This window comes from uncultured Halopseudomonas sp. (assembly GCF_963977355.1).
In the GTDB taxonomy this organism is placed as follows: domain Bacteria; phylum Pseudomonadota; class Gammaproteobacteria; order Pseudomonadales; family Pseudomonadaceae; genus Halopseudomonas.
Genome location: NZ_CAXBOV010000006.1, coordinates 1 through 111,949, shown reverse-complemented (window position 1 = coordinate 111,949; position 111,949 = coordinate 1). Strand labels below are relative to the sequence as shown.

Below are 111,949 nucleotides of genomic sequence, written 5' to 3'. Positions count from 1 at the left end.
GCTGTGAATACGAATCTGCGTGCAGGCCGGCACGTCCAGATACTGTTCCAGAAAAAGCGGGCTGGCGCTGGCGGGTCGCAGACCGACGACGGCCTGTAGTTCGCCCTTTTGCCTTATACCCAGCAGTTGGGGCATGTACTGCCTGATGCTGGCGCCGTAGGTGTCGGCAAAACGCTGGTGAACGAAGGCTTCCAGCTGTTCGCGTTGCGTATCGGTGCCGGGCTGGCCGCTGTTGAGCTCCAGAACGTATTGACTGTCGAAAGTGGCCAGCGGTGAGGGTGACGATGTAAACGAGTGTGGCATGGGCTTCTCTCCAGTGATGCAGAGAAGGTTGCCGGGCGAAACTTAAGATTCGCTTAAGCTGGAAAAATTTTTGTAGTGCCTTTGCTGTGCCCCATTCCAGAACGCCACCCAATTATTGCGGTTGATATATTATATTTTTATATATATTGTTATCGGATCATCCTGTGATGGACCATTCAATGCAACACACAACCGACGCAATCGACCTGCATCGCCTGCATGGTGCCGCCGACAAGGCCCAGGCTTTGCTCAAGGCACTGAGTAATCGTGACCGCCTGATGCTCCTCTGCCAATTGGTCGGGGGCGAGCGCAATGTGGGTGAACTGGAAGCGAGCCTGGGCATTTTGCAGCCCACCCTGTCCCAGCAGCTGGGGGTATTGCGCCGGGAAAACATGGTCGCGACGCGGCGCGAGGGCAAGCTGGTCTACTATCGTATTGCCAGCCCCGAGGCATTGGCGGTCATCAGCACGCTGTATCAACTGTTCTGTAGCGAGGAGCCCGAATGAGCATTGACTGGGTACATTTTACCCCCTGGAGCGCGTTGCTTGGTGGCGGACTGATCGGCCTGTCTGCGAGCCTGTTGATACTGCTCAATGGCAGAATCGCAGGCATCAGTGGGTTGGTGGGCGGTTTGCTTGGTCCGCTTCTGCCCGGCAGTGGCGAGCGTGCAGCCTTTGTGGCGGGTTTGATCATTGCACCCCTTCTCTACTGGGTCGTCATGTATCGTCCGCAGATTCAGATCGAGGCAGGACCGCTCGCCCTGGTGGTTGCCGGGTTGCTGGTGGGTTTCGGGTCGCGGCTGGGCTCGGGCTGCACCAGTGGGCACGGCGTGTGTGGTCTGGCGCGATTGTCGCCACGCTCTCTGGTCGCCACGCTGAGCTTCATGGGCAGCGGCTTTGTGACCGTCTTTGTACTCCGACACCTGTGGGGGGGCTGAATATGCGCATTCTGACCGCGTTACTGGCTGGCCTGGTATTCGGTATGGGGCTGGTTATCTCAGGTATGGCCAATCCGGCGAAGGTGCTGGGATTCCTCGACCTGTTCGGTCAATGGGATCCCTCCCTGGCACTGGTCATGGTTGGCGCAATTGGTGCCGCTTTCCTGCCGATGCAGTGGGTTCAGCGTTCCGGCCGCACTCTGGGGGGTGAGCCGGTGACACTGCCGGGTAAGGGGCAAATTGACAAGCGGCTGATCGCCGGCAGTTTGCTGTTCGGCGCAGGATGGGGGGTGGCGGGTTTCTGTCCGGGTCCGGCCCTTGTAGCAGTGGGCGCCGGCATGCCCCAGGCGTGGCTGTTCGCTATAGCCATGCTGGCCGGCATGCTGTTGTTCCAGGCGTATGACCGTCGCGTGACGGCATGAGCAACAACCCGAGGCTCCAGCCGCCGGGCGATCCGGGTCTGCTCGGCTGGTTACGGTCCTATCGGCTGGCCTGGCTCGGTGGTGACCTGACCGCCGGCCTGGTGGTCAGCGTGATGATCATTCCCCAGAGCATGGCCTACGCGATGCTGGCCGGCCTGCCCGTGCAGATCGGTCTGTACGCCAGCTTGTTGCCGCTTCTGGCGTACGCCCTGTTTGGTAGCAGCATGAGCCTCTCGGTTGGCCCCGTGGCAGTCACCGGACTGATGACCGCGACCCTGCTGGCGCCCCTGGCGGCCGCTGGTAGCGGTGCCTATTTGCAAATGGCGATATGGCTGGCTTTGCTGTCGGGTGTGATGCTGTTCGCGGTGGGTCTGTTGCGCATGGGCTTTCTGGCCAACTTCCTCAGCCATCCGGTTATCAGCGGGTTCATCAGTGGTGCGGCGATTCTGATTGCAATCAGTCAGCTGCCACATTTGCTGGGTGTGCGCGCGCTACCCGCCAGCCCACAGCAACTGCTTGATAGCTGGACGCTGGCAAACTCTCTGGTTCTGGGGATCGGTCTGGTTTCGCTGGTCTGGCTGATCTATGCCCGCAGTGTGCTGGCGGGTCATCTGCGCAGTCTTGGATTGCCATCGGTCGCCGCTACCCTGCTCGCTCGCCTGGCCCCCATCGTACTGGTGATTGCAGCGCTGCTGGCTACCATCGGCGGCGATCTGGCCGCACAGGGCGTGCCGGTGGTGGGCTTTTTACCGGCCGGACTCCCTGGCTTTTTCTGGGCAACGCCAGAGTGGTCGGATATACGAGCACTGCTGTTACCGGCGGCGCTAATCAGCCTGGTCACCTTTGTCGAGAGTGTGGCGATTGCCCAGTCCCTGGCCCGGCGCAAGCGTCAGAGCATTGATGCTGATCGGGAGTTGCTGGCGCTCGGCGCCGCCAACCTGGGTGCCGGTCTGACCGGTGGCTTTGCGGTAGCGGGTGGCTTTTCGCGCTCTGTCGTGAATATTGAGGCGGGTTCGAACACGCCCCTGGCGGGGGTCATTGCCATGAGCATTATCGGCCTGATTCTGCTGACCGTCGCGCCCCTGTTTGCCCACCTGCCCCTGGTTATTCTGGCGGTTGTGATCCTCGTGGCCGTCATCCCGTTGATTGATGTAGCCAGCCTGCGACGGGCCTGGCGTTATGACCGTGCCGAGGGTCTGACCTTGTTCAGTACGGCTGCCGGGGTGCTGCTGCTGGGGATTGAGGGCGGCATCGCGCTGGGTATCTGTCTGTCGATTGCCGCGCAGTTGTGGCGGGGTAGTCGACCGCATATTGCGGTGGTCGGTCGGGTACCGGGCACTCAGGATTTTCGTAATACCAAGCGGCATCTGGTGGAAATCGAACCCCAACTGCTGGCCCTGCGTATCGACGAAAACATCTTCTTCGCCAACACCAAGGCTATCGAACAGGCTCTTTATCGGGCCCTGCGAGATTATCCTGATACCCGTGAAGTGCTGCTTATTCTCTCTGCGGTGAATCATATCGACAGTACCGGACTGGACATGCTCAGCGAACTCACCGAGGGTCTGGCCGACAGAGATATCCACCTCCATCTGGCCGAGGTCAAAGGGCCGGTGATGGACCACCTGGGTGAAACGGACTGGATTAACGAGCAGGTGGGTGAAGTGTTTCCCAGCACGCATATCGCGTTCAATACACTGGGCAGCCAGAAGCGCCCAGCCAGCGCCGACCTGGAGAGTTGAAGCCGATTGCCGGGGCTTAGCTGATATCGCCGGGCGCCAGGGCGACCGACTTCATGATGGCATGGCACTCGTCGCCCACGTGCAGCCCGAGCGCCTTTACCGAGCGACAGGTCACGCGGGCCAACAGATTGTCCTGGCCTTCACCCTCGCCCATGCCGATCACCACTATCGCGTCACCACCGTCGCGGCTGGTAATCGAACGGATGGTCCCGCACAGGATATTCATTGCCGATAGTCCGGTAGGCCGCGCACGGGACAGAATCACGTCCTGCGCCTCGACCCGCACGCGTACGCGGGTGCCGATGGGAGCGGCATTGCGCGGCACAAACAGAGAACCCCCGGCGGTGGCCAGTTCGCTGAGGCCATCGGCATGATGTGCAACCAGTTTCCCGGTCAACATCGCCCCAGCCTCGCGCAGGCCCAAAGCCAGCTGTGGATCACTGAGCACCTGGGCCGCCGGCCCTACAGCCGTGACTCGGCCGCAGCTCAACGTGACCACGGTAGTCGCCAGCCGCGCGACCTCGGACAGGGAATGGCTGACATACAGAACCGGAATCTGCAGATCATCCCGCAGGCGTTCAAAGTAGGGCAGTATTTCAGCCTTGCGTGCCTCATCCAGAGCCGCCAGGGGCTCGTCAGCGAGTATCAGCTCCGGGCTGCAGAGCAGGGCTCGGGCAATAGCCACCCGCTGTTTTTCTCCGCCGGACAAACCAGCCGGGCGCCTATCCAGCAGTGACTCTATACCCAGCATGGCAATAATCTGCTGCTGGTCAGCAGGCGGCGCATCGCGGTGAGTAAAGCGTCGGCCGTAGAGAATGTTCTGTCTCACACTCAGGTGGGGAAACAATCGGTCGTCCTGAAAAACGTAGCCGATCCGGCGTTTGCGTACGGGCAGATTCACGCCCGCGCTTGTGTCGAGCAGGGTCCGCTCACCCAGCTTGATCTGCCCCCGGTCGGGACGCAGCAAGCCGGCTACGGCGTTGACGACGCTGCTCTTGCCCGCCCCAGATTCTCCGAACAGCACGGTCAGCCCCGCGGGCACCTGAAAATGCACATCCAGCGCAAAGTCGCCCAGCTGATGCTCAATAGATACATCGAGAGTCATTGTCCGCCGATCCTCCGTGCCACACGTCGGGCCAATACTTCCGACACCAGCAAGGCCGCCATCGCGATGATCACCGACACTATCGCGAGCCGCGCTGCCATAGGCTCGCCACCGGGTACCTGCAGAAACGCATGAATGGCCGAGGGGATGGTCTGCGTACGACCGGGGATATTCGAAACAAAGGTGATGGTTGCACCAAATTCACCTATCGCCTTGGCAAACGCCAGAATGGTGCCGGCAATCACACCCGGAAGACTCAGCGGCAGGGTGATGGTCAGAAAGATCCAGGCATGCCCTGCGCCCAATGTACTGGCGGCCTGCTCCAGTTTGGGGTCCACCGCCTCAATCGCCAGGCGCATGGCCCGTACCATCAGCGGAAAGGCCATGATTGCCGCAGCCAGGGCCGCGCCCGTCCAGTTGAATGCCAGGGTGATGCCAAAACTCTCGTACAGCCACTGGCCGATGGGTCCCTGGCGGCCGAACCCAAGCAGGAGCACGTAGCCAGTCACGACCGGCGGCAAAATGAGCGGTAAATGCACCAGGGCATTCAATAACTGCCGCCCCGGGAAACGCCAGCGGGCCAGTGCGTAGGCGGTCAGCAGCCCGACAGGCAGACTTACCAGCGTGGCCCAGAAGGAGACCTTCAGCGACAGCGCAACCGCTTGCCATTCGGCCGGTCCAAGCCAGTCAGCGACCATCAATCAACCATCCCGAACCCGGCCTGGCGAAATATCACCCTGGCGGATTCGCTGGAAAGGTAATCCAGAAAGGCTCGGGCCTGGGGGTGTTGGCTCTGGCTGGTCTGGGCCATGGGATAGATGATTGGGTCATGACTGTCAGCGGGAAAATGGCCCACCACCGATACCTGCGGTTCTGTCTGTGCATCGCTGGCGTACACGATGCCCAGTCTTGCCTCGCCCCGCGCCACCAGTGCCAGCGCCGCGCGCACGTTATCGGTCTGCGCCACACGGTCGGTAATCCCGTTCCAGATGCCAAGCCTTGTTAAAGCCTGTTTACCATAGATACCCGCCGGCACTGCTTCGGTCAGGGCCATGGCCAGCATGCCGTCGCCGAGCAATGCGCGCAGATCGAAACCCGGTTCGATGGCAACTGGCGGGGTATCGGGGGAGTGGGCAATCAACACCAAAGAGTTGGTCAGCAATGGCTGTCGGCTATCGCGCTGCACATCACCCGAGGTCTCGAGCGCATCCATCCACAGGCTGTTCGCCGAGATAAATATATCTGCCGGGGCGCCCTGTTGAATCTGCCGTGCCAGTACCGAACTACCGGCGAAGGATAGGGATACTGGTTGCTGGGTGGTGCCGGTCCACTGCTTGGCGATCGGTTCCAGCACCCCGCCGAGACTGGCAGCGGCGAATACCCTCAGAGTCTCGGCAGCAACTGCGCCCGCACCCAGAGGGGCAGTCAATGACAGGGCCAGTACCGACAGGAACAGCAGGGAGGTTTTTTTCATGCCGCTAGTGTGGCGGCTGACGGGTACGCTGGCAATTACCTGGCCGGGTGAGCGGCGCCGGGTTGCGGCTGAAAGCCCTGTTTTAGACAGGATTGTAATGGCATTGTCACATCATGAGCATAGCCTCCGGGGGCCGATCCTGCTGTGAGGTGATCATGCTTTCCACCGTTCGTACCCGCATCCTGTGCTTTTCATTTTTGTCCGTCAGTGCTCTGGCGGCCTTGGCCGTATTGTCGCTGCTGATCATCAAAGAGACGGAAACCGCTTCCAATCGCCTGATCACCACCGGCCTGCAGGAGTCCTGGTTGCTTGAGGATCTGGAGCAGGATCATCGGCAGCTGCAGGACCTGGCCTACAAGATAAAAGCGCAATTGCTGCTCTGGGATGAAATCACGCCCACCTTCGAGGCATTGGCGGTGGCGCTGCCAGATCACTGGCAGGTGATCGAGCAGAGCCCGCAATTGAGCGCATGGGCCGAGACTCACAGTGGCGAGTTCCAGAGAGTGCTGGACCTGCTCGCCAAGCTTGAGCCCGGCATTGCCGAGAAAAGCTATTACCGGGTTGGCCAGGTAGTGGATTTTGATCTGTTTCCGGCACTGGGGCCGATGCTTGCTGCTATTGAAGAGAGAAAGCGCGCAAGCCGAAATACCATCCAGCAGGATTCGTCGCAGTTACTCACCTACCTTGATAATCAGCAGACGTTTCTGCTCATCGGCTCAGGGGTCTTTCTGATCTCGATCATTCTGATGACCCTCTGGCTCCGGCAAACGGTGATCGTGCGGCTGCAGAATATCGAAAGTGATATCAAGCAAATGGATGCCACGTCCGATCTCAGCCGCCCACCCGTGGTCACCGGGCAGGACGAGGTGGCGGGGGTGGCGCGGGCGTTGAATGGCCTGGTCGGGCGTTTCGATCAATTCATCGGCGACATTCGGCATTCAGCCGCCGGCCTGAACCAGCGGTCTGCGACCCTGGATATCGAGGCGGAGGCGGTGCAGGCCGCATCCGAGACGACCCGTGAGCAGATTGAACAGGTGAATCACTCAATGAGCGCCATCGCTGGGCAGGCCTCAGAGATCGAGTCGGCCACCGAGCTATCGGCAGGCACCATACGCGAAGCCGTACTGGCCAATGCGCAGGTCCAGCAGGGCCTGCAAAGCAGCGAAGCGGCCGCGAACAATGCCATCAATGTGATCGTTCGCGTATCCAGCTCCGTTCAGGCGCTGGGTGAATCCACCAGCAAGATCGAACAGGTGATCGGCGTAATTGCCGCAATAGCCGACCAAACCAACCTGCTGGCGCTGAATGCAGCGATTGAAGCCGCACGCGCCGGTGAGCATGGGCGCGGTTTTGCAGTGGTTGCCGACGAGGTAAGAACCCTCTCCAGACGCACCGCCGACTCCACCCGCGATATTCGCCAGTGGGTCATGGACCTGGTCGATGGGGTGAGCGGGGTAAATGCACTGCTGGGTGAAATGAGCGCGGCAGGCACCGACAACCGCACGAATCTGGATCAGCTGAGAACTCACCTGACACGGCTGGCGGACCAGTTTGTGGAAATGGAAACCAGCAGTCATCAGGTCTCCCGTTCGGTCTCGTTGCAGCGCGAAGAACTCACGCTGATCAAACAGCGCTCAGCCATGCTGCGAGAAAGCTCAATGCTCCTGATGGGGAGCGTGAATCATTCCAGGGAAGTCAGCGAATCCCTGCGTCAGGACTCCCTGTCAATGCGCCAACTGACCGAACGGTTTCAGTCGGCGGGCGGGGTTTAAAGGTGCCTGGAACGTTTACCGGGTGGAGGTCGAAGTACCCGCTACCGCGTGTCGGCTGATGCACACCACGCACAGCAGCTTTCACCTCAAAGTGTGACCGAGGTACCAGTTCCGCCAGCTTCGATTGCCCGGGTCCGTACGGCCAGTATGATTGGCCACTCTGCGCTTTATCCAGGCGCGGAAGCAAACAACCAGACAGGGAGCGTTGCACAGAATGCAGAGCATAGGGATCGGTTCGAAAACCTCCACCGGAGGTGCAGTTATCGAGGGCAACGGGGGTATTCTGTTTGATGGTCTGGTTGCCAGCTCGGTCGGGCACAAGGCTACCTGCCCGGCCTGTAAAAAGGGCATCGGCGCTATTGTTGCCGTAGGCCCCAGAACCGCTTTTCTGCCAGCGGGCCCCGCCGCTAGAGCGGGAGACTATGTTGCCTGTGGTTGTCCGCCGGGGGCGAATGTACTGGTGGCACCTGGGACCATCAGTATTGGTGCTCGATAGAAAGCCCCGCCCAGTGCAGGCGCTTTTGCCTTGATGGCCTGATTTAGGGGCTCAATCGCCCGTTTTTGATACCTTAATACACATTGAACGGTTCCATAATCCCGGTATGCGACGTAAAGTTGCAATTCAGGATCCAAGAGCTCACAGCCGTTTTAACCCTTCGTCTAAACGCGCTAGACCCCTGCCTGCTTCCCCCGCTTTACTAGAGGAGTTACAGCCATGGTGCGGTTAAAGTTTTCCATTGAGCTGACCTATACCGTGTTGGATTCGAGCTGCGATTTCCTGTTCAACATCCATCCGGCCATCACCGCCAATCAGTATGTTGTCAGCGAGTCTGTAAGCATCAATCAATCCGTGCCTTATCAGGTGTCCATTCGCCAGGATGACGGTACGCGGTGGATGAAAGTGCGTGCTTACAGCGGAGATCTGGTGATTCGTTATGAGGGCGTGCTGGACATTCATCACACAGTGTCCTGGCCCGGTGGCCTGCAGGAGATGGCGGTCGCCGATCTGCCGATGGATCTGTTCTGCTACATCTACCCCAGCAGGTATTGTGAGTCAGACCGCTTTCAGGCCCTGGCCAACCACGAGTTCGGTAACATGCAGCCAGGCTATAGCCGGGTGCTCGCCATTCGTGACTGGGTGTACGAGAGAACCCGCTATACCTCGGGCAGCTCCGGCAGCAGTACCTCGGCTGTGGATACCCTGACCGACCATGTGGGCGTGTGTCGCGACTTTGCGCACTTGATGATTTCCACATGCCGCGCCCTGAACATGCCGGCACGCTTTGTCTCGGGTATCAACTACGGTGCTGATCCTGCCCTCGGGGACTTTCATGCCTATGTTGAGGTGTTTCTCAGTGGCCGCTGGTATCTGTTTGACCCCAGTGGCGTATCGCCAACCATGGGGCTGCTACGGCTTGGTACCGGCAGGGATGCGGCAGATGTGTCCTTTGCCACGGTATTTGGCGCGGCGGTCTGTGCAACGCCCATGATTGCCATTGAGGCGATAGAGGATCTGGAAAACGGGGTGGTGCTGCCCATACATCAGACCAACGCGTTATCGACGGCAGGTTCACCCGCGACTCAATATCATCGCGTCAGCTGAGTTGGCGCCGGTTATACCGGTTCGTCAGTTGGTCGTTGCCGAGCCGAAGTAATCCTGCATCCAGTCGAACAGGGTTGCACTGCTCAAGGTCGACAGGGCTATCTGCTTGAACTCACCCCCGACTTCTTCTTCCCGCGTCACGAACTGGTAGAGCATCACGTCTGGTTGCTGGTCATGCAGGATCAGCGTTATGCGCCGCTGAGTACGCAGACAGTCGAGTGTGATCACATCGGCAGGTATGCCGGAATTGCGCATCCCCTGGCGCACTTCCACCACCGGATTGATGTGCTCGTGCGCCGCCTGGATCTGGGCATGGGCTTCGCTGACCAGGTCGGAGAGTGTTTTCAACGGGTCGGTTGGCATGGGTTGCTCCGGTTTGAATCAGTTGGTAGGAATGCTGGGTACGTGACGCACGACAAAGTGCTCACGGTTGCGTACCGCCGACGCTCAGCAGGTAATCAATTACCGGTTGGTTCTTGCCGTAGTGGGCCCACTTCAGTGGGGTTTCCTTGCCGCGGCAGGTATTGTTTACGGCCGCTCCCTGCTCGACCAGATAGCGCACATCCTCGACCAGACCGTCCTGCGCCAGGTAATGCAGGGCGGTGCAGCCGTCGCTGTCGGGGTGATCCACCGGAACGCCCCACTCCACCAGATAGCGGACCACATCAGCTTTCTCGGTCAGGGCCCCGAAAAGAAGCGCCTGATAGATCTGCTCATTTGGAGCCTTGCTGCTGTCGACAAAAGCCTTGAGGGTCTGCAGGTTGCCCAGCCGGGCAGCCATTCTCACGGCCTCATTGTTGGGCTCGCCGGTAAAGCTGGTCTCGTACTGCAGCAGGCTTTCCGCCTGCTGGTAATCATCCGCGTAGGCGGCCCGAAACAAAGTCTCGGGGCCGGGCCGGGCACCATGCCTCAGCAGCGCGGCGGTCAGCCCAGCGGCGCCGCGCTGCACTGATGTATCAAGGCTTTCCTGCAAATCTGTTGCGTCGAACTGCACGGTGCTGTCGAGGCGTTGAAGCTCGCGAATAAGACCAAAATTGTAGGACTTGGTAGCGTGGATCAAGATCTGCTTCAGGTCCGCATCAGTGATGTTGTCGAAAAAACTGATCTCGGCAAACAGAAAGGCGCCGTCAGAACTGCGCGCTTTAGTCGACGCTTTCAACCCGTCAATATCAAGGCTGATGCCCCGCCTAGCCAACTCCGTCCGAGCTTCGGCACTGTTGTCGGATGGCATCTCACAGCCGCTGGCCAGCAGTGCAAACAATACTGTTAGCAGCATGTATGGCAGGTGGGCTAGTGTTCGGTTTTGGGTATTCATCGGGTCATCCTGTTCCTACGCCGCCTGGAGCGGTCCGGTAAATGCCAGGGCATGTTACGGGGCGGTTTTGGTAGTCAGCAAGGCCGCAGCGCCTACCAAGCGATCCAGCCGCTGGAATATAGATACCTGGCCAGCATCACGATGCAGACGAACACCACCAGTAGCCGCAGCTTGTTGGGGTTGATCCGGTAGAGAAAGTGGATGCCCACCCAGGCGCCGATAAACTGCCCCAGCATCATCACCAGACCAACATGCCAGACCACGTTGCCATAGGCGGCAAAAACTATCAGTGACGACAGGTTGGTCGCGAAATTCAGGGGCTTGGCCACAGCCGTCGCAGCCACCAGTTTCGCTCTTCTGCACAGCACGCTGCCCAGGGTGAAGAACGAGCCAGTGCCGGGGCCGAACATGCCGTCGTAAAAGCCAATGCCCGGAATCACCACATACTTGAATTTCTTACTGCTGATCTTCTTGCCCAGATGGATGGCACGGCTGGGTTTATACAGGATGAAGTAACCGGCGATGAACGTCAGCACAACGGGGATCGCGAGGGTCAGGTACTGTTGGTCCACGAAGTGAACAGCCACAGTACCCGCCACCGACCCCAGGAAGGCGGCGAGTATCAGCGGCCGTATATGGCGCAACTTGATTCTGGATTTCTTCAGCAGCAACAGGGTAGCAGTACCCGTTCCCGCGCAGCCTTGCAGCTTGTTGGTACCTAGCGCATTGATGGGCGGCATGCCCGAGAGCATCAACGCCGGAATGGTGATGAGCCCGCCTCCCCCTGCCAGGGTATCAATCGTCCCGGCGATGACGGCCACAGCAAACAGCAACGCGATCAGTTCTATAGAAAATTCCATGCAAGAGTGACCGCCGATCCAATATGCCTGTGTTTGACCCGGGGCCGCAGGCGCTGACTTTCAGACGAGAGCTCATCTTCGCAGACATCACCAGGTCACCGTACCGTCCCCAAATCTCAAGCCTGCATTTGACCATACCCTGGTGCTTCCAGGTATGGTCAGACTTGCTTTCGTGCTCTCATACCCTGCGTAATTATCGCGAGAATGAAGTAAGCAAGCAGTCCCACAGGGCCATAGAGGAAGATGAACGGCAGCACCAGGAAAAGGACGGCGCGGGGATAACCCTGTGCCAAGCCGTGGTCGATCACTCCGCGTCCAATCAGCAGATCAAAAGCCAGGAAATGAATCCAGCCTCCGAGCACGTTACCCGGGTGTGAAAACAGCGCAACGACACTTGTAAGATCCGAGAAACCCCCGTCCGGTACCGCTCCCCAATTGGCGTAGAGAACACCAGCGTAAAGCGCGCACAGGACGACAGGAACCTGCCGGCCGGCGAAGCGCAGCAACCGCTCTCTGGTTGCCGAGGCCGGAGCAACCAGAGCGATTACCAAGGTTAACCACGCAACCATCGCAAGAATGCTTGCGAACGTGAAAATGGATTCATTCATGAGAACCTCCAAACCGGTAGTGGTGTTCTACTTGCTGCGGCGTGAGGACTACCGCCTGGTTACCAATGCGCACTACCCGGCCATCCGACTTGGCGGCCTGGGCCTGTTCTTCCGAAGGAAACCAGTTGTGGATAAAGGCCCAACCCTTTTCAAGCACGATGAATGCGTCCAACTCGGACGGGTGGGTGTTCTGCAAGGCAGGCCTGTACGTTTCCCAGCTCGAGAAGCCCGCTTCCAGTGCCAGCAGGCGCAAAAAGTGTTTACGCTGCAAGGTGGAGCGAGCGCGAAACGCATTCGGCAGGGTCGTATCGCGCAGCACACCCGCCGACAGTAGGCGGCGAAGTACAGGCAGCGAAGAAGAAAGGGCATCGGATTTTGCACTGCGATGCAGGCGCTTGGCCTCTCGCAGAACAAGGGCTATGGAAGCATTACTTACAGGTCGTTCCGGACCTTCAACACAATGAGCGTGCATACCAACTCCAGCATCAATTGACCTTCTCGCGGTTGGTCAGGGAGGGTATGCAAGCATTGAGCTTGCGAAATCAGGTGCAGTTGCTTTCGCGAGGTGGGCGCCCGTAAAGCCCACCGAAATTGTAAGTGATTCGCGTGGAGGCAGGCAAGTCAGCGGTGGAGCTTGGAGGGAGACTAAAGCTCATCTGCCCCCTTTATTCCCTGCACTGAGTCCAGTTTATAGCCGGGGACTTCCCAGTTTGGCGCGGACAAGCATTCAGGGTTAAATACAAACAGCTGTGTACTCGCGGTTGTATGCAGCGATCTTTCCAACTCATTGCAAATTACCGCATCGTAGCCCATCTTTTTTGCAGGACCAATTAACGTTTCAATCCACCTCCGAGTGAAATTACGAATATAAATGACGGCGGCTGACACCGTTTTTTCATTTAGGGATTTCCTTGCTATTTCTTGTTGCGCAAACAGTTCTGGATGATCCTGCTCGCTGCGAAATATAAACCTTAAAATACTTCCGGCCTGGCAAGCTGCAAGCCATTCGCTATAGAAAGCCAGTCCATAATACTGAGCACCCAAGTGATCCGATTTTATCTTCTGGTAGAGCAGCAACGAGTCAGCTGATTCTATACGCAGATCCAGGATTTTTGCGGTAGACGACAACATAGCTGCACAGATATTTCCGTGCAGACCTTGATGTAATTTCGCATACTCAATGTCGCTACTAAGCGAGATAAATGAGTGTGGGAAAACCTGCTGGGAAAGCGTCGCAGTAGGAGGATTCTCCCATGCGTCGAAATGATGCGTGGTCCCATGGAACCACAGCTCCGTTGCTTTTAATGGATGTGTATAAGGCATCATCACTGACTAACTGTAAAAGGATCGATGCTCATCTGACCAGAGTATTCATGCTGTCGCCAGTACCAGTAAGAGCGCGACCAGGCCCGGAACCGCCTGAACGAAGAGAATCTTGCGGCTGGCAGTGGCGGCGCCGAACAGGCCGGCAACAATCACGCACAGCAGAAAGAACACCTTGAAATCAAAGCCCTCCGCACCCTGGATCACCCCCCACACCAGCCCGGCAACAATAAAGCCGTTATACAGTCCCTGATTGGCCGCCATGACCTTTGTGACAGACGCCTGTTCGGGCGTGTTGCCAAAGGTTTTCAGGCCGGCAGGCTTGTCCCACAGAAACATTTCAAGAACCAGAAAGTAGGCGTGGAGCAGGGCGACGATCAGCACGGCTATTACAGCGATTGTTGTCATGGTTATTGGCCTTTAAATGTTCATCTGACTTGGTTATTCACGTTCCGCGCTACCATGATGACCTCATCCGCTGAGTAGAGCCCACTGATGGTAGCTTCGACCTCGGCGCCAAGCAGTGACCGGTAAAGTTGCTGCGCATGATTGTCAGCGCGTGTGGTCACCAAAATATGCTTTAGCGTAGAGCCTTGCGCTTCCAGAGATCGGGCGACCTCGGGCAGGCTCAGGGAAATGAGTGCTTTGCCTATACCCTTTCCCTGGTGGTCAGGGCTAACCGCGATCTGCTCAAGCTCCAGCACCGCCTCCGGTCTGAATCCGGCCTTTTGCGACCAGATGATGTATCCGACGCAATGGGCGCCGGAAAAGGCGGCGTAGCATAAGTTTTTCGGCTCGGCATTGAGGTTGCTGCGTAACCATTCCACCGAGCGTGCCTGACGAATAAAGGCCAGCCTGTGCACTTCAGCGGCCTGGGGCAGATCGCCCGGTTCCATCCTTCTTACGGTTATAGCAGCGTTGCTGTCCAAAGCAGTCTCATCCATGTGTTAAAGCCTCAGCTAGTAATTCTGTAGCCAACCAAACTCAGCAATCGGAGTCCGATTAATGTACATCCGGCCCCTATTTATTTGCACGAAAAACCAGCCTTGCCACGCCGCTAATCCGTGTTTGCAGTTATTCTGCGCGCGAGCCTACAATGCTGTGAGTTCGAGCCAGCAACACCATCCCCCTGAGGAATTCCCATGTCGTTTTTAATTTATATGATCGGCCTTGCTTTGACCGTCGGCGGCATTGCGTGGGGGCTAGTAACCGCAGGTGTGGATACTCTGTACATTGGCATCGCCTGTCTGATCATTTTTGGCATAGGAATGATGATGGCGGTTTCACGGACTCGCTCCAAGGATTCGCCGAGTTAATCCTTACAATCAGCCGGAGTGACAGGCTGTAACTGTTGAGGAAATTAGGGCAGATGAAGATTTCCGATTAATGTTCATCTGACCCCATTTATTCTAGTTTCCACAAAGGCAGTGAATAGCTCTTCATGGAAAATCGGAGTCGGACGAAGATTTCTGGCTGAAAACCGCGATTAATGTTCATCTGACCTCATTAATTTCTTTTTATTTTGATATTTATCTCTAAGCTTATATAGCTTTTTATACTCTTCAAGGCCGACAACAAGCATCTTCTTTATCGCAGCCTGGTCGCCGCCAGCCACACCTCTTTTAGCTGTTAACTCAACAGAGTCATTATCCAAAGCCTCGATAGTTAATTGTGATGGCTCTGGGATTTCTTGTGTTCCATGGTACTTGCTTCTTACAGCATCACTGCTGTGAGAGATGCTGTTTAGCTGCCCTTTAAGAAGCACACCTACTACTTCAAGTAGATTATTAGACAATTCATCTTCGCAGTTAAAAGCAACTATTTGATCATGTAGCGACCAAAAATCGTCGACGCGACCATCTACAGTGCCCCCATCAGAGAAACCACCAGGGTGTCGCTTAGCAAGACTTAAAAGAAACCTGAACGTTTCCGTTCTTGCCGATTTCAATTCACTGATAGATTTCTCAGCATCTCGCTTTACTTCTTTAAGCTTTACAATGTTTCCAGCTACCGAAAACTCTTGAACTTCCGATGCGAAGGATAGGATTAGCCCGATAACTGCAAACGCAATAGTTAAGCTTACGAACTCAGCGCCACTCAATTTTTCTTCTACAAGCAGGCAGTATCCAAATTTTGCACTGGCTAGAAAAAGCAATGCACCAAGGATAGATAAGAATATTCTCAACGATGTGCTCCTGAAATGTAACGCCTGTGCTCACGCGCAATTTCGGAGCTGCAAAGCAGCGTAGAAATTGTCGCCGTGCAGCCGATTGTTAGGTGTTTTCTTGACACAGTAGCTCTCTAATTAATGTTGAATCTATGACGATATACTCCTCTGTATAGATGTTGAACTCGATAACCATGCCTGACAACAAAATATTGCCGAAAATATCTTCAGAATATACGGCACTGCCACTCATGCCGTCGGGAGAATATTTTTCAGGTGTGGGTATCTTAACCTTTAATATTGAACAATTACCGGAAAGGCTTTCTCTCGTTGAAACAAGGCCATTTGTTACATATGCCTGCTGAGTTATCTTTGCCTTTTCGTAGTCAATCTGATGATCTGGACAATCTCGTAAATATCCTCTTAGCCATACTTCTCGAATTTTGTTGGAGCCCAGCGATAGTACGGAGCTTTCATTACTTAGATCAACTGCGTTGACAGCGCTAATCTGCTCGATGCTGTGTGTTTTGCTGCAGACCTCCAGAGCTACATGGTCGAAATGTTTTAAATCATCTGATTTATTGTTCTTCGCTCGAAGCGTCCTACAAAACCCAAAGAACTCTGTGTTTGAACCTGGAATTGGATAAAGCGTACTTTCTGGCTTTACATCAAAGTTTTCAAAACAATGGAAAGCCGAAACTATATAAAGTTTATCTCTCCATTTCACAGGAAAGCATGAGCCAGCGTATGCGTATGGCCAGTCTTCATATCCCGTCTCATACATAACGGGTTGAGTGGACATCAGAATTTCGGGGACGCTCATGACTGACACCTAACTGTGATTAGATCGCACGCGGTGTTAATACGCCACATAATACTCGGCCGTTGCAGCAGTATTTTATTAATATAATCATATGCTTGTCTGTCTCCGGTGTAATCGCTTGCACGTTAAACCGCATGCGGTATAAGCGCGTTATAGCCAAACACAAAGCACCCCACGCCAGCCAACAACGGCAAGTGGACCCGGATGTCTCAAGAAATAATTCAGGCATCCATGCCACCAAGAAGGGAACTGCAATTCAGCAGCTAAAGCCATACTGCTACTTTTCACCAGAGGTGCCAACCACCTTTTTTGCGACTACGCCAAACGGCCCAGCGAGCGACCCCAAGCCGTCACCCAACAGCCTTGAATATCAACAACGCCCCCGTCACCGCCAACAACCCATACACCAGCTGCCGAAACCGCTGCTCATTCAGCCGATGATGCAGAAACTCTCCCAGCAGAACCCCCACCACCAGCAGCGGCAGATACATCACTAACCTCGGCAAGCTGGGTATCAAACTGCCATCAAACAGAAACAGCACGCTCAGGCAGCTGTTCAGCGTGAACCACACCACCAGTAGGGTGGCGCGCATGCGGCTTTTGTCGAGCTGGATGCCGCCGAGGGCGTAGACCAGCAGGGGACCGCCGGAGGCGAACAGGCCGTGGGTGATGCCGGCGCCGAAGGTCAGTACGCGGCTGAGCATGGGGGAGTGCGGGGTCATGACGACGCCGCGGGCCATGCGCCAGAGCTCGCGGCAGGCGAACCACAGCACCAGCACGCCAAACAGCAGTTTGAGCAGTTCATCACCGAGCCAGGGGTGCAGCAGGTATCCGGCCACGGTGCCAAGCACCATCAGTGGCAGTATCAGCTTGAGCAGCACGGGCCAGTAGATATGCCGGCGGTTGCGCCAGACCAGGTAGCCGGTCATCAGGACGTTGAGGGGCACGACGACGGGCATCATGGCCGGTATAGGCAGGACGAGTGCGCCCAGAGAGAGAGCGATTACCAGGCTGCCGAAGCCGGTGATGGCTTCGACGGTATAGGCTAGCAGGATGAACACACCCAGCCAGATCCAGGGGTCAATCAGCATTGGGTTGCCTTAGTTCCAAGATGGTAGTGTGTGGATAACCCGAAGGTCGAAATGGATCCCCGCCTTCGCGAGGATGACGAGATCATCCCAGGGGGCGATGCGCTGTTGGCTGAGATGGATCCCCGCTTTCGCGAGGATGACGAGCCCAGAACATGCGTTAGCGTAACTCACCCGCGAAGCGTTTGCGTACCTGGCGAAGGTACAACGCCGGGGCGATGCGCCAGAGCAGGCTGCCGAATCGTGAGACGGGTTCGGGGAGTATCCAGCGTTTGCCGTCCTTCAGGCCTTTGTCGATCAGTTCGGCCATCCATTCGGCGCTGCGCATGCCGCCGACCATGGATCTTGGGTGCTTGGCGGTGCTGCCATCGCGGCCCAGGGCGTGGTTTTCGATGGGGGTGTCGAGAAAGCTCGGGTAGGCCATGAGAATATGGATGCCGTCGGCTTCCAGCTCCAGGCGCAGTACTTCAAAGAACTGGGTCAGTGCACCCTTGGCGGCGCAATAGGCGGCGCGGCCGGGGACGGGCATCCAGCCGGCCATGGAGCCGATGCAGACGATGCTGCCGGCGGATTCGCGCAGCAGCGGCAGTGCCGCCATGGTCAGTTCCACCGGGCCTTGCCAGTCCACGGCCATGACCTTGCGAAATACCGCCGGGTTGGTCTGATGTGCGGGTGAGCGATGGGTGATGCCGGCGTTGTTGACCAGCAGATCCAGGCGACCGAAACGGTGGCCTACTTCGTCGATCAGATAGCTGATGTCGGCGGCCTGGGTAATGTCCATGGTGACGGTCAATATCCGCTCGGGCTCGCCCAGCTCCTTGGCGCGGGCGGCCAGTCCTGCTTCGTCAATGTCAGCCATGACCAGGCTGTGGCCGGCGGCGAACCAGTGGCGGGCCATGGCCCAGCCCAGGCCGGAGGCAGCGCCGGTGATCAGTGTTACGTGCATGGGTTAACCCTGTTAGTTATTCGTTTCCAGCGTCCGGTTGCGCTTCAGCGTCTCAGCCCATTCGCTTCGACAAAATACTCGAACGTCTCGGCCGAGGTTTTGGCCAAGGGATAGCCGAACTCTTCCTTCAGACGCCGATTGCTCAGCACCGGGCGGTAGCGCAGAAAGTTCACCTGTTCCGGCCCGGTCGGTTTGCCGCGCCATTTTGCGACCTGCAGGCCGGCCTTGACCAGCCACACGGGCAGGGTCAGCAGCGGTTTATTCAGGCGTCTGGCGATGTCACCCATGGTCAATGCGCCGTCGCCGGCCATATTGAAGATGCCGGTCTTGTCTTCGCGGATGCCCATTTCCATCGCGCCGATCACATCCTGGTCCCAGATGAATACAAAGGGCGAGTCACTGCCCTTGAGCGCAAGAATGCGCGGGGCCATGAACAGGTTGGTGATCTGGTTGCGCGTGTCGGTGCCCAGCACCGTACCGGGGCGAAAGATCAGTTGTTGCAGGCTTGGATGCTGCTGGCGGTAGTCGGCCAGCATCTCCTCGATCAGCCGCTTGTGATCGGAGTAGGCGAACTCGGTATTGCCACGCAGGGCGTCCTGCTCGTCGATCCAGGCCGGGTTGTCGGCATGGTAGCCGTAAGCCGCGCCGGAACTGGTGACGGTGAAATGCTGCACGCCGGCCTTGATGCAACATTCCAGTACGTTGCGCGTGCCGTTGACGTCGATGTCGTAATCCCGCGCCCTATCCGGCGAGGCCTGGAGGATCGATGCCAGATGCACCACATGGGTGATCTGCTCGCGTTGCAGCAGGTCGGCCAGGGCGGCATCGCGCACGTCTGCGATCTCCAGCGGAAACCGCAGGTCGTCGCGGCCGCGCAGGTCGGTGCCGACCACATGGAAATAATCGGCCAGCCGATTGCCCAGCTGGTGCCCGATATAGCCGGCCGCGCCGGTGATCAATATGCGTTTAGTCATGTGCGGTGCGTGCCCAGATCTGTGAAAGAGTGATGCCTGACACCAGATGCCAGACGCCCCAGAATGCGGTGATCAGCATCATGCCGCCCGCCTCGGGAAAGAAGGTAAAGAGGATGACCAGGCCCAGGCCCGAGTTCTGGATGCCGACCTCCATGGTCACGGCCCGGCGATCAGCCACCGGCAGTTTGAGCAACATACCCATGCCGTACCCCAGGGACAAGGCCAGCAGATTGTGGGCGACCACCAGCCAGAAAAAGCTGTGGAAACGCTCCAGAAACAGACCGAAGTTGTTGGAAAACGCGATCGCCACAAAGCCCAGGAACACCAGCAACGAAATGATGCGCAGTGGTTTCTCGCTACGTTCCACCAGCCCCGGCAACTTGCGCCCGGTGACCATGCCCAGCACCAGCGGTAGCGCCAGCACCAGCAATACCAGCAGCAATATGCCGCCCGGCTCCAGGGTGATCTGGGTCAGGTACTCGCGCGTATGCGGGTTGAGCCAGCCATAGAAGGCGAAGTTCAGCGGCGTCAGCACGGTGGCGGCCAGACTGGAGACGGCCGTCATGCTGACGGAGACCGCCACGTTGCCACGGGCCAGCCAGGTCATGATGTTGGAGAAGCTGCCACCCGGGCAGGAGGCGACCAGGATCATGCCCAGCGCTAGCTCGGGATCGATCTGCAGGGCCCAGGTAAACAGGCAGGTGGCCAGTGGCAGCAGCAGAAACTGGGCGAACAGCCCCGCCAGCGGTGCAATCGGCGCCAGGGCGATGCGCTTGAAGTCTTCCAGGCGCAGGCTCAGGGACACGCCGAACATCATGCAGGCCATGATGACGTTGAGCAGGATCAGACTGGCCGGGTCGAATTCCATCGGCAGCGCGCCGCTCATGCTGCGGGCACCGGTTGGGGTTCCTCCACCTCAAGCCCGCTTTGCAGCTCGGTAATGTGCTCGGCCAGCGTGCGCAGGTATTCATCTTTGTTCACGTAATAGGCCATGCGCGCCAGCTTGATGTAGTCATAGCCGCCATCCAGCGTCACCCCTGCACGCTCACGCTTGATGGTGTCGAACGCCTTGGCCGCTTCAGCTTGCTGCTGGTGCCGGCGGATATACAGGGCGACCAGACGTGCCTGCTGATTGCGCCCTTCCCAGCCCAGCCCCGCCGCTTCGATCATGCCCATCATGAACAGGTTGTCGTACTTGGGATGGAACACGTTCATGTACAGCTGCGGCGCATCGGCGCTGGCCGGCCAGTTCAGGTGCTGGCGGTCGATAAACGGGTAGTCCAGCAGGTAGCCGGTGGACATCAGGATCAGGTCGTATTCCCTGCTCTGGCCATCGACAAAGGTCACCTGCTTGCCGTCTATGGCCTTGATATCGCGCCGTGCCTGGATATCCCCATGGCCGAGGTGGTGCAGGATCAGCGAGTTGATCACCGGATGTGACTCGTACAACCGGTAGTCCGGATCCGGCAGGCCGTAATCGGAGGGCTTGCCGATGATCATGCGGATCATCGCGCCGTCGATACGTTGCTTGAGCGGGCGCGGCAGTTTGACCTTGCCGCCCAGGGTATCGATTGGCCGGCCCTTGACGAATTTGGGCAGGAAGTAATAGCCGCGGCGCAGGCTGATATCTACCGATTGGGCATGGTGTACGGCATCCACGGCGATGTCCGCGCCGGAGTTGCCGCAACCGACAATCAGCACCCGCTTGCCCTTGAATACGTCGGGGGTGCGATAGTCCGATGAGTGCATCAGCTCGCCGTCGAACGTGCCGGGCAGTGAGGGCATGTTCGGTTTGTGCAGGGTGCCGTTGGCGATCAGCACGCCCTCGAAGGTGCGCGTCTGTTGCTGGCCGTCGCGTTCGGTGGTGATGGTCCACTGCTCGCCCGCCGGCTCGACGCTGAGCACACGGGTATTGAATTCATAGTGGCGGCGCAGATCAAACTGGCCGGCAAAGTCCTGAAAGTAGGTTTTCAGCGAACTGTGATGCGGGTAGGCAGCAACGTCGTCCGCCATCGGGAATTCCTTGAACTCGGTCATGCGCTTGGACGAGATCAGGTGGGCGGTTTCGTACATGGTGCTGTGCGGGTTGTCGATATCCCACAGGCCGCCCACATCGCTGTGCAGGTCGAAACCGGTAAAGGGGATGTCGAGCTTCTGAAGATTGCGGGCTGCGGCGAGACCCATCGGGCCCGCTCCTATCACGGCATACATGGCTGCTACCTCGGGAGTCTTTGTTGTTATGCTTGCCAGTCTAGTGGATGCGCTACAGGGCGTATCGCACCAAACAGGACAAAGGACCGGCAATTCAGGCCATGGGCGACACTTCCGAACACAGCGTTACGCCGCTATACAGCCAGGCGATTGTGCAGGCCGCGCAGCGCCAGGGCCTGGTGCTGCCTGCTGCCTTGCTGGCAGCACTGCGGCCGGGGCAGCGCGTACCCTTGGCGACGCAGGACGCACTGTGGGATGCGTTCTGTGCAGCCCGCAGCGATCCGCTGGCCGGCCTTCGTCTGGGACTGGAGATGCAGATCGGCCATCTGGACAGTGTCGGCATGCTGTTGGTGACCTGCGACACCTTTGGTGAAGCACTGGAAGAGCTGGTCGAATACGCGCCGGTCGTCGGCGATGGCGGCGAGTTTGTATTGCACAGTGAAGGCGACCAGGCCTTTATCGACTATCAACCGCACCTGCGTATTCGCTCGGCTGAACGGGTCGAGGCGGTATTGGCCAGCATGTTGAGCCTGACCCGCTGGGCCACCGGGGGACGCTTTCAGCCCAGTGGCATCTGGTTTGCCCACGCGCCCCTGGCGGCGCCAGATGAATATCATTCCCTGCTGGGTTGCCCCGTGCACTTCAATGCCGGGTGCAACCATCTGGGTTTCGCTACCGACCAACTTGCGTTATCCCAGATCCAGGCCAACAGCGCCCTGCGCGATCACTTACGGCAACTGGCCGACCACAATCTGGCGGCGCTCGGCCAGCACAGCCTGACCGCCGATGTGCAGCGCCTGGTCCGTCAGCATCCGCGTTGGGGCAAGGAAAGAGTGGCGGCCGAGCTGGACCTCAGCGGCCGGCACCTCAACCGACGGCTGGGCGAGGAAGGACTGTCGTTCAAGAGCCTGCGCGAAAGCGTGCTGCAGCAGATGGCTTGCCGCGCGCTGCAGGGCGACCAGAGAGTGGCAGAGATTGCCGAGAGTCTGGGGTTTTCTGACGAAGGTGCGTTTGTGCGTGCGTTCCGGCGCTGGCAGGGCGTTACCCCCGCGCGCTACAAGACCGGAGACGGCTCCGCGGTCTGAGTGGTTTCTGGAAGGCTGTTCTGTCCTGCGCCGGCATCCTCTGCCGTAGCGGGGACAGCAGCAGGGAGTGAAAGGGGAGGCCCGAAGTCGGTCGGTTGCGTGGCCCGTCGGCGGTAGTAGTCGGTTAGTTCGGCCTCATAGGCATGGTATGTCTCGGCAGGCACCCACTGGTCGTAGAGCGGCATGAAGTTTTCCGTGTCGGCAACCACCGCGCGCACTGCCTCATCCAAACGCTCGGCCATGCTGCGGCCCCATTCCGTGCGTGTGCAGTAGATGCCGCTTTCCACCAGCTCCCGTTGCTCGTGAACCGGCAGACTCAGCAAGGGCTCTTTGATGCGCAAGCGCTGACTCATGGCACGGGTAATGGTAGCGAACTCGAACGTCAGGTCCAGTCGCCCATGGCTGACCATCAACAGCAGGTTTTCACCGCTCTGGGTACCGGTAATGTCTTCAGCACGGCCTGCAGCCTGCGCCTTCTGGAACCAGGCTTCGATCCCGGGGGGGTAGGTTCTGAATGCTGAAAGACCGCCGCGGAGCTCGGTTTCCTGAACCAGACGCTGTAGTGAAAGCCGGCCATCCTCAAGCGGGTAACGGGCCAGATCAGCTTTACGGATCACCGCCTGGATGGGCGTGCTGGCCATAAAAGGAATGAAATAACCAACAGTGTCGGTATCACCGCGTCGCATCAGTGGGGTTGAGCAGAAATTATCGCCCATCGCCATGTTCCGTTGCTGACGTAGTCTATTGGCCAGGCGAAACTCCGGCTGCAGATCGGGCAGCTGCGCCATCAGCATCAGGACCCCTGCCATGGTAATGCCATCGGTGGGCTTGCCGTTTTCTACGTTGACTAATCCAGGCAAAGGCCAGACTGTCCATTCCAGTACCTCGTCTTCGGTATGGCCTTCAGCATGCGGACCGCTAAGCCATAGCAAGCTTCCCAACAGCAATGCCGGCCATTTGCCGCAGTGGGTACGCGGTGAAGCATTCATTCACGATCTCTTGAATTATTGTCATCGTCGTACCCACAGGATAGATCGCTTATCCAACCTTTGCCTGACAGACCAGTCTGGCAAAGGTCGACAATGAACTTGAGCGGCGACTAGAGTATCAGGCCAGGGCCAGACCTACGCCGGCGACAGCGATGGCGGCGCCAATAAAGCGCGACAGCATGCCACTGCGCCAGCTCCCCACACCCATACCGGCCAGGTGCAGCAGCGCGGTGCTGAGGGCAAAACCGGCCATGTATAGCAGGGCATTGCTGGACACCGGCATTTCAGCGCCGTGGGCGAGCCCGTGCATCATTGCAAAGGCTGTGACCAGAGTGGCGCCAGCCGCCAGGGGCAGACGACGGGCCCAGAGCAGCAGCAGACCCAGCACCACGACCGAGGCAACAATGCCCTGTTCGACCATTGGCAAGGCGAAGCCGTTCATGCCCAGGCCTGCGCCGACCAGCATGAAGGCGACGAAGAGCACCGGCATCAACCAGCGGGCGCTACCGCCGAGCTGTGACGCCCAGAGCCCGACCGCCAGCATGGCCAGCAGGTGATCCAGACCGCCAATGGGGTGGCTTAGTCCCAGAGCCAGGCCGCCGACATGGGCGTGCTCGGGATGGGCCTGGGCGAGAAGTGGCATGCAGAGCAGGGCCAGCAGGGCAAGTGAACGGGTTACCAGCAGGTTCATGGTCAAACTCCTTGTGCGGCGGACGCTGGCAGGGGGCGCAGCATGCCGTGACGAACGATAAAGGCGATGATCTCATCAACACCATCACCGGTTTTCAGGTTGGAAAAGACGAATGGGCGGTCACCGCGCATCTTCTTGGCATCACGATCCATGACCGACAGGTCCGCGCCCACCAGGGGTGCCAGATCTGTCTTGTTGATCAGCAGCAGGTCTGAACGGGTAATGCCTGGGCCACCCTTGCGCGGGATCTTGTCGCCGGCAGAGACATCAATCACGTAGACCGTGAGATCAGACAACTCGGGGCTGAAGGTGGCCGCCAGGTTGTCACCGCCGCTCTCGACGAGGATCAGCTCAACGGCGGGAAAGCGCTCCTGCAGTTCGGCGATGGCCGCCAGATTCATTGAAGCGTCTTCACGGATCGCTGTATGCGGGCAGCCACCGGTTTCCACACCCAGAATCCGATCTGCCGGTAGCGCCTCGTGGCGCAGCAGGAAGTCGGCGTCCTCGCGGGTATAGATATCGTTGGTGATGACGGCCAGGTCGTAGTAGGGGTACAGGCGCTCACACAGGGTGCGTACCAGGGCCGTCTTGCCGGACCCCACCGGTCCGCCGATGCCCACGCGCAGGGCAGGTTTTGTAGTCATTTAGCGCTCCTCAGGATCGAAACAGTCGTGTGTATTGGTGTTCGTGCCGGGCACTGGCGAAGGCCAGCCCGGGTAGGCCGGCGCCCAGTTCGTCGTCTTCGAGCTGACTGGCGGCATCGACGATCAGCGGCAGGCCGGGTAACAGCAGGCCCAGCAATCGCTGGGCGTCGGTTTGTCCCAGGGGGACCAGTTTGGTGGCAGCGCCCACCTGATTTTCCAGCCAGCTCCACAGCACGCCGTGGGCCAGTGAGCGCACGTCGATCTGCCAATGCGAGCCCGCTATGGCGAAGGCGGTCATCAATGCGATGGCTTCACCCTTGGGCCATTCAAGCGCGGCGGGCATCTCCAGCGAGATCATCAGGCGCAGTAGTGCACCTCCCTGCTGGCTGTCTTCGAGATAGAGTTCAGCGGTTTCCCGGTTGGCCAGTAGCCAGTCGTTCCAGCGATGTACCGCCTCCAGATCGCCGGCCTGCAGGGCTGCGAACTGGCGCAGGAGTACAGGAATATCCAGTTGACCCAGGGCGCGCTTGGCCACGCCATCCAGCCAGGCGGCGGCGGAATCCAGATCGCTCACCCAGGCTTGCTCCACTGCGTATTCAAGGCCTTGGGAATAGGCGTAGCCACCGATCGGCAGTGCCGGGCTGGCCAGCTGCAATACCCGTAGCAGAGCAATATCAGTGCGATCTGAAACGAGCATGTCAGTGCCCGCTCAACCGCAGCATGGGTGCTGCCGGCGTGGCGACGCTGGTATGCGTATGACCATGGTAGGCACCGGATTCAGGATTGAATGGCGCGACAATGTCCTCCGGTTCCAGACCCAGGCCCTTGAGCATGCCTGCCAGCACATGGTCACGCAGGTAGCGCAACTCTCCCCGCTTGACCTCCAGCGCCACGTGGCGGTTACCCATGTGATAGGCAGCCCGGGCCAACAGTAATACATCATCGCATTGCACCCGGGTCAGTGGCTCGGGCGCGGCCTGGATAACCACTGTGCTGCCATCGTTTGCCAGGAGCCGGTCGCCGTGCTGCAGAATGCGGCCGCGTGGCAGAAACAGTCCCAGCTCGACACCGTCTATCGAGTGCGTCAGCAGCCTGCTACGGGTGCGTAGTTCGTAGGTGAGTTCCAGCACATGCTGGTCTTTGGCGGAGACCTCCTGCAGAGATTCCTCCAGCCATTGATGACATTCGAGCATTGTTGCTCCTCAGAACAGGAAATAGCGTTGAGCCAGGGGCAGTTCGGTGGCCGGCTCGCATAGCAGTTCCACGCCATCGGCTTTCACTACATAGGTTTGCGGGTCCACGCTGATGTCTGGCTGGTAGTCATTGAGTTTCATGTCGGCCTTGCCGATTGTGCGGGTATTGCACACGGCTTCCAGGCGGCGGGACAATCCGAGCTTCTTGCCGATGTCGTTCTTCAATGCTGCCTGGGAGACAAAGGTAATACAGGTGTGGTTCATCGCCTTGCCGAGGGCACCAAACATCGGGCGGTAGTGTACCGGCTGGGGCGTGGGAATGGATGCGTTCGGATCACCCATCGGCGCCGCAGCAATGGCTCCGCCCTTGATGATCAGACTCGGCTTGGCGCCGAAGAAAGCCGGTTTCCACAACACCAGGTCGGCCAGTTTGCCGGCTTCGATCGAGCCTACCAGGTGCCCGATGCCCATGGTGATGGCCGGGTTGATGGTGTACTTGGCTATATAGCGTCGTGCCCGATAGTTGTCGGACCAGTCGTTGTCTTCGGGCAGAGGGCCGCGTTGCACCTTCATCTTGTGCGCGGTCTGCCAGGTACGGGTGATTACCTCGCCTACGCGGCCCATGGCCTGGGAGTCGGAGGAGATCATGCAGAACGCGCCCAGGTCATGCAGGATGTCTTCGGCGGCGATGGTTTCCCGGCGGATGCGCGAGTCGGCGAAGGCCACGTCCTCGGCGATTGATGGGTCGAGGTGGTGACAGACCATCAACATGTCCAGGTGCTCATCAACGGTGTTGATGGTGTAGGGCCGCGTCGGGTTGGTCGAGGATGGCAACACATTGGGCTCGCCACAGGCCTTGATGATGTCCGGGGCGTGACCGCCGCCAGCGCCTTCGGTGTGGTAGGTGTGGATGACCCGGCCCTTGATGGCGGCCAGGGTGTCCTCGACAAAACCGGACTCATTGAGTGTGTCGGTGTGAATCGCGACCTGCACGTCATAGTTGTCGGCCACGCTGAGGCAGCAGTCGATCGCAGCAGGGGTGGTGCCCCAGTCTTCATGCAGTTTCAGGCCCATGGCGCCGGCTTCGAGTTGCTCCTCCAGCGCATCGGGCAGGCTGGCGTTGCCCTTGCCGAGAAAGCCCAGATTCATTGGCAGGCTCTCTGCAGCCTCCAGCATGCGTGCGATATGCCAGGCTCCCGGTGTGCAGGTGGTCGCGTTGGTGCCTGTCGCCGGGCCAGTGCCGCCGCCGAGCATGGTGGTGACGCCGGACGTCAGGGCCTCGTCGATCTGCTGGGGGCAGATGAAATGGATATGCGCGTCGATTCCGCCAGCGGTGAGGATCATGCCTTCGCCGGCGATGACCTCGGTCCCAGGTCCGATGATGATATCCACTCCGGGCTGAATGTCAGGGTTGCCGGCCTTGCCCAGGCGCTGAATGTGACCATCGCGAATGGCCACGTCGGCCTTGATGATGCCCCACCAGTCCAGTACCAGAGCATTGGTGATCACGGTGTCGGGGGTTTCTGCCCGTCCGCGCTGGCTTTGACCCATGCCGTCACGGATTACCTTGCCGCCACCGAACTTGACCTCTTCACCGTAGATTGTCAGGTCCTTTTCAACGCTGATCCACAGCTCCGTATCGCCCAGACGAACGCGATCCCCGGTGGTCGGGCCGTACATTTCGGCATAGGCCTGTCTGCTTATTTCCATGTTCTTTCCCCTTGGCCGGTCCAGTCGCTGACGACGGACCGACAATCATTGGTCAAAGCGCTCAGAGGCTGCCCATCACCAGGCCGCGAAAGCCATATACCTTGCGATCACCGGCCAGCGCGACCAGTTCGATCTCGCGGCTCTGGCCGGGCTCGAAACGCACTGCGGTACCGGCAGCAATGTTCAGGCGAAAGCCCCGCGCCGCGTCCCGGTCGAAATCAAGCGCGGAGTTGGTCTCGGCGAAATGGTAATGCGAGCCCACCTGCACGGGCCGGTCGCCCGTATTGGCCACGCTCAGCAGTCGTGTTTCCCGTCCCTCGTTGAGGGTCAGAGTGCCGGGCTGGGTCTGAATCTCTCCAGGTATCATGGTCTGGGCCTCATACAATCGGGTTATGGACGGTGACGAGCTTGGTGCCATCGGGAAAAGTCGCTTCCACCTGGACTTCACTCAAGAGTTCGGGCACCCCGGGCATGACCTGCTCGCGGGTCAGCAGGGTGCGGCCGAAGCTCATCATCTCCGCGACGCTGCGCCCGTCGCGCGCGCCCTCCATGATGGCCGCGCTGATGTAAGCAGCCGCTTCGGGGTAGTTGAGCACCACACCGCGTGCCAGTCGTCGTTCTGCCAGCAGCGCGGCGGTGAACAACATGAGCTTGTCTTTCTCCCGGGGCGTTAGCTCCATGTGCAACTCCGTTCAGGTATTCCAGATTCGCGGCACGCAGGCGTGCCGCCCATTGATACGTGGTCTGAGCTGTTGCCACAGCCGCATGAATGTCAGCCGGGCATGCTCCGCCGAATGCCCCAGGTAACGTCCGATAAAGAGTCCGTTGCGCTGGGTAAAAGCCAATTGTGGGACGTCGCTGTAATCATCGCGTAGGGCATCGAGTTCGCCGCGGTCGAGGCTGAGCGTCGCCAACCAGGTGCCGCTGACACCGCAGCCGGCCAGCCCCCACTGGGCGGATAACAGGGGATCCCCACCCTCAAAGCGGTTGCGTTCGATGTAGAGCGGCTTGCCGTCGCGCCAGACATCCAGGTGCTGGTCAACTCGCCCCTTGTTGAAGCCTTCGTTGGCAGCCGGCCGGCCCAGGCAGAGCAGGTCCCACAGGCACATTCTGGCGTCATCCGCCAGATCGACACGGGTGGTCAGCCTGGCGTTGCAACCCTCGAACGCGATGGTGTCCTGGGGCAGATATTCGAGGGAACCCCCGGCTGCAACAGTGAATCGGTTGAGTTGCTGCTGAAGTGTGCCGTTGTCCCGGGCGCGGTAGCATTTGCCCGATGAGGGTGTGGTCAGCAAAGCGCTGGCGGCGGCTCCAATGTCGGTATTGAGCCGCAGGGTGTCACCACTGACGAGGCCGCCCGGCGGGTGGAGAATATAGATGTGCGGGCACTCGGGACCCTCGGGATGGAGCGGTTTCTGCACCCGGAGCGGACCACGGTGTTGGAGCCGTTCGATAACCGAGCGGCCGGGACGGGCGGTAACGCCGATATCCAGTCCGGCCTGCCAGCTGATGGCGCTATCGAATTGTTCCAGGTACCACGCAGCGGTCATTGACCTTCCTCTTTTACGCTTTGATCAGGCCAGGGATGCAGCGTCGTTAATGACATCTGAACCGGCCTCAAAAAATGACTCTTCCTCGAGTCCTCTCGATGACTGCCTGTTGCGATTTCTGTATGGAGCAGTGCAGCCACACGGGACATAGTTTAGGCAGGAATCAGGCCAATAGCCTAATAGCCGGAGCCGATGAGCCCTGCCTACCCTGCAGGGAGATAACGCGACCGAAGAGCGCGCTAAAAAGGTGCAAAATAGAGCAAATTGCACCAAATTGGATCCAGGTGCACGCTGGTGGCGCATTTTCAGTCGGGGCGCACCAGGGGCGTGTTAACAATGGTGCGGAGCAACTCTCGATGCTCATGTATTGCTCTATCCAGGGGTATGGGTCGCAACCAGAGCGTCTCGCCCGCGGCGAATTGAGCCAGGCGCGCTACGCTGGCAGGGGTCAATGCGCCCAGGCGCGGATAGCCACCGATGGTCTGGCGGTCGTTGAGCAGGATGATCGGCTGCCCGTCGGCGGGCACCTGAACCGCGCCCAGGGGAATGCCCTCGGAAATAATTGGTGGGCCCTGGTAGCGCAGGGCCGGGCCGCACAGTCTCAAGCCCATGCGGTCAGCACGATGATCTACCCGCCAGGGTTGGTTGAATGCAGCGAACAGGCTCGCGCCGCTGAACAGCGCGACCTGCGAACCCAGGATCAGATCCAGACGGGACGCTGAAGAGGTGGTCACTCTGTGCAGATCGGGAACTTTCGTCGGGGAGGGGTTGGCTCTGCCTATCTTGAGCAGGTCGCCGGCACGCAGATCTGCACCGTTTCCGTGCAGTCCACCCAGTTGCTCCCGGCGTACGGTGCTTCTGGAGTTGAGCACCAGTGGCGCATCAATCCCACCGGGAGCGGACAGATAGCCGCGGACGCCGCTAATGGCTGTAGCAAACACCAGCTGTTGCCCAGGCCGTACATTAAAACTTTGCCAGTTGGGTAGCGCATGACCATCCAGGGTCGCCTGCAGATCCGCTCCGGTTATTGCCAGGGTGCTGTGCTGCTGGCATTGCAGACTGACTCCGCCGAAGGGTATTTCCAGTACTGCGCAATCGGCGGCATTGCCGAGCAGCCTGTTGGCCCAGGCAGCGGCAATCCAGTCCAGTGCACCGCCCTGGGTAACGCCGATATGCCGCGTACCGAAGCGACCGCGATCCTGTAGTTGGGCAAGACCCAGGGTGCGCTCTATCAGCAGGCCGCTCATGCGTCGGCTTCCACTGGGGTGTCGTCACCGCCCTGGCGCAGAAACTCGTCACGTGACACTGGTACGAAGCGCACGCTGTCGCCGGGTTTGAGCAGGCTGGCATGTTCTTGATGCCTGTCGAACAGCTGTATGGCTGTGCGTCCCAGCAGATTCCAGCCCCCCGGTGATGCCATGGGATAGATGGCCGTCTGGTGCTCTGCGACACCGACGCTGCCCGCCGGAACGCGCTGGCGCGGTGTAGCGAGGCGAGGCGCAACCAATGCCGGATCAAGCAGTCCGAGATAGGCGAATCCGGGCGCAAAGCCGAGGGCAAATACCCGATAGTCACGCCCGCTATGGGTCTGAATGATCGCCTCCTGGCCCACGCCTCTGAGCTGGGCGAGGCGTTGCAGGTCAGGCCCGACGCTGGGGTCATACCACACCGGCAATTCGTGCCGGGTCCCGGTTGAATCCGTTTGTTCCGGTCGCACATCCTGCAATGCCGACTGTATTAGGGCGCGGGCGGTGCGCTCATCCAGCAGGGCCATGTCGTAGTGCAGCATCAGGGTGGTATAGGACGGCACCAGATCGATCAGCTGACCGCTGAACATGCTGCGTAACCGCTGAGTTGCAGCCAGCAGCCAGGGCATATTGGCCTGGTCAATCTGGTCAAACAGACGTACCAGCAGCACATCTATAGCGACCGTTTCCAGTCGATAGTTCATGGCCCCGGAGTGGTCTGCAAGGCGCTGCGAATCTGTTGCAGCGCAGCGAGCGCGACGGGATTGTCGCCATGCACGCAGAGTGTGTCGGCCTGCAGCAGCAGTGAACTGCCATCGTGGATAGTGAGGGGCTTTCCGGCGGCGATTCCCAGTGCCTGGGCCACCACGGCCTCGTGTTCCAGGTGCACCGCGCCGGGGAGCGTGCGTGCCAGCAGGTGGCCTGCGGCGTCGTAGGCCCGGTCGGCGAAGGCTTCAAACAGCAGGTCGAGACCGTATTGCTTGGCCATGGCCCGCGCCTCACTGTTGTCGCGGCGCGCCAGCAGCACCAGTTGCAGGTCGCTGTTATAGGCGGAAACTGCGCGCATCACCGTATTCAGTAGTTCTGGGTCGCGCATCATGTCGTTGTAGAGCGCACCGTGGGGTTTGACATAGGACACCCGGGCGTTGTGAGCACGGCAGATACCGTCCAGAGCACCTATCTGGTAGAGCAGCAGATCTTCTATTTCCTGGGCTGAGCAGTTCATCGAGCGTCGGCCGAAACCGGCCAGATCGGGATAGGCCGGGTGCGCGCCAATGGTTACCCCATGCTGGACCGCGAGCTTGACGGTACGGCGCATAACGCCCGGATCGCCGGCATGGAATCCGCAGGCGATGCTGGCGCAGTCGATAAAGGGCATGACCTCTGCGTCCATGCCCATAGGCCATGCGCCAAAGCTCTCGCCCATGTCACAGTTGAGCAGTAACGTCTTCATACACGCTGTCCTTGGTAGAGCTGAACAAATTACCCCAGAATGGGGTCCAACAGCCACAGTCAACCAACCCGCGGAGGGAATGGCATGAAGATACTTATGGTACTGACATCGCACGATCAACTGGGTGATACCGGCAACAAGACCGGCTTCTGGCTCGAAGAGTTTGCCGCGCCCTACTATGTGCTGCGAGATGCGGGTGCCGAAGTGGTTCTGGCCTCGCCTGCCGGCGGCCAGCCGCCGCTCGATCCCAAAAGCGATGAGCCCGATGCGCAAACCGACGCCACCCGTCGCTTTGCCCAGGATCAGGAAGCACAGGCCAACCTGGCCAACACGCACAAACTGACCGGTATCAAGGCAGACGGTTACGATGCGATCTTTTACCCCGGTGGCCACGGCCCCATTTGGGATCTGTACCGCGATACCCACTCGATTGCCCTACTCGAAGCCTTCCTGCAGGCGGACAAGCCGATTGGCGCGGTATGCCACGCGCCAGCCGTCCTGCTGCAAGCACGCACGGCGACGGGTGAGCCGCTGGTAAAGGGTCGTAAGGTCACTGGCTTCTCCAATTCCGAAGAAGAGGCCGTTGGTTTGACCAAGGTTGTGCCCTACCTTCTGGAAGACAGCCTGAAAGAGAAAGGCGGGTTGTACAGCAAGGGTGATGACTGGGGCTCCTTCGTGCTTGTGGATGGCAAGCTTGTCACCGGACAAAACCCGGGGTCCTCGGAAGAAGCTGCCAAGGCGTTGCTGGATATTCTGCGCTAAGTCACTGAACAGTTGGTCGCTCGCGACCTGAAATCGTTATGGAAGCAAAAGAACCGCTGCATTGGCAGCGGTTTTTTGCATTTTGTCCGTGATCTGATCTAGACCTTGGGTCGTCGACCCATGACCAGTGACACAACAAACAACACCAGAAACACCAGAAAAAGAATCTTGGCGATCCCTGTTGCTGTTCCGGCAATACCGCCGAATCCAAGCACGGCGGCCACGATGGCGATGATCAGAAAAGTAATGGCCCATCCAAGCATGTCGATATCTCCATATCTCAAGGTTAGAACGAGCTGCCACTGGGTCAGCCCGAAGCTTTGCGCAGGGGTTGCGCAAAATAGGTGCCCTCTGGGCTAGTGACCGATGGTCTTGCCGCCTACTTCTTCCCTGGCATGCTGGTAAAAGCGTTGCCAGTCATGGGTCACGGCGATAGGGGCGTCAAGCTGTTCTGTCGTTGTGCTGATGGTATTCATGTTTGTTCTCCGTACTTGTTATATATGTCCTCCTCTTGATGATTAAGTTCAGGGTGCAATACGTATTTCCCCTGCATCCACGCTTTTCACACCGCGAACATTGCGCGCGGTTTCGACGGCCAGCTCCTTGCTTGCAGCGCTATCGACACGCCCGCCAAGGGTGACCTGGCCATTGCGCGACACCACTGAAATATCCATGCCGTCGAGGTTACGGCTGAAAATCAGGCTGGACTTGACCTTGCTGGTGATCCACGCATCGCTGACTACGTCGGCCGCCTCATCAGCTGCTGCGCTGGCCGCCTGCTGAGCCCGCTCCGCCGTGCCCGCCTGGCCTGTTATTTCTATCTGGTTACGCACTTCCCGCACGCCCTGGGTGTTGCCCGCGAGTCTTTCGGCCAGCTCGCTGGCAGCTTCACTATCGGATTTTCCGCTCAGGGTGACGACATTGTTTTGGGTGGTGACGTCTATATCCAGACCCTGGGTATGACGGTTCCATAACAGCTTGGATTTGATGGTGGCGCTGGTGGTGACGTCATTCAGACTATTGGCGAGGCTGGCACGTTCAGCGTCACTTTGATTGGTATCGGTAGTGACGCTCAGTTGATTGTTGACCTCGTCGACACCCTCGATGCTCAGTGCCACCTGCTCGGCCAGTTCGCGATTTACGCCGTTCTCTACCGTGCCGGTGAGGATTGCCGTGCGGCCCTGCATTTCAACCTGGATACGGTCGGAATTCAGGTGCCGGTTAAGGGCGAATGCGGTGGCTATCGAGCCTTCTGTGCGCGCCTGCGTCACGTCGGCGCGGGGGGTATCCGGAGTCTGGGCAGACACTGGAGCCAGGGCGAAAACGCCAGTGGCCGCTATGGCGCAGGTCAGCATCTTGAGCTTGTGCATTGGGTATCTCCATTGTGAATAAATCAATCTTCAGCTTAGACGAGGAAGGCGCAGCCCGAGTGGATAGGCGTTCGTCCATCAATTCGCCATGCAAATTGCACGGGTGATACACTGGATCAGCGCAATATTTATTTGGAGCGGTAATCATGGAAATGGCAGATCACAATAGCGGACGCATTCTTCTCGTAGACGATGAAGCGGCGATCCTGCGCACCTTCCGCTACTGCCTGGAAGATGAGGGTTACGAGATAGCAACGGCCAGCAACGCGGCCAATGCGGAAACCGTCCTGCGCCAACAGGTATTCGACCTGTGTTTTCTCGATCTGCGACTCGGTGAGGATAGCGGTCTGGAGCTGCTCGCCACCATGCGCACGCAGGCTCCCTGGATGGTGGTGGTAATTGTGACCGCCCACTCGGCTATCGATACCGCAGTGGATGCTATCCAGGCGGGGGCCTCGGATTATCTGGTCAAACCTTGCAGCCCTGACCAGTTGCGCATGAGCGCGGCAAAGCAGCTCAAGGTGCGGCACCTGGCGGCGCGCCTGGAGCTACTTGAAGGCCAGATTGGCCGGTCGGAACACGTGATCGAATCCCATTGTCCCGCCATGATGACGGTGCTGGAAACCGCGCGCCAGGTTGCCATGACGGATGCCAATATCCTTATTCTCGGTGAGTCCGGTACCGGTAAGGGCGAGCTTGCGCGGGCAATGCATCGCTGGAGTCGACGGGCAAAAAAGAACTTCGTGACCATCAACTGTCCTTCATTGAGCGCAGATCTGATGGAAAGCGAGCTGTTCGGACACACCCGCGGGGCCTTTACCGGCGCCAGCGAGAACACGCTGGGCCGGGTCAATCAGGCTGACGGGGGCACGCTGTTTCTCGACGAGATCGGTGACTTCCCCTTGACCCTGCAGCCCAAGCTGCTGCGCTTTATTCAGGACAAGGAATACGAGCGGGTGGGCGATCCGGTTACCCGGCGCGCGGACGTACGTATTCTGGCGGCGACCAATCGCAACCTGCCGGAGATGGTCAGCGCTGGTGAGTTCCGCGAGGATCTTATCTACCGGTTGAACGTCATCACGCTGACCATTCCACCCCTGCGTGATCGCCAGGACGATATCGTGCCCCTGGCCGAGCGCTTTCTGTCGCGCTTCGTGAAGGACTACAGCACACCCGCCAAGGCGCTCAGTGATGAGGCCAAGAAGGCGCTATGGGCTTATCCCTGGCCAGGCAACGTGCGGGAGTTACGCAACGTCATGGAGCGCGCAAGCATTATCTGCTCGGAAAAGCTGGTGGGGGTCAATCATCTTGGTTTTGCCGCGCCGGCGACCACCAATGCGCCACGCATCGGAGCGGATATGAGCCTGGAGGAGCTGGAAAAAGCGCATATTGCCAACGTGCTGGCCAATAGCGAGACGCTTGATCAGGCTGCCCGGACCCTGGGCATCGACGCGTCGACCTTGTATCGCAAGCGCAAGCAGTTGGCCTTGTGAATTTACGCAGCCGACTATTCCTCGGTATCAGCGGGCTGGTTGCGGTCGCGCTTCTGGGACTCGTCCTTGGTCTTTATGGTGTACTCCATCTGACCCAGACCCAGAATGACGCGATGACCAAGGATCTCGGGATCATCGAGGCCAGCCAGGGTCTGGGGCATGAGCTCAACAAACAACTCGCCCTGCTGATCGCCGGGAAATTCGACCGTAGCACTCTGAAGGCGTCGGATGAGGCCTTCCAGCGTTGGTTAGTGGCTGCCACAGCAAACGCAACTTATCAGAGTGATCGCGATGCGGTGGAGTCGATCCGGCGTGACTACACCACGTTCAAACAGATGCTTGACCGATCCTCTGCGCTGCGCAGTGAGTTATTGCAGAACAATGAATTCAGTGCCGCGATCCTGGCCATGCGCGATCGTATCAGCTTGGTGCAGGCGAGCTATATTGATCATGCCCAACGCATGGCTACCTCTACTCAGGAGCGTGCCACGCTGATCGCTACACTACTGGGCCTGGTTATCCTGGCTATGTTGCTTATAGGCCTGATTACCGCGAACAGCATCGCCCAACGTGTCGGCCGCCCGATTGAGGCCCTAGCCAGGGCGGCAGACAGAATAGGTCGAGGTGATTTTCAGGTCATGCTTCCCACTTCACCCATTGCTGAACTGGGTGTCCTGAGCAGCCGATTCGGATTGATGGCTGACTCCCTGCAGGAGTTCAAGAACAGTGATCTGGCCGCATTACAGGCCGAGCGCCAGCGTCTGCAGGCGGTGCTCGACAGCATGGATGGGGGTCTGCTGATCTTCAATTGTGAAGCCGAGCTTGAGCACATCAATCCTGTGGCACGCCGCCAACTGGGTTGTGATGAATCTGATCTGGGCCGGCGTCTCGGCGAGGTGCTTGATTACCCTGAACTTGATGAACAGCTGGCGCGTGTAGCCAGCGGACAGACACATGAGGAGGGCGAGCAGGATTTGCAAGTGGTCGCTGGGGGCGAAACACGGGTGTTGAGTTATAGCCTGTCCTCGGTCAGCAATGATGAAAGCCAGGTAATCTGTGCTGTGATGGTATTACGTGATGTCACGACCCAGCGGGCTTTCGAGCGAGTACGCAGCGAGTTTGTACTGAGAGCCTCCCATGAGTTGCGAACGCCTGTGGCCGGTATGCACATGGCCTTCGCCCTCTTGAGGGAGCGCCTCAAGCTTCCGGCGGAAAGCCGCGAGGCAGAACTGGCTCAGACTGTAGATGAGGAAATGCGCAGGCTGGTGTGCCTGATCAATGATTTGTTGAATTTTTCGCGTTACCAGAGCGGCCTGCAAAAAATCGAACCCAGTGTCTGCGATATTCAATCGCTCCTGACGCAGTCCCATCAGCGCTTCGCCGGTCAGGCTCAGGATCAGGAGGTCGATCTGCAGCTAGAGATCAAGGGTCAGTTACCCGATCTGGAGCTGGATCAATTAAAGATCAGTCGAGTCCTGGATAACCTCATTGGCAATGCGTTGCGGCATACCAGCCCTGGGGGGCACATCAAGTTGAAGGCGGTGCGCAAGGGCGGTCGATTGATGATTCACGTTGAGGACAACGGCGAGGGTATATCCCGCACACAGCAGTCCAGGGTCTTCGAGCCTTTCGCCCAGGTAAGCAACAAGCGCGGCGGCGTCGGTCTGGGTCTTGCCCTGTGCAAGGAAATTGTGCAGCTGCATGGAGGCATCATCGGCATGGATTCAACCCCGGGCAAGGGCACCCGGGTGAGCATTTCCCTGCCAATCTAGGACAGTTTCATCCGGGAGCAGGATGGGTGCGCTCAAATCCCGGTGCGCGAACCATTCACCGAGATCCGAGTCCAACCTTCAGGCTGTTCAAACGAGGAAATGTCCATGCAATCCATGCAAGTACTCACTTCACGACCCTTGCCGCTTATCCTCCGCCAAACCCTTCTTGCAGGCTGCTCACTGTTGTTGGTGGCGTGCCAGAGCGCACCGGTGGAGCGTGACTACGATACCAGTCGTGACTTCACTCAATACCGGACCTGGAGCTGGATGGAGCCCGCCGTTACCTTTACCCCGCAAAATGATCCTCGGGTAAGCAGTGATCTGACCAGTCAGCGTATTCGCCAGGCGGTCAGTGAGACGCTGGAGGCCAGGGGGCTGCGCTCGGCTGAAGAGGCTGATCTGGAAGTTCAGGTTGCGGTCATCAGCGAGGTGGAAGAGGATCAGGTAACTACAACGTTTGGCGGTTCTATCGGCTATTGGGGCTGGGGTTGGGGTGGAGGCCCCGCTTATACCCAATCTCGCTCGGTGGATTACCAGGTGCTGACATTGCAGGTCGATCTGCGCGATGCCAAGGACGGCCAGCTGGTATGGCGTGGTAGCGATCAGCAGGAGTTGTGGGATACCGCGCAGCCCCCGGCAGAACGGGAGCAGCAGATTCGCGACATGGTCAATCAGATTCTGACCGCTTACCCACCCTACTGATCCGCTATTTCGCAGCCGGGTTAGCGACCCTTCAGTGATCCGAGCAGGCCACGCACGATGGCCCTGCCTAGCTGACTACCCAGGGTGCGCATGGCACTCTTGCCTACTGCACCGGCCATGCTTTCCAGTCCCGACTTGCTTCGGGAGCGGCTGGGTCGCTGCTCCTTATGGGCTTCCTGCTGGGTTCGGGTCTTGGCAGTTTCTTCCGACAATGCCTTCTTGGTCTGGCGCAATAGGATCTCATAGGCTGAGTCGCGGTCAAGCTCCTGATCGTAAACCCCTGCCAAAAACGAGTCGCTGAGCAGGCTGCGGCGTTGCTCATCGGTGATGGGTCCCATCTGGCTGGCGGGTGGACGGACCATGACCTTCTCTACTGGAGTGGGTACGCCCTTCTCGTCCAGAACCGATACCAGCGCCTCGCCAACGCCGAGTTCGGTGATTACCTGTTCGGTATCCAGGCCCGGGTTGGCCCTGAAGGTTTGCGCCGCACTGCGCACCGCTTTCTGATCGCGTGGGGTGAACGCGCGCAGTGCATGCTGAACGCGGTTGCCAAGCTGACCCAGGATCGCCTCGGGAACATCCAGCGGGCTCTGTGTAATGAAGTACACGCCGACGCCCTTGGAGCGAATCAACCGGACAACCTGCTCGATCCTGTCTGTCAGACTCTTGGGCGTGTCCTTGAATAACAGATGCGCCTCGTCAAAAAACAGCACAAAGCGTGGCTTGTCGGCATCGCCCCTCTCAGGCAACTGCTCGAAGAGTGACGACAGCAACCACAGCAGGATGCTCGAGTAGGCAAGGGGCGTGTCCCGATACAGGCGTGCAGCGTGCAGGATATTTACCACGCCTCGCCCCTGATCGTCGGTCTGCAGGAAGTCCTCCAGAGTCACCGCTGGCTCGCCAAACAGACGCTCGCCACCTTGACCCTCAAGGTTGAGCAATGAACGTTGAATCGCGCCAATACTGGCCGGAGAAATGTTGCCGTAGCGCGGGCCGATCTCCCCACGATGCTGGTTTATATGCGACAGCATTGCACGCAGATCCTTGAGATCCAGCAGCAACCAGCCGTTGTCGTCGGCCACCCGAAAGAGAATCTGCAGAACACCCGTCTGGGTCTCGTTAAGGTTGAGCAGGCGGGCCAGCATGACCGGACCAAAATCAGCCATGGTCAGACGCAGGGGGTGACCGTGCTCGCCATAGACATCCCAGAACACCGTGGGCGCGCCACGCATCTGCAGATCATCGAGGCCGACCTTTGCGGCGCGCTTGGCCAGCTTTTCACCCATGGTTCCAGGCATTGCAATGCCGGAAAAGTCACCCTTGATATCGGGTACCAGCACAGGCACCCCGAGATCGGAAAACCCCTGGGCAAGCACCTGCAGTGTGATGGTTTTACCAGTGCCGGTCGCACCAGCAATCAGGCCATGGCGATTGGCCATTTTCGGGCTGATAGCAACCGAGCGTTCGGTACTGGCTCCGATGAGTAGTTCAGGGGTGGCGTTGCCGGTCATGTATCTGCCTCTGATGGCGGGATGGGTCTGCATTACCAGCTCGGCTGGCGGCTAGAAATTAGCCGGTGTGGTCGCACTGACCAGTACGCAGGCTACCTCGAAGGGATTGCGGAAGCGATGCGGCTGGCTGCTGTCGAAATAGTAGCTGTCACCAGTATCGAGTACATAGATTTCGCTGCCTACCGTGACCTCCAGCTGACCGGCCACTACGGTGCCAGCCTCTTCCCCCTCGTGGTTGAGCATATCCGGACCGGTATCGGAGCCGGGTGGATAGATCTCATTAAGAAACGAAAAAGCCCGATTGGGATGACCTTTGCCAACCAGTTTCATGGTGACTTCGCCCGAGCCGATATCCAGAAGTTCATCGGCGCGATAGATCACCTTGCGAGGGCTGTCCTCGTCCACCTCAAGGGAAAAGAAATCCACCAGGGACATAGGAATACCTGACAGCACCTTTTTCAGGGAGCTGACCGAGGGGCTGACGCTATTCTTCTCGATCATGGAGATGGTGCTGTTGGTGACTCCGGCTCGTTTTGCCAGTTCACGCTGAGACAGGCCCTTGAGCTTGCGAATTGTTTTTAGGCGGGCACCTACGTCCAATAGCGAATCCTCCGGAAAATCAGGGTGGTAAAAAATGAACTAAATCATTGCATGACTGTTCAGAATTTACAACGGAACCAAGGGGATGCTTGAACACCTGTTATGATGATTTCAATCAAAAATGAGAAGAGAGGCACACAATATGGATCTTGAAGACCTGCATTTGACCCTGCGGACGCTGAAACCCAGCGACTACCCGCAGCTCAAGGTATTAATGGACAAGGTCTACGATGACATCGGTGGTGCCTGGCCGAAAAAGACTATTACCCAGTTGATCAAAGATTTTCCTGATGGCCAGTTGGCCATTGTTGATGGCAAGAAACTGATCGGTGTCGCGCTCAGTGTCATGGTCGATTACGACGTTTTTTCCGACCCGCACAAGTACGCCGATCTGATTGGTCAGACAGAGATCATCCCGAACAAGGATGACGGCGATGCAATCTACGGCCTGGATGTACTGATTGATCCGGAATATCGGGGTCACCGCCTGGGCCGCCGGTTGTATGAGGCGCGCAAGGAGCTGTGCCGTTCGCGCAATCTGCAGGCGATCCTGGCTGGAGGCCGGATACCGGGTTACCACGAACACGCCGATGAGTTGAAACCGACCGAATACATCGAGGCCGTGGACCGCAAGGAGATCCATGACCCGATTCTCTCCTTCCAGTTGGCCAATGACTTTCAGGTCAAGCGTCTGATGCGTCGCTACCTGCCCGAGGACAAGAAATCCATGGGCTACGCCACGCTGCTGGAGTGGAGCAACATACTCTATGAACCCGAAGAGCGATTGCTGCAGACCAATCGGAACCAGGTTCGGGTGGGCGCTGTGCAGTGGCAAATGCGCCGTTTCGCTTCGGTGGAGGCGGTACTCGAGCAGGTGGAATATTTCGTCGATGCTTTGTCGGATTACCAGAGTGACTTTGCGGTGTTTCCCGAGCTGTTCAATGCACCATTGATGGGGCTGCGCAATCAGACCGACGATATCGAAGCCATTCGCTTCCTGAGTAGTTTTACCGAACGCTTTCGCACCGAGATGCTGCTTATGGCGGTCAGCTACAACATCAATATCATTGCCGGCTCAATGATCGAGGAAGGTGAAGATGGCCGCCTGTATAACGTGGCCTATCTGCTGCGCCGGGACGGTACCGAAGAACGCCAGGCCAAGCTGCACATTACGCCCCAGGAGCGTCGTGACTGGGTTATAGAAGGGGGCGATGACCTCGCCGTGTTCGAGACTGACGCAGGGCGAGTAGGTATTCTGATCTGCTACGACGTGGAGTTTCCCGAGCTGGGCCGCCTGCTGGCGGATCAGGATATGGATCTGCTGTTTGTGCCCTTCTGGACCGATACCAAGAACGGTTATCAGCGGGTGCGCCATTGCGCCCATGCACGGGCAATCGAGAACGAGTGTTACGTCGTGCTGTGCGGCAGTGTGGGCAACGTGCCCTCCATTGAAAATCTGGGGATTCAGTACGCACAGTCAGCAGTATTTTCGCCGTCGGACTTTCCCTTCCCCCACGATGCGGTGCTGAACGAAACCACGCCAAATACCGAGATGATTTTCTTCTCGGATCTGGACTACACCCGGTTGAAACTGGTGCGCAACGAAGGCTCTGTTACCAACCTCAAGGATCGGCGTACCGACCTGTTCAGCCTCAAGTGGCGGAAGCAGAAAAAGAAGAAGTGAAACGTCGTGGTACGCGGTTGAGGTTGCAAAAAAGCTGATAGGCAATGGTGCCGGCGTGAGCCGCCACCTCGCTTGCATTGAGCCCCGTACCCCAGAGCCGCACTTGGCTACCCAGTCCGCAGTCTGGTAGGTCGGTCAGATCCACGGTCAGCATGTCCATGGATACCCGACCGATCAATTGGCTGCGCTGGCCTTCGACCAGCACTGGTGTGCCGTCCGGAGCGTGTCGCGGATAGCCGTCCGCATAGCCCATGGCGACCACACCTACGCGAGTCGCCCGCGACGTGACAAAGCGCGAGCCGTAACCGACAGGCTCGCCGGCTGGCAGATCCCGCACCGCAATGACCTTTGACTGCAACTGCATGACCGGCTTAAGGAGGTCGGCATGCCCCTGCGGAAAGCCGAAAGGGGTGGCGCCGTAGAGCATTATGCCCGGGCGCAGCCAGTCGTTATGCGCCTGCGGCCAGGCCAGTATCCCTGGAGAATTACATAGGCTGGCGGGTCCTACCAGACCTGAGGTTGCGCGGGTAAAGATTGCCATCTGCTCTTCAGTGCGGCCTGTATCCGGCTCGTCTGCACGTGAAAAATGGCTGATCTTGGTCAGGCTGGCTACCTGTGCGCTTGCCTCCAGCTGTCGCCAGACTGTTGGATATACCTCTGGAGCAAAGCCGACCCGGTGCATGCCGCTGTCGAGCTTGAGCCAGATATGCAGCGGCTGGCTTAGCTGCGCCTCGAGCAAATCGGTCACCTGCCATTGCTCGTGAACCACAGCCCAGAGCTGGTGTTCGGCAATCAGCGGCAATTCACTGGCTTCAAACCAGCCCTCGAGCAGCAGAATCGGTTGGGTGATACCCGCCGTGCGCAGCTCCAATGCCTCCTCGATGCAGGCTACGGCAAAGGCGTCGGCCTCGGCTGCCAGGGCGTTGGCGCATTCCACGGCACCGTGGCCGTAGGCGTTTGCTTTGATCACCGCGAAGGCACGGGCGCCCGAAAGGCTCTTGGCGAGCCGATAGTTGTGCCGCAGGGCGTCGAGATCGATAAGGGCGTGGGCAGGGCGCATAGGAGGCTTCTTGTCAGCGGTCGCGGGGCCGGCAAGCCCCGCTAAATGCGTAGATTATCAGACCTGTGCACCTTACGGCACGGCCGCAATGACGGACATCTCGACCAGAATCTCCGGCTCACAGAGCTTGGCCTCGACGGTCGCCCGCGCTGGCGCCGTGCCCGCTGGCAACCACTGGTCCCAGGCGCTGTTCATTGCCTCGAAGTCAGCGTCGATGTCCTTCAGGTAGATAGTTACCGAGAGAATCCGGGTCTTCTCGGTACCGGCCTCAGCCAGCAGTTTCTCGATTTCGCCGAAGGTGCTCAGGGTCTGTGCGCCGGCATCCTTTGCCAGGTCATCATCGGCTGCAACCTGGCCCGCCAGGTACAGGGTGTTCTGATGGATGACAATCTGGCTCATGCGCTGATTAGTGTGCAGACGCTGTATCGACATGTCGGCGAATCTCCCTGTTGGGGGTGTAACGGAAAAGGCCCAGCCCTTCGGTGCTGATGGCCGGTGTGCGTGCGCTGACCAGATCTGCCAGCAATTGGCCGGAGCCGCAGGACATGGTCCAGCCCAGTGTGCCATGCCCGCTGTTGAGAAACAGGTTCCGCCGTGAGGATGCGCCGATGATCGGTGTGCCATCGGGCGTCATTGGACGGAAGCCGGTCCAGAACGTGGCTTCCTCAAGGCGACCGCCACCGGGGAACAGGTCCTTGACGACCATCTCCAGCGTGGCCCGTCGCTTGACCTGCAGGCTGGCATCAAAGCCGGTCAGTTCTGCCATGCCGCCTACGCGGATGCGGCCGGCGAACCGGGTCATGGCTACCTTGTAGGTTTCATCCATTACGGTGGAGACCGGCGCTTTGGCGTCGTCGGCTACCGGCAAGGTCAGGGAATAGCCTTTGACCGGATACACCGGGAGCGCAATGTTCAGCGGCTTGAGCAGCTGTGGCGCATAGCTGCCAAGGGCCAGCACGTAACTATCAGCGCGCATGATGCCCTGCTCGGTCGCCACGCCGGTGATCCGCTCGCCATCGTCGAGTAGCCGGGTAATCGTGCAGTCGAAATGGAAGGTGACGCCCAGCTCCCGGCATTTGTCTGCCAGGCGTGTGGTAAACAGGTGGCAGTCGCCGGTCTCGTCGTTGGGTAGCAACAACCCTCCGACGATCTTGTGGGCGCTGGTCGCCAGTCCGGGCTCGTGGGCAACACAGCCTGCCCGGTCGAGCAGTTGATACGGCACGCCACAGGTTTCCAGTACCTGGATGTCCTTGGCTACCGCGTCCAGTTGCTGCTGGGTGCGAAACAGCTGAAGAGTGCCCTGCTCACGGTGTTCGTACTCCACGCCGGTATCGCGGCGCAGTTGCACCAAACAGTCGCGGCTGTATTCGGCCAGGCGCATCATCCGGCCTTTGTTGACCGTATAGCGGGCCTGGGTGCAGTTGCCCAGCATCTGCATCATCCAGCGGTACTGGTGTGGGTCTGCGGTGGGGCTGATGGCCAGGGGGGCATGTTTGGCGATCATCCATTTCAGGGCCTTGACCGGTACGCCGGGGGCGGCCCACGGGGAGGAGTAACCGGGGGAGATCATGCCCGCGTTGCCGAAACTGGTTTCCAGGCCCGCACCCGGTTGGCGATCAATCACCGTGACCTGGTGCCCGGCGCGCGCCAGATACCAGGCGCTGGTGACCCCGATAACACCGCTACCCAGAACCATTACGTGCATGCCTGCCTCCTGTCCCGCCGTCAAATAGTCATTGTCCTGATGGACGATATTGCTATTCTAAAAGCATGAACCTGCAGGCTTGGTTTGAATAATCAGCGATGTGCAGAGTAATTTCCTGAGTAATGCCGTAATAACAGGAGTTAATGTTGAAAACCCGTAGAGCCTCCAGTCGTGAGCTGGACAAGATCGACCGGCACATCCTTCGGCTGCTGCAAAGCGAGGGCCGCATGTCCTATGTAGATCTCGGTGAGCGGGTCGGTTTGTCCACCACGCCCTGCATGGAGCGGGTCAAGCGGCTTGAGCGGGAAAAATTCATTCTCGGTTATGGCGCCCGCCTCAACCCGCAAAAACTCGAAGCGAGTTTGCTGGTGTTCGTCGAGATCAGCCTTTCTTCCAAGTCGGCGGATATTTTCGATGAGTTTCGCCGGGCTGCGATCAAATTGCCCCATGTGCTGGAGTGCCACCTTGTGTCAGGTGACTTCGACTATCTGATCAAGGCGAGGATTTCCGAGATGGCGTCCTATCGCAAGCTGCTGGGTGACATCCTGCTCAAGCTGCCCGGCGTGCGCGAATCCAAGAGCTATATCGTCATGGAAGAGCTCAAGGAGAGTCTGGCAATCCCTGTACCTGAAGCCGATTAATGTTTATGCTAGTGTCAATTTTAATTTACATTATTTCGTAATATATCAAACGGACGCCGCCATGCTCGCCCATTCGCCGCAACTCACGCCTGCTCCTTCCTGGTACCGCGCCACCACCAATGTCGATCTGACCTGTCCGCCACTCGCCGGTGCGGTGGAGGCGGATGTCTGTATCGTCGGTGGCGGCTATACCGGCATCAATACCGCGATTGAACTGGCCGAGCGAGGCCTCAGCGTGGTGCTGTTGGAGGCCAGCCATATCGGTTGGGGCGCCAGTGGGCGCAATGGAGGCCAGCTGATTCGCGGGGTTGGCCACGGTCTCGAACAGTTCACCAATACGATCGGTGAAGAGGGTGTGCGCGACCTCAAGCTGATGGGCCTTGAAGCCGTTCAGTTGGTCAAGCGACGGGTCGAGCAATATGCCATTGATTGCAACCTGGTCTGGGGCTATTGCGATCTGGCCAACAAGGCCCGCCACATGGATGACTTTCAGGCGGAAAAGGAAGAGCTCCAGGACCTGGGCTATGAGCATGAGATGCGCCTGATTGCCCGGGAGGATATTGGCCAGGTGGTCAACTCTGATTTCTATCTGGGCGGCATGACGGACATGGGTTCGGGACATTTGCACCCGCTCAACCTGTTGCTGGGTGAGGCGGCGGCTGCCCAGCGGCTGGGTGTGCAGCTGTGCGAAAACTCCCGTGTGGTGCGGATCGAGCATGGGCCCCGGGTCAAGGTCCATACCGCCAACGGTAGCGTCAGTGCAGGCCAGTTGGTACTGGCCGGCAACGCCTACCTCGGCGACCTGCAGCCGCAACTGAGTGGCAAGGTGCTGCCCGCGGGCAGTTACGTGATTGCCACCGAGCCCCTGGGCGAAGAGTTGGCCCGCAGTCTGATACCTCAGAATATGGCCCTGTGCGACCAGCGCGTGGCCCTGGACTATTATCGTCTGTCTGCTGATAACCGACTGATTTTCGGCGGCGCCTGTCACTACTCCGGGCGTGACCCCAAAGACATCGCAGGCTATATGCGGCCGAAAATGCTGCGGGTTTTTCCGCAGTTGGCCAATACCCGGGTCGAATTCCAGTGGGGTGGGATGATTGGCATCGGAGCCAATCGCTTACCGCAGGTCGGCAAGCTCGCCGATCACCCCAACGTTTTCTACGCTCAAGCCTATGCCGGCCACGGTATCAACTGCACCCATCTGGCCGCCAAGCTGCTTGGAGAAGCGGTTAGCGGCCAGGCCAGCCGTGGCTTCGAACTGTTTGACCGGATACCGCATATGACCTTCCCGGGCGGAAAGCATTTGCGGGCGCCGTTGCTGGCGCTGGGTATGGCCTGGGAGCAGATGAAAGAGGTTTTCTGATTCTGCCAGTGGGCACAACCGGTCTACTGTTGAATCTCTACCAGGCCCCAGGGCAGCGTACCGATCTTGCGTGGCTGACCACTCAGGTCGATCAGGTCCCCGTTGGAGGGCAAAATGCCCTGCAGTCCCAGGCTTCGGCCAAAATCGAGATGGGCCTGCTGATGATAGTGTTCACCGTGCACGGGCAACAGGTAGCGTGCTTTCAGCCAATCATATAGTTGACGCAGGTCTTCCTGGGGCGGATGGCCTGAGGCATGAATCGGCGCCATCTCGTCGTCGATCACAATCACCCCCTGGGCCTTCAGGCCTGCCTTGATACGGGCCAGCGCCTCTTCGTTGCCGGGGATCAGGCGTGAAGAGAACAGGACCGTATCGCCTGCTTCCAAACTCAAGTGGGGGTGATTGCCACTGGCCAGTCTGCCGAGGGCTGCCGCAGGCTCTCCCTGGCTGCCGGTGCAGATCCACAGTTGTTGTTCGCGGGGCAGGTAACCCAACTCCCATGGCGAAATAAAACCGGGCCGGGTTTCCAAATACCGTTCGGCCCGTCCGGCTGCTTGCATGGTAAGCAGGCTGCGACCCAGCAGTGCGGCATAGCGTCCGGCGTCGAAGGCAATTTCAGTCAGGCTCTGCAGGCGGGCGAGATTGCTGGCGAAACAGGTGACTATGACGCGTTGACTGCAGGGTCTGATCGCATCCTGCAGCCCGTTCTGCACCTCGGCCTCGGAGCGGCTAGCACCCCTATTGGGCGCGTTGGTGGAGTCGCCGACGATTACGTCCACGCCCTCACGACCGATGGCCTGCAACCGACCCTGGGCAGTGAGCTCTCCGACCACCGGCTTGGAGTCGAGCTTCCAGTCGCCACTGTGGTAGAGACGTTTGCCCGCCACGTCAAGAACGATGGCGTTGGACTCGGGGATCGAATGGGTGACCGGTATCCACTCAGCCTGAAAGGCGCCGATACCGACCGGTTGCAGTGGCTTGATTTCGTGCAGACGCGGCCATTTTTGTTTCGGGTCGAGCTTGTTGCGAATCAACCGGGCAGTGAACCGGGTGGCATACAGGGGGCAGTCGAGCTTTTGCCAGAGGTGGGCAACAGCGCCGATGTGATCTTCATGACCATGGGTAATCAACAATGCAGACAACTTGATGTCGTGCTGCTCGAGCGCTGCCAGGCTAGGCACCGAGACCATATTGTTGCCCCCGGGCGCAGCCGAAAGCGCAAAACCACAGTCCACTGCTATCCATTGGCCGCAGGAGCCGAACAGGTAGAAGTTGGCGCCGAACATTCCGGCCCCACCCAGTGCCAGAAAGAATGGACCGGGCTGACGATGCAGTTGGTCAAAGGTGGGGCTGGGCATTGATTCCTCCGCTGGGACATATGCATTGAGCTTAACAGCCCCGGGCGATGGCAGGCCAGCAAAGGGCCGCGCGATTGCGGCAGGATTTTTCAGGTAAGGGCCAGCCATCGGGATCACCGCTCCGGTGATAGGCAAAGAATCCGCTTCTTCCCATGGCCAATATTTCTCAGAGGCAGCACTCTTATCTATAAAAGCTATTAGAGAAAGCTATTTCATTAATTTCCTGTTTCAGCGCAGACTCCGGCTACTGAATTACAAGATCAACCAAAGGAAACAACAATCATGTCGAATGAAGCTAAATGCCCGTTTTCGAGTGGCGCTGCCAAGATGGCGGAGCTGGGCTCCAAAAACCGCGATTGGTGGCCCAACCAGCTGGACCTGAAAATTCTCCATCAGCACTCTGCGCTGTCCAATCCGATGGATGATGGTTTCGACTACGCGCAGGAATTCAAAAGTCTGGATCTGCACGCCGTTATAGACGACCTGACTGCCCTGATGACCGATTCCCAGGATTGGTGGCCGGCGGATTACGGTCATTATGGCCCGTTCTTTATTCGTATGGCCTGGCACAGTGCTGGCACCTACCGTATCCAGGACGGACGGGGTGGTAGCGGTTCAGGATCCCAGCGTTTTGCACCGCTCAACAGCTGGCCGGACAACGGCAACCTGGACAAGGCTCGTCGCCTGCTTTGGCCGATCAAGCAGAAATACGGTCGCAAGCTCTCCTGGGCTGACCTGTTTATTCTGACCGGTAACGTTGCTCTGGAAACCATGGGCTTCAAGACCTTTGGCTACGCAGGTGGCCGCGTTGATATCTGGGAACCGGAGCAGGACATCTCCTGGGGCCCGGAATCAGCGTGGATGGCTGATGAGCGTTATAGCGGCGACCGTGAGCTTGCCAATCCGCTTGCTGCCGTGCAGATGGGTCTGATCTACGTGAACCCGGAAGGCCCCAATGGCACGCCGGATCCGCTTGGGTCAGCACGGGATATCCGTGAGACCTTTGCCCGTATGGCGATGAATGACGAGGAAACCGTAGCTCTGGTTGCTGGCGGTCACACTTTCGGTAAATGCCATGGCGCTGCCGATCCGGGCCAGTACACCGGTGCTGAGCCGGAAGCTGCTGGGGTTGAAGAGCAGGGTTTCGGCTGGACCAACAGCTTTGGCAGCGGCAAGGGTGGCGAGACCATTACCAGCGGCCTGGAAGGCGCCTGGACCAATAATCCGATCCAGTGGGATAACGGCTACTTCGAAAACCTGTTTGGTTACGAGTGGGAACTGACCAAGAGCCCGGCAGGTGCCCATCAGTGGACTCCCACTGACCCGGCAGCTAAAAATGCGGTGCCCGCAGCCCATGATTCGAGCAAGCGCGAAGCACCAATGATGTCTACCGCAGATATGGCCCTGCGCATGGACCCAGCCTATGAAAAGATTTCGCGCCGTTTCATGGAAAACCCTGCAGAGCTGGCCGATGCATTTGCTCGCGCCTGGTTCAAGCTGACTCACCGCGATATGGGTCCGGTTGCACGCTATCTTGGCCCGCTGGTGCCCCAGGAAGAGCTTATATGGCAGGACCCGATCCCTGCTGTGGATCATCCGCTGGTCGACGAGCAGGATATTGCCAGCCTCAAGACAACCATCCTGGCGTCGGGCCTGTCGATCCCTGAGCTGGTGTCCACTGCATGGGCTTCAGCCTCGACGTTCCGTGGCAGCGATATGCGTGGTGGTGCCAACGGCGCGCGCATCCGTCTTGCGCCGCAGAAGGACTGGGAGGTAAATCAGCCTGAGCAACTGGCCAAAGTACTGGGCAAACTTGAGTCTATTCAGCAAGCGTTCAACCAAGGTCAATCCGGCGGCAAGCAAGTATCCCTGGCCGATCTGATTGTGTTGGGTGGCTGCGCGGCGGTTGAGTCGGCAGCAAAGCAAGCCGGACACGAAGTGACCGTGCCCTTTACACCGGGACGTACCGATGCATCGCAGGAGCAGACTGATGTCGATTCCTTCGAGCCGCTGGATCCCGTTGCTGACGGCTTCCGTAACTACGCCCGCCAGGGGTTGAAAGGCTCGGTCGCCGATTGGTTGGTTGACCGGGCGCAGTTGCTGACTCTGACCGCACCGGAAATGACCGTGCTGGTCGGTGGCCTGCGCTCATTGAATGCCAATGTTAGCCAGGCGCAGCACGGGGTCTTCACCCAGCGTCCCGGCAGTCTGAATAACGACTTTTTCGTCAACTTGCTGGATATGAACAGCAAATGGGAGAAGTCGGCTGCAGACGCCAACGTGTTGGAAGGCCGTGATCGTAAGACCGGCGAGCTGAAGTGGACAGGCACGGTCGTCGACCTGGTCTTCGGTTCCAACTCCCAGTTGCGTGCCTTGGCTGAGGTCTATGGCTCGAGCGATGCAGAGCATAAGTTTGTACGTGAGTTCGTCGCCGCCTGGGACAAGGTGATGAACCTGGATCGTTTTGATCTGAAGTAAGCTGCCCCACGGGCTCACAAGCCTGGTACGACAGAGCCTCGGGCCGATGCGGAATCTTCCGCACCGGCTCGGGGTTTTTTTTGCAGTTTCAATTCCGGCGGTTAGGACGTCCCGCGCCGCCTCGCCCGGGTATGTAGCCTTTTGATATATCTTGGCGTGGCGCCAGTGCGCTGTTACTGATTCAATTGGCTCAACAATGTGCTTTATGAGCGTAGCAATGTCCCAGTCTGCAGAGTTGATTAACCGTACATTCGAACCCGCTGATCGCTCGCGGATCATAGAGATGGCCTGGGAGGACCGCACGCCCTTTGAGGCTATCGAATCGCTCTATGGGCTGAACGAGTCGGCGGTCATTCGTCTGATGCGCCGCGAGCTAAAACCAGCGTCATTTCGCCTTTGGCGGGCCCGCGTTGGTGGCCGTGTTACCAAGCATGCGGCGCTGCGTGATCCTGCCGTCAGTCGGGCCTACTGTCCCACGCAGTACAAGCGTTGATCCACACACACCTGCTTGCGTCGCGATCAGATGCAGACTGTACCGGTGATGACTGGCTGAACCTGACCGCCCACCCAGATGGTTCCTGACTCTGACTCTATATTCACCCTGCCACGTCTACCGATGACGGTTCCCTGGCTGGCGCGATAACGCGCAGGTAACGTCCCCGCGGGAATCAGCCATTGGGCGAGGCTGGCATTCAGGCTTCCAGTGACAGGATCTTCGGCGTACTCGTCGCCCATAAATGCGCGTACTTCAACGTCTGCCTCCGCATTCGCACTGTTCCAGGGGCCTATGACGCCCAGGTTGAGCCCGCCAAGGGCTGGATAGTCTGCGCGCAGGGCCAGCACTTCCTCCCGTGATGAGAGCAGTATGCCGACCCAGCCTGGACCATTGTCTACCCAGTTACTGGCAACAATGCAGCTCTCGTCGATACCCAGCCCCCGGGCAATCTGCCGCATAGTGGCGCTGTCGACGGCGCCGCTGCGGAGCAGCGGAGGGGCAGTGAACGCCAGGTGGTTGCCGTCGTGACGAATTTCTACCAGCCCGGCTTCGCATTCCTGAACAATTCGATCCCCGCGCGGACTGCCACCCTCAGCCAGCCACACATGGCAGGAGCCAAGGGTGGGATGGCCTGCGAAGGGTAGCTCGCGTTGAGGGGTGAAGATACGCACACGATAGTCGGCCTGCGCTGTGGTTGGGCGCAGTAGGAAGGTCGTTTCGCTCAGATTGGTCCAGCGGGCGAAGGCGGCCATCTGGGCGTCGGTCAGGTCATCAGCATGGCAGACGACAGCCAGTGCGTTGCCTTCCATTGGCTTTTCGGCAAAAACATCGACCTGTTGGAAACGGAAAGAGCGGGGCATGCGGATCACCTGGTTGGGTTGCTACAGGCTTTTGATCATAGCCAGGCCGGGCGCGCAGAGTACAGGTACAGATCGCGGTTAAAACACCGAGCGCCGTTAAATTCAGGATATCAGCTTCGGTACTGGCTCGACCTGTGAAGTGCCGTCGGCCTCGCGCTGCAACAGGGCGCGCTTGCGCTCGATTCCCCAGCGGTAACCTGATAAGCCGCCATCCTGCCGGACCACTCGATGGCAGGGAATGGCAACCGCGATGGCGTTGGCTCCGCAGGCGCGGGCTACTGCGCGTGCTGCGGTGGGCTGACCGATAAGGTTGGCAACCTCTGCGTAACTCACCTTCTGGCCACACGGGATTGCCTGTAAAGCCTGCCACACGCGTTGCTGAAATGCCGTGCCGCGCACGTCGAGGGGCAAGTCGAGGCTTTTGCCGGGGGCTTCCACCAACCCAACAAGTTGTGCCACCACCCGTTCATAGTCCGCGTCGGCGCCGATCAGGCTGGCGGCGGGGAAACGCTCCTGCAGATCCCGGATCAGTTGCTCGGGCCCATCACCCAGGGTCACGCAGACGACACCCTTGGCACTGGAGGCGACCAGAATCGCGCCGAGGGAGGTGTCGCCGACCGCAAAGTGCAGCTGTTCGTTTGCGCCTCCGGCGCGGTAGCTCTTGGGCGTCATGCCGAGGGTCCTGTTTGAGTGTTGGTAGAAACCGCTTAAGGAATTGAAACCTGCAGCAAAGAGAGCCTCGGTGACGGAGTTGGCCTGGGCAAGCTCCTGTCGCAACTGCGCTTCACGCCATGCGCGGGCATATGCCTTGGGTGTTATCCCGGTGATGGCCTTGAAGGTTCGATGCAGGTGACTGGGACTCAGGCCCAACGTCTGGGCCAGGCGTTCCAGGTTCAATGGTGCCTGACTGCCTTCAAGCAGGCGACAAGCTGCAAGCACCAGTGCACTGTCGCGCTGTTGCCGCGAGGCACCGTCTGGATCGCAGCGCAGGCATGGGCGACAGCCGGTTGCCTTGGCTGCGGCGAGGGAGTCATGGAGACGCACGTTCAGGGGGTTGGCTACCCGAGAGGGGCATGACGGGCGGCAGTAGATACCGGTAGTGATTACCGAATACCAGAACAGGGAGTCCGCTCCGGGATCGCGTGCAAGCACTCGCTGCCACCGGGGATCTTCGGAAGTCTTGATGGGGGCGCAGGGATGATATTTGTGCATGGCGTTTGCAGCCGGTTGCCTGGTGTCGCTTTGATTCTAGCGATCAGGCGAGCTCGGAACATGTCATTTCTTGCTTTCAAATTGAAAGTGACTGCATCGCTCGACTATTCGTTCGGCGGTATGACCAGCACTCACCGGCGGCATGCGTGGGTGAGTGCTGGCGCAAGGGGTGGAGACCTCAACGGCTTACCACTTTCTCCGCTTCTTCTACCGGTGTGTGGCGTACATCTTCACCTTTGACCATGAAGATCACATTCTCGGCGATATTACAGGCGTGATCACCTACCCGTTCCAGCGCGCGCAAAATCCACATCACCGACATGCAGCGTGAGATATTACGGGTATCTTCCATCATGAAGGTCAGCAGGGTGCGTGTGGCGGCCTGGTATTCCTGGTCCACGCGCTTGTCTTCCTTCATGATCCGCAGCGCCTGAACCGAGTCCAGGCGGGCAAAGGCATCCAGGGCATCACGTAACATGCTCAGCACATGGTCGCCGATGTGCCGTACTTCCAGATAGCCACGGGGTGCCTGGCCTTCTTCGGAAAGCTTGATGGCAAACTTGGCGATCTTCTTGGCCTCGTCGCCCACACGCTCCAGGTCGGCGACCATCTTGATAACGGAAATCACCAGGCGCAAATCCCGCGCGGCTGGCTGACGACGGGCGATAATCAACGTCGCCTCTTCGTCGATATCCATTTCCATGCGGTCTACTTTCTTGTCCCCGGCCCGGACCGTCTCGGCCAATTGACCATCGCTGTTGATCAGCGCCTGAATAGCCTGCTCGACCTGTGATTCGACCATTCCGCCCATTTTGAGGAATTCGGTCTTGAGGTCCATCAGCTCGTCATTGAACTTGTTTGAAATGTGATCGCCGTACACTTCGTCTTTTTGATCTGTCATAACGCGTCTCCAGTGTCCAACAAGCTCAGGCTTAGCCGAAGCGACCAGTGATATAGGATTCGGTAAGGTCATGCTCCGGGGAGGTAAAAACCTTTGTGGTTTCGTTCACTTCCACCAGGTGCCCCATGTGGAAGTAAGCGGTGCGATGGGAAACTCGCGCGGCCTGCTGCATGGAATGCGTGACAATAACGATGGTGTAACTTTCCGACATTTCAGCGATTAATTCTTCTACTTTCGCTGTGGCGATCGGGTCAAGGGCAGAGCAGGGTTCATCCATGAGAATGACCTCTGGGCTCACCGCAATGGCGCGGGCAATGCACAGCCGTTGCTGCTGACCACCAGACATGCCGGTTGCCATGTCGTGGAGCCGGTCCTTGGCCTCCTCCCACAAGCCAGCCTTGCGCAGACTGCTTTCAACAATTTCGTCCAGATCGGCCTTGCGATTTGCCAGCCCGTGAATGCGCGGGCCATAGGCGACGTTATCGTAGATGGACTTGGGGAACGGATTAGGCTTCTGGAACACCATGCCCACGCGAGCACGCAGCTCCACCACGTCGTTCCTGGAATGATAGATGTCTTCGCCGTCCAGCAGCAGATCACCCTTGACCTGGCAGATGGCGATACTGTCATTCATGCGATTGAGGCAGCGTAAAAAGGTCGACTTGCCGCAACCGGAAGGTCCGATAAAGGAAATCACCTCATTGCGGGCGATATCAATGCTGATGTCCTTGATCGCACGGTTTTCCCCGTAGAAGACCTCGACGTTACGCAGCTTGAACTTGGGGTTCTCCGAGTACGGCATCCCAACGGTCTTGCCTTCGACGATCGGTGCGTCCTGGGCTGTGCTCTTGGCTTCGGGTTGCGCTTGAGCGCGCTCCTGCAATGCGACTTCATCGGCTGCAGTGCGTGAATTGATAGTAGTCATATAGATCTCCTTTACCACCGGCGCTCAAGGCGTTTGCGAAGCCAGATGGCTATTGCGTTCATAGTTATCATGAAAGTAAGCAGAACCATGATGCCGGCGGATGCCAGCTCAACAAATCCCTGTTCCGAACTGCTGGCCCACAGGTAGATCTGGACCGGAAGTACGGTTGCGGAATCAAAAAAGCCTTCAGGCACATCGACAATAAAGGCCACCATTCCGATCAGCAGCAGAGGGGCTGTTTCGCCCAGCGCCTGTGCCATACCGATGATGGATCCTGTCAGCATGCCAGGCATTGCCAGCGGTATGACGTGATGCAATACCACCTGCATCTTCGATGCGCCAATGCCTTCGGCTGCCTCGCGGATGGATGGCGGAACACTCTTGATCGCCGCACGGCTGGAAATGATGATGGTCGGCAGGGTCATCAATGCCAATACCAGACCCCCGACCACCGGTACCGAGCGTGGCATGCCGAACAGACCGATAAAGACCGCCAGACCGAGCAGGCCAAAGATGATGGAAGGTACCGCCGCCAGATTGTTGATATTCACTTCGATAAAGTCGGTGAACTTGTTCTGCGGAGCGAACTCCTCGAGGTAAACCGCCGCGGCTATACCCATGGGGAAGGAGATCGCCAGGGTAACCAGCATGGTCAACAGGGACCCGACGATGGCTCCGAGGATGCCGGCGCTTCCGGGATCACGGGAATCGCCACGGCTGAACAGCGTATCGTTGAAGCTGGTATTGATTACACCCTCTTCCATCAGCAGATTGACCCACTGCTGTTGCTGCTCGGAGAGTCGGATGCTGTAGCGTGGATTGTCAGCGTGCTTGACGAAAACTGATACCTGATCATGGGCCTGAAACACAAAGGTCTCAGTCGTGTTCAGCAGTTCGGGATTGGCGCGCAGGCGATCGCTGATATCGTTGGCCGCGTAGTTGCCCACCAGGCCCTTCAGCTCACGCTTCTGTGCCGCACTCTGGGCGCCCGGTATCAGCTCTTCCAGTGCGGTTATGATCGGCGCAGTAAAGTCCGCCATCGCCCGCTGATCTTCATCAGTAGGGTCGGTCAGATACATCTGCTCCGAATCCAATCGCACATCCAGGGTTATCGTGGTTTTGATAAAACCCGTATGACCCTTATTGATGATGTCAGCAAAGAGAATGAACAGCGATGCGAGGGCAATGAAAATTGCCACCATGCCGTAGACCCGAAACCGGCGCTCCTTGCGGTAGCGCTTCTTCAGGGAGTGGCGGACGATCTCCGCCTGAGAACGTTGATCAGTCATACTGTTCCCTATATTTGCGGACGATTTTGAGGGCCACTACGTTGAGTGCCAGCGTGACGATAAACAGCAGTGCGCCAAGCGCAAAGGCAGACAGGGTTTTAGCGCTGTCGAACTCCTGGTCACCTACCAGCAAGGTAGCGATCTGAACGGTTACGGTAGTCACTGACTCCAGCGGGTTGGCCGTGAGGTTGGCTGCCAGGCCAGCAGCCATGACCACGATCATTGTCTCGCCGATTGCGCGCGAGGCCGCCAGCAGGATGCCGCCAATGATGCCGGGAAGCGCTGCCGGAAAGATAACCTTCTTCATCGTTTCTGACTGGGTTGCGCCCAGTGCCAGCGATCCATCGCGCATCGCCTGCGGTACGGCGTTGATAACGTCGTCAGACAGTGATGAGACAAAGGGAATGATCATGATGCCCATCACCAGGCCAGCGGCCAGAGCGCTCTGTGAGGAAGCTTCAAGGCCAACAATGCTGGCAAGATCGCGAATGAAAGGCGCCACGGTAAGAGCAGCAAAAAAGCCGTAGACCACGGTAGGTACGCCTGCGAGCATTTCCATCAACGGCTTGATAATCGACCGTGCGCGTTTGCTCGCATATTCCGACAGGTACACCGCAGACAGCAATCCGGTTGGCACTGCGACCAAAAGTGCAATGGCCGAAATCAGCAAGGTACCGGTAAACAGTGGAATAACACCGAACGCACCTTCTGACCCGACCTGGTCCGCCCGCAAGGCAGTCTGCGGACTCCAGCTGGTGCTGAACAGAAAGTCAGAAATGGGCACCTTCTCGAAAAAGCGCAGGGTTTCGAACATGACCGAGAAAACGATGCCTGCCGTGGTTAGCACGGCAACCGCGGCGCAGCAAAAAAAGCTCCAGCGCAGCGCTCGCTCTACGTTTTCCCGTGCATTGATATGCGGAACCACGCGGGTCCAGGCAAAGGCGGCACCGAGTACGGCAATGAGCACGACCAGAATTGCCTTGAAGCTTGCACTGCGCTCGCGTAACGCTTCGAGAACGTTGGCGGCGGCGGCGATATGCTCCGGTACGACAGAGGCGTCAAGCTTGCCGGCGGCGACGTTGCTGATCTGGGAAAGCACCAGGCTGGCTCTTCCCGCAGATTCGGGCCAGACTTCCTGGGGCATGGAAGCGATGACCAGACCTTGAATTACCTTACCTTCAAAGGCTGCCCATACTGCCAGTACGATCAGCGCGGGGATCGCACACCAGAGTGCCGCCCGCGCCGCATAATAAAAGGGTAGTGCCTTGAGATTGCGAATGCCACCAAGTGGTTCGGCCACCGCCCTTGAACGCATTAGCGCCAGGCTGTAAGCGATGGGGGTAAGCACCACAATCAGTAGCAAAAGATGGGCCGTTTGCATAACAGTCTCTGTATTGATGGCGTGATCTGGTTAGCTGTGGCGGTCAGTCTGCCAGTTTGCTAAATAAAAAATAACTACGCAAAACGTAATAAAAGAACGCGGGCCAGCACAGCCCGCGTTCTTCTCTGTCATCCCTGACGCTTCCAGTTGGAAGTAATTACAGCTCGTTACCAGTCATTGGCTTCTGCTCTTTGACTGCCTTGGCGACGGTCATACGAGTTTCGCGCAGATTGGGAACCAGGCCAACATCAACCAGATAGCCGTTGTCACCCCAGGCACCTTCGCTGGTGAACTCGGAGACGTATTCCTGGATACCCGGAATAACACCTACGTGAGCGTTCTTGACGTAGAAGAACAGTGAGCGGGCTACCGGATACTCTTCGTTGGAGATAGTCTCAGGCGTCGGAGTGACACCGTCTACCGTGACAGCGTGGACCTGGCCTTCATTTTCCATCAGGAAGCTGTAGCCGAAGATACCCATGGTGCTCTTGTCCTGAGCCAGGCGCTGAACGATCAGGTTGTCGTTTTCACCGGCTTCAACGAAGGGACCGTCTTCACGCATGCTGTGGCAAGCGGTCTTGAAGGCGTCTTCTTCCATTTCCTTGATAAAGCTGAAGCTTTTGCAGCCGCCTTCCATCGCGATTTCTACGAAGGCATCACGGGTACCGGACGTGGGAGGTGGCCCCATGACGTTGATAGCCATGTCTGGCAGGCTGGCGTCGATCTCGCTCCACTTCATGTAGGGGTTGGCAACCAGTTTGTCGCCGCCCTTGGGATCCGGGACGCTCTTGGCCAGAGCCAGGTAGACCTGCTCGAGGCTCAGGTTCAGCTTGTCTGTTTCGTTGGACTGGGCAATTACAATGCCGTCAGCGCCGATACGTACTTCAGTGATGCTTTCAACGCCGTTGGATTGGCAGTTGTCAAATTCACTTTTCTTCATGCGGCGTGAAGAGTTGGTGATATCCGGATACTGGGTACCAACGCCTTCACAGAACAGCTTAAGACCGCCGCCGGAACCGGTAGACTCGAGTTTGGGAGTCGGGAAGTCAGTGTTACGGCCAAAACGCTCGGCAACAACGGTTGCGAACGGGTAAACAGTGGACGAGCCAACGATGTTGATAGTGTCGCGAGCCATGGCCGGAGCCGATACGGCGGCGATGCTGACTGCCAGGGCCGCAGTGGTAAGAGCTGTCTTCAGTTTCATCACTTGAGTCTCCATTAAGACGTTATATACCGGGTTTGCTTTGCCGATGTGTGAACAGTAATGGCTCTGTGTGACAGCTTTGTTACAGCGGTTGAAATAGTGATGGTGTTTTGCCAGACCGGCAGTAATTGTTAAAAACAGGGCCTGGTTAACCGAAAAACCAATAGCAGACGCCGATGGCTGTAAGCATACCGGCCAGATCTGCCAGCAGAGCACAGCCCAGTCCATGGCGTATGCGGGTTATACCAACGGCGCCGAAATACACCGCAATCACGTAAAACGTCGTTTCGGTGCTGCCCTGGAATGTCGCAGACAATAATGCGGGGAAGCTGTCTACGCCAAAGTTGTCCATGGTTTCGATCATCATGGCTCGGGCACCGCTGCCGGAAAGAGGTTTTATGAGCGCGGTAGGCAAAGCGTCGATAAACCGGGTATCCCAGCCCAGCCCCTCTGCCACCCAGCGCACCCCGTCGAGTCCCGCATCGAGTACGCCGCTGGCTCGCAAAGCGCCGACTGCAACCAGCATGGCGACCAGGTACGGCAACAGGGAAATGGTGAAACTGAAGCCCTCCTTGGCGCCCTCTATGAAGGTGTCATAGACATTGACCTTGCGCAGCGCGCCAATCACCAGAAAAGCGATCACGATTCCGAACAGGGTTAGATTGCCCACCAGGCTTGAGGTGGCCGCCAATGCCTGTGCCGACATCCCCGCCAATGCGGTGAGCAGAAGTCCGAGTGCCAGACCGCCACCCAGCAGGTACGCGAGCACCACCGGGTGCCACAACTTCAATCGTTGCATGAAAGCAACGCTGAACAATCCGACCAGACTCGATGCGGTGGTGGCGAGCAGTATGGGTAGAAAGACCGCAGTCGGTTCCGCTGCGCCTTGCTGGGCGCGGTACATGAATATGGTTACCGGCAGCAGGGTAAGCGATGACGAGTTGAGTACCAGAAAAAGAATCTGTGCATTGCTGGCGGTGTTGGGGGTGGTGTTGAGGCTCTGCAGCGAGTGCATGGCCTTGATGCCGATCGGTGTGGCTGCGTTGTCCAGGCCGAGAATGTTGGCCGCAAAATTCATGCTTATGTGGCCCAGGGCGGGATGACCGCTGGGTACCTCGGGCATCAGCCGGCGAAACAGCGGATCAAGCACGCGGGCCAGCACGCGGATTAGCCCGGCCTTCTCTGCAATGGCGAGAAAACCTAGCCAGAGGGTCATGGTGCCGACCAGCACCAGAATGATCTCGACGCTGAGGCGCGCCATTTCAAACAGCGAGGCTACCAGCCGGCTGAAGACCTCGGCGTCTCCCATGCCCAACCATTGCCAGAGCGCTGCGGCGAAGGCAGCCAGAAAGAAGCTTAGCCAGATTCCGTTAAGCATCATGCAGCCTGCTGAGTCGTTTGCCGATCATGGCTGGACAGCCTCGGGATTGGGTTTGGTGACCGGGCTGGCGATTCTGCACGGGGGCAGTTGGTTCGTGGTGGGCGATGTCTGCGGACGGCACCAGAGGGGTGAACGCATCGATTCAGGCACCAGAGTGGCAAGAATTGCCGCTGTTTGCGCATCAGGCTGGCCATCGAACCGGTTCGGCCGAAAGCGCATCTGGAAGGCTGCCAGCACATTGGTTGTGGTTTTGATCTGTTGTGGATCAGGCTCGAGGCCATAGCCAAAACGGACCAGCGCTTCGGCGAACCATTCCAGCGGGGGCGCCTGGCCTGCCAGCTCTGCCTGGACTCGAGCTACCTTTTCGGCATCAGGCCAGATTGATACGCCAGAGGCTGCAAGGCGCTGCCAGGGGAACAGCGGGCCAGGGTCCACTTTGCGCTGCGGGGCTATATCGCTGTGGCCCAGTACCCGGTCAGGACTAAGTTTATGACGCTTCAGCAGGTCCTGCAGCAATGGTATCAGCGCGTTGATCTGCTCCTCTGGCCAGGGGTGCCAGAGTCGACCCTGCGCGGTATCGGTATAGCCCGGATGAACGATTTCGATACCGATTGAACTGGCGTTTAACCAGGTTCGTCCCTGCCAGCTACTGTCGCCCGCATGCCATGCGCGATGTTCTTCGTCGACCAGGCGGTAAGTGGTGGGTTTTTCGCTGATCAGGTAATGACTGCTAACCGAGCCATGGGTCAGGTGTTGCAGGGCACGGTCGAAGCCGGATGAGGTGTAATGCACAACAATGTACTGCACGCGACTGTCGTGATTTGCCGAAGTGTAGCGGGTGTCTATTTCCAGGCTGCGGGTACATCCGCCGAGGGTTAACAGCAGGCACAGACAAAGAAATGGGGGCGCACGGCGCAGCATGGTCGAAGGCTCTGCTTGTCAAAAGCAGCAGCCTAGCATGCCGCTTCACGGGTTGCAGCGTATCAGTGCCGTGGTGTCTGGGGCTGACGGGTCTGGCCCTGAAAATCACTGCGCCATGGTTTGCCCTGGCAGTGTGAGCGGTTGGGGCAATCGGCCTGGCAGCCGCGGCAGGGCAATGTGGGGTATGTAGGCTGTTTCACGGTGTCTTCCCATGGCAATTAATAGTTATGCACATTATCATCTTTGTATCGATTTGGTATAGGTGTGCCCGTATATGACTAGCCTGCTGTGGTTCAAACAGGATTTACGCGTAGACGATAACCCGGTTCTGGCTGCCGCGATGCAGGCCACGGATTGTCTCCCGGTCTATTGTATTGATCCCCGATGGTTTCAACCCGATGGCCGTGGGCTCTTGCCCTGCGGCCCGCGGCGGGCACAGTTTATTCTGGAAAGTCTCGCGGATTTGCAGCGTACCCTGCGGATCAAGGGTTCGGATCTGCTGGTGCTGCAGGGAGAGCCGGAGCAAGTGCTGCCCTCGCTGTGTGTGGATATGGATGTTCAGGCTGTTTATGCCCACGCCGAGCATGCTCCGGATGAGCAGGCTTTGATGGCCAGGCTAAAACAGGCTTTGCCCCATGACGTGGATCTGCATGTGTTGGAGAGCAATGCGCTATTTGATCCAGCTGACCTGCCCTTTTCTCTGGAGGCTATGCCCGGCGTATTTACCCGTTTTCGTAACAAGATAGAAAAGCATACACCAGCTCATACGCCATTGCCTTTGAGCGCTGGCATGGCGCCGCTCCCGATGGGTGCACTGGATCTGATGCGGGGTTTGCCTGAGCTGCTGGATCTGGGTCTGCAAGCCTGCCCGGCAGAGCCTCGGTCTGCCCTCCCCGAGGGGCCTGGAGAGACATCAGGCCGGGCATGGCTGGATGATTATCTATGGGACAGCCAGTCGGTAAGGCATTACAAGGAAACCCGAAACGGGCTGCTGGGCAAGCATTTCTCATCGAAACTATCGAGCTGGCTTACCCATGGATGCCTTTCACCGCGCCGGGTTATGCATGAATTGCGCGAGCATGAGGCGGTACACGGCGCCAACGATTCGACCTACTGGCTGTGGTTCGAATTGCTCTGGCGGGAGTTTTTTCGACTCAGCCTGCGGTTACACGGCTCCGCCTTTTTCCATTTCGGCGGTTTGCAGAACGGGACCCCTCCGCGCGGCGCGGATCAACGCTGGTTGGACTGGCGCGGGGGTAATACCGGTCAGCCGTTCGTCGACGCTTGCCTTCGAGAGCTGAATGCCAGTGGCTTTCTCTCCAACCGTGGACGTCAGATCGCCGCGAGTTATCTGATACACGATTTGCAGCAGGATTGGCGTCTGGGTGCTGCATGGTTCGAGCAGCAGCTGATTGATTACGATGCCGCCAGTAACTGGGGTAACTGGGCCTATATCGCCGGGGTTGGACACGACCCGAGGGGAGGCAGGGCCTTTAACGTGGCCATGCAGGCCGAGCGGCATGATCCGGACGGTAAATACGTTGAGACCTGGGCTCGGTAATGCCGTTCAGTCGGCCTGGACCAGGCGGTTACGTCCACCGTCCTTCGCGCGGTACATCGCCTGATCCGCTCGTTCGAAGACCTTATCCAGTGAATCGCCCTGGCGGAAGTCGGTGAAGCCGATAGAAATCGTGATGGTGACGCGCTCTTTCTTGAAATGGAACGGGCTTCCCTCGATACCTGCGCGCAGTTCTTCCAGCACCATTGCCGCCTGGTCAACGCCGGTGCCTGGCATGAGTACGACAAACTCTTCGCCGCCGAACCGCCCTATGAAGTCTGATTTTCGCAGGCGCCGCGACAATTGCTGGGCAATCAGCCTCAACACCTTGTCCCCAGCCAGATGGCCGAATTGATCGTTGACGCGCTTGAAGTAATCTACATCCAGTACGACCAGAAGTAGCTGGCCACCGTATCGTTGCCAGCGCTCGTATTCTTCGTTCATCCGCTTTTGCAGCCCGGCCCGGTTGGGTAATCCGGTCAAGGCGTCAATCATTGCCAGCTTGCGCTGATCTTCCAGGTGGTTGCGGAAGGTAGTCGCCTCGACTTCCATCGCCGCAATACGCTCGACCATGGACTCCAGTCGTCCCGCGACCTGCTGTTCACGGTCCATATGCAAGGTGCGCGACTGCTCGACATTCACCAGCAATGAGTCCAGCTGGCTTTGTACATTGGCTTTCAGTGTTTCCAGGTCGGTGGCGGAGCTGACTTCTCCGTGCAGGTCCTGGACCTGATCGCGAATGGTGCCATCAAGTACCCTGCCCACCTCCAGTGATCCGGTATAGGCTTCGTGGGCTTCTTCGAGGTTGCCCTGGAACTGGGCCAGACGGCTGTTGAGTTGCTTCAGATACAGCTCGAAATCCTGCTGACGACTTTGTTGGCTGCCCAGCACCAGGAGCGCTAGCTCATCAAGTGATGCTGCCAGTTCATACCAATTCAAACCGCCAGCGATACGCTCACGCAGTTGCTCGGCCTGCAGGCGCTGGCTTTCCAGTACCTGAAGCTCTGAGATCAAGTTGAGCAGGATTGTTTCGATGTGAGCTGCGGCCTTGGAATAGTGCTGTTCTTCACCGGCGAGGCTACCTACTACTGCGCTTTCCTCAGGTTTTTCAGTCTTGTCCTCGATAATCGCTTGCGCCGCGGGCAGCTCGGGGATCAGGCCATCAGGTTCCGATTTGAGTACCGGTGGTGCTGGAGGCTCGAGGATAATCGGCTTAGCTGTTTCTGGTGGTTCCGGTGGTTCTGACGTTTCTAGTGCTTCTGGTTCCTCGGGCGTTTTCTTTGCATCCCGTGCGCTGGCTGAGCCGAATAACCGTGATAACAGCCCGGATGGCGCCTCACCGGGTGCGGTATTCAGTACCTGGGCCTGGGAGCTGACGATGTCGGCAATGAGGGCCTCCATCGTCGAAGCGTATTCGATAGGCGTGTTCAAGCGCTGGGCAAGATCCTTGAGACTGGCACCGATATCGCCTGCCAATCTACGTTGCTGCAGTTGCTTGACCAGTGCGCGTAACGATGCACTGATATTGCGCATGCGTTCTTCCCGGGCGCTGTCAGCTGCCAGCACGGCTCTTTCGAGCCCCGGCATCAGCTCGGTCAGTAGATGGGGGGCGGCATCGTTGCGCAAGGCGTTACGGAGTTCTTTCAAGCGTTTATCGAGCAGCGGATCGAGTCCGTCCGCTGCGATACTCACGCGCACCAAGCCACGCTTGAGCAGTTCCTGCTGATCAGTGCCCTCCGCAGGCGACTTCGTGTCTGCGCTGCCGGATTGCCGGGAGGTCTTGCTGGAATCGATCATGAGTGCTCCTGCACACGGTGATACAGAAGATTATATAGAAAAGGGGGCGTCTGGCCAGAACCTGATTGAATCAGCTATCTGAGGGCTTGCAGTCAGAGGCGCAAATGCCCGGCGGGAGGCGTATGTGCATTGCGACGGGTAAGTGGTCGGAAATAGGATGGGCGAGCACATCGACTTTTTCGATGCTGAGACTGGAGCTGATCAGGATGTGATCAAGTACCCGGGCAGGTTTCCAGCTGGGGTATGTGCCGGGTAGCTCAGCGGTGTGCAATTTGCTGCCCTTGAGCGGAGAGTGATCGAGCAGATCCTCCGCGTGGGTATTCATGTCACCCATGAGCACTACGTGCTGGTGATCAGCGATGCGGTCCCGAATATAGGCCAGTTGATTTGCCCTGCCTTTGGTGCTGAGCGCGAGGTGCATCATGACCACGAGAAGCGAGTTCTGCCCTTCGCCGAAGCTGGTCAATATGGCGCCGCGGCCTGGCAGAATACCCGGGAGCTTGTGATCTTCAAGGTAGTCAGGCGCAAACCGGCTGAGCAAACCATTGGAGTGTTGAGCAAAACGCCCCAGGTTACGATTCAGCTGTTGATACCAGAAGGGGAATTGACCTTCGCGGGCCAGGTGTTCGACCTGGTTGACGTAGCCTGACCGAATACTGCCGCCATCGACTTCCTGCAGTGCGACCAGATCAAAGTCGCTCAGCACCCGGCCGATTTGTCCGAGCACATTGTGTCTACCCGTGGCCGGCAACAGGTGTTGCCAGCCACGCGTGAGGTAGTGATGGTATTTCTGGGTATTGATGCCTACCTGAATGTTGAAGCTCAGGAGTTTGAGCACTTCAGGCAGGCCAACCGTTCCTGCCGGGCACAGATCGTTGGTCTGCAGGTTACCCGGTAGCATCTGGCCATGCAGAGAACGTCTGCGGGTTTTGTTGGCAGGTCCGGTCTTGGGCATGCCTTAGCGTGCCTGGCGCTCTTGATCGACCAAGTAGTCCGCCGCCTCAAGCATGCCATCGAAGCCGCCTACCATACCGCCCTCGATCCGGTATTTGCCGTTCACAATCAAGGTTGGAACGCCGGTGGCCCGGTAAGCCTTGGCCAGACGACCTGCCTCGGACATTTTGCTGCGCACACCGAACGACGCCCAGGCTTTATTAAATTCCTCGGCATTGATGCCGTACGGCTCAAGGAACTCGATCATCTCGTCCTCGTTGGCCAGACTCAGCTTCTCAACATGGATCGCATTGAAAATGGCCTTGTGAGTTTCTTCCAGCTTGCCCAGGCTCTGAACTGTGTAGAAAAGTTGTGCATGGGTGTTCCATACACCGCCGAACACGGCCGGAACCTCACGGAAGTTCACATCTTCAGCCAATGTCTTTTTCCACTCCTGAAGTACTGGCTCGAACTGGAAGCAGTGGCCGCAGCCGTACCAGAACAACTCGGCTATTTCGATTTTGTCAGGATCCTGAGTGGGTGCTGGCGTGGTGAGTTCGATGTAATGTTCGCCGGCCTTGAACTCGGCTGGTGCCATCAATGCCTGAGCTTGAACAGCAGTGAAGCTGCCGAGCAGCCAAACCAGTGTTGCGGTCATCAATACGCGCATGTTTTCTTCCCTAACGAGTTTTATCTTGGAGCTGATCCATATGTGACAGATCAACCAGTAAAAAATTCACTACGAGCCAGATTATAGCGGCCAGCAAAAAGGGTGACCTAAGCCACCCTTGAAGTGAAGCAGGGGACATACCCTGCAACATAAAGGATCTAGCGCAGACCCTGAATGTAGTTGGCAACAGCTTCAATGTCCTTGTTGCTGAGACGACCGGCGATGGTACGCATGATCATGGCTTCGCCATCATTGGTGCGCTCTCCCTCGCGGAAGTTGGTCAATTGCTTGGCAGTGTAGGCTGCATGCTGACCAGCAAGGCGTGGAAAGCCAGCAGGATCGTTGCCCTTGCCGGTTGGCGAGTGGCAACCAGTGCATGCCGGCAGCCCGGTAGCCAAGTCACCACCGCGGAAGATTTCTTCGCCACGGACAGCAAGATCCGCGTCGGCAACACCCATCGCGGGAACCTGTGCGTCGTAGAAAGCAGCGATATCACGCAGATCCTGTTCACTCAGCGGATCCAGGATGCCGGTCATTTCGACAATGACCCGACGACCTTCCTTGACGTCCATCAACTGCTTGTACAGATACTTCTCGCCCAGACCAGCAAGCTTGGGGAAGTTGGGCATGGCGCTGTTGCCATCGGCGCCGTGGCAGGCGGCGCAGGTGGCCACTTTGCCTTCACCGGCTTCAGCGTTACCCTGCATTGCATGGACCGAACCGGCCATACCGAGAGATAACACCAGACTAACGAGTAATTTATTCATCGGCTAATCCAATTACGGCTGAAAGAGGGGCTTGGTCTGTTCTTCCGGCGTTTACGCCGTGTTATGTGGAACAGCCTGCCTCGTTTATCCCGAAGACAACACCTGAAACTGCACTTCGCACCTGGTGGTCCATGCTATCCGTCGCCTCAAGGCGACGCAACGTCCATAATGTCGCAGTAAGCTTTCGCGATATAAAACCGCAGCAGTATATACTAAGGTAATGGTCAAGGTGAATGTCATCGGCCACTCGACAGTAGCATAACGGATCTTCCCATGCCCTTAGCAACACCCCTTGTATCTCTTTGTCAGCAAGCCACCTTCATTAAAAGTGCCAGCCAGGTAGAGCAGTGTCCCCTGGATCGGGGCTATGAGGTCGCTTTTGCCGGTCGCTCGAACGCGGGCAAATCCAGCGCCCTGAACACGCTGACCCATGCACGTCTGGCGCGTACCTCGAAAACGCCGGGTCGTACGCAACTGATCAACTTTTTTGCCCTGGATGAGCAGCGGCGCCTGGTGGACCTGCCGGGTTATGGCTACGCCAAGGTGCCCCTGGCGCTGAAGGAGCATTGGAAGGAGCACCTGGATGCCTATCTGACCGGGCGTGACTCCCTGGCCGGATTGGTATTGGTGATGGATATTCGCCATCCGCTATCGGATTTTGATCGAATGATGCTCGAGTGGAGTGATGTGACCGGCTTGCCCGCGCATATTCTGCTCAGCAAGGCGGACAAACTGGCCTATGGCGCGGCCAAGAATGTACTGCTCAAGGTGCAAACCATCGTGCGCAAGGAGTACGGTAATCGCGCCACTGTGCAGCTGTTTTCCGCGCCCAAGCGTCAGGGGCTGGAGGAGGCCTACGGGATTCTGGAAAGCTGGCTGTTCGTTGAAGATGAGCCCGAAGATGATCAGCTTACTGATCTGCCCGAAGACGAGCATAAAGACTGACACGCTGAATGACAGGCAAAAAAAACCCCGGATCTCTTATGGGGAGGAAAGATCCGGGATTCAAGCATCGGGCTGTGCTAGGGAAAGACCGCCCGACGTTCTGCCAACACTAAATCACATCTAGGAAGACGAAAGGCTTGACTGGCCATTCACAGGATCTGACCAGTCTGGGATTTGTTTAGTTCCGGCACCTTTCAGCAAAATCCCGATTATTTTCGCTCAGTGCGCTTCGTCCCAGTTTTTGCCCACACCCACGTCAACAACGAGGGGCACATCCAGGGATGCCGCGCCTGCCATATGTTGCTTGAGTCCTGTACTCACCTGATCGATAAGGTCTTCGCGCACTTCCAGGACCAGTTCGTCGTGCACCTGCATGACAACCCGTGCATCCAGGCCAGTGTCGCGGAGCCAGTTATCCACGGTTACCATCGCGCGCTTGATGATGTCAGCGGCCGTACCCTGCATCGGCGCGTTGATGGCTGTACGTTCCGCGCCCTTGCGCATGGCCTGATTCTTGGCGTGTATTTCCGGTAGATACAGGCGGCGACCAAACAGGGTTTCCACATAGCCTTGCTCTCCAGCCTGGGCGCGGGTGCGCTCCATGTAGGCGAGCACGCCGGGGTAGCGGGTGAAGTAGCGGTCGATATAGGCCTGGGCCTGCTTGCGGTCGACATCGATCTGTTTTGCCAGGCCGAAGGCACTCATGCCATAGATCAGACCGAAGTTGATCGCCTTGGCGCTGCGCCGCTGATCCGCCGAGACGGCCTCGAGTTCCACGCCAAATACTTCCGCGGCTGTCGCCTTGTGCACGTCTAGGTCGTGGCGGAAAGCGTGCAGCAAACCCTCGTCCTGGGCCAGGTGAGCCATGATGCGCAGTTCGATCTGCGAGTAATCGGCGGCCATCAGTTTGTAACCCGCCGGCGCAATGAACGCCTGGCGGATACGTCGACCTTCGGCGCTGCGAATTGGAATATTCTGCAAATTCGGGTCAGATGAGGACAGCCGGCCTGTGGCAGTGACAGCCTGGTGGTAACTGGTGTGAATGCGGCCGGTTCGCGGATTGATCTGCTCGGGAAGCCGGTCGGTGTAGGTGCTCTTGAGCTTGCTTACCGTGCGATATTGCATGATGACCTGGGGCAGCGGGTAGCCTTGCTCGGCCAGCTCAGCCAGCACCGCCTCGGCGGTCGACGGTTGACCCTTGGCGGTCTTGGAGATGACTGGTATACCCTGTTTCTCGTACAGGATGACGCCCAGCTGTTTGGGTGAGCCGAGGTTGAACTCTTCTCCGGCAAGCTCAAACGCTTCTCGCTCCAGTGCGACCATTTTCTCGCCCAGTTCGCGGCTCTGAACCCCCAGCAACTGGGCATCCACCAGCGTGCCGCAGCGTTCAATGTCGGCCAGCACCGGCACCAGCGGCATCTCGATATCCTGCAGCACACTGGCGACGGATGGCTGTTCGGCCAGTTTGGCCCAGAGTGTCTGATGCAGGCGCAGGGTGACATCGGCATCTTCTGCGGCGTAGGGCGCTGCCTGCTCGAGAGCGATCTGGTCGAAAGTCAGCTGCTTGGCACCCTTGCCGGCAATATCTTCAAAACGGGTTGTGCCATGGCCCAGGTATTTCAGCGCCAGGCTGTCCATATCGTGCCGCGTGGCGGTGGAGTCCAGCACATAGGACTCGAGCATGGTGTCGAAGGCGACGCCGCGCACGCGGATGTCATAGTGAGCAAGCACGTTGATATCGTATTTGGCATGCTGGGCGACCTTGGGTTTGTCGATATCTTCCAGCAGCGGCTTGAGGGCGGCCAGCACCTGGTCGCGATCAAGCTGTTCGGGTACGCCCATATAGCTGTGACGCAGCGGTATGTATGCGGCTTCGTGGGGGCTGACCGCCAGCGAGACGCCAACCAGCTCGGCGAGTTGCGCGTGGACGCTGGTTGTTTCGGTGTCAAAGGCAAACAGTGGCGCGGCCTTGAGCTTGCTCAGCCAGCGTTCGAAGTCTTCCCAGGCAAGGATGGTTTCATAGCTGGCTTCGGCAGTCTCCATCTGGTCAGGCGCTGCTCGCGCGACACCCTCTGCCTTCTCTTCGCGCAGCAGATCATCCAGCCAGTTCTTGAACTCCAGCTCCTGATAGAGGGTCTTCAACGCCTCGCGGTCGGGCTCGCCCGGCATCAGCGCGTCAGCGCGCAGCTCAAGTTCGACATCTATCTTGATGGTCGCCAACTGATAGGAGAGATAGGCCATCTCCTTATGCTCCAGCAGCTTCTCGGGGAGCTTCTTGGCTCCACGGATCGGCAGCTCGGGTACCTTGTCGAGGTTGGCGTAGATCAGGTCCAGTCCGCCACCGATACCGGCGACCAGGCCAACAGCGGTCTTCTCGCCAACCCCGGGGACACCCGGAATATTGTCTGATTTGTCGCCCATCAGCGCGAGAAAATCGATGATGCACTCGGGGCCCACGCCGAACTTTTCCTTTACCCCGGCAATATCGAGCACGGTTCCGCTCATGGTGTTGACCAGTGTGATGTGCTCGTCCACCAGTTGCGCCATGTCCTTGTCGCCGGTGGAAATCACCACAGGGCAGCCCGCTGCGGCACTCTGGCGGGCCAGTGTGCCGATAACATCGTCTGCCTCGACGCCATCCACGCAGAGTAGCGGCAGGCCCAGAGCCCTGACACTGGCGTGCAAGGGTTCGATCTGTACGCGCAGATCGTCAGGCATCGGCGGACGCTGGGACTTGTAGTCCTCGAAGAGGTCATCGCGGAAGGTCTTGCCCTTGGCGTCGAATACGACCGCAAAAGGGCTGTCCGGATACTGCCGGCGCAAACTGTTGAGCATATTGAGCACGCCCTTGACCGCTCCGGTGGGTTTCCCGGTAGAGGTCATCAATGGCGGCAGCGCGTGGAATGCCCGGTATAGGTAGGAGGAACCATCTACCAGAACGAGGGGGGCTTGATCAGTCATGCTTCAGGTCAACTTCCCATGGCTAAAAGAGGCTAGAATGAAGGGGTAAAATCATCAAGGGACAAGACTATCATGATACGCATACTTGGCCGTGCATTGGCCGTTACCGGGTTGGTACTCACTATTGGCTCGACCGCTCTGGCCCAGGAGGCTCTGACGGGCGAACCCGAAGTCGTTATCCGTCAGGAGGGTGATCGCACGGTAGAGGAATACCGGGTCAACGGATTTCTTTATGCTATCAAGGTGATACCCAATAGCGGAGTGCCCTACTTTCTGGTTGCAGTGGATGACGAGGGCAATTTCATGCGCTCGGATCAACCTGAAGGTATGCGCATACCGTCCTGGAAGATCTTTGAATGGTAGGCTGACCTGATGTCTGTATTCACGCCCCTCAGTCAGAACGAGCTGAGCGCCTTTCTCAAGCCCTTCGAACTCGGCCGGCTGGTGGCGTTCGAAGGTATTGCTGCAGGCACTGAGAACAGTAATTTTTTCGTTAGCTGCGAGCAGGGCGAGTTTGTACTTACGCTGGTCGAGCGCGGTCCTGTGGATGAGCTGCCGTTCTTTGTCAGTCTGCTCGATTGTCTGCATGCGGCTGATCTACCGGTACCCTTTGCTGTACCGGATCAGCTGGACCGCAAGCTGCACACCCTGAACGGCAAGCCAGCGCTGTTGCAGCCGCGCTTGCCCGGCAAGCATGTACAGCAGCCGGACGAGAGACATTGCCAGGCACTCGGAAAGGTGTTGGCGCAAATGCATGCGGCAACAGATTCCAGTCAACTGGTGCGTCAGAGTGATCGCGGGCTGGCCTGGATGGAAAAACAGACCAGTGACATGCTCGGCGACATGAGTGAGTCGGAACGTGAGCTGATCGGGCCCATGGTGCCACTTATGCAAAATCTGCTGGCCGAGCGCCCACCCATGCCGAAGACGGTTCTGCATGGTGATCTGTTTCGCGATAATGTGCTCTTCGAAGGCCCCAACCTGACCGGTTTGATCGATTTTTACAACGCAGCAACTGGCTGGGCGCTCTATGACCTGGCGATCTGCGCAAACGACTGGTGTCTGGACGAAAATGCCCGGCTTGACCAGGAACTTACCCAGGCACTGTTAGCCGGTTACGCTGGGCAGCGGCGCTTTCATCCGGTGGAAGCGACTCATTGGCCGGATATGTTGCGGCTGGCAGCGCTGCGTTTCTGGCTCTCGCGCCGAATAGCGGCTGCGAGTCATCAGGAGAAGCCTGGGGTACTGATCAAGGATCCCGAACATTTTCTGCGGGTTCTCGAAGGCCACCGCGAGGTGGCCGTGCAACTACCCATGGCGCTCTGATCAGAGCGTTTCCAGGCAACCGGCAAGTGCCCCAGCAATGTCCTCCAGTGTACGTTCGTAACCCTGGGGTCCCACATCAATCGCGCTGCCAAGTGGATCCAGCGTCCCGACACTGATTGGTAACCCTTCAGTCAGGCTATTGATCAGGCGCGGAGTGAATTGCGGCTCGGTAAAGACGCAGCTCGGACCTGCGGCCTGCAATTGCTGGCGCAACTGGTTGATGTGACGCGCGCCGGGTTGCACCTCATGGGACAGGCTGAAGATTCCTTGAGGCCGCATGCCGTAGTGATCCTCGAAGTAACCGTAGCCATCGTGAAAGACAAAATAGGGCTTTTTCTGCAGCGTGCTCAGCCGTGCTCGCAGATTGTTGTCCATTGCCGTAAGGCGTTGCTCGAACAGGTCCAGGTTGGCTTGCAACTGATCGGCCTGCTGTGGATACACACTGGCGAGATCCTCGGCCATGTAGCGGGCAATGGCGCTGGCGTTGGCAGGCGATAACCAGATATGCGGATCCAGGCTGCCGTGGTCATGGTGGTGGCCGTGGGTATCGTGGCCATGGTGGTCGGCGGGCTTTTCATTTTGAAAGTTATGCGATTGCATCTGCTCCCTGACGGTCATCTGCGGCAAGTGCAACAATGCTACGGAGTTGTCCTGGCGCTCCAGCAGGTCCTGCAGAAACAGTTCCAGCTCCGGCCCTACCCAGTAGATACGCTCTGCCCCAGCCAGGGCGCGGCGGTCGGAGGGGCGAAGCGCATAGGTATGCGGGGAAGCGCCGGGCTCCATCAACAGAGCCGGAGTATCAACGCCATCCATGACGGCGGCGGCAATCTGTTGCAGCGGTTTGATGGTGGTCAGGACCCGGGCATTTTCGGCAGCCAGGGCAGGAGCGGCGCCGAGCAGGCACAACAGGGAGAAATACAGACGCAGCCGCATGGGCCATACCTCCAAGGATAAAAGTGTTATATGATAACAGCACTTACGCCCTTGCACAGACCCACTTTGAAGGCCCAGCAGCCATGCCAGATCCAAGCATGCCCAATGACCCGCATCAGCCCCATGATCACAACGAATGTGTCAGTGGTGCGCTGGAGTCCGCCGAGCAGCTGTGCGAACGCGCTGGTGTGCGTTTCACCGCGTTGCGCAAACGTGTGCTGGAACTGGTCTGGGCCAGCCACAAGCCGCTGGGTGCCTACGATATTCTCGATACGCTGGCTCGTGAGGATGGCCGCCGCGCGGCACCACCGACGGTGTATCGAGCGCTGGATTTTCTCCTCGAGCAGGGTCTGGTTCATCGGATAGCCTCACTCAATGCGTTCATTGGCTGCCCAAGCCCCGAGCATAGCCATCAAGGACAGTTTCTGATCTGCAAGCAGTGTCACATTGCCATTGAGCTGGATCGCGCGCCTATCCGGCGTGCTATCGCTGACAGTGCCGACGCTGCGGGTTTTCAGATTGAAGCCGAAACCGTGGAAATCATCGGTGTGTGCGCCCAGTGTCAGGCGGCAGCATGAGCGAGCGGTTACTCGACCTGAATAACGTCAGTCTTCGCCTGCATGGCAACGCGATTTTGGAGAATGTCAGCCTGAGCGTTCGTCGTGGCGAGGTCGTGACGTTGATCGGACCTAACGGGGCGGGCAAGACCAGTCTGGTCAGGATAGTGCTCGGACTGCTCAAGGCAGACTCGGGCTCGGTTATACGCGAGCCCCGTTTACGTATTGGCTACATGCCGCAGAAACTGGAAGTAGACGCCAGTTTGCCTTTGACCGTATTGCGCTTTCTGCTGCTGGCGCCGGGCGTGACCAGGGAGCAGGGATTGGCCGCGCTGGAAGACGTTGCCGCGCCGCACCTGAGCGAGCGGCCATTGCAGCAGGTATCGGGGGGTGAGCTGCAGCGCGTATTGCTGGCCAGGGCGTTGTTGCGTCAGCCGGATTTGCTGGTGCTTGATGAGCCGGTCCAGGGCGTGGATGTGAACGGCCAGGTCGAGCTGTATCAGCTCATTAACAGGCTGCGTGATCGCTACGGTTGTGGCGTTTTGATGGTGTCCCACGACCTGCATCTGGTCATGGCCACCACTAACACGGTGGTGTGTTTGAATCGCCACGTTTGCTGCTCCGGCCACCCCGAGCAGGTCAGTACCGATCCCGCCTTCCTGGCCCTGTTTGGCGAGCGCGCGAGCGCGCTGGCGATTTACAGCCACCACCATGATCACGCCCACGACCTGCACGGTGAAGTCGTCGATGGCGAACCCCATCAACATGGACCCGGTTGCAACCATGCCTGATTTTCTGCTCTACGCAATGCTTGCCGGGCTCGCTCTGGCTCTGACTGCGGGGCCGCTGGGATCCTTCGTGGTCTGGCGGCGGATGGCCTATTTCGGCGATACCCTGGCACATTCGGCACTGCTCGGGGTGGCGCTGGGTATCCTGCTGGAAATCAATCTGACCGTGTCGGTCACACTGGGTTGTGTCCTCCTCGCGGTTCTGCTGGTTGCCCTGCAGCACAAGCAATGGCTCGCCAGCGATACGCTGCTGGGGATTCTGGCACACAGTACGTTGTCACTGGGTCTGGTGGTCCTGGCGCTATCGGATAACGTGCGGGTGGATCTGATGGCCTATCTGTTCGGCGATCTGCTGGCCATCGCCCGGTCAGATCTGTACTGGATGCTGGGGGGCCTCGGCCTGGTGAGCGTATTGCTGGTCTGGCTGTGGCGGCGGTTGTTGTCGATTACGGTGCATGAGGAATTGGCCAGGGTTGAAGGGTTGCCGGTCACGGCCATACGGTTGGCACTGATGCTGCTGATCGCCATCGTGATCGCGGTGGCGATGAAGATCGTCGGGGTGTTGCTGATTACCTCCCTGTTGATCATTCCCCCCGCAGCGGCGCAGCGTCATGCGCGCACGCCGGAGCAGATGGCCATGGGCGCCAGCGTGCTGGGCTGTCTGGCAGTGCTGGGGGGGCTGGCGCTGTCCTGGAACCTGGATACTCCGGCGGGCCCATCCATCGTCGTGTCTGCGGCCCTGCTGTTTCTGCTGGCAGTTGTGGTTCCCCGGCGCACCTGAGCAGAAGTACCCCTGCCAATTTATCGAGCTGTTACATGCGCTGTAACAGCTCGAGGATCCCGTTGTCCTAATTCTCGGATAGGCTGAAACCGAATCGGACAACAGTTACGCCCCTACATGCATGATCCCCTGGTAATTCCCACACATGAAGGGCTTTATTGCCCCGCTGGCAACTTTCATATCGATCCCTGGAGACCGGTAGCGACGGCCGTGATTACCCATGCCCACGCCGACCATGCCCGTTCAGGCCATCAGCTGTATTACGCACAGCATCTGAGTGTCCCCATTCTGCGCCATCGCCTGGGCGAGCATGAATTCACCGGGCTGGAATATGGCGAACAGCGACGCTTCGGACCCATCACCCTGAGCCTGCATTCGGCAGGTCACGTACTGGGCTCGGCGCAGGTGCGCGTGGCTCATGACGATGGACGGGTATGGGTGGTGAGCGGCGATTACAAGCGTGATGCCGACCCCACCTGTGCACCCTTCGAAGTGGTGACCTGCGACACGCTGATTACCGAGGCTACCTTTGCACTGCCCTGTTATCGCTGGCCGCCGGTAGAGGAGGTGGGACAGCAAATCTGGGACTGGTGGTCCGGCAATCCGGATCGGCCGTGTGTTCTGTTTACCTATGCCTTTGGCAAGGCGCAGCGGGTGCTGGCGGCGCTGGCTGCGCATACCGATCGTACGGTGTATCTGCATGGCGCGATGGTGGCGCTGACCGAACTCTATCGTGAAGCGGATGTTGCCATGCTGCCTACTCAGCCGGTTTCGGAATTGCCCCGCACGGAAAACCTGAATGGGCAGCTGATATTGGCACCGCCCTCCGCCGCCGGCTCGCCCTGGATGCGCCGATACAAGAATGCCAGTACCGGCTTTGCTTCGGGCTGGATGCGGATACGCGGTAACCGCCGCCGCCGGGGCTATGATCAGGGCTTCGAACTCAGCGATCATGCTGACTGGCCGGCACTACTCGATACCATCCGCGATTGCGGCGCCAGCACTGTACTGACGACCCACGGGCGCAGCGACGACCTGGTTCGCTATTTGCGCGAGCATGAGGGTATCGATGCCCGGGCGTTGACCACCCTGTATGGCGCCGAGGACGATTGATGCAGGCCTTCGCCGACCTCTATGCCGAACTCGATGCCACCACGCGCACCCAGGTCAAGCTGGACGCACTGATCGACTTTTTTCGGGATGCGCCACCAGGCGATGCAGCCTGGGCTGTCTATATGCTGGCCGGGCGCAGGATGAAACGCCTGATCGGTCCCCGCAAGCTGCGCGAATGGTTGGCCGAGGCGACTGGGCTGCCGGACTGGCTGGTCGATGAAACCTATCAGCATGTGGGTGATCTGGCCGAAACCATCAGTCTGCTCATGGAAGATGATAGCGGACGTCGGGCGGTTGATGGCTCTCTGGCTGAATGGATCGAGCAGGCAGTACTGGGGCTGCGCAAGCTCGATGAGTCTGAGCAGAAGGCCCATGTGCTGGCGCATTGGCGCAGCTTGCCGCGGCCGGCGTGTTTTCTCTACAACAAGCTGCTCACGGGCAGCTTGCGGGTGGGCGTCTCGCGCGGGCTTGTCGAGCGTGCGCTCTCGACCCTGGGGGACCTGCCCCGGGCCTTGATCGCACGGCGACTGATTGGTGAGTTTGAACCCACTGCCGGATTCTTTACGGCCCTCTTCGACCCGGAACAACGTGAAGAACGTGAGGGCCAGCCCTACCCGTTCTTTCTGGCTTCGCCCCTAGAGGGTGAGGCTGAATCACTCGGCGCCGTCGAGGACTGGCTGGCTGAATGGAAGTGGGATGGTATTCGTGCGCAGCTGATTGCCCGACCCGGCGGCGTCTGGCTCTGGTCACGGGGGGAGGAACCGATGAACGGCCTCTTCCCTGAGGTGGAGGCAGCTGCAGCGGATTTGCCGGAGGTGGTCCTCGACGGTGAAATTCTCGCCTGGGATAACGATGTGTTGCCGTTCTCGCAGATGCAGCGGCGCATTCAGCGCAAGACTGTTGGCGAGAAAATACGGCGTGAGGTACCGGTGATTTTCCTTGCCTACGACGTGCTGGAATATCAGCGGCAGGACTGGCGCGAGCGGCCGTTGCGCGAACGTCGGGCGCTGCTGGAAAGGTTAATGTCAGGCAGTGAGCGGTCGGCCATCCGCATCAGTCCCAGCGTCAGCGTGGCAGACTGGGGCGCCCTGGCCGCACAACGGGAAACCAGCCGGGAACGCATGGTCGAAGGTCTCATGCTCAAGCGGCTGGACAGCCCTTACCGCAGCGGGCGAGTGCGGGGCGACTGGTGGAAGTGGAAGATTGAGCCGCTGACCATCGATGCAGTATTGCTCTACGCCCAGCCAGGTCATGGCCGCCGCGCGAATCTGTATACCGACTACACATTGGCGGTACGTGATGGCGACGCCTATGTGCCTATTGCCAAGGCCTATTCAGGCCTGACCGACAAGGAAATTCAGAAGCTTGATCACTGGATACGCCGAAACACCGTTGAAAAGTTCGGTCCGGTGCGCTCGCTCAAGCCCGAGCATGTGCTGGAAATTGCCTTCGAAGGTATTCAGCCCTCCCCCAGGCACAAGTCCGGCATTGCTTTACGTTTTCCGCGCATAGTCCGCTGGCGCCAGGATAAACCGGTAGCTGAAGCCGACACCCTGGAGCAGGTGAAGGACCTGCTGCGCCTGTATGGCGGTTAAACCCGGTTTGGCCAGGGACACTGGAGAGGGCCTGGGGAAGGTCGAGGCCTGGTTTGCCAGCCAGGGTTGGACCCCTGCTGCCTTTCAGCGACAGGCCTGGCAGGCATTTCGTGCCGGGCGCAGCGGTTTGATTCATGCATCAACCGGCTCGGGCAAAACCCTCGCGGCCTGGCTGGGTCCGGTGTCCGCCGCCCTGGAAAAACCGGCGCGCCGTGGTGGTCTACGTGTGCTCTGGATCACTCCACTGCGTGCGCTGGCCAGCGACACCGCCGGCCATCTGCAACAGGCCGCCGATGACCTGGGTCTGGACTGGAAAGTCGAAACCCGTACCGGCGATACCAGCGCTAGTGTGCGTGCGCGCCAACGCCGTTCGTTGCCTGAAACCCTGGTTACCACACCGGAAAGCCTGTCGGTTCTGCTTTCCTATCGCAATGCGGAAGAAAGCTTCAAGCACCTGGATGCGGTCATCGTCGATGAGTGGCACGAGTTGCTCGGCAACAAGCGCGGTGTGCAGCTGCAATTGTGTCTGGCCTGGCTGCGTGCGCGTCATCCCGCACTATCCGTCTGGGGGCTGTCAGCCACCCTGGGTAACCTGGAAGAAGCCATGGCGGTCCTGCTTGGCGAAGGTACGGCAGCGGGGGAATCTATTGCCGGAGCGCAGGCCAAGCCGTTGACTATTCGCGGCCTCTGTCCGACCAACGTCGAGCGCTTTCCCTGGGCAGGGCATCTGGGCCTGTCACAGCTTGAGGGTGTGCTTGATTACCTGGGTGAAGGCAAGACCGCGTTGCTGTTTACCAACACCCGCTCCCAGTCCGAGCTCTGGTTCGAGGCAATCATCAAGGCGCGGCTGGAATGGGTGACCGAGCTCGGGCTACATCATGGCTCGATTGATCGCAAGGTGCGTCGACGCATTGAAGAGGGATTGCGCCAGGGCGAGTTTCGTTGTGTCGTCTGCACTTCCAGCCTGGATCTGGGTGTGGATTTTTCACCTGTGGATCGAGTTGTGCAAATCGGTAGCCCCAAGGGCGTGGCTCGACTGATGCAGCGGGCCGGGCGCTCGGGGCACCAGCCGGGTGCGGCCAGCGAGATTCTCTGTGTACCAAGTCATGCGCTGGAGCTGGTGGAAATCGCCGCCGTGCGCCGCGCCTGGGAGGCGGGCCGTGTTGAGGCCCGGAGACCACCCCGCCTGAGCCTTGATGTGCTGGTACAGCATCTCGTTACCCTGGCGGCGGGGCCCGGTTTCGTGGCCGAGCAGGTGCTGACCGAGTTGCGCAGTACCCATGCTTTTGCTGAACTGGACGAAAACCTCTTTAACTGGTGCCTGGTGTTCATTACCCAAGGCGGACCGGTGTTGGAGCACTACCCCCAGTTTCAGCGAGTAGTGGTGCTGGACGGTCGCTACACGGTGGAAGACACCGGTATTGCCCGTCGTCATCGGCTGGCGATAGGTACCATCACCAGTGACGCGCAGATTCAGGTACGTTTCATGAAAGGCGCAAGCCTGGGCAGCATCGAAGAGACCTTCGTTGCCCGGCTCAAGCCCGGTGATGTATTCCTGTTTTCCGGTCGTGCTCTGGAGCTGGTCAAGGTGCGGGATCTGGTCGCCTATGTGCGTCTGGCCAAGACCAAGCGGCACAGCGTTCCGCGCTGGTATGGTGGGCGCTTGCCGTTGTCCAGCGAGCTGGCGGATAGCGTTCTGGAGATTTTCGAAGAGGTGCAGGCGGGTCAGTATGAGGATGCCGAGGTGGCTGCCATCGCTCCGGTGCTGGAGCTGCAAAAGCAGCAATCAGCCTTGCCCGGGCGTAACCGGTTATTGATCGAGCGTTGTACCTCCCGCGAAGGTCACCATCTGTTTGTCTATCCTTTTGCCGGTCGGCTGGCCCACGAGGGCATGGCAGCATTGCTTGCCTGGCGCCTGGGGCAAATAATGCCAGCCACGTTCTCCCTGTCGGTCAACGATTACGGGCTCGAGCTGCTTACTTCCACCGACTTTCCTGAGTTGACTGAAGGCGACTGGCATGGACTGCTTGATCCCGAAGATCTGCTCGACCATGTGTTGGCTGCGCTGAACGCCGGTGAGCTGGCCCGCCGCCAGTTTCGGGATATCGCCCGAGTCAGTGGCCTGGTGTTTCAGGGCTTCCCCGGGAGCGGCAAGAGTGATCGACAGCTGCAGGCATCCAGCGGACTGCTGTACGACACCCTCAAGCGTTATGACCCCGAGCATCGACTGCTGGCCCAGGCCAGTCGTGAAGTACTTGAAGACCAGCTGGAAATCCAGCGTCTGCGCAATGTGCTTGAGCGTGCCGTTGGTCAGCAGCTTATACAGGTTTCGCTTGAGCGCTTTTCACCCCTGGCTTTCCCGCTTTGGGTAGAGCGTCAGCGCAACCGGATCAGTACAGAAGGCTGGCGCGAAAGGGTGAAGCGGATGATGGAGAGTCTGGAAAAACACGCGGCGCGCAAACCCGGGAGGCGTCCATGAGCCGTACGCTGGAATGGCAGTTGGCCGGTGCTGATGTCGTATTACATGGTGAGCGCGCGCTTTTCTATCCCGCAGAATCGGCATTGTTGGTAGCCGATACCCATTTTGGTAAGGCCGCACTGATGCGTCGTCGTGGTCTGGCAGTGCCCACAGGTCAGAGCCGCGATGACTTGCAACGGCTGAGCTCTTTGCTGGATGAATTCAAGCCACACAGGTTGATTGTGCTGGGTGATTTTTTCCACCACCGGCCGCTTTCCGGCGAGCCCTTTCTCGATCTGTTTCCCGATTGGCGGGCCCGGCATCAGGCAGTGTCAATGGAAGCTGTGGTGGGTAATCACGACCGGCACGCCGTGGGCGTGGACCTGGGTATTGATTGGCACGAGCATCTGGATCTCGGCCCCTTTCGTTTACGCCACGAGCCCGAGCCAGTGACGGGACGTCATGTGCTGGCCGGACACATTCACCCGGTCCTGACGTTGCAGGTCGCAGCCGATCGTCTGCGTGCTCCGGTATTCTGGTTTCGTGAACAGGTAAGTGTATTGCCATCATTTGGCGCACTGACTGGCGGTTGGGATCTGCCGCGCAAGTCGCCAGGGCAAACGGTGCTGGTGGTGGAAGGTGAGCTGTTCGAGGGGCCAGATTAATAAACGCGCCAAGGCATATTGTAACCATGGGTGGAGACTGGTTGAGTAGCGTCCAGTCAGCGCTTATGCTGTATATATATACAGTATAAGGTTGTTCCATGGAACTCATCGAGAAACTCACCATTCTGGCCGATGCAGCGAAATACGATGCCTCCTGTGCCAGCAGCGGCGCTCCCAAGCGCAGCTCCAGGGGCAAGGATGGCATTGGCGCCACCAACGGTATGGGCATCTGTCACAGCTACACACCGGATGGCCGCTGCGTGTCTCTTTTGAAGATCCTGCTGACCAATTTCTGCCTCTATGACTGTCAATATTGCGTTAATCGGCGCTCAAGTGATGTGCCGAGGGCGCGCTTTATGCCCGAAGAAGTGGTCAAGCTGACCCTGGATTTCTACCAGCGTAATTACGTCAGCGGATTATTTCTCAGCTCGGGCATCATTCAGTCGCCGGACTACACCATGGAGCAGTTGATCCGCGTAGCCAGGTTGCTGCGCAAGGAACATCAGTTCCGGGGCTATATTCACCTCAAGACGATCCCCGAGGCAGACCCGGCACTGATCGAGGAAGCCGGCCGTTATGCCGATCGGCTCAGCGTGAACATCGAACTGCCCAGCCCGGATAGCCTGATACGCCTGGCACCCGAAAAACAGATTGGCAGTATTACCGGCGCCATGGGCACAATCGACAGTGCTTCCAATGAGTCCCGTGCGGACAAACGCGCGCCCAAATTTGCCCCGGGCGGGCAGAGCACGCAAATGATTGTTGGAGCTGATGCCAGCGATGACAGCCGCATATTGCACACAGCTGAATCCCTGTACGGCGATTACCGGTTGCGCCGGGTCTACTATTCGGCGTTCAGTCCCATTCCCAATAGCCCCTCTTCGGTCCCCTTTCAGGCGCCCCCGCTCCTGCGTGAACATCGGCTTTATCAGGCCGATTTTCTGCTGCGCAGTTACGGCTTCAAGGCCGGTGAACTGATTGGTGCACAGGGCAATCTGCCCCTGGATATCGACCCCAAGTTGGCCTGGGCGCTGGTCAATCGAGCGCAGTTTCCGGTCGATCTGAATCTGGCTGAGCCGGCAATGATTGCGCGTATCCCCGGAATCGGAATCAGGACAGCGCAACGTATTGTCAGTCTGCGCCGTCTCAAGCGAATCCGCTTTGAGGATCTGGTACGCATGCGCTGCGTCATAGACAAGGCGCGGCCTTTTATCATCACCAGTGACTACCGTCCGCGTCAGGATACGGTCGAATCCAGTCAGCTACGCCGGCAGTTGAGTGACCAGCCAGCGCAAATGGCGCTTTGGGCCTGAAGGAAAATCAATGCAGGTATTGTGCTGTGAGGATGATTTTGAGCGCTGGCGAAGTCAGGCTCGGCAACTGCTGGCCCAGAACGTGCCGCCCCACGGCGTGGTATGGGAGGATGAAAGTATTCCGCAGTTGTTTGCAGCGGAGCCGGCGGCAGCCTCCGCCGCTACGGCGTCAACTCATCGCATTCCAGCGGAGCTTCTTGTTCAGTTAAAAAGCGCAGCTCGTTATCGCACGGCAGGGCGTTGGAATCTGCTTTACCGGATTCTCTGGCGGGTGGTCAGGGGGGAGCGTCAGGCGATGCTTGCCGGTGACCCTGATGGTAGTGAAATGCACCGGCGTATGAAGTCGGCAAGCCGTGAGGCGCATCATCTGCATGCGTTTCTGCGTTTTCATCCCCTGCCAGCGGATGAGCAGCTCGATTATGTAGCCTGGCACGAGCCTGCCCACGACATTCTCGCCAGTGCGAGCATGCATTTTGCCGAGCGGCTCGGTCGACAGCGCTGGTTGATCGCCACGCCACGTGACGGTGTCTGGTTTGATGGCGAGCAATTGCGTTATCGCCAACCCTGTCCGCCAGAGTGGCTGGCCAGGGCAGAGGCAGTTCGGGGCAAGGATGACGCGCTCTGGGAAACCTACTATGCAAGTATCTTCAATCCCGCACGGCTGAACCGCAAGGTTATGCAGGGCCATATGCCGCTGCGTTTCTGGAAGGGATTGACCGAGGGCAAGTTGATCCCCGTGCTGCTCAGCCAGGCACGCGCAGGGTCTCAGAAGGATGGGCAGGCAGCAGGTGTTGCAGGCAGGACGGGAAAGGTGATCAGGCTGACCAAGGATAAGATTGTTGCCGGCGGGCCGGCAGCAACTCAGGCGGTCAACAGCCACTCATCTACTGGGGATTCATGATTCGTGGCAGCCACAGGCTCAGTTCGGCGATCTTGAAGGGAGGTCGAATAAAACCGACATACTGGCCTTGGGGGTTGACCATCACTACCTGCCCGCTATGGTCGACCAGGTAGTTTTCTTCGCTGGTATCCGGTGGAATATAAGCAACCGAGAGTGCCTGTGCCAGCTTGGCCAACTCGGGCGGTTCCCCGGTTACCCCTTTGAATCCAGACTTGAAGTAAGCCAGATACTCGGTCAACTGTTGTGGCGTATCACGCTCTGGATCGACGCTGACCATGGTGACGCGCAATTGTTCGCGTGCGCCGGATGGAAGCGATTCGACTACCGAGCGCAAGTCCGCCATGGTGGTCGGGCAGATATCCGGACAGAAGGTATAACCGAAAAACAGCAGATCCCATTGTCCAGCCAGATCCTGGTTGCCCCACGTGTCGCCGGTGGCGGCCTGAAGTTCGACATCTGGCAGGTTGCGCGGATTGTCGAACAGAAAGATACCTGAATTCGAGAGTACTTCCCGGTCCAGCGGTGCCTGCCGATTGACCTTGGCTACGACCGCCCCCAGCACCAGTGCAATTGCTGCGACGGTGACCAGCACCGTCTTTTGCACACCACTCATAGCCATCCGGCGACTCCGACGTAGTGATCGACCAGTAGAGCTACAAAGATCCAGAGCAGATACCAGAGCGAGAACTTGAAGGTCTTGATTGCTGCGTGGGGGCGGCTGTCGCGCCACATTGCCCAGGCCCAGTCAATGAAGCGCAGACCCAGCAACAGAGCCGCGGCCAGGTAGATGGGGCCGCTCATATGGATAACGAATGGCAGCATGCTGACGGCAAGCAGAATGAAGGTGTAGAGCAGGATGTGCAGCTTGGTGTAGCGCTCGCCGTGGGTCACCGGCAGCATCGGGATATCCACCTTGGCGTACTCAGCCTTGCGGTGGATGGCCAGTGCCCAGAAATGCGGAGGCGTCCAGGCAAAGATAATAAGTACCAGGAGCAGGCCTTCGGCATCTATCTGCCCGGTCACGGCGGTCCAGCCGAGCAGCGGTGGTGCGGCACCGGCAATGCCGCCAATCACGATATTCTGCGGAGTGGCGCGCTTGAGGAACAGCGTGTAGACAACTGCGTAGCCTAACAGCGAGCCCAGCGTTAACCAGGCTGTGACCGGGTTGATCCAGACCAGCAGGATCGCCATCCCGGTAATGCCCATCACCAGTGCAAAGAGCATGGCACTGATTGGATTGACTCGGCCCTGGGCCATCGGTCGACGCTGGGTACGTGCCATGTGTATATCAATGCGGCGGTCAACCAGGTGGTTCACTGTTGCCGCTGAACCGGCGCACAATGCGATCCCCAGATTACCCAGCAGCAGAACCGTCCAGGGCACCATGCCCTCGGTGGCGAGCAGCATGCCGATGGCCGAGGTGATGATCATCAGCGCCACAACCTTGGGCTTGGTCAGCTCGAGGTAATCGCGCCACAGGGCGCCGGCCTGTGCGGTATTGGTCAAGGTCGTCATCTGTGCTTCCCCAGAACGCCGCAGCGTTCGTCATTGTTCGATTTATTGTTATGTCCGCAGTATGCGCCAGGGTTCATTGGCTGGCCAGTAGCCCTGACGATCGATCTGGGCTAAAAAACGCATTTCTTGCAGGTGCACGCAGGCGGTAGTTGATAGCCACCATCACCAGCAGAAGCAATGCTCCCACTGCGTTATGCGCTACCGCTACAGCCAGCGGTAGGTGCAGCAGCACGTTGCTGGCACCCAGAGTGACCTGCGCTGCGAGCACTACCAGCAACAAGCTCGCTAGCCGGCCGAGATGGATCTCCTTCATCCGCCAGGCCAGCAGCAGTAATACGGCGCTGGTGATCACGGCTCCGATCCGGTGGGTTACGTGAATCGCCGTACGACCCTCTCCTTCGAGTATTCCACCAAGGTAATTGGGGCCGATCTCATGGAACAGGTGAAAGCCCGCTGCAAAGTCCATTTCAGGCCACCAAACGCCGTGGCAGGTCGGCAGGTCGACACATGCAAGCGCTGCATAATTGGTACTGGTCCAGCCACCCAGCATGATCTGGCCGATAACCACGATCAGGGCGAACCGGGCGAAATACCGCACGCGTACCACTACCTTGCGTGGTGACAACGGAGTGAAGCGTCCGGAAAGGCGCAGCGAGAGCAGCAGAAGCAGGCTGAGCGTGGCGAAACCACCAAGCAGGTGTGCGGTGACAATTTGCGGCCAGAGCTTCAAGGTCACGGTCCACATACCGAAGGCTGCCTGACAGATAACCAGTAGTAGCAAACCGAAACTCAGGCCCACTGGGTATCCGGGCACGCGCCGCTGACGCAGGCTGAATAGCGCCAGGCCAAGAATAATCAGACCAAGCAAGCCCGCCACATAGCGATGAATCATTTCGGCCCAGGCCTTGAATACCTCGACCGGATCATCGGGGAAACGAAGCTCGGCAAGCTGGATGGACTCGGCTGACCGAGGCACACCAAGGAAACCATAGCAGCCAGGCCAGTCAGGGCAGCCTAGCCCGGCGTGAACGAGGCGGGTATAGGCGCCTAGTATCACCACGACGAAGCCGAGCGCCAGGGCACAGAGGGCAAAAACGTAACCGGGTTTGCGCATGGTCGTTAGCCTACCTTGGATACTTTCAACAGGTGCTTGAGGTCGTCAAGCAGTTGCTTGCCCGGCTCACTGGGATCCTGATGCAGGACTACTCTGCCCAGGGGGTCGATCAGCCAGAGCTGGGCGCCTTCACGCCACTCCTGGGGGTGTACTGCCAGACTTCTACCGTAGGCGTCCTGATCGAGCCGGGCCCGCTCGAGGCGGGGGTAGTCGCGCTCAAGTCGCTCGACCAGTTGGTCCGATGCCGGTACGTCCAGCGCCAACAGGTGTTCTACCCGGCCCGCTTCACGGCCCAGGGCGACATTGATCTGCCGGGCTTCATTGACCAGTTCCATGCAGGCCGCTTCGCAGTCACCCGTGGACGTGACTACGAGTCGCCAGGGTGAGCCGTAACCTATTGGCTCGATGTTCAATTGCCAGTCTTCAACGGAAATGGCTGGTTCGATGAGGTCCGAGCGATTGGTTTGCGAGTCAGGAATACCCATGCCCAGCTTGGCCATCAGGCCTGCCAGAAATATAGGCCCCACGACAATAGCCACGATGGCCAGTAATTTGAGTTGCCCGCGCGGTTTTGCCTTGGGCGCGGAGGTTTGTTCCCTGTCATGCATTCTTGTTTTTCTCCGGGGTGTCGGGCCGCAATCCAGCCCAGATAAAGAGTGCCAGCAGGGCCAGTGCCAATGCAAACCATTGAACGGCATAGGCGGTGTGTTTACTGGAGGTCATTGGTAGTTTGGGCCAATCGAGCGTCAGCGCGGCGTCACTGCCGGTGCGCAATCTCGCCATCCAGGGAAGCAAGGTTTCTCCGCTGGCTTCGCGCATCGCATCCATATCAATGCGCGTTATCAGTTTTGGCCAACCCGGCACTACGTTGGCGGTGCCCATGGTGAAGCCGGTTTCCACAGGGGGTAAGGCCTCTGCATCGAGACGCTGGGAACCCCTTGGTGTGCGGACATGCGGGACCTGCCGTCGGTCGGGCCAGGGAAGCCACCCACGATTGACTATCAGTCTTTTGCCCGAGTCGGCATCGATAAATACTTGCAGGACTTCAAGGCCGGCGTTTCCATCGCGGGTACGGTTATCCAGAAACCAGATCAGTTCCGGATCAAAAATGCCCTGCATTTGCACGGGACGCCAGGCAACGTCGTCGGAGCCTTGCAGTGCGTCCACGGGGACAGCTACCGCGCTGCGACTCTGATCCATGCGAGTCTGCAACAGTCGTTTTTCTTCGGCACGATCCAGCTGCCAGAACCCCAGTAGCAGCAGGACAGGCAAAAAGAACCCGACAAACGCTGTCAGGGCCCAGCCTGGAGCGAATCTTGGTAGGGCATAGGAAGTAGCAGACATGGCAACCTTAAGCATTGGCTGGGGCTATAATGGCCAAACCTTTCATAAGCATGGACGTTCGATTATGTGGTTAAAACTGGTCATTCTCGCTTTGCTGCTGGCGATTGTCGTCAGTCTTTTCAGTGGCCTGTTCTTTCTGGTCAAGGACGTGAACGGCCAGAGCCGTCTGGTGACAGCGCTGAGCGTGCGCATTGCGTTGACCGTCACAGTGATGCTGCTGATCGCTTATGGTTTCTGGTCCGGTCAGTTCACCTGGAACACACCCTGGCTGCACTGATGGTCGCTGGAGCCATCAGGCTCGGCGGCGCTAAGGCCGCCGAGCAATGTCAGAATATATAGACGAATATAAACAGACCGACCCAGACTACGTCGACAAAGTGCCAGTACCAACTGGCCGCTTCAAATCCGAAATGCTGCTCCGGCGTGAAGTGCCCCTTGAAAATACGTAACAGCATGACCGACAGAATGATCGTGCCCATCAGTACGTGAGCACCGTGAAAGCCGGTCAGCATGAAGAAGGTTGCGCCGTAGATACCTGAATCCAGCGTCAGACCCAGATCGTTATAGGCGTGGAAGTACTCGGCAATCTGCAGCCCCAGGAAAACCACGGCGAGAGCCACCGTCAGACCCAGCCAGGCTTTCAGAGCGCCGCGTTTGTTGGCACGCAGGGCATGGTGAGCAAAGGTGACGGTCACGCTCGAGGTGATCAGAATAATGGTGTTGATCAGCGGTAGCTGCCAGGGGCTGATGATTTCCTGCGGACCCGGGAAAAGGCCTGGGTCAGGGTTGGTCATCAATGGCCATACGTACTCGAAGTTTGGCCAGAGCATATTGGCGACGCCCTTGTCACCCTCGCCACCCAGCCAGGGGCCGGCGAAGGTGCGCACATAGAATAGCGCACCAAAAAATGCGGCGAAGAACATGACTTCGGAAAAAATGAACCAGCCCATGCCCATGCGGAAGGAACGATCCATCTGGGCGCTGTACAGGCCCTGGTGGGTTTCCTTGATCACATCTCCAAACCAGCCGAACATCATCCAGGTCAGAATCAGTACGCCAGCGATGAGTATCAGGTAGCCGCTTTCGCCATTGCTGACCATCATGGTGCCGCCACCGAATACCGAGGTGAGCATGCCGATCGATCCGACTATGGGCCATTTGCTCTGGGCCGGTACGTAATAAGCTTCGTGCGTTTCGTGTGCTTGGTGACTCGCCATCTCTTGTTCTCCTTGTCAGGCAGTCAAATTCAGTTGCTGTACACCGCCGCCACATCAGGGCCGGCCATGCGTTCAGTAATATCGAACAATGTGTAGGACAGGGTCAGTCTGTGGACTTCCTGTGGCAGCTCCGGATCAACAATGAATCGCACCGGCATTTCCACGGTCTCTCCGGCCTGCAGCGTCTGCTGCGTAAAGCAGAAGCATTCGGTCTTGTGGAAATAGGCTGCCGCCTTTGACGGTGAAACGCTGGGTACCGCCTGGGCGACCATCGGTTTGTCGGTCGGGTTGTGTGCGGTAAAGATCATTTCCCGTGTTTCACCCGGGTGCAGCGTCAATTCATTGCCCTGTGGAGCGAAAGACCAGACCATGCCCTGGGCATTGGTCGACAGGAACTGCACACGCACCGAGCGCGATTCGTCCACTGTCTGCCCAGTATCCTCGTAGGCGGAGGCGTTGGTCTTGCCGTTGATGCCGAAGGCATCGCACATCACGTCGTATATAGGCACCAGCAGGAAGCCGAAGCCGAACATGCCGACCACCAGTAACATCAAGCGGCCGACCAGACGTTTAGTACTCATACCTTCACGCATTGTTGGCATCCTCCTACTTCACTTCCGGTGGTGTGCTGAATGTGTGATAAGGCGCAGGAGAGGCCACGGTCCATTCCAGACCCTCGGCTCCGTCCCATGGTTTGGCGGCGGCTTTCGGGCCACCCCTGATGCACTTGATCACGATGAACAGGAACAGCAACTGGGTAGCGCCAAACATGAAGGCACCGATGGATGACACCATGTTGAAGTTGGCGAACATCATGTTGTAGTCCGGAATCCGGCGCGGCATACCGGCCAGCCCGATGAAGTGCATCGGGAAGAACGCCAGGTTCATGCCGACGAAGGACATCCAGAAATGCGTCTTGGCCAGCACCTCGTCGTACATGTGACCAGTCCACTTGGGCAGCCAGTAGTACGCGGAGGCGAAGATACCGAAGATTGCACCCGGTACCAGTACGTAATGGAAGTGCGCCACCACGAAGTAGGTGTCGTGATACTGAAAGTCCGCCGGGGCGATTGCGAGCATCAGGCCGGAGAAGCCGCCGATGGTGAACAGAATCACGAAGGCGATCGCAAACAGCATCGGCGCCTCAAAGGTCAGAGAGCCGCGGAACATGGTGCTCACCCAGTTGAATACCTTGACCCCGGTGGGTACGGCAATCAGCAAGGTGGCATACATGAAGAACAGCTCGCCGGTCAGCGGTATGCCGACGGTGAACATGTGGTGAGCCCAGACCACGAACGACAGGAAGGCGATCGCCGCAGTGGCATAAACCATCGAGGTGTAGCCGAACAGCGGTTTGCGCGCAAACGCCGGGATGATCTGGCTGACCGCACCGAACGCCGGCAGGATCATGATGTATACCTCGGGGTGCCCGAAGAACCAGAAGATGTGCTGGAACATCACCGGGTCACCGCCGCCGGCGGCACTGAAGAAGCTGGTGCCGAAGTTGATATCCATGAGCATCATGGTCACCACGCCCGCCAGTACCGGCATCACTGCGATCAGCAGGAAGGCGGTGATCAGCCAGGTCCAGACGAACAGTGGCATCTTCATCAGCGTCATGCCCGGAGCACGCAGGTTGATGATGGTGGCGATGATGTTGATCGCGCCCATGATCGAACTGATACCCGCCAGGTGGATGGCGAAAATGAAGAAGGTCACGCTCGGTGGTGCGTAGGTAGTGGACAGCGGTGCGTAGAAGGTCCAGCCGAAGTTGGGGCCACCCCCTTCCATGAACAATGTGGAGACCAGCAGACCGAATGCGGCCGGCAGCAACCAGAAGCTGAAGTTGTTCATGCGCGGCAGAGCCATGTCGGGCGCCCCGATCATCATCGGGATCATCCAGTTGGCCAGACCAACGAACGCGGGCATGACCGCGCCGAAAACCATGATCAGGCCGTGCATGGTGGTCATCTGGTTGAAGAATTCAGGCACAACCAGCTGCAGGCCGGGTTGAAACAGCTCGGCGCGGATAACCATCGCCATGGTTCCGCCGAGGAGGAACATGGCGAAGCTGAACCACAGGTACATCGAACCGATGTCCTTGTGGTTGGTGGTCAGTACCCAACGCATTGGGCCCTTGGCCGGACCATGGGCATGGTCGGCATGATGATGATCGATCACTGCACTCATGATGGTCTCCTATTGGCCGTCTTTGAAGTTGAGAATATCCATCGGGCTGACAACGTCGCCGGTGTCGTTCCCCCACGCGTTACGTTCGTAGGTGATTACCGCTGCAATATCGACTTCAGACAGTTGGCCATCGAAGGAAGCCATTGAAGTGCCTGGCTTGCCGTTGACGACAATATTGATGTGACCGGGAATATCGTTGAGGGCCATGTCGCTGCCCTTCAATGCAGGGAATGCCGGGGGTAAGCCACTACCATCTGGCTGGTGACAGGCCGCGCAGTTGGTGTTGTAAACGCGCTCGCCGCGTTCCATCAGTTCGGCCAGGGACCATTCCTTGTCACGCAGTTCGGCTTCTGCTGCTGCGGCCTCCTTTTTACCAGCGAGCCAGGCGTCATAGTCTTCCTGGGTTCTGGCATCGACGACGACAGGCATGAATCCGTGGTCACGACCGCACAGCTCGGTGCATTGGCCGCGATAGATGCCGGGCTCTTCGATCCGCGTCCAGGCCTCGTTGACGAAGCCGGGGATGGCGTCTTTCTTGACGGCCAGGGCGGGTACCCACCAGGAGTGAATGACGTCGGCCGAAGTAATCAGGAAGCGGATTTTCTTGCCAATGGGAACGACCATCGGCTCGTCTACTTCCAGTAGATAGTTTTCGCCCTTTTCAGCCTGGTTGCTGATCTGGTCACGCGGCGTGGTCAGGTTGCTGAGAAAGCTGACATCCTCACCCAGATACTTGTACTGCCAGCGCCATTGATAACCGGTAATCATGATGTCGACGTCGGATTCCTCCGCGTCGTAGATGTCGATCAGGGTCTTGGTCGCAGGGACTGCCATGCCGATCAGGATCAGCAGGGGAATAACCGTCCAGAGCACCTCTACAGAGATGTTCTCATGGAAAGTCGCGGGTACTGCGCCCCGGGACTTGCGGTGCATGAACATCGACCAGAACATCACGCCGAAAACAATCACGCCGATAACGACGCATATCCAGAAAATCAGCATGTGTAGATCGAATACCGACCGACTTATCTCGGTCACACCTTCGGACATATTGAATGCCCAGCTGGCGCTAACGGTGCCACTGAGGGTCAGTAAAAGCAGACCACCCAGCCAGGCGCTTGCATGTCGCAACATTCCCGGTTCCCCTTGTTTTTTTTATCATTTCTGGAGCGGAGGGAAGGATATTTATAATGTCATCAGGACTTCATAAACACGGATGCCGCTGTATCTTGCCCCCCGAGTCGCGGGTTTGGATGCAACGACTGGCCCCCCAATAAACTGCCAGACTGTTCGAGTATAGACCTGACTAGCCTCATGGCAATCCCCCAGACCGCTCTTTTTTTGCTCCTTGTCAATAATTGACGTGCGTATTTGTGTTACTACGTGCGGAGCGCAAATGCCTTCGTGTGACGCTTATAGTAGTCTTGCAAACTATTCGATTGACTCGTTTACGAGTCACTTTGACAATATCAATGTGCTCTGCTAGCTTGAGCCTTGATCCTAGACTTACCCGCCAGCCAGCGTCAGGCCGGCATGACCGGAGCCCCCGATGAATATACTTGCACTGCGTGAGCGCATCAGCCAGGCAGAACAACATGAGACTACAGAATCGATTCTGCGTGCCTGGTTGGAGGAGCGTCTGCCGACCCTGCATCCAGCTATCACCGCGGTCGGGGAACAAGAGGTGGAGGCCCTCATGCGATTTGTACGGGGGTATATCGGCCAGGTTCCGGATGTGATCGAGGCGGCATTGGGAGTTGCGACCCAGGCGCATATCAGCCCCCAGCTGCTACCGGTGATGAAGGTGGCAGAGACTTTTTTCCTGCAGCCGCCTGACTTGCCTTCCGATCATCGCGGTCTGCTGGCGTTACTCGATGAGGCGTATCTGGCGCATCGGCTGCTGGAGGAGGTCAATGATCGCTATCTGGCCCATGGAGGTGGTCAGCTGGTGCCTCTGGATACCACCCGAGCCAGCCTGATAGTGCACCATCTGCTTGAAGAGGACTTCGCTAACAAATTGGACGCCCTGGTTCAGGTCACCGTTGATGGTCTGGCCCCGGATAGTGTTTTCCATGGACCAGACTTCAGTGAATACAAGCAACGCATGAATGTTGAGGACAAAAGGTCACTCTGGCAGGAGTGGCCTTGTATGTCGGAGCAACTGGGTATGGAAATCCGTTTGCGCGATATAGCCTGAGGAAACTACTTCTTCTTCAGTTTGGGATTGGGAAAGAACTGCACTGTCTGCACCTTTTTCTCTGGTGCCGGCTTGCTCTTGCTGACCCTGGTGGGAACCTCGCGCGGCACCGCATTGCCGCGCTCGTCCAGTGTGTCGGCGTAGCCGCAGTTGACGCATTCGCGAGCCGGACGGCCTTCATCCTCGTAGGTACGAATGGTGTCCATTTCAGTGCAGGCAGGACAGACGGCACCTGCGATGAAGCGTTTGATCACGGGCTGGTCACTCATGCTGCCTTCCCGGTCAGGCCGCTGTGGCGCAACAGGGCGTCGATTGTCGGCTCACGACCACGGAAGGCGACGAACAGCTCCATGGGCTCGCGGCTGCCACCGCGGGCAAGGATATTGTCCCGGAAGGCTCGACCGGTATCGGCATTGAGCACTCCTTCCTCCTCAAAGCGTGAAAACGCATCGGCCGAAAGCACCTCTGCCCATTTGTAGCTGTAATAACCCGCTGCATAGCCACCTGCGAAGACATGTCCGAACCCATTCTGGAATCGGTTGAATGCGGGTGGCCGGAATACAGCGATTTCCTCACGCACTTTGTCGAGGACCTGTTGCACGCTCAGTTCCGGGTCATCGCGACGATGCAGCAAGAAGTCGAACAGCGAGAACTCAATCTGGCGGAGCATGCCCAGGCCCGACTGGAAGTTGCGAGCGGCAAGCATTTTCTCCAGCAGATCCTGCGGCAGCGGAGCGCCGGTCTCGTAATGCCCGGAAATCAGTGCCAGGCCATCAGGCTCCCAACACCAGTTTTCCATGAACTGGCTGGGTAGCTCGACCGCATCCCAGGCGACGCCGTTGATGCCGGAAGCGGCTGGGTAATCGACCTGAGTCAATAGATGATGCAGACCGTGACCGAACTCGTGGAACAGCGTGGTGACTTCGTCGTGGGTCAGGAGTGCGGGCTTGCCGCCGATTGCCGGCGTGAAGTTGCACACCAGATAAGCGATTGGCCGTTGCAGTGCCCCACCGGGGAGGCGGCGGCGATCACGGCAGCCATCCATCCAGGCGCCGCCTCGCTTCTGACTGCGCGCATACATGTCGAGAAAGAATTGTCCCGTGACCTCACCCTGCTCGACAACCTCGAATAAACGCGCATCGGGGTGCCAGCTGTCAAAGTCCTGGGTTTCACGCAGTTCGATTCCATAAAGCTTCTCGACCACGGCAAACATGCCCTGCAGGACCCGGTCGATCGGGAAATAGGGTTTCAGTTCTTCCTGGGAAATGGCGTAACGATGCTGTCGTAGCTGTTCACTGTAATAACCGACATCCCAGCTTTGCAGATCATTGCAGCCTTGTTCGGCGGCGAAGTCGCGGAGCGCCTGCAGATCCTGTTCTGCGAAAGGCTTGCTGCGTTGACCCAGGTCGCGGAGAAAACTCACTACCTGATCAGTGCTGTCGGCCATCTTGGTTGCCAGGGACCGTTCGGCATAGTTGGCGAAGCCGAGCAGCTCAGCCAGCTCCTGGCGCAGGCTCAGAATCTCTTCAATCAGTGGGCCGTTGTCATTTTCCCCGGCATGGGGTCCCTGGTCGGAAGCGCGAGTGCAGTAGGCGGTATAGACCTCTTCGCGCAGAGCGCGGTCATGGGCATAGGTCATTACCGCGTAGTAGCTTGGGAACTCCAGGTTGATCAGCCAGCCGTCCAGGTCTTTGGTCTCTGCCGCCTGGCGGGCCTGCGCCATGGCTGATTCGGGCAAGCCATCGAGTTGGTTGGCGTCGGTGATGTGGCGGCTCCAGGCCTGGGTGGCGTCCATTACCTGATTGGAAAAGCGGCTTTGCAGGTCAGAAAGGCGCAACTGTAATTCGCCGTAGCGCTTTTGCTGGGCCTGCTCAAGGGCGATGCCGGATAGCCGGAAATCGCGCAGTGCGTGCTCTATGATGGTCTGCTGAGCCTGGTCGAGGGAGGCAAAAGCGTCGCTGTCAGCCAGTTGCTGATAGGCTTCAAAGAGTTTCTGGTTCTGGCCCATCTCGGTGCTGAACTCGCTCAACAGTGGCAGGCAGCTGTTGTAGGCGTCGCGCAGCTCGGGAGTGTTCATTACCGCGTTCAAGTGGCTGACTGGCGAGAAAGCGCGTGATACCTGTTCGCCCATCTCGTCGAGGGGCTCGATCAGATTGGCCCAGGTCCAGTTCTCCGGCGGGTTGTCCAGCAGGCTTGCGAGCTGCGCCCGACTATCCGCCAGCACCTGCTCGATCGCAGGCTTCACATGCTCGGCACGGATGCTGCTGAAGGGTGGCAGGTCGTAGGGTTGCAGCAAGGGGTTGGACATATCGTTGTGTATCCTGTTAGGTGCGTCTGTGTTCAATAGTTATCATCATATGAAACATCCCGCACTTTCGCACGGCCAGTCATTTTTATTAATGGTATCAAGAGCTTTCCCCAATGGAGAACAGACCATGCAGATTCGACCTTTCCGCGGCAAGCAACCGACACTCGGCCAGGCGGTATTCATTGATCCGACGGCCGTAGTCATTGGTGATGTCGAACTCGGAGACGATTGCTCAGTGTGGCCCCAGACAGTGATTCGGGGCGATATGCACAGGATTCGCATCGGCGCACGTACCAGTATCCAGGACGGCAGCGTATTGCACATCACCCACGCTGGCCCTTTCAATCCCGATGGTTATCCGCTGCAGATCGGTGACGATGTGACAGTCGGGCACAAGGTACTGCTGCATGGCTGCAGCGTGGGCAGCCGGGTTTTGATTGGCATGGGTAGTATCGTCATGGACGGTGCGGTGGTTGAGGATGAGGTGATTCTGGGTGCGGGCAGTCTGGTGCCGGCGCAGCGGACGCTGGAGTCCGGCTATCTTTACATGGGAAGCCCGGCGAAACAGGTCCGTGCCCTGACCGAGAAGGAGTTGAGCTTCTTTACCTACACTGCGGGAAATTATGTAAAACTCAAGAACGAACATATAGCTGCGCTGACGGATAGTTGATAGAGCGCTGGGCGAACCAGTAGCTGCAACAACGGCGAACGTCACTACCTATGCGGATCAGGAAGGTTTATGTCAGGTTTAAGGGAGCGCATGCGTGAAAAGCAACCGCTGACCAAGGCCAGTGGCCTGGCTGAAGCGGATCAGCGCTCGCTGCTACGCCTGATTTCCATAATAAGTGGCGTAACCCTATGCTTCTTTGCCATCTTGCAGACTATAGAAGGTCGCTATCTGCTGGCTGCCTTCGAGCTGGCCTCGAGCCTCCTGCTTTTTTACGCGTCACGGATCGTTCTGCGTGCACGCAATTTAATCCTTTGGGTCTACGCCTATCTGATTCCGCTGTTCTGCTTTCTTGTCTATATCATCATCATGCCTGGCGCCTCACCCACCGCGTTCGTCTGGGTATACCTGGTTCCTATCCTGTCCTATCTGCTGCTAGGGCGTGCAGGCGGGTTCATGCTTGCAGCCCCGGTGATTACGTTGGTGACGTTGGCCTATCTTCTGCGCTTTGGCGCACCTGAGGCAGCGACTGGCTGGATCGATTTGGGCAACGCCGTGCTTTCTGGTTTTCTCGTGCTGGTTTTCGTGCACCTCTATGAAGGCCGTCGAGCGGCTGCACAGCAGGCCTTGCAGGCGATGGCCGATACCGATGCCTTGACCGGGGTTGCCAATCGGGGGCGTTTTCAGGCCTGTCTTGAGCGCAGTATTCTGACATCCAGACGAACCCAGGCGCCCTTTGTACTGGTTGTGCTGGATGTGGATCTGTTCAAGGAGGTCAACGATCGCTGGGGGCACGATGCGGGCGACGCTGCGCTGCAGCATATCTGTTCCTGTCTTACAGAGCGCCTGCGCGCCACCGACTTCATTGGCCGACTTGGCGGTGAGGAGTTCGGCATAATTCTTGGTGACACCGATATCGAGGCGGCCATACAGCTGGTGGAAGACCTGCGCGACCGTCTCTCCGACAGCCACCTTGCCCATGAGGGTAATCAAATCCCACTGTCAGCCACCTTTGGCCTGGCCCAATGGCCAGTGGATGGCGATAGTCTTGTGGCGTTGTATCGCACAGCCGACCGCAGGCTTTATCGCGGCAAGGATGCTGGTCGTAATCAACTGGTTGCCCGGGACGAGGTGTGAAGCGCCAGGCTTGGATATGTTTCGGGCTGCCAACTAGCTCTCAATCAGTGCTATGAATAATACCGCTGTGTCCGTGACATCCGCCTGTGCTGGTCTATTATCGTGCGGTCTGGGCGTATCGTGCCCTTTTTCATTTTATGTTAATTCGAGGCTTTTATGACTGCCTACACCAACCGCAAAGTAGTACTCAACAAGCGTCCACAGGGCGAAATTGCCGACGACGATCTGGTTATCCGTGATGAACAGGTCCGTGAACTGAAGGACGGTGAAGTTCTGCTCAAAACCCTATGGCTGTCACTGGATCCTTACATGCGTCCGCGCATGAACGATAGCAAGGGCTACATGGATCCGATCGAAATCGGTGCGCCCATTGTTGGTGAAAGCGTTGGCCGCGTCGTTGAGTCCAAGTCACCTAATTATGCGGTCGGCGATGTTGTTACCAGCTACTCCGGCTGGCAGGAATATTCGATCATTACTGGCGACGCGCCTATGGTCTACAAGATCAAGGATCAAGGCGTGCCACTGCAGGCCTACCTGGGCGTTGCTGGTATGCCTGGCCGGACTGGTTACTGTGGTCTGACTAATGTTGGCAAGCCAAAAGCCGGCGAGACCGTTGTAGTCTCCGCCGCATCGGGCCCTGTGGGTACCGTTGTTGGACAGACTGCCAAGCAGATGGGCTGTCGTGTGGTCGGCGTCGCTGGCGGCGAAAAGAAATGCCGTTACGTAGTCGAAGAGCTGGGTTTTGATGCCTGTGTAGATTACAAGGCAGGCAACCTGGAAGCAGATCTTAAAGCCGCCTGCCCGGACGGTATTGATGTGTATTTCGAGAACGTCGGCGGTGAGGTCACCCGTGCGGTAGCCAAGCTGTTGAACAAGGGATCACGGGTACCGGTCTGCGGTTATGTTTCCGCTTACAACGCCGAAGATGCCAGCAAGGTCGAGACGCCTTTCCACGTTTTCGGTGCCATGGGTGAAAACAAGCCGGAGCACCGCTTCTTCCTGGTTACAGAATGGCAGGACCAGCACCAGGAAGTGACGGCGCATCTGGCTGAGCAGATTGCCTCGGGCAAGCTGAAGTACAGCGAGACTGTGGCCGAAGGTCTGGACAATGCGGTCGACGCATTCAAAGGCATGCTCAAGGGCAAAAACTTTGGCAAGCAACTGGTTCACGTCGCCGACTGATCAGCTGGTCTTCTCCTCCGGCCGAGCAGCGTTCTGCTGCTCGGCCAAAGTGGTACACATTCTGCATTCCCCTGCACTGTATCGAGCCGATGTGCCGTCTGGCGCATCAATCATGCGCTTTACTGGTGCGTCAAGAAAAGCGATGCGCCATCAAAGTGCCATAGCTGGTTGGGCTTGCAGGTGCCGTGATGCCGCTAGACATGTTGGATGTACTCTGGGTAGTCCTTTGTGCCGGGCTGGTTTTCAACATGCAGTTGGGTTTTCTGTGTCTTGAGGCAGGGCTGACGCGAAGCAAGAACGCGATCAATGTGGCCGTCAAGAACATGGCCGATCTGAGCGTGGCGATTCTCCTTTACTGGTTGTTTGGTTTTGGCCTGATGTTCGGGGCTAGCGAACAAGGCTGGATTGGTGGTGGCTTTAACATGCTGCCGTTCACCGATACCTGGCAATCGGCTTTCTTTCTCTTTCAGGCGATGTTCTGCACGACGGCGGCCACAATTGTTTCCGGCGCTGCAGCCGAACGCATGCGTTTCAGCGCCTACCTGATCGTAACTGCCCTGGCGGCGGGCATAATTTATCCGTTATATGGCCATTGGGCCTGGGCTGGTACTTTCAGTGAAGGCGTAGGCTGGCTCGCCGAAAAGGGTTTTGTCGATTTTGCCGGCTCTACCGTGGTTCACGGGGTGGGTGGCTGGATCGCACTGGCGGTGGTCCTGGTACTGGGACCGCGCGAGGGTCGCTTCGACGTCGACCGCAATGGTCGCAGTCTGCCCGGCTCCAACCTGCCACTGGCGATGCTCGGTGCATTGTTATTGCTGTTCGGCTGGTTCGGATTCAACGGCGGCAGTACTTTCAGTTTTGATCACAGCGTTCCGGGGATAATCGCCAACACGGTACTGGCCGGAGTGGCGGGTATTCTGGGAGGCATGATGCTGTCCTGGCTGCGCTGGCGACTGGTGGATCCCGTCTATCCGCTCAATGGCCTGATTGCTGGCATGGTCGCTGTGACAGCAAGCGCCCATGTGGTTGACGCCGGATCAGCGTTGCTTATCGGCCTGATCGGCAGCTTTATCATGTACCTTGCCGATCGCCTGCTCTTTCGCCTGCGTATTGATGATGCGGTTGGTGCGGTGCCGGTTCACCTGGCCAGTGGCATCTGGGGCACGCTGGCAGTGGCACTGTTTGCCGATATGGAGCTACTCGGCACCGGGTTGAGCCGCTGGGAGCAACTGCTGGTGCAGGGTGAGGGTGTCATAGTGGCTGGCCTCTGGGCCTTCGGCCTTACCTGGATCGTGCTCAAGCTGATCAATCGATGGTTTCCTTTGCGGGTTACGCCAGAGGAGGAGCGCATTGGTCTGAACGTGTCAGAACACGGGGCACGCACCGAACTGATCGAGCTGCTGGAGGCCATGGCCACACACCAGCACGATGGGCATTTTGCCCGCGAGGTTCCGGTTGAGCCGTTCACTGAGGTAGGTCAGATTGCTGGCCAGTACAACAAGGTCATACGCGCGCTGCAAAGTGCCGTAGGTACGACCCAGTCAATTATTCGCGATATACGCGACGGTATCGTCACCTGTTCACCGGAGGGCGTGCTCGCCAGCTGTAATCCGGGCGCCGAAAGGTTATTCGGGCTCTCCTCGGTCGATTTGCTGGGACAGCCGCTGCACCGGTTGGTAGCGGAGGATAACTGGCCAGGCTTGCCGCGGCCGGATCGCGGCGGTGAGCTCAAGCAGGAGGTCCTCTTCAGCCGTAGCGGCCATGAGCAGTTTGTGGCCGAGTTGACGGTAAGCCGGGGTGCCTTTGATGATCAGGCAGTGACCTGCATGATCCGCGACATCACCGAGCGCCGGCGGGTCGAACAGCAGTTGCACCAGGAAAAAATGCTGGCACAGGTAACCCTGGCGTCCATCGGTGACGGTGTGATTACCACCGGTCCGGATGGTCGCATCCGCTATATCAATCCCGTAGCGGAAAAGCTCACGGGCTGGGACCAGGGCCAGGCGACTGGCCGGCCCCTGGAGGAAGTGTATCGATTGTATGACGAGGTCAGCGGTTCCGCTCTTGGCAATCCGGTAACTGCGTTGCTGAGACGATACAGGCAGCCCCTGGCTTGCGTGGACGGTGCGAGTGTCACCCTGCGCCGACGTGATGGCAGCGATGTGGCAATCCAGGACGCAGTGGCGCCGATACGTGATGCGGAGAGCCGCATTATCGGGGCGGTACTGACCTTCCGTGACGTTACAGTCAATCGCCGCTTGGCACGTGAGCTGTCGCATCAGGCCGCCCACGACACCCTGACCGGCCTGGCTAACCGCGCCGAGTTCGAGCGTCGGCTTGCCGCTGCCCTGGCGTTACCTGCCAGCGAACGTGGCGAGCAGGTGTTGTGTTACATGGATCTTGATCAGTTCAAGATCGTCAACGATACCTGCGGTCACGCGGCAGGAGATGAACTGCTCCGCCAGCTCAGCAAGATCTTCCAGGCCCGTATTCGCAGCAGTGACGTTCTGGCTCGCCTGGGTGGCGACGAGTTTGGCCTGCTGCTGGCCGGCTGCCCCCTGGAAGAGGCACTACCCATTGTTGATGGTATTCGCTCCCAGGTTGAGGAGTTCCGCTTCAGTTGGGAGGGCAAGGGGTTCGCTATCGGTGTAAGTATCGGTCTGGTTCAGATCGGCCCTGGAGAAACCCTGGGTAGACTTCTGAGCGCCGCAGACAGTGCCTGTTATGCGGCCAAGGATGCGGGGCGTAACCGTATTCACATCTACCAGGCTGACGATGAACAACTCCTCGAGCGCCGTGGCGAGATGCTCTGGGTAAACCGCATACGCCAAGCGCTGGACGAGGATCTGCTGCGTCTCTACGTACAGCCCATCGTGCAGGTCGCAGGGCGGGCGACCAGTCCCAGTTACGAAGTGCTGGTGCGCCTGCTGGGTGAAGACGGCGGTGTGATTCCGCCGGGTGCTTTCATGCCTGCGGCAGAGCGCTACGCCCTGGCGCCGGCGATCGACCGCTGGGTAATCAGCAATTTCCTCGCCTGGGTGGGCGACTATGCACGTCGGCATCCTGATGATCCAGGTAACTACTCGATCAACCTGTCGGCCGCGTCCCTGGGCGAGGACAGTTTTCTCGAGTTTGTGTTGGAAACCCTGGCCAGGCACTGCGTCCCACCGGATTGCATCTGCTTCGAGATTACCGAGACCAGTGCCATAGCCAACCTGAGTAGGGCCGTGATCTTCATGCAGCGGCTCAAATCGATCGGGTGCCGGTTTGCTCTGGATGATTTCGGTTCGGGGTTGTCCTCGTTCGCCTATTTGAAAACCTTGCCGGTAGACTTCCTGAAAATCGATGGCGTATTCGTCAAGGATATTGTGGGTGATCCGATTGCCCGGGCGATGGTGTCGGCGATCAATACTATCGGGCACGAGATGGGCTTGCTGACGGTGGCCGAGTTTGTCGAAAGCGAGGGTATTCTGACCAGCCTCAAGGAGCTGGGAGTGGATTACGCCCAGGGTTATCACCTGGGGCGGCCACAGCCCCTGTCGGAAATCGAGGGCGTACGCATGATGCCCCGCTGAGACCTTTCTGGGCGATCAGGGCAGGTAAATACGGAACTCACCTCCACCAAGGGGGCCGTCGTTGCGTAGCTCGATGCGGCCCTTGAGTTCATCACGCTGGTGCAGCTCCGCAATACGCTGGCCAAAATACAGTCCCAGACCGGTGCTGCCGGTACTCATGTTGATGCCCAGCACATAGTCCGATTGATTTTCGATCATGCTTGGCGGGTAGCCCTGGCCATCGTCACTTATGGCGATGATCAACTGGCCCTCCTCGGTCCAGGCCTTGAGTTGGATCGCCGCTTGCGCGTAGCGAATCGAATTATTGATCACATTGCCCACTACCGAACCAACCAGCTCGGTATCAAGAAAGGCCATGAGTCCATCCTCCTCGACCTCGTAGGAACCCTCGATACGCCGTGAGCGCAGAATCTCATCGTGGCGGGCCAGTTGTTCCTGCAGAAAGTCTTCCACCTCCAGCCAGTTTGGCCGCATGGGCAATTGATTGACCCCCAGCTTGTACAGCCCCAGCATTTGGACCAGCATGCCGTTCAGACGCATGGACTCGTATTCGATCATGCCCCGCTCGGCGGTTTCGCTCAACTCGGGGGGCAATACGCTGGACCATCTTTCGTAGGCCTGCATGAGGAGTCCCAGAGAGTTCTTCATGTCGTGCACAGTCGAAGCAATTACCGTGGAGAAGTCCAGACCTTCAGGCGAGTCCACGTCGGAAGATGGCTTTTGCGGATCGTCGCTCATAGCCCGGCTACCGTCTTGCAGAGTTTCTCGTAGCGCGCGTAGCGCGAGTCTGTGGCGGGAACGTTGCTGACCTGTGCCAGGCATTGCAAGCATTCATCCTTTAGCTCTGCGCTGGGCTCGGCCAGTAACAGCCGCAGCACCGACTGGGCGGTATTCAGCGCGAAACTGATATTGCGCGGCTGCAGGTCTCGGGCCTGACGAAACAGACCAAGTGCCTGGGGAAATTGTTGCTGCTGGTATGCCTTTATGCCTTCCCGATTGAGCGCCTGGGCCTGGATACCGGCATTGAGTATCTCCGGATTGCTGGTCTGGCTGGCGATGGACTCCATGATCTTGGCATCGTCACCGTACATTTCCGCACAGGTGGCCAGCACGCTTTCCGCTTTATCGCCATGCCCCAATTGCTGCATTTGCGCGGCCACTTGCAGTGCAGTTTCCGCAGTAAAAAAAGTGGTTAGCTCAGCCATACGGGCGCTAGCTTCGGCCACCAATTTATCTGCCGCTGCCTGATCGCCGGTTTTGGCTACAGCGCTGGCGTGTACCAGATTGCCGCGAATAGTGACCTTGGGGTCGTCCTTCCAGGTTTTACCCAGATCGCCAAGGGTCTGGCGAATTTCAAGCAGCGCCTTTGGACCGGGCGCCTCGTCGCCGGCCTGGTCGTTCAAGCTTGAGGCCAGCCCCAGGTGATCGTCCGGATTACGGAACTGCGAATTACGCCCCAGGTCGACCGCCTGCCGGAATGCCCGAATGGCTTTGTCGTAATCGCCATTGGTCTGGGCCAGCCTGCCCAGCTCCTGCTGGCGCTGCAGGCTATTGGGCGAAATACGCAATCCCTGCTCAAGATATTCCTGAGCCTTGTCGGGTGCGCCGCGTGCTGCGTGCACCGCAGACAGGCCATCGAAGAGCGCAGGTAACATCGGGAACTGGCTGATTGAAGAGGTGAAGAGCGCCTCTGCCTTGTCCAGCTCACCGCACTCCAGCCAATGATTGCCCAGCATGATCAAGGCCCAGGGCAGAGGGCGTTCTGCGACGAGCGCACCGAGCAGTGACTCCAGATCGGCGCGCTTACCCAGTGCCTTGAGAGCGCCAGCCTTGTACCGCAGGCATTGCGGGGCGAAACGTTTGTTGGCGGCCAACACCTGCTCGCAGGCAACCAGCACGGCTTGCTGGTCATTCTTTACCTGGGCGTCGAGAATCGGCTTGAGCGCCAGCTTGCGTTCCACCAGTTTATCCAGACGCTGCTGCAGGCTGGCGCGGTTGAATGGCTTGGTCAGATAGGCGTCAGGCTCACACTCCAGGGCGCTCATGACCATCGCCTGACTGCTTTCGGCAGTACACATCACGAAAATACAGTGTGGGCTGATCAGCTTCGCATGATGCAGTTCTTCGAGCACCTGCTGGCCGTTCTTGCCCGCGCCGAGATTGTAATCATGCAGAATCACGTCGTAGCGCACGTTTCGACACATGGCGATGGCGTCTTCACCCCGTGCGGCGGCATCAACCTCCTTTACCGCCATCAGCCGCAGCATCCCGGTCACCGAGGTACGGAACTCGGAGAAATCATCTACCACCAGGAAGCGTTTTTTACTGTAATCGATCATGTCGGTACTCGGTCAGCTGCAAGCTTTTGACGCCAGTATAGCTGGCTACTCATAGGGCCAGGGTAAGGCAAAGGGCCATTATACGGAAGTGAGCTTCACGATACGCCTTTCCGGCAGGGCTCTCAGGTATCAGCCCCAGGACTTTGGGGTCTGATCTGGTCTGACTGAATAACGCTCGTACCCGGACTGGGCACCAGCGCGGCTGCCAACATGGTGCTTGCTACGTCGCTGGTATGCACCGCCCGATAGCGCGGGGGAATCAAAGGTTGCAGCAGTCGCGCAAACCACAAACCGATGCTCTCGCCCAGTCTGAACTCAGGGCGTACGCCGCCCTCGAGCAATGAGGGTCTGACATGGGTAAGGGAGCTGAACCCCAGAGCCTCCAGATCATTCTCGGTCTGGCCTTTGGTGCGCATATAAAATGAACGTGAGTGAGGTTCTGCGCCCATCGATGAGTTGAGCACGAAGACCGGTGTACCGGCCTTCTGCGCCAGAGTGGCCGCTTGCAATACATAGTCGTGGTCGACACGGAAGAAATTCTCGCGCGAGCCCGCCTGGCTAAGCGTTGTGCCCAGGGCGCAGAGGACCGCATCAGCTTTCCACCAGGGCGCAGTGCTGGGTAATTCGTCGAAGTTGACCAGAGGGTTGAGTAGGTGATCACTGATCGTGAGAGGGCGACGGGTGGGTGCTATGACTCGCAGCACGCGGGGATCAGCCAGCGCCTGCTCGATCAGTTTGCTGCCCACCAGCCCTGTTCCACCGAGTATCAACAGGGTCTTCGTTGCTTGTTCGCTCATGGCTGCTCCATCGGAACGCGTGCGATGCATAGGAGTTCATAATGACAGGGTCCGCTGCGGCCCGTTCATATTTATCCTTGCGGCAACCATGTTCGCCCTCAGGCGACGGGTTCAGGCCCCTTTCAGCTGTGTCCTGCCCATTCCTCCTCCTGCAGCGCGCGCCAGAGAATCTTGCCGGTGGGCGACTTGGGCAGGCTGTCGACAAAGGCCACCTGCTTCGGGCACTTGTAGGCCGACATGTTCTGCTGGCACCAGCTCATGATCTCTTCCGCCTGCACATTTTCATGTCCGGCAGCGCGCACTACGACAGCCTTGGCAGTTTCGCCGCGACGCTCATCGGGTGTGGAGATAATACAGACTTCCTGAATCGCGGGATGACCGTAGAGCAGAGACTCGACCTCCGCCGGCCATACCTTGAAGCCGGATGCGTTGATCATCCGCTTGACGCGGTCAACCAGGTAGAAATAGCCATCTTCGTCGTAGTAGCCGATGTCGCCGGAGCGGAAGAATTGCTTGCCGTCCAACTCGATGAACGCCGCGGCCGTTGCTTCATCACGCCGCCAGTAACCCCCGAAGACCTGTTCGCCATGCATCACTATTTCGCCGGTCTGCCCCACGCCGACTTCCTGCAGGCTGTCGACATCGATGATGCGTGAGTCCACGCCAATGATCGGAATACCCAGACACTGGGGCTTGGGCGCTTGTGGTGGGTTCATGTGTGTGGCGCTGATGGTTTCCGACAGGCCGTAGCCTTCGGCATATTGCAGACCGGTCTTGCTCTGCAGCTTGGCGGCCACCGCAGCAGGCATGGCTGCTCCGCCACCGCCGATCCCTTTAAGACTGCTCAGGTCATAATCGTCGATGGTCGGTTCGGAAAGCAGATCGACGACCATGGTAGAAATGTTGCGCCAGCCGGTTATGCCATGATCCTGAATCAGCTGCGCTGCAACCTTGCGGTCCCAGCGGGTCATCACCACCTGGGTGCCGCCGATATAAATCGCGCCATTCATGCACACCTGCATACCGGTGACATGGAACATCGGTACGGATACCAGCTGTACGCTGTCGTGTTGGGCGTTGCCCCATACTGAACAGTAGACCGTGGTTGCCATGGCGCTGTGGTGGGTGTGCACGCAGCCCTTGGGGTTACCTGTGGTGCCCGAGCTATAGGGAATAACGCAGTTGTCGTCAGGGCCGGCAGTCAATGGGCCGGGCGTGTGCCCGGCAGCCAGTGCGGTCTGCCACGCGGTGATACCGGGGAGTTGGGATACGGGGCCTTTAAGCAGAACTGCCTCGGGCAGCTCAAGCTTGGTGGGTTCGGTCACATATTCGCCGTAGGCAGAGGCAATCACTTCCTGCAGAGAGCCAGCGCCTATCAGGCCCTCGAAATTCTCCAGTAGTTCGAGGCCGCTCAGCGCCACGCTGGCTTCGGTATCGGCAATCAGGTATTCCAGTTCAGCCTTGCGGTTCATCGGATTGACGGGCACTACTACCGCGTTGGCGCGCAGAATCGCGTAGAAACCGATCACGAACTGCGGGCTGTTCTGCATATACAGCAGTACGCGATCCCCTGCCTTGACCCCAGCTTGTTGCAGGTAGCCCGCCATCGCCTGCGCCTGTCGATCCAGTTCTGCGTAGCCCAGAGAGGTGCCGTAGTAGATGATCGCGGCATGGTCGGGATAGCGCAGTGCCGAAACAGTCAGATTGCTGTAGAGGCTGGCCTTGGGCAGTTCGAGAAAATGCGGTACCTGATCGGGCCACACACTGTAATGAAGATCGAACATGGCTGGGTCTCTCCTGGGCGGACTTGGAATGCGAGGCATGCAGGCTAGCTGCGTGGCAGTTGGCTGGGAATCGATAACAATTGTGGTGTTGTCTGATCATAAGCACCGACACAGTTGTAACCGATGTGGCGTCGGCGAACCCCAGGTAATATTCTGAACGCCTACCCGCTTGAACCTGTGTTGCCATTGCCAGTCCGAGATTACATGCCCGTTCACGATGTACACATGCTACCTGCCATCATTGTCGGCCCGATACTTCGTCGGCTGGAGCCCACGCGTCTGCTCATCTGGCTGGTGGCGCGCGAGCCCCTGCCGCTGGCATTGACCCTGCAGCGTCAGGATGGCGACGAGCATATCGAGATCAAACCCGGCGGCCCTTGCTGTCAGGTAGTGCCAATCGGCCGGCATGCATTCGTACACCTTCTGGATATCACGCTGGATGCTCCGTTGCCGGTCGATACCCTGATCGAATACGACTTGTCCTGGAGCGAGGCGGGTGAACGTCAGAGCCTGGGCAAGGCACTGCCACATCTTTTGCATGCGGGGCGAGAACGGCCATCATTGATGATCGCAGCTACCAATCGCACGCTGCTGCACGGCTCCTGCCGTAAACCGCATTTTCCCTGTGGCGACGGTCTGGTACGCGCCGATGGCTGGCTTGCCGACTGTCTGGAGCAGCCGGAACAGCGGCCCGCCTGGCTGATGATGACTGGTGACCAGGTCTATGTTGATGACGTGGCAGGGCCGATGCTCCATGGGATTCATCAATTGATCGAGCGCCTGGGACTATTTGATGAAAAGCTGGAAGGCGCCACGGTGGCTGACAGTCAGGCGCTGTACCAGAGTAGGCAGAATTACTACCAGCGCGAGCAATTGCTGCCAGACATACAGCTCAACGTACCCCTACGTGAACGCTTCTTTGGTGGCGTGAAGAAACCGGTCTTTACCTCGGCCCATGCCCATAACCACCTGATGACGCTCGCTGAGATGCTGGCGATGTATATGCTGGTCTGGTCGCCGGTGCCCTGGCGTCTGATTGATCTGAAAACACCCGAGCTGGAGTCCGCGCAAGCCGATGCTTATGTGCAGGAAAAGGCGGCGATCGACGACTTTGCCGGTGGCTTGCCGGCGGTGGCCCGACTGCTGGCGCATCTGCCCAGTTTGATGATCTTCGATGATCACGACATCACCGATGACTGGAACCTGACCGCGGACTGGGAGCACACCGCTTATGGTCACCCCTTCTCCCGTCAGATCATTGGTAATGCGCTCCTGGCTTATCTCCTGTGTCAGGGTTGGGGCAATGATGCGGATCGGGTGGATGAGCCCCTGCAGCAACTGGCCGGTCTGCTGGACTCGGCTACAGATAGTGGGTGGCTTGATGCAGCCGCACAGGATGCCTGCATTGACCAGGTGCTGACGTTCCAGGGCTGGGCCTATGAGGTGGCGGGCACACCGCATCTGCTGGTCCTCGATACCCGCACACGCCGCTGGCGCAATAGCAGACTGGATCGCCCCTCGGGCCTGATGGACTGGGAAGCGCTGACAGAAATGCAACAGATGTTGCTGGACAAGCAGGCGGTGGTCATCGTCTCGCCAGCGCCCATGTTCGGCGTAAAACTGATCGAAGGTATTCAGAAGCTCTTTACGCTGGCCGGCAAGCCGCTATTGGTCGATGCCGAGAACTGGATGGCCCATCGGGGTGCCGCCAGCGTCATGCTCAACATCTTTCGTCATTCGCGAACGCCCGGAAATTTTGTCGTGTTGTCCGGCGACGTGCACTACTCCTTTGCCTATGACATTACCATCCGTGATCGCGACCAGGATCGCCGCCCGCATATCTGGCAAATCACCAGTAGCGGCCTGAAAAATACCTTTCCCGAGAGTCTGTTGAACTGGTTTGATCGCCTCAATCGGTGGCTTTACGCGCCATGGTCACCCCTTAACTGGCTGACCAAGCGCCGACGTATGCGCGTGACTCCCCGTGATCCGGACCGGGCTAAAGCGGGCGAACGACTGTGGAACGGCAGCGGGGTCGGGCTGCTCAGGCTGGATAATAAGGGCCGGCCGATCGAGATAAAGCAACTGGACGCCAGGGGCTTTGAAGTGGCGTTCTTGCAACGCCACTGAATCCTTCAGGGTTTGTTCTTATGTCTGTACAGGCACCAGTAGCGTGTCGCCGGTCGCCACAAGTTTTTCCTCACCCCCGTCTGTTGCATAGAGTTCCGCTGTGGTGAAAATCTGCTGACGACCAGGCTTGAGTACACGGGCAACGACCCTGAAACTTTGTCCTACCGCCGGGCGAAGGCAGCGCACGGTGAACTGGGATGCCAGTACGTTCCCGCTGAGTGTCGCCGCGGCAAAGCCGCATGCGGTATCGATCAACGCCCCCTGAATGCCCGCATGCAGAAAACCGTTGTACTGCCCCATCTCCTTTTTCCAGCGCATACCCAGCGTCACTTCGCCCTCCGTTGCTGATACGACCTCCAGGTCCAGCCATGTATTGAACTGCGCCAGGCGCGATATGTTCTGGAGTTTGCCCTGCCACTCGTCTGTATTGTTCATATACGTTCCTCAGTGATGGTCTTGTTCTGGGACGCCTTGAAGACTGCCTTTGCCGTCGCGCAAAGCTGGCCGTCAGACAGTATTCGCGCCTCTGCAAAGCACAGCGACTGGCCGATCCGCGTGGGCTCTGCCCTTATCTCCAGCCATTCACCCTGGCGGGCAGTGCCCAGGTAGTCGATAGACAGGCTGATTGTTACCAGCCCGCCTATATTCTCGATCTGTCGCGCGCAGCTCAGTCCCATTGCGTTGTCGGCCAGGGCAGACAGCAGCCCGCCATGCACGAAGCCTCGGCTGTTCACATGCGGTGCGCCTGCAAACAAACCCAAGCTGAAAAATGACTCTGACGCGGCGGCGTATAGCGGCTCCCAGGGATCAGTCAGGCCGCTGCGGCGGTCATGCTTGTAAAACCCCGTGGGGATAGTTTTGCTGTCTTCCATGGCTTGCCTCTAGCTGGATGAAAACATGTGATATTTATGTAGACTAGTCGTTATAATTATCAGGCTTTGGTTGGATCTGCAACACGGCTGTTATCGTTCACTGCATATAGGGGTGCTGGTCAGGCGTAGTTGGCGCGCAGCGTCATCAGGGCGGCGATGTCTTCGGCACATTCGATAATAGGGCGACGATCCTGCGCCACTCGGGCCTGAATCAACGAGCCTTCAAGGCCGGCCACGGTCAGATTGGCCAGGCGACGGGCGCCTTCCGGCTTGAGACCATCAGCACGCAGCCGCTCTGCGAAGACCTGCTGCCATGCACCGAATCCTTCCTGTGCGGCAAGGCGGATAGCCGCGGATTGCGGCACTGTCTCAAGAATCGTCGTTGCCATTGGGCAGCCATCCTGGAATGAGGACTGCTCCATCCAGTCGGCCAGAAGTGTGGCGAACGCCAGTAGCAGCGAAGGCGCGGTCACGTGCTCCTTGCCAAGCTCTTCGAGTGTTCTCAACGCTATCTGGGAAGAAAAGCGCAATGCCTCCTCACCCAACTGTTCTTTCCCGCAGGGAAAATAATGATAGAGCGAGCCTTTTGGCGCTTGGCTTTCGGCAAGGATTTCATTCAGCCCGGTTTTCGAATAACCGTTCTTGCGAAATAGCCTAGCGGCTGCACGCACTATGTTCAGACGATGCACTGGAGTGGCAGACATGCAGTAGAACCTGGATAGGGACGAGTACAAAGCAACGATAGTCTATACGCAATCCCGCCGTGGTTGTGCAATGGGCGGCGTATTCAGAGGCGAGTACGCCGCAAGTGAACTGCCACAGTCATTCGCGGTCTGATTGGACGTACGGTCGAATTCCGATCGTCATCAGGAGCATCGCCATGACCAGCACCACGGACAAGATCAAAGGCACTGCCAATGAAGTTGTTGGCAAGGGTAAGCAGGCTGTTGGAAAGACGGTTGGCAATGACCGCCTCCAAGCTGAGGGCAGCGCCCAAGAGCTCAAGGGCAAGGCGCAGAACCTCAAGGGCGACGTCAAGGATGCGGTCAAGGATGGGATCGACAAGACCTGATAGCGCCAGGTTTTTCCGGGCACCAGCGCGATGTCGCTGGTGCCTTTTTAGTAAAGTCCTGGCCCTAACGAGATCTCCATTGGGCCTCCAGAAAGGCCACCATATCTTCAGCTAACATGGCCATATGCTCCGGCGGAACTTCTCTCTGGGCAAACGAGCGTAATCCCATGATTTGCGCCTGAATAAGTCTGGCCACACGTGGGCAGTCCAGATCTTCACGGGTCTCGCCACGGCTGCGAGCCTCCTCCAGAACCTCGGCAAATCGGGTCTCAATTACTGCGAAAATATCAGTGATCTGCGTCTGCAATGGCGTTTGTGCATCGTTGAGCTCAAGCAGGGTTTTCACCAGCATGCATGCTCTGGCCGGCGGCTTGGCATCATCGGCATAGCTGGATGCCAGCTTACGCAGATAGCTCTTGAGTCCATCCGTTATCAAAGCGTATGCGGCAATGTGCGCGCTCATGTCCTCAAGCATGCTGCGAAGGTAAAGGTCCAGGGCTTCGGAAAATAGTCCGTCCTTGCTTCCGAATGCCGCGTAGAGGCTGCCGGGTCGCATGTCCAGTGCATTTTCGATCTGCTTCATCGAGGCCGCAGTGTAGCCGCGCTCCCAGAAGAGCGTAACCGCACGCTTGAGTGCGACTTCGCGATCATACTTGGCCAATCTCGGCATAGTGGTATCTGTCACCTTGCTTGATATCGACTTGTTGAACCATGATTTACATATTAGCTTGAATGATCGCTCATTTATAACTATTCTGGCTTCCAGTTGAACGATCACTCAAGAAAGGAGATACCATGACTGATTTCAAACTACACGATCAGAATTCCGCTCCCCAGGCATCCAAATCATTGTTGGAGGAGTCCGCCAACTCATTTGGCATGATCCCGGGTCTACATGCAGTGATGGCCGAGGCCCCAGCGTTACTGGAGGGTTATCAGCAGCTTCACCGCCTGGTCATGGAAACCAGCTTCGACAATGATGAAAAGACCGTTCTCTGGCAGGCCATCAACGTGGAGCATGCCTGTCATTATTGCGTCCCTGCGCACACTGCTATCGCCAAATCGATGAAGGTCTCTGACGAGGTTATCGATTGTCAATGGCCATTAATTTTGACCCACTTTTGGCCAATAAAATTGACCCACT

Annotated in this window: 112 protein-coding genes and 1 pseudogene (1 of these 113 cut by a window edge); 40 read left to right on the top strand and 73 right to left on the bottom strand. The window is 58.4% G+C overall.

Going from position 1 to position 111,949, the window contains the following annotated elements:
• Nucleotides 1-303 carry the start of a thermostable hemolysin gene (locus tag AAC076_RS04635; protein ID WP_339843233.1) on the bottom strand. Its footprint begins 384 nt before the window's first position, so 303 of the gene's 687 nt are visible here — the first part of the coding sequence; it begins with the start codon at nt 301-303; its stop codon lies off the left edge, out of view.
• 179 nt (nt 304-482) lie between these two features.
• Between AAC076_RS04635 and AAC076_RS04630 the strand changes: the two genes are divergently transcribed.
• From AAC076_RS04630 to sulP, 4 genes are read left to right on the top strand one after another with little or no spacing between them, the layout of a single operon-like run.
• Nucleotides 483-809: a metalloregulator ArsR/SmtB family transcription factor gene (locus AAC076_RS04630; protein WP_339843232.1), complete on the top strand. Its 327-nt coding sequence runs from the start codon at nt 483-485 to the stop codon at nt 807-809.
• The gene (locus AAC076_RS04625; protein ID WP_339843231.1) at nt 806-1,240 is read left to right on the top strand and encodes a YeeE/YedE thiosulfate transporter family protein; all 435 of its coding nucleotides are present in this window, start codon (nt 806-808) and stop codon (nt 1,238-1,240) included. The genes AAC076_RS04630 and AAC076_RS04625 overlap by 4 nt, the downstream gene beginning before the upstream one ends.
• A gap of 2 nt (nt 1,241-1,242) precedes the next feature.
• The gene (locus AAC076_RS04620) at nt 1,243-1,662 is read left to right on the top strand and encodes a DUF6691 family protein (protein ID WP_339843230.1); all 420 of its coding nucleotides are present in this window, start codon (nt 1,243-1,245) and stop codon (nt 1,660-1,662) included.
• Nucleotides 1,659-3,404, top strand: coding sequence for a sulfate permease (sulP, locus tag AAC076_RS04615; RefSeq protein WP_339843229.1), 1,746 nt, complete (start codon nt 1,659-1,661; stop codon nt 3,402-3,404). Before AAC076_RS04620 ends, sulP begins: the two co-directional genes overlap by 4 nt.
• A gap of 16 nt (nt 3,405-3,420) precedes the next feature.
• Here sulP and modC read toward each other — a convergent pair whose 3' ends face one another.
• The 3 genes from modC to modA are packed head-to-tail and all read right to left on the bottom strand — an operon-like array spanning nt 3,421 to nt 5,983.
• The gene (modC, locus tag AAC076_RS04610) at nt 3,421-4,509 is read right to left on the bottom strand and encodes a molybdenum ABC transporter ATP-binding protein (protein WP_339843228.1); all 1,089 of its coding nucleotides are present in this window, start codon (nt 4,507-4,509) and stop codon (nt 3,421-3,423) included.
• Nucleotides 4,506-5,207, bottom strand: a complete 702-nt coding sequence (modB, locus tag AAC076_RS04605; protein ID WP_339843227.1) for a molybdate ABC transporter permease subunit — start codon at nt 5,205-5,207, stop codon at nt 4,506-4,508. The genes modC and modB overlap by 4 nt, the downstream gene beginning before the upstream one ends.
• The gene (modA, locus tag AAC076_RS04600; RefSeq protein WP_339843226.1) at nt 5,207-5,983 is read right to left on the bottom strand and encodes a molybdate ABC transporter substrate-binding protein; all 777 of its coding nucleotides are present in this window, start codon (nt 5,981-5,983) and stop codon (nt 5,207-5,209) included. The genes modB and modA overlap by 1 nt, the downstream gene beginning before the upstream one ends.
• Nucleotides 5,984-6,138: 155 nt before the next feature.
• Here modA and AAC076_RS04595 point away from each other — a divergent pair, with 155 nt between their 5' ends.
• The 3 genes from AAC076_RS04595 to AAC076_RS04585 all read left to right on the top strand — a co-directional run bounded on the left by AAC076_RS04595 (nt 6,139) and on the right by AAC076_RS04585 (nt 9,358).
• On the top strand, nt 6,139-7,755 hold the full coding sequence (locus AAC076_RS04595; RefSeq protein WP_339843225.1) for a methyl-accepting chemotaxis protein: 1,617 nt from the start codon (nt 6,139-6,141) through the stop codon (nt 7,753-7,755).
• A gap of 214 nt (nt 7,756-7,969) precedes the next feature.
• Complete coding sequence (locus AAC076_RS04590; protein ID WP_339843224.1) at nt 7,970-8,251, top strand: PAAR domain-containing protein; 282 nt, start codon at nt 7,970-7,972, stop codon at nt 8,249-8,251.
• Between the two features lie 219 nt (nt 8,252-8,470).
• Nucleotides 8,471-9,358, top strand: coding sequence for a transglutaminase family protein (locus AAC076_RS04585; protein ID WP_339843223.1), 888 nt, complete (start codon nt 8,471-8,473; stop codon nt 9,356-9,358).
• A gap of 24 nt (nt 9,359-9,382) precedes the next feature.
• Here the strand turns inward: AAC076_RS04585 and AAC076_RS04580 are convergent, their stop codons facing one another.
• From AAC076_RS04580 to AAC076_RS04545, 8 genes are all read right to left on the bottom strand, one after another.
• The gene (locus AAC076_RS04580; protein WP_339843221.1) at nt 9,383-9,721 is read right to left on the bottom strand and encodes a hypothetical protein; all 339 of its coding nucleotides are present in this window, start codon (nt 9,719-9,721) and stop codon (nt 9,383-9,385) included.
• Nucleotides 9,722-9,782: 61 nt separating this feature from the next.
• Nucleotides 9,783-10,673 (bottom strand): ankyrin repeat domain-containing protein, encoded by an 891-nt coding sequence (locus AAC076_RS04575; protein ID WP_339843220.1) that lies wholly within the window; start codon nt 10,671-10,673, stop codon nt 9,783-9,785.
• 92 nt (nt 10,674-10,765) lie between these two features.
• Nucleotides 10,766-11,533 carry a TSUP family transporter gene (locus AAC076_RS04570; protein WP_339843219.1) on the bottom strand — a complete coding sequence of 256 codons (768 nt, stop codon included), beginning with the start codon at nt 11,531-11,533 and terminating at the stop codon, nt 10,766-10,768.
• A 158-nt stretch (nt 11,534-11,691) separates the two neighbouring features.
• Entirely contained in the window at nt 11,692-12,141 is a 450-nt protein-coding gene (locus AAC076_RS04565; protein ID WP_339843218.1) for an ABA4-like family protein, read from the bottom strand.
• Entirely contained in the window at nt 12,134-12,613 is a 480-nt protein-coding gene (locus tag AAC076_RS04560; protein WP_339843217.1) for a hypothetical protein, read from the bottom strand. The genes AAC076_RS04565 and AAC076_RS04560 overlap by 8 nt, the downstream gene beginning before the upstream one ends.
• Before the next feature lie 173 nt (nt 12,614-12,786).
• A complete protein-coding gene (locus AAC076_RS04555; protein ID WP_339843216.1) occupies nt 12,787-13,467 on the bottom strand; it encodes a hypothetical protein in 681 nt (226 codons plus the stop codon).
• Nucleotides 13,468-13,512: 45 nt separating this feature from the next.
• Nucleotides 13,513-13,872 carry a DUF1304 domain-containing protein gene (locus AAC076_RS04550; protein WP_339843215.1) on the bottom strand — a complete coding sequence of 120 codons (360 nt, stop codon included), beginning with the start codon at nt 13,870-13,872 and terminating at the stop codon, nt 13,513-13,515.
• A gap of 20 nt (nt 13,873-13,892) precedes the next feature.
• Nucleotides 13,893-14,408 carry an N-acetyltransferase gene (locus tag AAC076_RS04545; RefSeq protein WP_339843214.1) on the bottom strand — a complete coding sequence of 172 codons (516 nt, stop codon included), beginning with the start codon at nt 14,406-14,408 and terminating at the stop codon, nt 13,893-13,895.
• A 198-nt stretch (nt 14,409-14,606) separates the two neighbouring features.
• Between AAC076_RS04545 and AAC076_RS04540 the strand changes: the two genes are divergently transcribed.
• Complete coding sequence (locus AAC076_RS04540) at nt 14,607-14,780, top strand: hypothetical protein (RefSeq protein WP_339843213.1); 174 nt, start codon at nt 14,607-14,609, stop codon at nt 14,778-14,780.
• Between the two features lie 170 nt (nt 14,781-14,950).
• Here the strand turns inward: AAC076_RS04540 and AAC076_RS04535 are convergent, their stop codons facing one another.
• The 7 genes from AAC076_RS04535 to AAC076_RS04505 form a co-directional block, all read right to left on the bottom strand.
• Nucleotides 14,951-15,649, bottom strand: a complete 699-nt coding sequence (locus AAC076_RS04535) for a hypothetical protein (RefSeq protein ID WP_339843212.1) — start codon at nt 15,647-15,649, stop codon at nt 14,951-14,953.
• Nucleotides 15,650-15,737: 88 nt separating this feature from the next.
• Nucleotides 15,738-16,454 carry a hypothetical protein gene (locus AAC076_RS04530; RefSeq protein WP_339843211.1) on the bottom strand — a complete coding sequence of 239 codons (717 nt, stop codon included), beginning with the start codon at nt 16,452-16,454 and terminating at the stop codon, nt 15,738-15,740.
• A 350-nt stretch (nt 16,455-16,804) separates the two neighbouring features.
• Nucleotides 16,805-17,545, bottom strand: coding sequence for a sulfite exporter TauE/SafE family protein (locus AAC076_RS04525; RefSeq protein WP_339843210.1), 741 nt, complete (start codon nt 17,543-17,545; stop codon nt 16,805-16,807).
• Nucleotides 17,546-17,702: 157 nt separating this feature from the next.
• The gene (locus tag AAC076_RS04520; RefSeq protein WP_339843209.1) at nt 17,703-18,488 is read right to left on the bottom strand and encodes an SDR family oxidoreductase; all 786 of its coding nucleotides are present in this window, start codon (nt 18,486-18,488) and stop codon (nt 17,703-17,705) included.
• A gap of 44 nt (nt 18,489-18,532) precedes the next feature.
• Entirely contained in the window at nt 18,533-19,462 is a 930-nt protein-coding gene (locus AAC076_RS04515; protein ID WP_339843208.1) for an SDR family oxidoreductase, read from the bottom strand.
• Entirely contained in the window at nt 19,455-20,348 is an 894-nt protein-coding gene (locus AAC076_RS04510) for a bile acid:sodium symporter family protein (protein ID WP_339843207.1), read from the bottom strand. Before AAC076_RS04510 ends, AAC076_RS04515 begins: the two co-directional genes overlap by 8 nt.
• A complete protein-coding gene (locus AAC076_RS04505; protein WP_339843206.1) occupies nt 20,345-21,673 on the bottom strand; it encodes an NAD(P)-binding domain-containing protein in 1,329 nt (442 codons plus the stop codon). Before AAC076_RS04505 ends, AAC076_RS04510 begins: the two co-directional genes overlap by 4 nt.
• 101 nt (nt 21,674-21,774) lie before the next feature.
• Between AAC076_RS04505 and AAC076_RS04500 the strand changes: the two genes are divergently transcribed.
• Entirely contained in the window at nt 21,775-22,758 is a 984-nt protein-coding gene (locus AAC076_RS04500) for an AraC family transcriptional regulator (protein ID WP_339843205.1), read from the top strand.
• Here the strand turns inward: AAC076_RS04500 and AAC076_RS04495 are convergent.
• From AAC076_RS04495 to AAC076_RS04440, 12 genes are all read right to left on the bottom strand, one after another.
• Nucleotides 22,728-23,747 (bottom strand): hypothetical protein, encoded by a 1,020-nt coding sequence (locus AAC076_RS04495; RefSeq protein ID WP_339843204.1) that lies wholly within the window; start codon nt 23,745-23,747, stop codon nt 22,728-22,730. The genes AAC076_RS04500 and AAC076_RS04495 overlap by 31 nt on opposite strands.
• 118 nt (nt 23,748-23,865) lie before the next feature.
• The gene (locus tag AAC076_RS04490) at nt 23,866-24,438 is read right to left on the bottom strand and encodes a HupE/UreJ family protein (RefSeq protein WP_339843203.1); all 573 of its coding nucleotides are present in this window, start codon (nt 24,436-24,438) and stop codon (nt 23,866-23,868) included.
• A gap of 2 nt (nt 24,439-24,440) precedes the next feature.
• On the bottom strand, nt 24,441-25,082 hold the full coding sequence (gene ureG, locus AAC076_RS04485; RefSeq protein WP_339843201.1) for an urease accessory protein UreG: 642 nt from the start codon (nt 25,080-25,082) through the stop codon (nt 24,441-24,443).
• A 10-nt stretch (nt 25,083-25,092) separates the two neighbouring features.
• Complete coding sequence (locus AAC076_RS04480) at nt 25,093-25,779, bottom strand: urease accessory protein UreF (protein WP_339843200.1); 687 nt, start codon at nt 25,777-25,779, stop codon at nt 25,093-25,095.
• A gap of 1 nt (nt 25,780) precedes the next feature.
• On the bottom strand, nt 25,781-26,275 hold the full coding sequence (gene ureE / locus AAC076_RS04475) for an urease accessory protein UreE (RefSeq protein ID WP_339843199.1): 495 nt from the start codon (nt 26,273-26,275) through the stop codon (nt 25,781-25,783).
• A 9-nt stretch (nt 26,276-26,284) separates the two neighbouring features.
• On the bottom strand, nt 26,285-27,985 hold the full coding sequence (gene ureC, locus AAC076_RS04470) for an urease subunit alpha (protein ID WP_339843198.1): 1,701 nt from the start codon (nt 27,983-27,985) through the stop codon (nt 26,285-26,287).
• A gap of 61 nt (nt 27,986-28,046) precedes the next feature.
• On the bottom strand, nt 28,047-28,352 hold the full coding sequence (locus tag AAC076_RS04465) for an urease subunit beta (protein WP_339843197.1): 306 nt from the start codon (nt 28,350-28,352) through the stop codon (nt 28,047-28,049).
• Between the two features lie 10 nt (nt 28,353-28,362).
• The gene (ureA, locus tag AAC076_RS04460) at nt 28,363-28,665 is read right to left on the bottom strand and encodes an urease subunit gamma (protein WP_339843196.1); all 303 of its coding nucleotides are present in this window, start codon (nt 28,663-28,665) and stop codon (nt 28,363-28,365) included.
• Between the two features lie 12 nt (nt 28,666-28,677).
• Entirely contained in the window at nt 28,678-29,535 is an 858-nt protein-coding gene (locus tag AAC076_RS04455) for an urease accessory protein UreD (RefSeq protein WP_339843195.1), read from the bottom strand.
• A gap of 305 nt (nt 29,536-29,840) precedes the next feature.
• The gene (locus tag AAC076_RS04450) at nt 29,841-30,782 is read right to left on the bottom strand and encodes a biotin-dependent carboxyltransferase family protein (protein ID WP_339843194.1); all 942 of its coding nucleotides are present in this window, start codon (nt 30,780-30,782) and stop codon (nt 29,841-29,843) included.
• Nucleotides 30,779-31,486: a 5-oxoprolinase subunit PxpB gene (gene pxpB / locus AAC076_RS04445; protein WP_339843193.1), complete on the bottom strand. Its 708-nt coding sequence runs from the start codon at nt 31,484-31,486 to the stop codon at nt 30,779-30,781. The genes AAC076_RS04450 and pxpB overlap by 4 nt, the downstream gene beginning before the upstream one ends.
• Entirely contained in the window at nt 31,483-32,235 is a 753-nt protein-coding gene (locus tag AAC076_RS04440) for a 5-oxoprolinase subunit PxpA (RefSeq protein WP_339843192.1), read from the bottom strand. The genes pxpB and AAC076_RS04440 overlap by 4 nt, the downstream gene beginning before the upstream one ends.
• An 84-nt stretch (nt 32,236-32,319) precedes the next feature.
• Here AAC076_RS04440 and AAC076_RS04435 point away from each other — a divergent pair, with 84 nt between their 5' ends.
• Nucleotides 32,320-32,997 (top strand): type 1 glutamine amidotransferase domain-containing protein, encoded by a 678-nt coding sequence (locus AAC076_RS04435; protein ID WP_339843191.1) that lies wholly within the window; start codon nt 32,320-32,322, stop codon nt 32,995-32,997.
• A 98-nt stretch (nt 32,998-33,095) separates the two neighbouring features.
• Here the strand turns inward: AAC076_RS04435 and AAC076_RS04430 are convergent, their stop codons facing one another.
• Both AAC076_RS04430 and AAC076_RS04425 read right to left on the bottom strand, forming a co-directional pair.
• Complete coding sequence (locus AAC076_RS04430) at nt 33,096-33,260, bottom strand: DUF1328 domain-containing protein (protein WP_339843190.1); 165 nt, start codon at nt 33,258-33,260, stop codon at nt 33,096-33,098.
• A 261-nt stretch (nt 33,261-33,521) separates the two neighbouring features.
• Nucleotides 33,522-34,367: a BON domain-containing protein gene (locus AAC076_RS04425; RefSeq protein ID WP_339843189.1), complete on the bottom strand. Its 846-nt coding sequence runs from the start codon at nt 34,365-34,367 to the stop codon at nt 33,522-33,524.
• A 146-nt stretch (nt 34,368-34,513) separates the two neighbouring features.
• On the opposite strand from AAC076_RS04425, the gene algB reads away from it, so the two are divergent.
• The 3 genes from algB to AAC076_RS04410 all read left to right on the top strand — a co-directional run bounded on the left by algB (nt 34,514) and on the right by AAC076_RS04410 (nt 38,334).
• The gene (gene algB, locus AAC076_RS04420) at nt 34,514-35,860 is read left to right on the top strand and encodes a sigma-54-dependent response regulator transcription factor AlgB (RefSeq protein WP_339843188.1); all 1,347 of its coding nucleotides are present in this window, start codon (nt 34,514-34,516) and stop codon (nt 35,858-35,860) included.
• The gene (locus AAC076_RS04415) at nt 35,857-37,632 is read left to right on the top strand and encodes an ATP-binding protein (protein ID WP_339843187.1); all 1,776 of its coding nucleotides are present in this window, start codon (nt 35,857-35,859) and stop codon (nt 37,630-37,632) included. Before algB ends, AAC076_RS04415 begins: the two co-directional genes overlap by 4 nt.
• Before the next feature lie 147 nt (nt 37,633-37,779).
• On the top strand, nt 37,780-38,334 hold the full coding sequence (locus AAC076_RS04410; RefSeq protein WP_339843284.1) for a DUF4136 domain-containing protein: 555 nt from the start codon (nt 37,780-37,782) through the stop codon (nt 38,332-38,334).
• A gap of 20 nt (nt 38,335-38,354) precedes the next feature.
• On the opposite strand, the gene AAC076_RS04405 is transcribed toward AAC076_RS04410, so the two are convergent.
• Together AAC076_RS04405 and AAC076_RS04400 are read right to left on the bottom strand one after the other, a co-directional pair.
• A complete protein-coding gene (locus AAC076_RS04405; protein WP_339843186.1) occupies nt 38,355-39,845 on the bottom strand; it encodes a helicase HerA-like domain-containing protein in 1,491 nt (496 codons plus the stop codon).
• Nucleotides 39,846-39,896: 51 nt separating this feature from the next.
• Complete coding sequence (locus tag AAC076_RS04400; RefSeq protein ID WP_339843185.1) at nt 39,897-40,445, bottom strand: cupin domain-containing protein; 549 nt, start codon at nt 40,443-40,445, stop codon at nt 39,897-39,899.
• A 142-nt stretch (nt 40,446-40,587) separates the two neighbouring features.
• On the opposite strand from AAC076_RS04400, the gene AAC076_RS04395 reads away from it, so the two are divergent.
• On the top strand, nt 40,588-42,129 hold the full coding sequence (locus tag AAC076_RS04395) for a bifunctional GNAT family N-acetyltransferase/carbon-nitrogen hydrolase family protein (protein ID WP_339843184.1): 1,542 nt from the start codon (nt 40,588-40,590) through the stop codon (nt 42,127-42,129).
• Here the strand turns inward: AAC076_RS04395 and alr are convergent.
• The 3 genes from alr to AAC076_RS04380 form a co-directional block, all read right to left on the bottom strand.
• On the bottom strand, nt 42,098-43,189 hold the full coding sequence (gene alr / locus AAC076_RS04390; RefSeq protein WP_339843183.1) for an alanine racemase: 1,092 nt from the start codon (nt 43,187-43,189) through the stop codon (nt 42,098-42,100). The two genes, AAC076_RS04395 and alr, sit on opposite strands and share 32 nt — an antisense overlap.
• Before the next feature lie 72 nt (nt 43,190-43,261).
• On the bottom strand, nt 43,262-43,621 hold the full coding sequence (locus AAC076_RS04385; protein WP_339843182.1) for a RidA family protein: 360 nt from the start codon (nt 43,619-43,621) through the stop codon (nt 43,262-43,264).
• Nucleotides 43,596-44,894: a D-amino acid dehydrogenase gene (locus AAC076_RS04380; RefSeq protein WP_339843181.1), complete on the bottom strand. Its 1,299-nt coding sequence runs from the start codon at nt 44,892-44,894 to the stop codon at nt 43,596-43,598. Before AAC076_RS04380 ends, AAC076_RS04385 begins: the two co-directional genes overlap by 26 nt.
• Before the next feature lie 146 nt (nt 44,895-45,040).
• Between AAC076_RS04380 and AAC076_RS04375 the strand changes: the two genes are divergently transcribed.
• Nucleotides 45,041-45,535: an Lrp/AsnC ligand binding domain-containing protein gene (locus AAC076_RS04375; RefSeq protein ID WP_339843180.1), complete on the top strand. Its 495-nt coding sequence runs from the start codon at nt 45,041-45,043 to the stop codon at nt 45,533-45,535.
• 61 nt (nt 45,536-45,596) lie between these two features.
• Nucleotides 45,597-46,898 carry an FAD-binding oxidoreductase gene (locus AAC076_RS04370; protein ID WP_339843179.1) on the top strand — a complete coding sequence of 434 codons (1,302 nt, stop codon included), beginning with the start codon at nt 45,597-45,599 and terminating at the stop codon, nt 46,896-46,898.
• A gap of 23 nt (nt 46,899-46,921) precedes the next feature.
• Here AAC076_RS04370 and AAC076_RS04365 read toward each other — a convergent pair whose 3' ends face one another.
• Complete coding sequence (locus AAC076_RS04365) at nt 46,922-48,256, bottom strand: ribonuclease J (protein ID WP_339843178.1); 1,335 nt, start codon at nt 48,254-48,256, stop codon at nt 46,922-46,924.
• A 282-nt stretch (nt 48,257-48,538) separates the two neighbouring features.
• Here AAC076_RS04365 and katG point away from each other — a divergent pair, with 282 nt between their 5' ends.
• Nucleotides 48,539-50,734: a catalase/peroxidase HPI gene (gene katG, locus AAC076_RS04360; RefSeq protein ID WP_339843177.1), complete on the top strand. Its 2,196-nt coding sequence runs from the start codon at nt 48,539-48,541 to the stop codon at nt 50,732-50,734.
• A gap of 217 nt (nt 50,735-50,951) precedes the next feature.
• Nucleotides 50,952-51,227, top strand: a complete 276-nt coding sequence (locus AAC076_RS04355; RefSeq protein ID WP_339843176.1) for a TIGR03643 family protein — start codon at nt 50,952-50,954, stop codon at nt 51,225-51,227.
• 26 nt (nt 51,228-51,253) lie between these two features.
• On the opposite strand, the gene AAC076_RS04350 is transcribed toward AAC076_RS04355, so the two are convergent.
• From AAC076_RS04350 to AAC076_RS04310, 9 genes are all read right to left on the bottom strand, one after another.
• On the bottom strand, nt 51,254-52,090 hold the full coding sequence (locus AAC076_RS04350) for a PhzF family phenazine biosynthesis protein (RefSeq protein WP_339843175.1): 837 nt from the start codon (nt 52,088-52,090) through the stop codon (nt 51,254-51,256).
• A gap of 102 nt (nt 52,091-52,192) precedes the next feature.
• A complete protein-coding gene (gene ada / locus AAC076_RS04345; protein WP_339843174.1) occupies nt 52,193-53,302 on the bottom strand; it encodes a bifunctional DNA-binding transcriptional regulator/O6-methylguanine-DNA methyltransferase Ada in 1,110 nt (369 codons plus the stop codon).
• Between the two features lie 178 nt (nt 53,303-53,480).
• Nucleotides 53,481-54,203: a phosphate signaling complex protein PhoU gene (gene phoU, locus AAC076_RS04340; protein WP_339843173.1), complete on the bottom strand. Its 723-nt coding sequence runs from the start codon at nt 54,201-54,203 to the stop codon at nt 53,481-53,483.
• A 31-nt stretch (nt 54,204-54,234) separates the two neighbouring features.
• Nucleotides 54,235-55,005 carry a phosphate ABC transporter ATP-binding protein PstB gene (pstB, locus tag AAC076_RS04335; RefSeq protein ID WP_339843283.1) on the bottom strand — a complete coding sequence of 257 codons (771 nt, stop codon included), beginning with the start codon at nt 55,003-55,005 and terminating at the stop codon, nt 54,235-54,237.
• A 134-nt stretch (nt 55,006-55,139) separates the two neighbouring features.
• A complete protein-coding gene (gene pstA, locus AAC076_RS04330) occupies nt 55,140-56,417 on the bottom strand; it encodes a phosphate ABC transporter permease PstA (RefSeq protein WP_339843172.1) in 1,278 nt (425 codons plus the stop codon).
• Complete coding sequence (gene pstC / locus AAC076_RS04325; RefSeq protein ID WP_339843171.1) at nt 56,410-57,798, bottom strand: phosphate ABC transporter permease subunit PstC; 1,389 nt, start codon at nt 57,796-57,798, stop codon at nt 56,410-56,412. The genes pstA and pstC overlap by 8 nt, the downstream gene beginning before the upstream one ends.
• 157 nt (nt 57,799-57,955) lie before the next feature.
• Entirely contained in the window at nt 57,956-59,005 is a 1,050-nt protein-coding gene (locus AAC076_RS04320) for a substrate-binding domain-containing protein (protein ID WP_339843170.1), read from the bottom strand.
• Between the two features lie 145 nt (nt 59,006-59,150).
• Nucleotides 59,151-60,380, bottom strand: coding sequence for a nucleoside recognition domain-containing protein (locus AAC076_RS04315; RefSeq protein WP_339843282.1), 1,230 nt, complete (start codon nt 60,378-60,380; stop codon nt 59,151-59,153).
• Between the two features lie 27 nt (nt 60,381-60,407).
• Nucleotides 60,408-61,304 carry an N-acetylmuramoyl-L-alanine amidase gene (locus tag AAC076_RS04310; RefSeq protein WP_339843169.1) on the bottom strand — a complete coding sequence of 299 codons (897 nt, stop codon included), beginning with the start codon at nt 61,302-61,304 and terminating at the stop codon, nt 60,408-60,410.
• A 274-nt stretch (nt 61,305-61,578) separates the two neighbouring features.
• On the opposite strand from AAC076_RS04310, the gene AAC076_RS04305 reads away from it, so the two are divergent.
• Nucleotides 61,579-62,865: a DASH family cryptochrome gene (locus AAC076_RS04305; protein WP_339843168.1), complete on the top strand. Its 1,287-nt coding sequence runs from the start codon at nt 61,579-61,581 to the stop codon at nt 62,863-62,865.
• A 6-nt stretch (nt 62,866-62,871) separates the two neighbouring features.
• Here the strand turns inward: AAC076_RS04305 and AAC076_RS04300 are convergent, their stop codons facing one another.
• The 4 genes from AAC076_RS04300 to AAC076_RS04285 form a co-directional block, all read right to left on the bottom strand.
• A complete protein-coding gene (locus AAC076_RS04300; protein WP_339843167.1) occupies nt 62,872-64,659 on the bottom strand; it encodes a diguanylate cyclase in 1,788 nt (595 codons plus the stop codon).
• A gap of 70 nt (nt 64,660-64,729) precedes the next feature.
• Complete coding sequence (locus AAC076_RS04295) at nt 64,730-65,560, bottom strand: endonuclease/exonuclease/phosphatase family protein (protein WP_339843281.1); 831 nt, start codon at nt 65,558-65,560, stop codon at nt 64,730-64,732.
• Between the two features lie 57 nt (nt 65,561-65,617).
• Entirely contained in the window at nt 65,618-66,262 is a 645-nt protein-coding gene (locus AAC076_RS04290; RefSeq protein ID WP_339843166.1) for a thiol:disulfide interchange protein DsbA/DsbL, read from the bottom strand.
• 158 nt (nt 66,263-66,420) lie between these two features.
• Nucleotides 66,421-67,029 (bottom strand): c-type cytochrome, encoded by a 609-nt coding sequence (locus tag AAC076_RS04285; protein ID WP_339843165.1) that lies wholly within the window; start codon nt 67,027-67,029, stop codon nt 66,421-66,423.
• 273 nt (nt 67,030-67,302) lie between these two features.
• Between AAC076_RS04285 and yihA the strand changes: the two genes are divergently transcribed.
• Nucleotides 67,303-67,974, top strand: coding sequence for a ribosome biogenesis GTP-binding protein YihA/YsxC (gene yihA, locus AAC076_RS04280; protein WP_339843164.1), 672 nt, complete (start codon nt 67,303-67,305; stop codon nt 67,972-67,974).
• A 219-nt stretch (nt 67,975-68,193) separates the two neighbouring features.
• On the opposite strand, the gene polA is transcribed toward yihA, so the two are convergent.
• Complete coding sequence (gene polA, locus AAC076_RS04275; protein WP_339843163.1) at nt 68,194-70,935, bottom strand: DNA polymerase I; 2,742 nt, start codon at nt 70,933-70,935, stop codon at nt 68,194-68,196.
• Nucleotides 70,936-71,007: 72 nt separating this feature from the next.
• Here polA and AAC076_RS04270 point away from each other — a divergent pair, with 72 nt between their 5' ends.
• Nucleotides 71,008-71,298, top strand: coding sequence for a DUF2782 domain-containing protein (locus AAC076_RS04270; RefSeq protein WP_339843162.1), 291 nt, complete (start codon nt 71,008-71,010; stop codon nt 71,296-71,298).
• A 9-nt stretch (nt 71,299-71,307) separates the two neighbouring features.
• The gene (locus tag AAC076_RS04265; RefSeq protein WP_339843161.1) at nt 71,308-72,261 is read left to right on the top strand and encodes a homoserine kinase; all 954 of its coding nucleotides are present in this window, start codon (nt 71,308-71,310) and stop codon (nt 72,259-72,261) included.
• Here AAC076_RS04265 and znuA read toward each other — a convergent pair whose 3' ends face one another.
• Nucleotides 72,262-73,194, bottom strand: coding sequence for a zinc ABC transporter substrate-binding protein ZnuA (gene znuA / locus AAC076_RS04260; protein WP_339843160.1), 933 nt, complete (start codon nt 73,192-73,194; stop codon nt 72,262-72,264). It abuts the gene before it with no gap.
• Between the two features lie 83 nt (nt 73,195-73,277).
• Between znuA and AAC076_RS04255 the strand changes: the two genes are divergently transcribed.
• From AAC076_RS04255 to AAC076_RS04215, 9 genes are all read left to right on the top strand, one after another.
• Complete coding sequence (locus AAC076_RS04255; RefSeq protein WP_339843159.1) at nt 73,278-73,772, top strand: Fur family transcriptional regulator; 495 nt, start codon at nt 73,278-73,280, stop codon at nt 73,770-73,772.
• Nucleotides 73,769-74,542, top strand: a complete 774-nt coding sequence (gene znuC / locus AAC076_RS04250; RefSeq protein ID WP_339843158.1) for a zinc ABC transporter ATP-binding protein ZnuC — start codon at nt 73,769-73,771, stop codon at nt 74,540-74,542. Before AAC076_RS04255 ends, znuC begins: the two co-directional genes overlap by 4 nt.
• Nucleotides 74,535-75,320: a zinc ABC transporter permease subunit ZnuB gene (gene znuB, locus AAC076_RS04245; RefSeq protein WP_339843280.1), complete on the top strand. Its 786-nt coding sequence runs from the start codon at nt 74,535-74,537 to the stop codon at nt 75,318-75,320. The genes znuC and znuB overlap by 8 nt, the downstream gene beginning before the upstream one ends.
• Nucleotides 75,321-75,437: 117 nt before the next feature.
• Nucleotides 75,438-76,433, top strand: coding sequence for a ligase-associated DNA damage response exonuclease (locus tag AAC076_RS04240; RefSeq protein WP_339843157.1), 996 nt, complete (start codon nt 75,438-75,440; stop codon nt 76,431-76,433).
• On the top strand, nt 76,433-78,028 hold the full coding sequence (locus tag AAC076_RS04235; protein ID WP_339843156.1) for an ATP-dependent DNA ligase: 1,596 nt from the start codon (nt 76,433-76,435) through the stop codon (nt 78,026-78,028). The genes AAC076_RS04240 and AAC076_RS04235 overlap by 1 nt, the downstream gene beginning before the upstream one ends.
• Entirely contained in the window at nt 78,018-80,507 is a 2,490-nt protein-coding gene (locus AAC076_RS04230; protein WP_339843155.1) for a ligase-associated DNA damage response DEXH box helicase, read from the top strand. The genes AAC076_RS04235 and AAC076_RS04230 overlap by 11 nt, the downstream gene beginning before the upstream one ends.
• Nucleotides 80,504-81,151, top strand: coding sequence for a ligase-associated DNA damage response endonuclease PdeM (gene pdeM / locus AAC076_RS04225; RefSeq protein WP_339843154.1), 648 nt, complete (start codon nt 80,504-80,506; stop codon nt 81,149-81,151). The genes AAC076_RS04230 and pdeM overlap by 4 nt, the downstream gene beginning before the upstream one ends.
• A gap of 98 nt (nt 81,152-81,249) precedes the next feature.
• Entirely contained in the window at nt 81,250-82,464 is a 1,215-nt protein-coding gene (locus AAC076_RS04220; protein WP_339843153.1) for a putative DNA modification/repair radical SAM protein, read from the top strand.
• 10 nt (nt 82,465-82,474) lie between these two features.
• A complete protein-coding gene (locus AAC076_RS04215) occupies nt 82,475-83,365 on the top strand; it encodes a TIGR03915 family putative DNA repair protein (RefSeq protein WP_339843152.1) in 891 nt (296 codons plus the stop codon).
• Here AAC076_RS04215 and AAC076_RS04210 read toward each other — a convergent pair.
• The 5 genes from AAC076_RS04210 to AAC076_RS04190 form a co-directional block, all read right to left on the bottom strand.
• A complete protein-coding gene (locus AAC076_RS04210) occupies nt 83,349-83,978 on the bottom strand; it encodes an SCO family protein (protein WP_339843279.1) in 630 nt (209 codons plus the stop codon). The genes AAC076_RS04215 and AAC076_RS04210 overlap by 17 nt on opposite strands.
• Nucleotides 83,975-84,880, bottom strand: a complete 906-nt coding sequence (gene cyoE / locus AAC076_RS04205; RefSeq protein ID WP_339843151.1) for a heme o synthase — start codon at nt 84,878-84,880, stop codon at nt 83,975-83,977. The genes AAC076_RS04210 and cyoE overlap by 4 nt, the downstream gene beginning before the upstream one ends.
• A 73-nt stretch (nt 84,881-84,953) precedes the next feature.
• Nucleotides 84,954-85,994: a COX15/CtaA family protein gene (locus AAC076_RS04200; protein ID WP_339843150.1), complete on the bottom strand. Its 1,041-nt coding sequence runs from the start codon at nt 85,992-85,994 to the stop codon at nt 84,954-84,956.
• Nucleotides 85,995-85,999: 5 nt separating this feature from the next.
• On the bottom strand, nt 86,000-86,602 hold the full coding sequence (locus AAC076_RS04195; RefSeq protein WP_339843149.1) for a hypothetical protein: 603 nt from the start codon (nt 86,600-86,602) through the stop codon (nt 86,000-86,002).
• Nucleotides 86,595-87,338 carry an SURF1 family protein gene (locus tag AAC076_RS04190; RefSeq protein WP_339843148.1) on the bottom strand — a complete coding sequence of 248 codons (744 nt, stop codon included), beginning with the start codon at nt 87,336-87,338 and terminating at the stop codon, nt 86,595-86,597. Before AAC076_RS04190 ends, AAC076_RS04195 begins: the two co-directional genes overlap by 8 nt.
• A gap of 64 nt (nt 87,339-87,402) precedes the next feature.
• Between AAC076_RS04190 and AAC076_RS04185 the strand changes: the two genes are divergently transcribed.
• Complete coding sequence (locus tag AAC076_RS04185; protein ID WP_339843278.1) at nt 87,403-87,615, top strand: DUF2909 domain-containing protein; 213 nt, start codon at nt 87,403-87,405, stop codon at nt 87,613-87,615.
• A 49-nt stretch (nt 87,616-87,664) separates the two neighbouring features.
• Here the strand turns inward: AAC076_RS04185 and AAC076_RS04180 are convergent, their stop codons facing one another.
• Genes AAC076_RS04180 through coxB form a run of 4 tightly spaced genes read right to left on the bottom strand, consistent with a single transcriptional unit; the run spans nt 87,665 to nt 91,879 of the window.
• Entirely contained in the window at nt 87,665-88,555 is an 891-nt protein-coding gene (locus AAC076_RS04180; RefSeq protein ID WP_339843147.1) for a cytochrome c oxidase subunit 3, read from the bottom strand.
• Nucleotides 88,556-88,584: 29 nt separating this feature from the next.
• On the bottom strand, nt 88,585-89,148 hold the full coding sequence (locus tag AAC076_RS04175) for a cytochrome c oxidase assembly protein (protein ID WP_339843146.1): 564 nt from the start codon (nt 89,146-89,148) through the stop codon (nt 88,585-88,587).
• A 13-nt stretch (nt 89,149-89,161) separates the two neighbouring features.
• Nucleotides 89,162-90,745, bottom strand: coding sequence for a cytochrome c oxidase subunit I (gene ctaD, locus AAC076_RS04170; protein WP_339843145.1), 1,584 nt, complete (start codon nt 90,743-90,745; stop codon nt 89,162-89,164).
• Between the two features lie 9 nt (nt 90,746-90,754).
• Nucleotides 90,755-91,879 (bottom strand): cytochrome c oxidase subunit II, encoded by a 1,125-nt coding sequence (gene coxB, locus AAC076_RS04165; RefSeq protein ID WP_339843144.1) that lies wholly within the window; start codon nt 91,877-91,879, stop codon nt 90,755-90,757.
• Nucleotides 91,880-92,294: 415 nt separating this feature from the next.
• Here coxB and AAC076_RS04160 point away from each other — a divergent pair, with 415 nt between their 5' ends.
• Nucleotides 92,295-92,942, top strand: coding sequence for a hypothetical protein (locus tag AAC076_RS04160; protein WP_339843143.1), 648 nt, complete (start codon nt 92,295-92,297; stop codon nt 92,940-92,942).
• A gap of 5 nt (nt 92,943-92,947) precedes the next feature.
• On the opposite strand, the gene AAC076_RS04155 is transcribed toward AAC076_RS04160, so the two are convergent.
• Together AAC076_RS04155 and prlC are read right to left on the bottom strand one after the other, a co-directional pair.
• Nucleotides 92,948-93,211 carry a YheV family putative zinc ribbon protein gene (locus tag AAC076_RS04155; RefSeq protein ID WP_339843142.1) on the bottom strand — a complete coding sequence of 88 codons (264 nt, stop codon included), beginning with the start codon at nt 93,209-93,211 and terminating at the stop codon, nt 92,948-92,950.
• A complete protein-coding gene (gene prlC, locus AAC076_RS04150; RefSeq protein ID WP_339843141.1) occupies nt 93,208-95,250 on the bottom strand; it encodes an oligopeptidase A in 2,043 nt (680 codons plus the stop codon). The genes AAC076_RS04155 and prlC overlap by 4 nt, the downstream gene beginning before the upstream one ends.
• A 127-nt stretch (nt 95,251-95,377) precedes the next feature.
• Between prlC and AAC076_RS04145 the strand changes: the two genes are divergently transcribed.
• The 4 genes from AAC076_RS04145 to amt all read left to right on the top strand — a co-directional run bounded on the left by AAC076_RS04145 (nt 95,378) and on the right by amt (nt 101,811).
• Complete coding sequence (locus AAC076_RS04145) at nt 95,378-95,920, top strand: gamma carbonic anhydrase family protein (protein ID WP_339843140.1); 543 nt, start codon at nt 95,378-95,380, stop codon at nt 95,918-95,920.
• Between the two features lie 69 nt (nt 95,921-95,989).
• Entirely contained in the window at nt 95,990-97,054 is a 1,065-nt protein-coding gene (locus AAC076_RS04140) for a GGDEF domain-containing protein (protein WP_339843139.1), read from the top strand.
• A gap of 156 nt (nt 97,055-97,210) precedes the next feature.
• Entirely contained in the window at nt 97,211-98,236 is a 1,026-nt protein-coding gene (locus AAC076_RS04135; RefSeq protein ID WP_339843138.1) for an NADP-dependent oxidoreductase, read from the top strand.
• Between the two features lie 188 nt (nt 98,237-98,424).
• Nucleotides 98,425-101,811, top strand: a complete 3,387-nt coding sequence (amt, locus tag AAC076_RS04130; RefSeq protein WP_339843137.1) for an ammonium transporter — start codon at nt 98,425-98,427, stop codon at nt 101,809-101,811.
• Nucleotides 101,812-101,826: 15 nt separating this feature from the next.
• Here the strand turns inward: amt and AAC076_RS04125 are convergent, their stop codons facing one another.
• The 4 genes from AAC076_RS04125 to AAC076_RS04110 all read right to left on the bottom strand — a co-directional run bounded on the left by AAC076_RS04125 (nt 101,827) and on the right by AAC076_RS04110 (nt 106,731).
• Nucleotides 101,827-102,549, bottom strand: coding sequence for an ATP-binding protein (locus tag AAC076_RS04125; protein WP_339843136.1), 723 nt, complete (start codon nt 102,547-102,549; stop codon nt 101,827-101,829).
• Nucleotides 102,546-104,150 carry a response regulator gene (locus AAC076_RS04120; RefSeq protein ID WP_339843135.1) on the bottom strand — a complete coding sequence of 535 codons (1,605 nt, stop codon included), beginning with the start codon at nt 104,148-104,150 and terminating at the stop codon, nt 102,546-102,548. Before AAC076_RS04120 ends, AAC076_RS04125 begins: the two co-directional genes overlap by 4 nt.
• 122 nt (nt 104,151-104,272) lie before the next feature.
• On the bottom strand, nt 104,273-104,947 hold the full coding sequence (locus AAC076_RS04115; protein ID WP_339843134.1) for an NAD(P)H-binding protein: 675 nt from the start codon (nt 104,945-104,947) through the stop codon (nt 104,273-104,275).
• A gap of 122 nt (nt 104,948-105,069) precedes the next feature.
• A complete protein-coding gene (locus tag AAC076_RS04110) occupies nt 105,070-106,731 on the bottom strand; it encodes a long-chain-fatty-acid--CoA ligase (RefSeq protein ID WP_339843133.1) in 1,662 nt (553 codons plus the stop codon).
• A gap of 204 nt (nt 106,732-106,935) precedes the next feature.
• On the opposite strand from AAC076_RS04110, the gene AAC076_RS04105 reads away from it, so the two are divergent.
• On the top strand, nt 106,936-108,861 hold the full coding sequence (locus AAC076_RS04105) for an alkaline phosphatase D family protein (RefSeq protein ID WP_339843132.1): 1,926 nt from the start codon (nt 106,936-106,938) through the stop codon (nt 108,859-108,861).
• A gap of 18 nt (nt 108,862-108,879) precedes the next feature.
• On the opposite strand, the gene AAC076_RS04100 is transcribed toward AAC076_RS04105, so the two are convergent.
• From AAC076_RS04100 to AAC076_RS04090, 3 genes are all read right to left on the bottom strand, one after another.
• On the bottom strand, nt 108,880-109,296 hold the full coding sequence (locus tag AAC076_RS04100) for a PaaI family thioesterase (RefSeq protein WP_339843131.1): 417 nt from the start codon (nt 109,294-109,296) through the stop codon (nt 108,880-108,882).
• Nucleotides 109,293-109,733, bottom strand: coding sequence for a PaaI family thioesterase (locus AAC076_RS04095; protein WP_339843130.1), 441 nt, complete (start codon nt 109,731-109,733; stop codon nt 109,293-109,295). Before AAC076_RS04095 ends, AAC076_RS04100 begins: the two co-directional genes overlap by 4 nt.
• Before the next feature lie 119 nt (nt 109,734-109,852).
• Nucleotides 109,853-110,437, bottom strand: coding sequence for a TetR family transcriptional regulator (locus AAC076_RS04090; RefSeq protein WP_339843129.1), 585 nt, complete (start codon nt 110,435-110,437; stop codon nt 109,853-109,855).
• Between the two features lie 176 nt (nt 110,438-110,613).
• Between AAC076_RS04090 and AAC076_RS04085 the strand changes: the two genes are divergently transcribed.
• On the top strand, nt 110,614-110,805 hold the full coding sequence (locus AAC076_RS04085) for a CsbD family protein (RefSeq protein ID WP_339843128.1): 192 nt from the start codon (nt 110,614-110,616) through the stop codon (nt 110,803-110,805).
• 64 nt (nt 110,806-110,869) lie between these two features.
• Here the strand turns inward: AAC076_RS04085 and AAC076_RS04080 are convergent, their stop codons facing one another.
• Nucleotides 110,870-111,475 (bottom strand): TetR family transcriptional regulator, encoded by a 606-nt coding sequence (locus tag AAC076_RS04080; protein WP_339843127.1) that lies wholly within the window; start codon nt 111,473-111,475, stop codon nt 110,870-110,872.
• Between the two features lie 125 nt (nt 111,476-111,600).
• Here AAC076_RS04080 and AAC076_RS04075 point away from each other — a divergent pair.
• Nucleotides 111,601-111,949, top strand: a pseudogene (locus tag AAC076_RS04075) (hypothetical protein); the annotation flags it as partial.

Excerpts from the sequence above, each read along its gene's own strand:
- AAC076_RS04585 (WP_339843223.1), top strand. The coding sequence starts at position 8,471 with ATGGTGCGGTTAAAGTTTTCCATTGAGCTGACCTATACCGTGTTGGAT.
- AAC076_RS04305 (WP_339843168.1), top strand. The coding sequence starts at position 61,579 with ATGACTAGCCTGCTGTGGTTCAAACAGGATTTACGCGTAGACGATAAC.
- AAC076_RS04540 (WP_339843213.1), top strand. The coding sequence starts at position 14,607 with ATGTCGTTTTTAATTTATATGATCGGCCTTGCTTTGACCGTCGGCGGC.
- AAC076_RS04350 (WP_339843175.1), bottom strand. The coding sequence starts at position 52,090 with ATGCCCCGCTCTTTCCGTTTCCAACAGGTCGATGTTTTTGCCGAAAAG.
- AAC076_RS04570 (WP_339843219.1), bottom strand. The coding sequence starts at position 11,533 with ATGGAATTTTCTATAGAACTGATCGCGTTGCTGTTTGCTGTGGCCGTC.
- AAC076_RS04240 (WP_339843157.1), top strand. The coding sequence starts at position 75,438 with ATGCATGATCCCCTGGTAATTCCCACACATGAAGGGCTTTATTGCCCC.
- AAC076_RS04510 (WP_339843207.1), bottom strand. The coding sequence starts at position 20,348 with ATGAGCGGCGCGCTGCCGATGGAATTCGACCCGGCCAGTCTGATCCTG.
- AAC076_RS04215 (WP_339843152.1), top strand. The coding sequence starts at position 82,475 with ATGCAGGTATTGTGCTGTGAGGATGATTTTGAGCGCTGGCGAAGTCAG.
- AAC076_RS04595 (WP_339843225.1), top strand. The coding sequence starts at position 6,139 with ATGCTTTCCACCGTTCGTACCCGCATCCTGTGCTTTTCATTTTTGTCC.
- sulP (WP_339843229.1), top strand. The coding sequence starts at position 1,659 with ATGAGCAACAACCCGAGGCTCCAGCCGCCGGGCGATCCGGGTCTGCTC.
- AAC076_RS04455 (WP_339843195.1), bottom strand. The coding sequence starts at position 29,535 with ATGACCGCTGCGTGGTACCTGGAACAATTCGATAGCGCCATCAGCTGG.
- AAC076_RS04580 (WP_339843221.1), bottom strand. The coding sequence starts at position 9,721 with ATGCCAACCGACCCGTTGAAAACACTCTCCGACCTGGTCAGCGAAGCC.
- AAC076_RS04480 (WP_339843200.1), bottom strand. The coding sequence starts at position 25,779 with ATGCTCGTTTCAGATCGCACTGATATTGCTCTGCTACGGGTATTGCAG.
- AAC076_RS04525 (WP_339843210.1), bottom strand. The coding sequence starts at position 17,545 with ATGCTGATTGACCCCTGGATCTGGCTGGGTGTGTTCATCCTGCTAGCC.
- AAC076_RS04440 (WP_339843192.1), bottom strand. The coding sequence starts at position 32,235 with ATGAAGACGTTACTGCTCAACTGTGACATGGGCGAGAGCTTTGGCGCA.
- AAC076_RS04270 (WP_339843162.1), top strand. The coding sequence starts at position 71,008 with ATGATACGCATACTTGGCCGTGCATTGGCCGTTACCGGGTTGGTACTC.
- pstC (WP_339843171.1), bottom strand. The coding sequence starts at position 57,798 with ATGCAAACGGCCCATCTTTTGCTACTGATTGTGGTGCTTACCCCCATC.
- pstB (WP_339843283.1), bottom strand. The coding sequence starts at position 55,005 with ATGCCGTACTCGGAGAACCCCAAGTTCAAGCTGCGTAACGTCGAGGTC.
- pdeM (WP_339843154.1), top strand. The coding sequence starts at position 80,504 with ATGAGCCGTACGCTGGAATGGCAGTTGGCCGGTGCTGATGTCGTATTA.
- AAC076_RS04085 (WP_339843128.1), top strand. The coding sequence starts at position 110,614 with ATGACCAGCACCACGGACAAGATCAAAGGCACTGCCAATGAAGTTGTT.
- AAC076_RS04395 (WP_339843184.1), top strand. The coding sequence starts at position 40,588 with ATGGATCTTGAAGACCTGCATTTGACCCTGCGGACGCTGAAACCCAGC.
- AAC076_RS04405 (WP_339843186.1), bottom strand. The coding sequence starts at position 39,845 with ATGACCGGCAACGCCACCCCTGAACTACTCATCGGAGCCAGTACCGAA.
- AAC076_RS04560 (WP_339843217.1), bottom strand. The coding sequence starts at position 12,613 with ATGCACGCTCATTGTGTTGAAGGTCCGGAACGACCTGTAAGTAATGCT.
- AAC076_RS04450 (WP_339843194.1), bottom strand. The coding sequence starts at position 30,782 with ATGAGCGGCCTGCTGATAGAGCGCACCCTGGGTCTTGCCCAACTACAG.
- znuC (WP_339843158.1), top strand. The coding sequence starts at position 73,769 with ATGAGCGAGCGGTTACTCGACCTGAATAACGTCAGTCTTCGCCTGCAT.
- AAC076_RS04230 (WP_339843155.1), top strand. The coding sequence starts at position 78,018 with ATGGCGGTTAAACCCGGTTTGGCCAGGGACACTGGAGAGGGCCTGGGG.
- AAC076_RS04295 (WP_339843281.1), bottom strand. The coding sequence starts at position 65,560 with ATGCTACCGGGTAACCTGCAGACCAACGATCTGTGCCCGGCAGGAACG.
- AAC076_RS04115 (WP_339843134.1), bottom strand. The coding sequence starts at position 104,947 with ATGAGCGAACAAGCAACGAAGACCCTGTTGATACTCGGTGGAACAGGG.
- AAC076_RS04565 (WP_339843218.1), bottom strand. The coding sequence starts at position 12,141 with ATGAATGAATCCATTTTCACGTTCGCAAGCATTCTTGCGATGGTTGCG.
- AAC076_RS04195 (WP_339843149.1), bottom strand. The coding sequence starts at position 86,602 with ATGCATGACAGGGAACAAACCTCCGCGCCCAAGGCAAAACCGCGCGGG.
- AAC076_RS04465 (WP_339843197.1), bottom strand. The coding sequence starts at position 28,352 with ATGATACCTGGAGAGATTCAGACCCAGCCCGGCACTCTGACCCTCAAC.
- AAC076_RS04100 (WP_339843131.1), bottom strand. The coding sequence starts at position 109,296 with ATGAACAATACAGACGAGTGGCAGGGCAAACTCCAGAACATATCGCGC.
- AAC076_RS04185 (WP_339843278.1), top strand. The coding sequence starts at position 87,403 with ATGTGGTTAAAACTGGTCATTCTCGCTTTGCTGCTGGCGATTGTCGTC.
- AAC076_RS04385 (WP_339843182.1), bottom strand. The coding sequence starts at position 43,621 with ATGTCGATACAGCGTCTGCACACTAATCAGCGCATGAGCCAGATTGTC.
- AAC076_RS04380 (WP_339843181.1), bottom strand. The coding sequence starts at position 44,894 with ATGCACGTAATGGTTCTGGGTAGCGGTGTTATCGGGGTCACCAGCGCC.
- ctaD (WP_339843145.1), bottom strand. The coding sequence starts at position 90,745 with ATGAGTGCAGTGATCGATCATCATCATGCCGACCATGCCCATGGTCCG.
- AAC076_RS04190 (WP_339843148.1), bottom strand. The coding sequence starts at position 87,338 with ATGTCTGCTACTTCCTATGCCCTACCAAGATTCGCTCCAGGCTGGGCC.
- AAC076_RS04135 (WP_339843138.1), top strand. The coding sequence starts at position 97,211 with ATGACTGCCTACACCAACCGCAAAGTAGTACTCAACAAGCGTCCACAG.
- cyoE (WP_339843151.1), bottom strand. The coding sequence starts at position 84,880 with ATGACGACCTTGACCAATACCGCACAGGCCGGCGCCCTGTGGCGCGAT.
- AAC076_RS04620 (WP_339843230.1), top strand. The coding sequence starts at position 1,243 with ATGCGCATTCTGACCGCGTTACTGGCTGGCCTGGTATTCGGTATGGGG.
- AAC076_RS04110 (WP_339843133.1), bottom strand. The coding sequence starts at position 106,731 with ATGTTCGATCTTCATTACAGTGTGTGGCCCGATCAGGTACCGCATTTT.
- AAC076_RS04175 (WP_339843146.1), bottom strand. The coding sequence starts at position 89,148 with ATGCGTGAAGGTATGAGTACTAAACGTCTGGTCGGCCGCTTGATGTTA.
- AAC076_RS04210 (WP_339843279.1), bottom strand. The coding sequence starts at position 83,978 with ATGAGTGGTGTGCAAAAGACGGTGCTGGTCACCGTCGCAGCAATTGCA.
- AAC076_RS04220 (WP_339843153.1), top strand. The coding sequence starts at position 81,250 with ATGGAACTCATCGAGAAACTCACCATTCTGGCCGATGCAGCGAAATAC.
- algB (WP_339843188.1), top strand. The coding sequence starts at position 34,514 with ATGGAAATGGCAGATCACAATAGCGGACGCATTCTTCTCGTAGACGAT.
- AAC076_RS04520 (WP_339843209.1), bottom strand. The coding sequence starts at position 18,488 with ATGCACGTAACACTGATCACCGGCGCTGCCTCCGGCCTGGGCTGGGCC.
- znuA (WP_339843160.1), bottom strand. The coding sequence starts at position 73,194 with ATGCGGCTGCGTCTGTATTTCTCCCTGTTGTGCCTGCTCGGCGCCGCT.
- ureG (WP_339843201.1), bottom strand. The coding sequence starts at position 25,082 with ATGACTACAAAACCTGCCCTGCGCGTGGGCATCGGCGGACCGGTGGGG.
- AAC076_RS04125 (WP_339843136.1), bottom strand. The coding sequence starts at position 102,549 with ATGAGCGACGATCCGCAAAAGCCATCTTCCGACGTGGACTCGCCTGAA.
- AAC076_RS04120 (WP_339843135.1), bottom strand. The coding sequence starts at position 104,150 with ATGATCGATTACAGTAAAAAACGCTTCCTGGTGGTAGATGATTTCTCC.
- yihA (WP_339843164.1), top strand. The coding sequence starts at position 67,303 with ATGCCCTTAGCAACACCCCTTGTATCTCTTTGTCAGCAAGCCACCTTC.
- phoU (WP_339843173.1), bottom strand. The coding sequence starts at position 54,203 with ATGACAGATCAAAAAGACGAAGTGTACGGCGATCACATTTCAAACAAG.
- AAC076_RS04505 (WP_339843206.1), bottom strand. The coding sequence starts at position 21,673 with ATGTATGCCGTGATAGGAGCGGGCCCGATGGGTCTCGCCGCAGCCCGC.
- AAC076_RS04435 (WP_339843191.1), top strand. The coding sequence starts at position 32,320 with ATGAAGATACTTATGGTACTGACATCGCACGATCAACTGGGTGATACC.
- modC (WP_339843228.1), bottom strand. The coding sequence starts at position 4,509 with ATGACTCTCGATGTATCTATTGAGCATCAGCTGGGCGACTTTGCGCTG.
- ureE (WP_339843199.1), bottom strand. The coding sequence starts at position 26,275 with ATGCTCGAATGTCATCAATGGCTGGAGGAATCTCTGCAGGAGGTCTCC.
- AAC076_RS04545 (WP_339843214.1), bottom strand. The coding sequence starts at position 14,408 with ATGGATGAGACTGCTTTGGACAGCAACGCTGCTATAACCGTAAGAAGG.
- AAC076_RS04515 (WP_339843208.1), bottom strand. The coding sequence starts at position 19,462 with ATGACTAAACGCATATTGATCACCGGCGCGGCCGGCTATATCGGGCAC.
- AAC076_RS04155 (WP_339843142.1), bottom strand. The coding sequence starts at position 93,211 with ATGAGTGACCAGCCCGTGATCAAACGCTTCATCGCAGGTGCCGTCTGT.
- modB (WP_339843227.1), bottom strand. The coding sequence starts at position 5,207 with ATGGTCGCTGACTGGCTTGGACCGGCCGAATGGCAAGCGGTTGCGCTG.
- AAC076_RS04235 (WP_339843156.1), top strand. The coding sequence starts at position 76,433 with ATGCAGGCCTTCGCCGACCTCTATGCCGAACTCGATGCCACCACGCGC.
- AAC076_RS04590 (WP_339843224.1), top strand. The coding sequence starts at position 7,970 with ATGCAGAGCATAGGGATCGGTTCGAAAACCTCCACCGGAGGTGCAGTT.
- katG (WP_339843177.1), top strand. The coding sequence starts at position 48,539 with ATGTCGAATGAAGCTAAATGCCCGTTTTCGAGTGGCGCTGCCAAGATG.
- AAC076_RS04355 (WP_339843176.1), top strand. The coding sequence starts at position 50,952 with ATGTCCCAGTCTGCAGAGTTGATTAACCGTACATTCGAACCCGCTGAT.
- AAC076_RS04365 (WP_339843178.1), bottom strand. The coding sequence starts at position 48,256 with ATGCCCAGCCCCACCTTTGACCAACTGCATCGTCAGCCCGGTCCATTC.
- AAC076_RS04140 (WP_339843139.1), top strand. The coding sequence starts at position 95,990 with ATGTCAGGTTTAAGGGAGCGCATGCGTGAAAAGCAACCGCTGACCAAG.
- AAC076_RS04145 (WP_339843140.1), top strand. The coding sequence starts at position 95,378 with ATGCAGATTCGACCTTTCCGCGGCAAGCAACCGACACTCGGCCAGGCG.
- AAC076_RS04160 (WP_339843143.1), top strand. The coding sequence starts at position 92,295 with ATGAATATACTTGCACTGCGTGAGCGCATCAGCCAGGCAGAACAACAT.
- AAC076_RS04200 (WP_339843150.1), bottom strand. The coding sequence starts at position 85,994 with ATGCGCAAACCCGGTTACGTTTTTGCCCTCTGTGCCCTGGCGCTCGGC.
- polA (WP_339843163.1), bottom strand. The coding sequence starts at position 70,935 with ATGACTGATCAAGCCCCCCTCGTTCTGGTAGATGGTTCCTCCTACCTA.
- coxB (WP_339843144.1), bottom strand. The coding sequence starts at position 91,879 with ATGTTGCGACATGCAAGCGCCTGGCTGGGTGGTCTGCTTTTACTGACC.
- AAC076_RS04370 (WP_339843179.1), top strand. The coding sequence starts at position 45,597 with ATGCTCGCCCATTCGCCGCAACTCACGCCTGCTCCTTCCTGGTACCGC.
- AAC076_RS04290 (WP_339843166.1), bottom strand. The coding sequence starts at position 66,262 with ATGCGCGTATTGATGACCGCAACACTGGTTTGGCTGCTCGGCAGCTTC.
- ureC (WP_339843198.1), bottom strand. The coding sequence starts at position 27,985 with ATGGAAATAAGCAGACAGGCCTATGCCGAAATGTACGGCCCGACCACC.
- pxpB (WP_339843193.1), bottom strand. The coding sequence starts at position 31,486 with ATGAACTATCGACTGGAAACGGTCGCTATAGATGTGCTGCTGGTACGT.
- modA (WP_339843226.1), bottom strand. The coding sequence starts at position 5,983 with ATGAAAAAAACCTCCCTGCTGTTCCTGTCGGTACTGGCCCTGTCATTG.
- AAC076_RS04105 (WP_339843132.1), top strand. The coding sequence starts at position 106,936 with ATGCCCGTTCACGATGTACACATGCTACCTGCCATCATTGTCGGCCCG.
- AAC076_RS04080 (WP_339843127.1), bottom strand. The coding sequence starts at position 111,475 with ATGCCGAGATTGGCCAAGTATGATCGCGAAGTCGCACTCAAGCGTGCG.
- AAC076_RS04550 (WP_339843215.1), bottom strand. The coding sequence starts at position 13,872 with ATGACAACAATCGCTGTAATAGCCGTGCTGATCGTCGCCCTGCTCCAC.
- AAC076_RS04300 (WP_339843167.1), bottom strand. The coding sequence starts at position 64,659 with ATGATCGATTCCAGCAAGACCTCCCGGCAATCCGGCAGCGCAGACACG.
- AAC076_RS04495 (WP_339843204.1), bottom strand. The coding sequence starts at position 23,747 with ATGAATGCTTCACCGCGTACCCACTGCGGCAAATGGCCGGCATTGCTG.
- AAC076_RS04095 (WP_339843130.1), bottom strand. The coding sequence starts at position 109,733 with ATGGAAGACAGCAAAACTATCCCCACGGGGTTTTACAAGCATGACCGC.
- AAC076_RS04530 (WP_339843211.1), bottom strand. The coding sequence starts at position 16,454 with ATGAGCGTCCCCGAAATTCTGATGTCCACTCAACCCGTTATGTATGAG.
- AAC076_RS04490 (WP_339843203.1), bottom strand. The coding sequence starts at position 24,438 with ATGAACCTGCTGGTAACCCGTTCACTTGCCCTGCTGGCCCTGCTCTGC.
- AAC076_RS04425 (WP_339843189.1), bottom strand. The coding sequence starts at position 34,367 with ATGCACAAGCTCAAGATGCTGACCTGCGCCATAGCGGCCACTGGCGTT.
- ureA (WP_339843196.1), bottom strand. The coding sequence starts at position 28,665 with ATGGAGCTAACGCCCCGGGAGAAAGACAAGCTCATGTTGTTCACCGCC.
- AAC076_RS04265 (WP_339843161.1), top strand. The coding sequence starts at position 71,308 with ATGTCTGTATTCACGCCCCTCAGTCAGAACGAGCTGAGCGCCTTTCTC.
- alr (WP_339843183.1), bottom strand. The coding sequence starts at position 43,189 with ATGCGCCCTGCCCACGCCCTTATCGATCTCGACGCCCTGCGGCACAAC.
- znuB (WP_339843280.1), top strand. The coding sequence starts at position 74,535 with ATGCCTGATTTTCTGCTCTACGCAATGCTTGCCGGGCTCGCTCTGGCT.
- pstA (WP_339843172.1), bottom strand. The coding sequence starts at position 56,417 with ATGACTGATCAACGTTCTCAGGCGGAGATCGTCCGCCACTCCCTGAAG.
- AAC076_RS04430 (WP_339843190.1), bottom strand. The coding sequence starts at position 33,260 with ATGCTTGGATGGGCCATTACTTTTCTGATCATCGCCATCGTGGCCGCC.
- AAC076_RS04310 (WP_339843169.1), bottom strand. The coding sequence starts at position 61,304 with ATGCTGCGCCGTGCGCCCCCATTTCTTTGTCTGTGCCTGCTGTTAACC.
- AAC076_RS04255 (WP_339843159.1), top strand. The coding sequence starts at position 73,278 with ATGCCAGATCCAAGCATGCCCAATGACCCGCATCAGCCCCATGATCAC.
- AAC076_RS04315 (WP_339843282.1), bottom strand. The coding sequence starts at position 60,380 with ATGCTTAACGGAATCTGGCTAAGCTTCTTTCTGGCTGCCTTCGCCGCA.
- AAC076_RS04630 (WP_339843232.1), top strand. The coding sequence starts at position 483 with ATGCAACACACAACCGACGCAATCGACCTGCATCGCCTGCATGGTGCC.
- ada (WP_339843174.1), bottom strand. The coding sequence starts at position 53,302 with ATGCACAAATATCATCCCTGCGCCCCCATCAAGACTTCCGAAGATCCC.
- AAC076_RS04285 (WP_339843165.1), bottom strand. The coding sequence starts at position 67,029 with ATGAATAAATTACTCGTTAGTCTGGTGTTATCTCTCGGTATGGCCGGT.
- AAC076_RS04625 (WP_339843231.1), top strand. The coding sequence starts at position 806 with ATGAGCATTGACTGGGTACATTTTACCCCCTGGAGCGCGTTGCTTGGT.
- AAC076_RS04090 (WP_339843129.1), bottom strand. The coding sequence starts at position 110,437 with ATGTCTGCCACTCCAGTGCATCGTCTGAACATAGTGCGTGCAGCCGCT.
- AAC076_RS04575 (WP_339843220.1), bottom strand. The coding sequence starts at position 10,673 with ATGAATACCCAAAACCGAACACTAGCCCACCTGCCATACATGCTGCTA.
- AAC076_RS04180 (WP_339843147.1), bottom strand. The coding sequence starts at position 88,555 with ATGGCGAGTCACCAAGCACACGAAACGCACGAAGCTTATTACGTACCG.
- prlC (WP_339843141.1), bottom strand. The coding sequence starts at position 95,250 with ATGTCCAACCCCTTGCTGCAACCCTACGACCTGCCACCCTTCAGCAGC.
- AAC076_RS04555 (WP_339843216.1), bottom strand. The coding sequence starts at position 13,467 with ATGATGCCTTATACACATCCATTAAAAGCAACGGAGCTGTGGTTCCAT.
- AAC076_RS04500 (WP_339843205.1), top strand. The coding sequence starts at position 21,775 with ATGGGCGACACTTCCGAACACAGCGTTACGCCGCTATACAGCCAGGCG.
- amt (WP_339843137.1), top strand. The coding sequence starts at position 98,425 with ATGCCGCTAGACATGTTGGATGTACTCTGGGTAGTCCTTTGTGCCGGG.